The organism is Nocardia australiensis, assembly GCF_020733705.1.
In the GTDB taxonomy this organism is placed as follows: Bacteria; Actinomycetota; Actinomycetes; order Mycobacteriales; family Mycobacteriaceae; genus Nocardia; species Nocardia australiensis.
The window spans coordinates 171438-286780 of sequence record NZ_JAJFZM010000003.1; the positions used below are offsets into that span (position 1 = coordinate 171438).

General features: G+C 66.0%; 99 protein-coding genes and 2 pseudogenes (2 of these 101 cut by a window edge). 48 read left to right on the top strand and 53 right to left on the bottom strand.

Annotated elements, in window-relative coordinates; all coding sequences use genetic code 11:
* Window positions 1-182 carry the final stretch of an ATP-binding protein gene (locus LKE06_RS20090; RefSeq protein WP_228000842.1) on the top strand. It extends 2542 nt beyond the left edge of the window, so only the last 182 of its 2724 coding nucleotides appear in the window; the start codon falls outside the window, past its left edge; its stop codon occupies window positions 180-182.
* 60 nt (window positions 183-242) lie between these two features.
* Here LKE06_RS20090 and LKE06_RS20095 read toward each other — a convergent pair whose 3' ends face one another.
* A complete protein-coding gene (locus tag LKE06_RS20095; RefSeq protein WP_228000843.1) occupies window positions 243-485 on the bottom strand; it encodes a hypothetical protein in 243 nt (80 codons plus the stop codon).
* Between the two features lie 87 nt (window positions 486-572).
* On the opposite strand from LKE06_RS20095, the gene LKE06_RS20100 reads away from it, so the two are divergent.
* Window positions 573-1007, top strand: a complete 435-nt coding sequence (locus tag LKE06_RS20100; protein WP_228000844.1) for a nitroreductase family deazaflavin-dependent oxidoreductase — start codon at window positions 573-575, stop codon at window positions 1005-1007.
* Window positions 1008-1083: 76 nt separating this feature from the next.
* Complete coding sequence (gene ilvA, locus LKE06_RS20105; protein ID WP_228000847.1) at window positions 1084-2439, top strand: threonine ammonia-lyase IlvA; 1356 nt, start codon at window positions 1084-1086, stop codon at window positions 2437-2439.
* Between the two features lies 1 nt (window position 2440).
* Here the strand turns inward: ilvA and LKE06_RS20110 are convergent, their stop codons facing one another.
* On the bottom strand, window positions 2441-2578 hold the full coding sequence (locus LKE06_RS20110; protein WP_228000849.1) for a hypothetical protein: 138 nt from the start codon (window positions 2576-2578) through the stop codon (window positions 2441-2443).
* A 59-nt stretch (window positions 2579-2637) separates the two neighbouring features.
* Complete coding sequence (gene treZ / locus LKE06_RS20115; protein ID WP_228000851.1) at window positions 2638-4362, bottom strand: malto-oligosyltrehalose trehalohydrolase; 1725 nt, start codon at window positions 4360-4362, stop codon at window positions 2638-2640.
* A gap of 149 nt (window positions 4363-4511) precedes the next feature.
* On the opposite strand from treZ, the gene LKE06_RS20120 reads away from it, so the two are divergent.
* Complete coding sequence (locus LKE06_RS20120; RefSeq protein WP_228000853.1) at window positions 4512-5129, top strand: class I SAM-dependent methyltransferase; 618 nt, start codon at window positions 4512-4514, stop codon at window positions 5127-5129.
* 159 nt (window positions 5130-5288) lie between these two features.
* Here LKE06_RS20120 and dnaE read toward each other — a convergent pair whose 3' ends face one another.
* The 3 genes from dnaE to LKE06_RS20135 form a co-directional block, all read right to left on the bottom strand.
* The gene (dnaE, locus tag LKE06_RS20125) at window positions 5289-8837 is read right to left on the bottom strand and encodes a DNA polymerase III subunit alpha (protein ID WP_228000854.1); all 3549 of its coding nucleotides are present in this window, start codon (window positions 8835-8837) and stop codon (window positions 5289-5291) included.
* Between the two features lie 204 nt (window positions 8838-9041).
* Entirely contained in the window at window positions 9042-10496 is a 1455-nt protein-coding gene (locus LKE06_RS20130) for a sensor histidine kinase (protein WP_228000857.1), read from the bottom strand.
* The gene (locus tag LKE06_RS20135) at window positions 10489-11166 is read right to left on the bottom strand and encodes a response regulator (RefSeq protein ID WP_228000858.1); all 678 of its coding nucleotides are present in this window, start codon (window positions 11164-11166) and stop codon (window positions 10489-10491) included. Before LKE06_RS20135 ends, LKE06_RS20130 begins: the two co-directional genes overlap by 8 nt.
* A gap of 237 nt (window positions 11167-11403) precedes the next feature.
* Here LKE06_RS20135 and LKE06_RS20140 point away from each other — a divergent pair, with 237 nt between their 5' ends.
* Window positions 11404-12108, top strand: coding sequence for a DUF8020 domain-containing protein (locus tag LKE06_RS20140; RefSeq protein WP_228000859.1), 705 nt, complete (start codon window positions 11404-11406; stop codon window positions 12106-12108).
* Between the two features lie 335 nt (window positions 12109-12443).
* On the opposite strand, the gene LKE06_RS20145 is transcribed toward LKE06_RS20140, so the two are convergent.
* Entirely contained in the window at window positions 12444-12722 is a 279-nt protein-coding gene (locus LKE06_RS20145) for a hypothetical protein (RefSeq protein ID WP_228000860.1), read from the bottom strand.
* A gap of 331 nt (window positions 12723-13053) precedes the next feature.
* On the opposite strand from LKE06_RS20145, the gene LKE06_RS20150 reads away from it, so the two are divergent.
* From LKE06_RS20150 to LKE06_RS20190, 9 genes are all read left to right on the top strand, one after another.
* Window positions 13054-13494: a hypothetical protein gene (locus LKE06_RS20150; RefSeq protein WP_228000861.1), complete on the top strand. Its 441-nt coding sequence runs from the start codon at window positions 13054-13056 to the stop codon at window positions 13492-13494.
* Between the two features lie 79 nt (window positions 13495-13573).
* On the top strand, window positions 13574-14776 hold the full coding sequence (locus LKE06_RS20155) for a sensor histidine kinase (protein WP_228000862.1): 1203 nt from the start codon (window positions 13574-13576) through the stop codon (window positions 14774-14776).
* A gap of 129 nt (window positions 14777-14905) precedes the next feature.
* Window positions 14906-15703 (top strand): LytR/AlgR family response regulator transcription factor, encoded by a 798-nt coding sequence (locus tag LKE06_RS20160; protein WP_228000863.1) that lies wholly within the window; start codon window positions 14906-14908, stop codon window positions 15701-15703.
* Complete coding sequence (locus LKE06_RS20165) at window positions 15700-16068, top strand: hypothetical protein (protein WP_228000864.1); 369 nt, start codon at window positions 15700-15702, stop codon at window positions 16066-16068. Before LKE06_RS20160 ends, LKE06_RS20165 begins: the two co-directional genes overlap by 4 nt.
* A complete protein-coding gene (locus tag LKE06_RS20170; protein WP_228000865.1) occupies window positions 16069-17823 on the top strand; it encodes a sodium/solute symporter in 1755 nt (584 codons plus the stop codon).
* A 161-nt stretch (window positions 17824-17984) separates the two neighbouring features.
* Window positions 17985-18365, top strand: coding sequence for a DUF485 domain-containing protein (locus tag LKE06_RS20175; protein ID WP_228000866.1), 381 nt, complete (start codon window positions 17985-17987; stop codon window positions 18363-18365).
* Window positions 18362-19999, top strand: a complete 1638-nt coding sequence (locus LKE06_RS20180; protein WP_228000867.1) for a monocarboxylic acid transporter — start codon at window positions 18362-18364, stop codon at window positions 19997-19999. Before LKE06_RS20175 ends, LKE06_RS20180 begins: the two co-directional genes overlap by 4 nt.
* 45 nt (window positions 20000-20044) lie before the next feature.
* A complete protein-coding gene (gene acs / locus LKE06_RS20185) occupies window positions 20045-22012 on the top strand; it encodes an acetate--CoA ligase (protein WP_255649458.1) in 1968 nt (655 codons plus the stop codon).
* Window positions 22013-22263: 251 nt separating this feature from the next.
* On the top strand, window positions 22264-22695 hold the full coding sequence (locus tag LKE06_RS20190) for a Rieske (2Fe-2S) protein (RefSeq protein ID WP_228000868.1): 432 nt from the start codon (window positions 22264-22266) through the stop codon (window positions 22693-22695).
* Between the two features lie 6 nt (window positions 22696-22701).
* Here LKE06_RS20190 and LKE06_RS20195 read toward each other — a convergent pair whose 3' ends face one another.
* Window positions 22702-23169, bottom strand: coding sequence for a VOC family protein (locus tag LKE06_RS20195; protein WP_228000869.1), 468 nt, complete (start codon window positions 23167-23169; stop codon window positions 22702-22704).
* Window positions 23170-23238: 69 nt separating this feature from the next.
* Window positions 23239-24129 (bottom strand): hypothetical protein, encoded by an 891-nt coding sequence (locus tag LKE06_RS20200; protein ID WP_255649504.1) that lies wholly within the window; start codon window positions 24127-24129, stop codon window positions 23239-23241.
* 140 nt (window positions 24130-24269) lie between these two features.
* On the opposite strand from LKE06_RS20200, the gene lspA reads away from it, so the two are divergent.
* From lspA to LKE06_RS20215, 3 genes are read left to right on the top strand one after another with little or no spacing between them, the layout of a single operon-like run.
* Window positions 24270-25013 carry a signal peptidase II gene (gene lspA, locus LKE06_RS20205; RefSeq protein WP_228000870.1) on the top strand — a complete coding sequence of 248 codons (744 nt, stop codon included), beginning with the start codon at window positions 24270-24272 and terminating at the stop codon, window positions 25011-25013.
* A complete protein-coding gene (locus tag LKE06_RS20210; RefSeq protein WP_228000871.1) occupies window positions 25010-25936 on the top strand; it encodes an RluA family pseudouridine synthase in 927 nt (308 codons plus the stop codon). The genes lspA and LKE06_RS20210 overlap by 4 nt, the downstream gene beginning before the upstream one ends.
* Window positions 25929-26672, top strand: coding sequence for a hypothetical protein (locus LKE06_RS20215; protein ID WP_228000872.1), 744 nt, complete (start codon window positions 25929-25931; stop codon window positions 26670-26672). The genes LKE06_RS20210 and LKE06_RS20215 overlap by 8 nt, the downstream gene beginning before the upstream one ends.
* Window positions 26673-26788: 116 nt before the next feature.
* On the opposite strand, the gene LKE06_RS20220 is transcribed toward LKE06_RS20215, so the two are convergent.
* Both LKE06_RS20220 and LKE06_RS20225 read right to left on the bottom strand, forming a co-directional pair.
* Window positions 26789-27607: a PhzF family phenazine biosynthesis protein gene (locus LKE06_RS20220; RefSeq protein WP_228000873.1), complete on the bottom strand. Its 819-nt coding sequence runs from the start codon at window positions 27605-27607 to the stop codon at window positions 26789-26791.
* 80 nt (window positions 27608-27687) lie between these two features.
* On the bottom strand, window positions 27688-30141 hold the full coding sequence (locus LKE06_RS20225) for an HAD-IC family P-type ATPase (protein ID WP_228000874.1): 2454 nt from the start codon (window positions 30139-30141) through the stop codon (window positions 27688-27690).
* Between the two features lie 52 nt (window positions 30142-30193).
* On the opposite strand from LKE06_RS20225, the gene rarD reads away from it, so the two are divergent.
* Window positions 30194-31111, top strand: coding sequence for an EamA family transporter RarD (gene rarD, locus LKE06_RS20230; protein WP_228000875.1), 918 nt, complete (start codon window positions 30194-30196; stop codon window positions 31109-31111).
* Between the two features lie 151 nt (window positions 31112-31262).
* Here rarD and LKE06_RS20235 read toward each other — a convergent pair whose 3' ends face one another.
* From LKE06_RS20235 to LKE06_RS20245, 3 genes are all read right to left on the bottom strand, one after another.
* On the bottom strand, window positions 31263-34529 hold the full coding sequence (locus tag LKE06_RS20235) for an arabinosyltransferase domain-containing protein (protein WP_228000876.1): 3267 nt from the start codon (window positions 34527-34529) through the stop codon (window positions 31263-31265).
* Between the two features lie 191 nt (window positions 34530-34720).
* A complete protein-coding gene (locus LKE06_RS20240) occupies window positions 34721-35263 on the bottom strand; it encodes a WKL family lipoprotein (protein ID WP_228000877.1) in 543 nt (180 codons plus the stop codon).
* Window positions 35264-35318: 55 nt separating this feature from the next.
* The gene (locus LKE06_RS20245) at window positions 35319-36743 is read right to left on the bottom strand and encodes a DNA polymerase IV (RefSeq protein ID WP_228000970.1); all 1425 of its coding nucleotides are present in this window, start codon (window positions 36741-36743) and stop codon (window positions 35319-35321) included.
* 316 nt (window positions 36744-37059) lie between these two features.
* Between LKE06_RS20245 and LKE06_RS20250 the strand changes: the two genes are divergently transcribed.
* Window positions 37060-37935: a UTP--glucose-1-phosphate uridylyltransferase gene (locus LKE06_RS20250; protein WP_228000878.1), complete on the top strand. Its 876-nt coding sequence runs from the start codon at window positions 37060-37062 to the stop codon at window positions 37933-37935.
* A gap of 63 nt (window positions 37936-37998) precedes the next feature.
* Here LKE06_RS20250 and LKE06_RS20255 read toward each other — a convergent pair whose 3' ends face one another.
* The 23 genes from LKE06_RS20255 to LKE06_RS20365 all read right to left on the bottom strand — a co-directional run bounded on the left by LKE06_RS20255 (window position 37999) and on the right by LKE06_RS20365 (window position 65635).
* Window positions 37999-38526, bottom strand: a complete 528-nt coding sequence (locus LKE06_RS20255) for a C40 family peptidase (protein ID WP_228000879.1) — start codon at window positions 38524-38526, stop codon at window positions 37999-38001.
* Between the two features lie 1233 nt (window positions 38527-39759).
* Window positions 39760-42891, bottom strand: coding sequence for an isoleucine--tRNA ligase (ileS, locus tag LKE06_RS20260; RefSeq protein WP_228000880.1), 3132 nt, complete (start codon window positions 42889-42891; stop codon window positions 39760-39762).
* Window positions 42892-43197: 306 nt separating this feature from the next.
* A complete protein-coding gene (locus LKE06_RS20265) occupies window positions 43198-43398 on the bottom strand; it encodes a hypothetical protein (protein WP_228000881.1) in 201 nt (66 codons plus the stop codon).
* Window positions 43399-43463: 65 nt separating this feature from the next.
* Window positions 43464-44321, bottom strand: coding sequence for a DivIVA-like cell division protein Wag31 (wag31, locus tag LKE06_RS20270; protein WP_228000882.1), 858 nt, complete (start codon window positions 44319-44321; stop codon window positions 43464-43466).
* A gap of 69 nt (window positions 44322-44390) precedes the next feature.
* On the bottom strand, window positions 44391-44693 hold the full coding sequence (locus LKE06_RS20275; protein ID WP_228000883.1) for a YggT family protein: 303 nt from the start codon (window positions 44691-44693) through the stop codon (window positions 44391-44393).
* 89 nt (window positions 44694-44782) lie between these two features.
* On the bottom strand, window positions 44783-45574 hold the full coding sequence (locus LKE06_RS20280) for a cell division protein SepF (protein ID WP_228000884.1): 792 nt from the start codon (window positions 45572-45574) through the stop codon (window positions 44783-44785).
* 185 nt (window positions 45575-45759) lie between these two features.
* Window positions 45760-46521 (bottom strand): YggS family pyridoxal phosphate-dependent enzyme, encoded by a 762-nt coding sequence (locus tag LKE06_RS20285; RefSeq protein ID WP_228000885.1) that lies wholly within the window; start codon window positions 46519-46521, stop codon window positions 45760-45762.
* Window positions 46522-46597: 76 nt separating this feature from the next.
* A complete protein-coding gene (gene pgeF / locus LKE06_RS20290; RefSeq protein WP_228000886.1) occupies window positions 46598-47326 on the bottom strand; it encodes a peptidoglycan editing factor PgeF in 729 nt (242 codons plus the stop codon).
* 53 nt (window positions 47327-47379) lie between these two features.
* Window positions 47380-48618 carry a cell division protein FtsZ gene (gene ftsZ, locus LKE06_RS20295; protein WP_228000887.1) on the bottom strand — a complete coding sequence of 413 codons (1239 nt, stop codon included), beginning with the start codon at window positions 48616-48618 and terminating at the stop codon, window positions 47380-47382.
* 298 nt (window positions 48619-48916) lie between these two features.
* Entirely contained in the window at window positions 48917-49579 is a 663-nt protein-coding gene (locus tag LKE06_RS20300) for a cell division protein FtsQ/DivIB (protein WP_228000888.1), read from the bottom strand.
* Between the two features lie 6 nt (window positions 49580-49585).
* The gene (gene murC / locus LKE06_RS20305) at window positions 49586-51064 is read right to left on the bottom strand and encodes a UDP-N-acetylmuramate--L-alanine ligase (RefSeq protein WP_228000971.1); all 1479 of its coding nucleotides are present in this window, start codon (window positions 51062-51064) and stop codon (window positions 49586-49588) included.
* Window positions 51065-51102: 38 nt separating this feature from the next.
* Complete coding sequence (gene murG / locus LKE06_RS20310) at window positions 51103-52224, bottom strand: undecaprenyldiphospho-muramoylpentapeptide beta-N-acetylglucosaminyltransferase (RefSeq protein ID WP_372477399.1); 1122 nt, start codon at window positions 52222-52224, stop codon at window positions 51103-51105.
* Between the two features lie 5 nt (window positions 52225-52229).
* Window positions 52230-53711: a putative lipid II flippase FtsW gene (ftsW, locus tag LKE06_RS20315; protein ID WP_228000890.1), complete on the bottom strand. Its 1482-nt coding sequence runs from the start codon at window positions 53709-53711 to the stop codon at window positions 52230-52232.
* The gene (murD, locus tag LKE06_RS20320) at window positions 53708-55138 is read right to left on the bottom strand and encodes a UDP-N-acetylmuramoyl-L-alanine--D-glutamate ligase (RefSeq protein WP_228000972.1); all 1431 of its coding nucleotides are present in this window, start codon (window positions 55136-55138) and stop codon (window positions 53708-53710) included. The genes ftsW and murD overlap by 4 nt, the downstream gene beginning before the upstream one ends.
* A gap of 49 nt (window positions 55139-55187) precedes the next feature.
* Window positions 55188-56264 carry a phospho-N-acetylmuramoyl-pentapeptide-transferase gene (mraY, locus tag LKE06_RS20325; RefSeq protein WP_228000891.1) on the bottom strand — a complete coding sequence of 359 codons (1077 nt, stop codon included), beginning with the start codon at window positions 56262-56264 and terminating at the stop codon, window positions 55188-55190.
* A gap of 37 nt (window positions 56265-56301) precedes the next feature.
* Window positions 56302-57816 carry a UDP-N-acetylmuramoyl-tripeptide--D-alanyl-D-alanine ligase gene (locus LKE06_RS20330; protein WP_228000892.1) on the bottom strand — a complete coding sequence of 505 codons (1515 nt, stop codon included), beginning with the start codon at window positions 57814-57816 and terminating at the stop codon, window positions 56302-56304.
* On the bottom strand, window positions 57813-59462 hold the full coding sequence (locus tag LKE06_RS20335; protein ID WP_228000893.1) for a UDP-N-acetylmuramoyl-L-alanyl-D-glutamate--2,6-diaminopimelate ligase: 1650 nt from the start codon (window positions 59460-59462) through the stop codon (window positions 57813-57815). The genes LKE06_RS20330 and LKE06_RS20335 overlap by 4 nt, the downstream gene beginning before the upstream one ends.
* A 114-nt stretch (window positions 59463-59576) precedes the next feature.
* Entirely contained in the window at window positions 59577-61337 is a 1761-nt protein-coding gene (locus tag LKE06_RS20340; RefSeq protein WP_228000973.1) for a peptidoglycan D,D-transpeptidase FtsI family protein, read from the bottom strand.
* A 128-nt stretch (window positions 61338-61465) separates the two neighbouring features.
* Window positions 61466-62431 (bottom strand): cell division protein FtsL, encoded by a 966-nt coding sequence (gene ftsL, locus LKE06_RS20345; protein ID WP_228000894.1) that lies wholly within the window; start codon window positions 62429-62431, stop codon window positions 61466-61468.
* A 73-nt stretch (window positions 62432-62504) separates the two neighbouring features.
* On the bottom strand, window positions 62505-63476 hold the full coding sequence (gene rsmH, locus LKE06_RS20350; RefSeq protein ID WP_228000895.1) for a 16S rRNA (cytosine(1402)-N(4))-methyltransferase RsmH: 972 nt from the start codon (window positions 63474-63476) through the stop codon (window positions 62505-62507).
* Window positions 63477-63693: 217 nt separating this feature from the next.
* On the bottom strand, window positions 63694-64125 hold the full coding sequence (gene mraZ, locus LKE06_RS20355) for a division/cell wall cluster transcriptional repressor MraZ (protein ID WP_228000896.1): 432 nt from the start codon (window positions 64123-64125) through the stop codon (window positions 63694-63696).
* Window positions 64126-64573: 448 nt separating this feature from the next.
* Entirely contained in the window at window positions 64574-64999 is a 426-nt protein-coding gene (locus LKE06_RS20360) for an SCO2097 family morphological protein (protein ID WP_228000897.1), read from the bottom strand.
* A 195-nt stretch (window positions 65000-65194) separates the two neighbouring features.
* Window positions 65195-65635, bottom strand: a complete 441-nt coding sequence (locus LKE06_RS20365; protein ID WP_228000898.1) for an SAV_6107 family HEPN domain-containing protein — start codon at window positions 65633-65635, stop codon at window positions 65195-65197.
* 160 nt (window positions 65636-65795) lie between these two features.
* Between LKE06_RS20365 and LKE06_RS20370 the strand changes: the two genes are divergently transcribed.
* The 5 genes from LKE06_RS20370 to LKE06_RS20390 are packed head-to-tail and all read left to right on the top strand — an operon-like array spanning window position 65796 to window position 70816.
* A complete protein-coding gene (locus tag LKE06_RS20370; protein WP_228000899.1) occupies window positions 65796-66407 on the top strand; it encodes a GNAT family N-acetyltransferase in 612 nt (203 codons plus the stop codon).
* Between the two features lie 43 nt (window positions 66408-66450).
* On the top strand, window positions 66451-68019 hold the full coding sequence (locus tag LKE06_RS20375) for a phytoene desaturase family protein (RefSeq protein WP_228000900.1): 1569 nt from the start codon (window positions 66451-66453) through the stop codon (window positions 68017-68019).
* Between the two features lie 23 nt (window positions 68020-68042).
* Entirely contained in the window at window positions 68043-68870 is an 828-nt protein-coding gene (locus LKE06_RS20380) for a carotenoid biosynthesis protein (RefSeq protein ID WP_228000974.1), read from the top strand.
* Between the two features lie 45 nt (window positions 68871-68915).
* On the top strand, window positions 68916-69641 hold the full coding sequence (locus tag LKE06_RS20385; protein WP_372477400.1) for an LppM family (lipo)protein: 726 nt from the start codon (window positions 68916-68918) through the stop codon (window positions 69639-69641).
* A gap of 20 nt (window positions 69642-69661) precedes the next feature.
* Window positions 69662-70816 (top strand): glycosyltransferase family 2 protein, encoded by a 1155-nt coding sequence (locus LKE06_RS20390; RefSeq protein ID WP_228000976.1) that lies wholly within the window; start codon window positions 69662-69664, stop codon window positions 70814-70816.
* Between the two features lie 842 nt (window positions 70817-71658).
* Here the strand turns inward: LKE06_RS20390 and LKE06_RS20395 are convergent.
* Together LKE06_RS20395 and LKE06_RS20400 are read right to left on the bottom strand one after the other, a co-directional pair.
* Window positions 71659-72354 (bottom strand): hypothetical protein, encoded by a 696-nt coding sequence (locus tag LKE06_RS20395; protein WP_228000901.1) that lies wholly within the window; start codon window positions 72352-72354, stop codon window positions 71659-71661.
* 161 nt (window positions 72355-72515) lie between these two features.
* Window positions 72516-73517, bottom strand: coding sequence for a methylenetetrahydrofolate reductase (locus LKE06_RS20400; protein WP_372477395.1), 1002 nt, complete (start codon window positions 73515-73517; stop codon window positions 72516-72518).
* A 177-nt stretch (window positions 73518-73694) separates the two neighbouring features.
* On the opposite strand from LKE06_RS20400, the gene LKE06_RS20405 reads away from it, so the two are divergent.
* The 4 genes from LKE06_RS20405 (at window position 73695) to LKE06_RS20420 (ending at window position 79408) form a co-directional block, all read left to right on the top strand.
* Complete coding sequence (locus LKE06_RS20405) at window positions 73695-74894, top strand: polyprenyl synthetase family protein (RefSeq protein ID WP_372477396.1); 1200 nt, start codon at window positions 73695-73697, stop codon at window positions 74892-74894.
* A gap of 152 nt (window positions 74895-75046) precedes the next feature.
* The gene (gene crtI, locus LKE06_RS20410; protein ID WP_228000902.1) at window positions 75047-76627 is read left to right on the top strand and encodes a phytoene desaturase family protein; all 1581 of its coding nucleotides are present in this window, start codon (window positions 75047-75049) and stop codon (window positions 76625-76627) included.
* A gap of 175 nt (window positions 76628-76802) precedes the next feature.
* Entirely contained in the window at window positions 76803-78416 is a 1614-nt protein-coding gene (locus LKE06_RS20415; protein ID WP_228000979.1) for an alpha-(1->6)-mannopyranosyltransferase A, read from the top strand.
* Window positions 78413-79408: a phytoene/squalene synthase family protein gene (locus tag LKE06_RS20420; protein ID WP_228000903.1), complete on the top strand. Its 996-nt coding sequence runs from the start codon at window positions 78413-78415 to the stop codon at window positions 79406-79408. The genes LKE06_RS20415 and LKE06_RS20420 overlap by 4 nt, the downstream gene beginning before the upstream one ends.
* Before the next feature lie 797 nt (window positions 79409-80205).
* On the opposite strand, the gene LKE06_RS20425 is transcribed toward LKE06_RS20420, so the two are convergent.
* Complete coding sequence (locus tag LKE06_RS20425) at window positions 80206-80574, bottom strand: Rv2175c family DNA-binding protein (RefSeq protein WP_228000904.1); 369 nt, start codon at window positions 80572-80574, stop codon at window positions 80206-80208.
* Window positions 80575-80723: 149 nt separating this feature from the next.
* Here LKE06_RS20425 and pknB point away from each other — a divergent pair, with 149 nt between their 5' ends.
* Window positions 80724-82682 (top strand): Stk1 family PASTA domain-containing Ser/Thr kinase, encoded by a 1959-nt coding sequence (pknB, locus tag LKE06_RS20430; protein ID WP_228000905.1) that lies wholly within the window; start codon window positions 80724-80726, stop codon window positions 82680-82682.
* Window positions 82683-82768: 86 nt separating this feature from the next.
* Here the strand turns inward: pknB and LKE06_RS20435 are convergent, their stop codons facing one another.
* Entirely contained in the window at window positions 82769-84154 is a 1386-nt protein-coding gene (locus LKE06_RS20435) for a class II 3-deoxy-7-phosphoheptulonate synthase (RefSeq protein WP_228000906.1), read from the bottom strand.
* A 184-nt stretch (window positions 84155-84338) separates the two neighbouring features.
* Between LKE06_RS20435 and LKE06_RS20440 the strand changes: the two genes are divergently transcribed.
* Window positions 84339-84827 carry a polyadenylate-specific 3'-exoribonuclease AS gene (locus LKE06_RS20440; protein ID WP_228000907.1) on the top strand — a complete coding sequence of 163 codons (489 nt, stop codon included), beginning with the start codon at window positions 84339-84341 and terminating at the stop codon, window positions 84825-84827.
* 60 nt (window positions 84828-84887) lie between these two features.
* Here the strand turns inward: LKE06_RS20440 and qcrB are convergent, their stop codons facing one another.
* The 4 genes from qcrB to ctaE are packed head-to-tail and all read right to left on the bottom strand — an operon-like array spanning window position 84888 to window position 89241.
* Window positions 84888-86513 (bottom strand): cytochrome bc1 complex cytochrome b subunit, encoded by a 1626-nt coding sequence (qcrB, locus tag LKE06_RS20445; RefSeq protein WP_228000908.1) that lies wholly within the window; start codon window positions 86511-86513, stop codon window positions 84888-84890.
* Window positions 86510-87688, bottom strand: coding sequence for a cytochrome bc1 complex Rieske iron-sulfur subunit (gene qcrA / locus LKE06_RS20450; protein WP_228000909.1), 1179 nt, complete (start codon window positions 87686-87688; stop codon window positions 86510-86512). The genes qcrB and qcrA overlap by 4 nt, the downstream gene beginning before the upstream one ends.
* A 20-nt stretch (window positions 87689-87708) precedes the next feature.
* A complete protein-coding gene (qcrC, locus tag LKE06_RS20455) occupies window positions 87709-88572 on the bottom strand; it encodes a cytochrome bc1 complex diheme cytochrome c subunit (protein ID WP_228000910.1) in 864 nt (287 codons plus the stop codon).
* Window positions 88573-88629: 57 nt separating this feature from the next.
* The gene (gene ctaE / locus LKE06_RS20460; RefSeq protein ID WP_228000911.1) at window positions 88630-89241 is read right to left on the bottom strand and encodes an aa3-type cytochrome oxidase subunit III; all 612 of its coding nucleotides are present in this window, start codon (window positions 89239-89241) and stop codon (window positions 88630-88632) included.
* A gap of 324 nt (window positions 89242-89565) precedes the next feature.
* On the opposite strand from ctaE, the gene LKE06_RS20465 reads away from it, so the two are divergent.
* Both LKE06_RS20465 and trpD read left to right on the top strand, forming a co-directional pair.
* Window positions 89566-90006, top strand: coding sequence for a ribonuclease E inhibitor RraB (locus tag LKE06_RS20465; protein ID WP_228000912.1), 441 nt, complete (start codon window positions 89566-89568; stop codon window positions 90004-90006).
* 140 nt (window positions 90007-90146) lie between these two features.
* A complete protein-coding gene (trpD, locus tag LKE06_RS20470) occupies window positions 90147-91208 on the top strand; it encodes an anthranilate phosphoribosyltransferase (RefSeq protein ID WP_228000913.1) in 1062 nt (353 codons plus the stop codon).
* 23 nt (window positions 91209-91231) lie between these two features.
* Here the strand turns inward: trpD and LKE06_RS20475 are convergent, their stop codons facing one another.
* Together LKE06_RS20475 and LKE06_RS20480 are read right to left on the bottom strand one after the other, a co-directional pair.
* A complete protein-coding gene (locus LKE06_RS20475) occupies window positions 91232-91507 on the bottom strand; it encodes an Lrp/AsnC family transcriptional regulator (RefSeq protein WP_228000914.1) in 276 nt (91 codons plus the stop codon).
* Between the two features lie 56 nt (window positions 91508-91563).
* The gene (locus LKE06_RS20480; protein WP_228000915.1) at window positions 91564-93390 is read right to left on the bottom strand and encodes a DEDD exonuclease domain-containing protein; all 1827 of its coding nucleotides are present in this window, start codon (window positions 93388-93390) and stop codon (window positions 91564-91566) included.
* 593 nt (window positions 93391-93983) lie between these two features.
* Between LKE06_RS20480 and LKE06_RS20485 the strand changes: the two genes are divergently transcribed.
* From LKE06_RS20485 to LKE06_RS20540, 12 genes and pseudogenes are all read left to right on the top strand, one after another.
* Complete coding sequence (locus LKE06_RS20485; protein WP_228000916.1) at window positions 93984-94559, top strand: C40 family peptidase; 576 nt, start codon at window positions 93984-93986, stop codon at window positions 94557-94559.
* 218 nt (window positions 94560-94777) lie between these two features.
* Window positions 94778-95837: pseudogene (locus LKE06_RS20490) on the top strand (NlpC/P60 family protein).
* Window positions 95838-95843: 6 nt separating this feature from the next.
* A complete protein-coding gene (locus LKE06_RS20495; protein WP_228000917.1) occupies window positions 95844-96845 on the top strand; it encodes an eCIS core domain-containing protein in 1002 nt (333 codons plus the stop codon).
* A 677-nt stretch (window positions 96846-97522) separates the two neighbouring features.
* Window positions 97523-98650: a glycosyltransferase family 4 protein gene (locus tag LKE06_RS20500; protein WP_228000918.1), complete on the top strand. Its 1128-nt coding sequence runs from the start codon at window positions 97523-97525 to the stop codon at window positions 98648-98650.
* A gap of 55 nt (window positions 98651-98705) precedes the next feature.
* Window positions 98706-99098 (top strand): polyketide cyclase / dehydrase and lipid transport, encoded by a 393-nt coding sequence (locus tag LKE06_RS20505; protein ID WP_228000919.1) that lies wholly within the window; start codon window positions 98706-98708, stop codon window positions 99096-99098.
* Between the two features lie 60 nt (window positions 99099-99158).
* Window positions 99159-99596, top strand: coding sequence for an SRPBCC family protein (locus LKE06_RS20510; RefSeq protein ID WP_228000920.1), 438 nt, complete (start codon window positions 99159-99161; stop codon window positions 99594-99596).
* 41 nt (window positions 99597-99637) lie between these two features.
* Window positions 99638-100864 carry an ArsA family ATPase gene (locus LKE06_RS20515; protein ID WP_255649520.1) on the top strand — a complete coding sequence of 409 codons (1227 nt, stop codon included), beginning with the start codon at window positions 99638-99640 and terminating at the stop codon, window positions 100862-100864.
* A complete protein-coding gene (locus LKE06_RS20520) occupies window positions 100861-101547 on the top strand; it encodes a hypothetical protein (protein WP_228000921.1) in 687 nt (228 codons plus the stop codon). The genes LKE06_RS20515 and LKE06_RS20520 overlap by 4 nt, the downstream gene beginning before the upstream one ends.
* The gene (locus LKE06_RS20525) at window positions 101544-102557 is read left to right on the top strand and encodes an ROK family glucokinase (RefSeq protein ID WP_228000922.1); all 1014 of its coding nucleotides are present in this window, start codon (window positions 101544-101546) and stop codon (window positions 102555-102557) included. The genes LKE06_RS20520 and LKE06_RS20525 overlap by 4 nt, the downstream gene beginning before the upstream one ends.
* A 108-nt stretch (window positions 102558-102665) precedes the next feature.
* Window positions 102666-103391 (top strand): lysophospholipid acyltransferase family protein, encoded by a 726-nt coding sequence (locus LKE06_RS20530; RefSeq protein ID WP_228000981.1) that lies wholly within the window; start codon window positions 102666-102668, stop codon window positions 103389-103391.
* Between the two features lie 315 nt (window positions 103392-103706).
* Window positions 103707-105281 carry an alkaline phosphatase D family protein gene (locus LKE06_RS20535; RefSeq protein WP_228000923.1) on the top strand — a complete coding sequence of 525 codons (1575 nt, stop codon included), beginning with the start codon at window positions 103707-103709 and terminating at the stop codon, window positions 105279-105281.
* Window positions 105282-105332: 51 nt separating this feature from the next.
* A complete protein-coding gene (locus LKE06_RS20540) occupies window positions 105333-106610 on the top strand; it encodes an FAD-binding oxidoreductase (RefSeq protein ID WP_228000924.1) in 1278 nt (425 codons plus the stop codon).
* Window positions 106611-106678: 68 nt separating this feature from the next.
* Here the strand turns inward: LKE06_RS20540 and LKE06_RS20545 are convergent, their stop codons facing one another.
* Window positions 106679-107095 (bottom strand): cytochrome c oxidase subunit 4, encoded by a 417-nt coding sequence (locus tag LKE06_RS20545; protein ID WP_228000925.1) that lies wholly within the window; start codon window positions 107093-107095, stop codon window positions 106679-106681.
* Window positions 107096-107108: 13 nt separating this feature from the next.
* Window positions 107109-108095, bottom strand: a complete 987-nt coding sequence (gene ctaC, locus LKE06_RS20550) for an aa3-type cytochrome oxidase subunit II (protein ID WP_228000982.1) — start codon at window positions 108093-108095, stop codon at window positions 107109-107111.
* Between the two features lie 556 nt (window positions 108096-108651).
* Between ctaC and asnB the strand changes: the two genes are divergently transcribed.
* Entirely contained in the window at window positions 108652-110595 is a 1944-nt protein-coding gene (asnB, locus tag LKE06_RS20555) for an asparagine synthase (glutamine-hydrolyzing) (protein WP_228000926.1), read from the top strand.
* 58 nt (window positions 110596-110653) lie between these two features.
* On the opposite strand, the gene LKE06_RS20560 is transcribed toward asnB, so the two are convergent.
* The gene (locus tag LKE06_RS20560; protein ID WP_228000927.1) at window positions 110654-111622 is read right to left on the bottom strand and encodes a carbohydrate kinase family protein; all 969 of its coding nucleotides are present in this window, start codon (window positions 111620-111622) and stop codon (window positions 110654-110656) included.
* A 212-nt stretch (window positions 111623-111834) separates the two neighbouring features.
* Window positions 111835-112185 carry a HesB/IscA family protein gene (locus LKE06_RS20565; RefSeq protein ID WP_228000928.1) on the bottom strand — a complete coding sequence of 117 codons (351 nt, stop codon included), beginning with the start codon at window positions 112183-112185 and terminating at the stop codon, window positions 111835-111837.
* A 195-nt stretch (window positions 112186-112380) separates the two neighbouring features.
* Between LKE06_RS20565 and LKE06_RS20570 the strand changes: the two genes are divergently transcribed.
* On the top strand, window positions 112381-113052 hold the full coding sequence (locus LKE06_RS20570; RefSeq protein ID WP_228000929.1) for a DUF3043 domain-containing protein: 672 nt from the start codon (window positions 112381-112383) through the stop codon (window positions 113050-113052).
* Window positions 113053-113392: 340 nt separating this feature from the next.
* Here the strand turns inward: LKE06_RS20570 and LKE06_RS33475 are convergent.
* A pseudogene (locus LKE06_RS33475) lies at window positions 113393-114309 on the bottom strand (IS982 family transposase).
* A 150-nt stretch (window positions 114310-114459) separates the two neighbouring features.
* On the opposite strand from LKE06_RS33475, the gene LKE06_RS20580 reads away from it, so the two are divergent.
* Window positions 114460-114819, top strand: a complete 360-nt coding sequence (locus LKE06_RS20580) for a nuclear transport factor 2 family protein (protein WP_228000931.1) — start codon at window positions 114460-114462, stop codon at window positions 114817-114819.
* Between the two features lie 153 nt (window positions 114820-114972).
* Here the strand turns inward: LKE06_RS20580 and LKE06_RS20585 are convergent, their stop codons facing one another.
* On the bottom strand, window positions 114973-115131 hold the full coding sequence (locus LKE06_RS20585; RefSeq protein WP_228000932.1) for a hypothetical protein: 159 nt from the start codon (window positions 115129-115131) through the stop codon (window positions 114973-114975).
* Window positions 115132-115217: 86 nt separating this feature from the next.
* On the opposite strand from LKE06_RS20585, the gene LKE06_RS20590 reads away from it, so the two are divergent.
* Window positions 115218-115343: the 5' end (the start) of a helix-turn-helix domain-containing protein gene (locus tag LKE06_RS20590; RefSeq protein ID WP_228000933.1), read on the top strand. The gene runs 861 nt beyond the window's last position; only the first 126 of its 987 coding nucleotides appear in the window; the start codon lies at window positions 115218-115220; the stop codon falls past the right edge of the window.

The window sequence follows — 115343 nt, forward strand, 5'->3', positions numbered from 1 at the left end:
GGCTCACCCCACAGGAACTACAGATCGTCCGCCTCGCCGCCCAGGGCATGTCCAACCGGGATATCGCCGCCCAACTGTTCCTCAGCCCCCGTACCGTCGGCCACCACCTGTATAAGGCGTATCCGAAGCTGGACGTGCAGTCACGCGCAGAACTGGCGAACCTGCCCCTCGACGCGGCCTGAGCGTGCGTTATCGGTTATCGCCGACTTTTTCGGCGATGTCCGGGTCCGGAGACCGCCGGGTCAGTGCGTGGCGAGAACTCGGCCCGCTCGGCCATCGGCCGTCGACTTCCGGCGTAGGCCCGCGCGGGCGAGCACCCAGCGAGCGGCACAGACGACTGCCGCGACGAGCACCGCGCTCTGGAGGGAGCCGGTGATCACGGCGAGAATCAGGCAGGTCACCAGCCCGGCGGCGAGCGCCTCGAGCTTATAGATCGGCCACGCGGTGCCCGCGAGCTCAATCGTGGAGGGGTGATCCGTTGCCATGCCGTCAGGATATACGTATATCTAAGTTTGGTCCACCAAACATTAGTGGCCGGGAACATCGGCGGACGCTGCCGCGTTGCCCGAGCTATGCCACTCACAGGTGAATACGCACCGAGCACATCCGACTGGGCCAGAGAGCAGGCGGAGGCGTACGAAGCCTCCGGAGGAACTGACGCCACCTCAATGCAGGGCAAGCCGGTTGTCCTGCTCACGACGCGAGGCGCGAAGACCGGCAAGTTGCGTAAGACCCCGCTGATGCGCGTCGAGCACGATGGCGAGTACGCGATCGTCGCCTCGCTGGGCGGCGCACCGAAGAACCCCGTCTGGTATTACAACATCAAGGCCGATCCGCACGTCGAGCTGCGCGATGGCACCGAAACCAAGGATTACCTCGCCCGCGAGGTAATCGGCGATGAGAAGGCCATATGGTGGGAGCGAGCGGTCGCGGTATGGCCGGACTACGCGAATTACCAGACGAAAACCGACCGGCAGATCCCGGTCTTCGTACTGACCGCCCAGTAGTTCGGCGATAACGACGAATCAGCCGTCCGCCTACCCGCCGTGTCCTGCCGACGCGGCGGGTGGCAGCATATTTCGGGTGTCCAATTCGCTTGATCTTCTCGACGAATTATCCGCCGACCGTCCAGCGCTGAGCGCGGACGAGATCGACGCCGCCGCCAAGCGAATTGCCGACATTATCGAGCCGACTCCGCTGCAGTTCAGTGCCCGTCTATCCGAGTTGACCGGCGCGCAGGTTTACCTCAAGCGCGAAGACCTCTCGGCCGTACGCTCCTACAAGCTGCGCGGCGCCTACAACCTGATCGTGCAGCTCACCGAGGCCGAGCGGGCCGCGGGTGTGGTCGCCGCCAGCGCGGGTAATCACGCCCAAGGCGTGGCCTTCGCCTGTAAGGCGATGGGCATCAAGGGCCGCATCTACGTGCCGACCACGACGCCGAAGCAGAAGCGCGATCGCATCCGGGCGCACGGCGGCAAATTCGTGGAGTTGATCGCGGTCGGGGAAACATACGACGCCGCGGCAACCGCCGCAGTAGCCGACGTCGAGCGCACCGGGGCCACCATGGTGGCGCCATTCGACGATGCGCGCACCGCAGCCGGTCAGGGCACCATCGCCGTGGAAATCCTGGCACAGCTCGGCACCTCCCCGGACCTCGTCGTGGTGCCGGTCGGTGGCGGTGGCTGCCTGGCCGGGATCGGCACCTACCTGCGCGCCCGGTCGCCGCGCACCGGCATCCTCGGCGCGGAACCAGCAGGGGCGGCCTCGATGACCGCGGCGCTGGTCGCGGGTGGTCCGGTGACGCTGCCGGAGATCGACCCGTTCGTGGACGGCGCCGCCGTACGCAGGATCGGCGCCGTGCCCTACGCGGCGGTCGCGGAATTCGGTAGCACGGTGGTATCGCACGGCTCGCTGCCGCTGCTCATCGCCACCCAATCCCCCAGGGGCGCAGGGTCTTTCCAAATGTTGCAGGTCGACGAGGGCGCCATCTGCACGGCCATGCTCGACCTCTACCAGAACGAAGGCGTCATCGCGGAACCCGCGGGCGCGCTCGCGGTCGCGGCGCTCGCCGAGATCCCGATCGAACCGGGATCGACGGTAGTGTGCCTGGTCTCCGGCGGTAATAACGATGTGTCGCGCTACGGCGAGATCATCGAACGCTCGCTGGTGCACCGCGGCCTGAAACACTATTTCCTCGTTGACTTTCCGCAGGAGCCGGGCGCGCTGCGCCGCTTCCTCAACGATGTACTCGGCCCCGACGACGACATCACGATGTTCGAATACGTCAAGCGCAACAACCGGGAAACCGGTGCGGCGCTGGTCGGCATCGAACTCGGCGCGCCAGAGGGACTCGCCGCACTGCTACAGCGGATGACGGACTCCCCCATCCAGGCCGAACAGCTGGAACCGGGGTCACCCGCCTACCGTTACCTCACCTGAGTCAGGCCGCGAGCTGCTTCGTCGCCGGCGCTGCCCATCGTGAGGTGCGCAGCCCGGCTACGACGAACGGCAGCAGCCAGGCCATCGCCGTCTGATCCAGCCAGCATGGCCGGATCAAGATCTCCGGTTGACTCGGCAACGCCACCTTCGCGCCGCCGAAACCGGCTGCGCGACCTCGGCTTCCGTGGCCGTCCCCGGCTATCCGAGGATCACGAAGCAGTACCCCGGAATCGTTGTGCCCGAGGCATTTTCGCTGTTGATCGGGTGTTCCCAAGCCAATACGACGGCGCCTACGACCGGCACGGTGACCGGATCCGGCGACAGATTGCATACCAGCCGCAGCGAACCCCGCCGCAACACGAACCACCGTCGCTGCTCGTCGTAATCGGCCGATACCCGCTCGAGCCGCGGATCGGTGATCTCCGGCCGAGCCCGCCGCAGCGCGATCAGGTCGCGATAACAGGCGAGCAGCCGCGCGTGCGGGTCTTGTTCGGGCTCGAGCCAGTCGAGTTTCGACCGCAGGAACGTCGCGGGATCCTGCGGATCGGGGACTTCCTCGGCACCCCAGCCGTGCTCGGCGAACTCGGCCCTGCGGCCGGCCACGGTGGCGGCACCGACCATCGGGTCGGTGTGGGAGGTGAAGAACTGGAACGGCGTGCGCGCACCCCATTCCTCGCCCATGAACAGCATCGGCGTATAGGGCGAGCACAACACCAGCGCCGCCTTGATCGCCAGCTGACCGGCGGTGAGGTAGGAGCTCGGCCGGTCGCCGATGGCGCGATTGCCGATCTGGTCGTGATCGCAGGTATAGGCCAGCAGAGCGCTACCCGGGATCAGGTCTCGGCGCAGCGGCCTGCCGTGGACACGGCCGCGAAAACTGGAAAACGTCGCGGCGTGGAAGAACCCATGGGTCATCGTCCGCGCCAGACAGGACAGAGAACCGAAATCCGCGTAGTAGCCCTGCCTTTCACCGGATACCGCCGTATGCACCGCATGGTGCAGATCGTCGTTCCACTGCCCGGTGAGTCCGTAACCACCCGCGGCGCGCGGCGTGACGAGTCGCGGATCGTTGAGATCACTTTCCGCGATCAGGGTCAGCGGCCGGCTCACGTGTGCGGCCAATCGTTCGGTCTCGATGGCGAGTTCTTCGAGCAGGTGGATGGCGGTCCGGTCGACCAGGGCGTGCACGGCATCAACGCGCAGCGCGTCGATGTGGAACTCGCGCAGCCAGCGCAGCGCATTGTCGATGATGTAGCGGCGCACCGCATCCGAGTCCGGCCCATCCAGATTCAGGCTCTGCCCCCAGGTATTGCGCCCCTGAGTCAGATACGGACCGAAACGGGGCAGATAGTTGCCCGACGGGCCGAGATGGTTGTAGACGACGTCGAGACAGACCGCTAAACCCTGTGCGTGGCAGGCGTTCACGAAGCGTTGCAGCCCGTCGGGTCCACCGTAGTTTTCGTGTACCGCATACCAGAGCACACCGTCGTAACCCCAGTTGTGTGTCCCGTCGAAGTCATTGACCGGCATCAGTTCGACCACCGTGACACCGAGCTCGACCAGATGCGCCAGCCGCTCGATCGCGGCGTCGAAGGTGCCCTCGGGGGTAAAGGTACCGATATGCAGCTCGTAATAGACCGAGCCCGCCAACGGCCGTCCGGTCCAGTGCCGGTCGGTCCACCGGGCCGGATCGACTGTGTGTACGGCGGAGCGGCCGTGGACACCGTCGGGCTGACGTGGCGAGCGAGGGTCGGGCAACACGGTCGGGTCATCGTCGAGCAGGTACCCGTATCGCGCGCCTGCCCCGGCCGCGACCTCGACCTGCCACCAGCCGCCCGCCGACCGGTCCATCGGATGTACCGCCGTATCCAATGCCAGCCGCACCACCTCGGCACTCGGTGCCCACACCCGGAACTCGGTCACCGCGCCAGCATGGCACGCCCGGCCCTCGCATGCCCCGGCGTCGATCAGGCGCGGACTCGTGTCGAGCCGCTATCGGCCGACCCCGCACCCGGGACGCCACGAGATTGCAGTCCTTGGTACGCAGTGGTCGCCTGTGCCAAAGTCAGGGGGTGGGACTCTATAACGATCAGTTCGTGCCGCGCCTGGTCAACCTGGCATGCGGTATGCGATTCAATAATCCGCTGCGCAAACGGACGTGCGCAGGACTGCACGGCCGGGTCGTCGAGATCGGGTTCGGATCCGGCCACAATGTGCCCTTCTATCCCGCCACGGTCAAGTCTGTGAGCGCGGTGGAACCGGCCGACCTCGGCTGGAAGCTGGCCGCCGGACGAATCGCGCAGGCAACTGTGCCGATCGAGCGGGCCGGACTCGACGGTCAATCGCTGCCGTTTCCCGACAACTGCTTCGAGGCCGCGCTCTCGACCTGGACGATATGCACCATCCCCGATATCGCGACGGCGCTGGCCGAAGTGCGCAGGGTCCTCGTCCCCGGTGGCACCCTGCATTTCGTCGAGCACGGCCTGGCACCGGATCCCAAGGTGCAGCTGTGGCAGCACCGGCTGAATCCGATCCAGAAAGCCATCGCGGGTGGGTGCAACCTCGATCGCGACATTCGCGCGATTCTGGAAGACGCGGGCTTCGAGGTCCGCGATATCGATGTGTTCTACGGCGAGGACGGCCCCAAGTTCGTGACCGCGCAGTCCCTCGGCGTCGCGGTCTCGCCGTAGCCTCCGATCGACACTCCCCGGCCCTGTCTGCTCCGGGTTGGAACGTTCTGTCCAAAATGTGCTAACGCTCTCCCATGGTGAGATCGTCGGCGCGGCAACGCTAGTCGCGCTATATCGAGCACTCAGCCGGCCCGCACTGTGATTGCCGGTACCTGGCCCTCAGCTCGCAAGGCAACCAGGGCCGAGGAGGGCCTTCAGGTCGCCCATCAGGGCCGAGGAGGGTGAGACACGTAGGCTGTCGTCGAGTTTCAAGAGGGTGGTCTTTTCCCTGGCGCCGACGTGGCGAATGTGCACGTCCGCGGTGCCGGGGTGGCGAGACAGGACGCGTTTGAGTTTGCCGATCTTGTCGGGGGTGCACATTCGCGTGGAAAGCACCACCGCGAGCGGTTTGGCTACGCCGATCGCGGACAGGTCGGGGACGGCGAGGTCGTTGGCTATCAACGAGATTCGATCGTCACGAACCGAGACCCGCGCCTTCACCAAGACCACCGCGTCCTCGACCACGTCCATGCCGTAGACCGAATACGACTGAGGGAAGAAGAGCACCTCGATACCGCCGGTCAGGTCTTCGAGCTGAGCCGAGGCCCAGGCCAGACCGTTCTTGTTGATACGCCGGTTGACCGAGGCGAGGATGCCGCCGATGGTCACCTGAGCGCCGTCCTTGACATCACCCTCGAGGATGGCCGGAATCTGCGTATCCGCTTGCGCGGCAAGCACATGCTCGACACCGTTGAGCGGATGGCCGGACACGTACAGGCCCAGCATCTCCCGTTCCAGCGCGAGCTTGTGCTTGCTCTCCCACTCGTCGTCGGGCACCTTGACATCGAAGATCGATGACACCGACTCGTCCGCGTCCATGCCGCCGAAAAGATCGAACTGCCCGATCGCCTCAGCCTTCTTCGTCGACATCACCGCGTCGATGGCGTCTGAATGGACCAGCAACAAACCCTTGCGCGGATGTCCGAGCGAGTCGAATCCACCTGCCTTGATGAGGGATTCGGTGACCTTCTTGGTGCAGGCGATGGCGTCGATCTTGTTCAGATAGTCGGAGAAGTCGGTGAACTTCGACTTCTCCTTGCGCGCGGCGAGAATCGAGGACACCACGTTGGCGCCGACATTGCGCACCGCGCCGAGTCCGAACCGGACGTCCTTGCCGACAGAAGCGAAGTTCAATTCGGACTCGTTGACGTCCGGCGGCAGCACGGTGATCCCGAGGCGACGGCAGTCCGACAGATAGACCGCGGCCTTGTCCTTGTCGTCGCCGACACTGGTGAGCAGCGCCGCCATGTACTCGGCGGGGTAGTTCGCTTTGAAATAAGCGGTCCAGTACGAGACCAGACCGTAGGCGGCGGCGTGCGACTTGTTGAACGCGTAACCCGCGAACGGAAGAATGGTGTCCCACAACGCCTTGATGGCAGCCTTGGAATACCCGTTGGCCTGCATGCCCGCTTCGAATCCCTCGAACTCGGCGGCCAGTACCTCGGCCTTCTTCTTACCCATCGCGCGGCGCAAGATATCCGCTCGACCGAGCGAGTAGCCGGCGACCTTCTGCGCGACGTGCATGATCTGCTCTTGATAGACGATCAGACCGTAGGTCTCGCCGAGGATCTCCTTCAACGGCTCGGCCAGCTCCGGATGGATCGGCTTGACCTCTTGGCGGCCGTTCTTGCGGTCGGCGTAGTCGTTGTGGGCGTTCATGCCCATCGGGCCGGGGCGATATAGCGCGCCGACGGCCACGATGTCCTCGAACGCATTCGGCTGCATGCGGCGCAGCAGATCGCGCATAGGGCCACCATCGAGCTGGAACACACCGAGCGTGTCGCCGCGAGCGAGCAGGTCGTAGGTCAGCTGATTGTCCAAAGGCAGTGCGTCGAGGTCGATTTCGACGCCGCGGTTGAGTTTCGCGTTGTCGATCGCGTCACCGAGCACCGTCAGGTTTCGCAGGCCGAGGAAGTCCATCTTCAGCAGGCCGATGGCCTCACACGACGGATAGTCCCAGCCGGTGATGAGGGCACCGTCCTGCGGGCGCTTCCACACCGGAATGGCATCGGTCAGCGGTTCCGAGGACATGATCACCGCGCAGGCGTGTACGCCCGCGTTGCGAATCAGACCTTCCAAACCACGTGCGGTCTGATAAATCTTGGCGATATCGGGGTTGGAATCGATGAGCGTCCGAACCTCGGCCGCTTCCTTGTAGCGCTCGTGCTCCGGGTCTGTGATGCCGGCGACCGAGATGTCCTTGGCCATGATCGGCGGCGGCAGCGCCTTGGTGATCTGGTCGGCGATGGCGAAACCGGGCTGACCGAACAGCACTCGCGCCGAGTCCTTGATCGCGGCCTTGGTCTTGATGGTGCCGAAGGTGATGACCTGCGCGACGCGGTCGCTGCCCCACTTCTCGGTCGCGTAGCGGACCATTTCACCGCGGCGGCGATCGTCGAAGTCGATATCGATATCGGGCATCGACACGCGCTCTGGGTTGAGGAACCGTTCGAACAGCAGACCATGCGGAATAGGGTCGATATTGGTGATGGTCAATGCGTAGGCCACCAGCGAACCGGCGGCCGAACCGCGACCGGGGCCGACTCGGATGCCGACCTCGCGTGCGTGTCCGATGAGGTCGCCAACCACAAGAAAGTAGGCCGGGAAGCCCATCTCCAGGATTACGCCGATCTCGTATTCGGCACGGTCCACATAGTTTTGCGGTACCCCGTCGGGAAAGCGATGGTCCAGTCCCTTGGCGACTTCTTTGCGCAGCCAGGTGCCCTCGGTCTCGCCCTCGGGCACCGGGAAAACCGGCATCCGGTCACGGTGGGCCCACACCTCGTCGTAAGGCTGGACCCGCTCGCCGATTTGCACCGTGTTGTCGCAGGCGCCGGGCACCTCGGCATCCCAGATCGCGCGCATTTCGTCGGCCGACTTCAAGTAGTAGCCGTCGCCGCCGAACTTGAATCGTGTTGGGTCGCTGAGTGTTTTACCGGTCTGAATGCACAGCAGTGCCTCGTGGTTGGTCGAGGCGTCCTTGGTGACGTAATGGCAGTCGTTGGTGGCCAGCGGCGGAATATCGAGCTTGCGGCCGATTTCCAGCAACCCCTCGCGGACCCGGCGTTCGATGGATAGGCCGTGGTCCATGATCTCGAGGAAGAAATTCTCCTTGCCGAAGATCTCCTGCCACTTGGCCGCGGCCTCGAGTGCCTCACGGTCGTGGCCGAGGCGCAGCCTGGTCTGCACCTCACCCGATGGGCACCCCGTGGTGGCGATGATGCCAGCGGCGTGCTGGGCGATGATCTCCTCATCCATGCGCGCCCACTTGCCGAGCTGGCCTTCCAGCGAGGCGAGCGAGGACAGCTTGAACAGGTTGCGCAGCCCGGTCGCGTTCTCCGCGACCATGGTCATGTGGGTATAGGCGCCGCTACCGGAAACGTCGTCGCCCTTCTGGCTGGGATCGCCCCACAGCACCCGTTTCGTATCGAACCGGGAGGCGGGCGCGATGTAAGCCTCGATACCGATGATCGGCTTGACGTCGGCCTTCTTAGCGGAGTTGTAGAACTCCGAGGCGCCGTACATATTGCCGTGGTCGGTCATCCCGACCGCGTTCATGCCCAGCCTTTTCGCCTCCGCGAACAGTGGCGAGATCTTGGCAGCACCGTCGAGCATCGAGTACTCGGTGTGGTTGTGCAGATGAACGAAGGATCCGGACGAGGCTGACACGACAGCAGATTATGCCCGGTGTATGACAGATTTCGACGACCCACTCCGCGTGCCGCCCGAAACAGCGTGTGGTAGGAATTCCACCCCGCGTGTCGGCCAAAAAGATCATCGGTGTGTCGGCACTCGACTCGAGATTTGGTGCCGTGCCGCGAGTAGCCCGCTCGTTGGTGACGAGGGTGTTCGGCAACGTCCCCGCTTCGGTTATCAATCCGCAGCGGGCAGGGTGACTGTGAAACGCGCGCCGCCATCGCGGCCGTCGTCCACGTGGATCTCGCCTCCGTGCCGCTCGACGACGTCGCGGACGATGGCGAGACCGAGTCCGGCGCCGCCGTCGTCGCGGCTGCGGGCGTCGTCGAGCCGGACGAACCGCCGAAAGATCCGGTCCCGGTCGGCTACCGGCACGCCGGCGCCGTCATCGCTCACCGTCAAAACTGCCTGGCCGCCGGTACGCGTCAACGTGACACACACGACGGTCTCGGCATGGCGTTGCGCGTTGTCGGCGAGGTTGGCCAGGACACGGCCGAGCTGAATCCGGCTGCCGAGCACCGCGATACCGTCGTCGGATATCTCGGCCCGGATCGGGTACGGATCTGTGTTGCGGTGGGCCAGTTCGTCGCGAACCAGTACGGCCAGGTCCACCCGGTCGCGGCGGGATTGCTCGCCCGCGTCGAGGCGAGCCAGCAGCAGGAGGTCGGCGGCGAGATGTTCCAGCCGCACGGAATCGGCGATCAGTCCATCCAGTTCGAGTAGTTGTGGATGTGCCTGGGCGATCTCGAGTTGGGTGCGCAGGCTGGCGATCGGGCTGCGCAGCTCGTGCGCCGCGTCGGCGATGAAACGACGCTGTGTTCGGGCCGACTCCTCCAAAGCGGCGAGCGTGGTGTTCGTTGTGGTTGCGAGTCTGGCGATTTCGTCGTGCGAGGCGGGGACGGGTACGCGGCGGGAGAGGTCGCCACCCATGATTTCGGCGAGCTCACCGCGGATCGCCTCCACGGGGCGTAGGGCGCGGCGAGTCACCGACCAGGTCACACCCGCGACCAAGGCGAGCATTAGCGGCAGGCCGATCAGCATGACACGGCCGACGCCGGCGACGGCATTGTCCGCGATGGCGAGGGAGGCTCCGGCATAGATGGTGATGTCCTCGCCGCGTGGGGTCCGGACGGCGAGCGCGGCGACCCGGAAATCGTGGCTGCCGGTGTCATCGTGGGCGACCGGTAGTCGCATATCGTGGAAGGCGATAGCGCCGGAACCCGCGGCGGCCAACCGCTCCGGCTCGTCGTTATCGTCGTCGTCGTCGTAATCGTCGTCATCGTCGGGCTCTTCGGACTCCGATTCCGCGGCCGGGGAGAATTCCGCCATCGGCCCGTGGCCGAGTAGCTCGTCATCGGCCGCCAAGACCCGCCGATCAGCCGAAACCACTTGCACCGGTTCACTGTCCGCGTCGGGCAACTTCAGATTCGCGAAGTCCGTACCCGCCACGAGTTGCGCGGCGACCTGTCGAGCGATCGATTCGGATTGCAGGCCCGCACTATTGACGAGATTGTGCCGCAGTACCGCGAGCACGGCCAGCCCGGCCGCCACCAGTGCGATCGCGACGACGGCCGTGGCCATCACCGTGGCCCGAGCACGAACCGAACCCCACCATCGTGACCGGTCAGCCACGGTCGGCCGCCAATCGGTAGCCCGCGCCCCGCACGGTGATGATCGACCGACGCCCGAACGGAGCATCGATCTTCCGCCGCAGGGTGCTGATATAGACCTCGACGATATTGGGATCGCCGTCGTAGGCGAAGTCCCAGACGTGCTGGAGGATATCGGATTTCGACACGATCTCCCCCGCGCGGACGGCGAGGTACTCCAGGACGGCGAGCTCCTTCGTGGTGAGCACGACCTCCTGCGTGCCTCGACGGCACGTACCGGTGTTCGGATCCAGCGTCAGATCGCCGACACGCAGTACCGGGGCGCCGCCGCGGGTTCGGCGGCGCAGCAGGGCACGAATGCGGGCCAGCAGCACCACATACGAGAACGGTTTGCTCAGGTAGTCGTCGGCGCCGGTATCCAGCCCCTCGGCCTCGTCGTACTCACCGTCCTTCGCGGTGAGCATCAGCACCGGCGCCTCCTCGCCCGCGGCCCGCAGCGCGGCACACACCTGGTAGCCGTTCATACCGGGCAGCATGATGTCCAGCAATATCAGGTCGTAGTCGCCGGTCGTCGCGAGATGTAGCCCGTCGGTCCCATTGTGAGTGACATCCACTGCGAATCCTTCAGCCGCAAGCCCTTTGGCCAAAGCTGCGGCCATCCGCCGCTCGTCCTCAACGATCAGCAAACGCATCCACTCAGCCTGACAGACGGTTCCTGAAACGGATTTCAGGCGCCTTCAGGCTGCCTTCAGCCGAGCCTGCGACGGTGATGATCAACATCGAACCGACACTCCCACAGTAGGTTTCATCATGGCCCCCCTTCTTCGCGGCGCATCCGCCTACGTGCGCCGGCAGCTCGACGACTCCGACTGCTCACCGCCTCAGTAGCCGCACTCCCATCGTCAACCACCAAGATAGGTTCCAGGACAATGCTTCTGCGTAGAATTTCCACCGTATCGACGATTGCCGCCGCGGTTGCCTGCATCACGGCGGGAACAGTCAGCGCTGCTCCACAGACCGCCGACAGCGGCGTAGTCGATTACACCGTCACTTCCACCGAGCAGAACATGGTCGTCCAAATCGGCTCGGGTTCAATGGTGGTCGACAACGGCGTATTCGAGGTCGTATCGGCCGACGGGACCGTCCTCGCGGGTACCCCGCTGGAGTTCCGGGTCGACGAGTTCGTCTTCCCCATCGCCGCCCTCGTCCAGGGCCGAACTGCCACACTCACACCACAATTCGATATCGAACATGCCAACTACCGGCCGGTTGCCCTGCCCTACGAAGACCAGGCACTGTGGCGAACGCCGTACGAGCGCGAAGTCGCGGCCTTCACACGGCTGAAAGACACCATTGCGGCAGGGGCGGCGATCGGCACTACCGTCGGCGGCATCGGCGGCGGTCTGGTCGGCTGCGTACTCGGCGGCATCGCCGGCGCCACCGTCGCCGCCGCGACCATTGTCGGCATGTTCGGCCCGTTCATCCCCGCCGCCGCCGTCGGCTGTCTCGGGGGAATCGTCGCGGTAGGCGCGCTCGGCACCATCGCCGGTCAGCTCTTTGTCACCGCACCCATTGCCATTGCCGCCGTTGTCCAGTACTTCACGACGGTCAATTCCCCTTTCCCGGTGAAATGATGTGGTCGGCATCCCCCGCGGCTCGTCCATCGAAACCTCGTGTAACGGTGCGGTTCTCGGTCGTATCGCTCGGCCCCGGCGCACTCCGCAACAGCGCATTTCGGCACCCGTGTGGCCCGCAGCGCGGGGCATGGGGCGGCACGGGCCTTCGACCGGACGGGGCCACGCCGGATGCTCCGGCGAAGACGTGACTCCGAGATTCGACTCGCTCGGCCCTATCCGGCGATCGGGCGAGTCGGCGCAGTAGCACGGCCAAAATTGGACGCACGAAAGCGCCCCCGAGGGGGCGCTTTCGGCTCTTATCGAACTAGATGCGAGAGCACGTCTCGGTCAGGTCAGAAGCTGAGGCCCAGCGGCTGGGCGCCGTTCGGGCACACCGCACCGATCATGCGAGCACTGAACGGCTCGATCAGCGCGTTGACCGGCAACGAGATCCCCGTGGGGCACACCGCCGTTCCGCTCACAACTTGCGGTAGGGATGTGGAGTTCACGCAAGTCGTCCCCATGCAGTACACCCCAGATGGCGGAATCGCCGCCGACGCCGGACCAGCGGCAAGTACGGCACCGCAGATCGCACCCGTCACCGCAATCATGCTGAACGCGACACGCTTCATGTCCTGTCCCTCTCTGCATATTGGGCAATTTGTTAGCAAAAAGCGTGGCCAGCGTATCTGCGGCGAGGCGCTCAACTCACCAGACCCGCCGCGCGAGACGTCCAGGGCGAAAGCCCGTCGATCGATGACATACGGGCGGGCGATCCGACAGTGGCGTGGAGCCAATGTGTTCCGCGCGAACATCAGGCTTGGTATGGCCTGGACGTGATTACATGGTCGTGTGGTGTCACTGCCCGATATGGGTGGCCGGCCGTTTTCGGCGCGGGAGGGCGGGCCATCACGGACATGATTGTTCCGGCTGAACGATGTTCCCCACCGAACCGAGGTGTCGATGTTGTCGATCAAATCCGCGTTCGCCGCCACCGCCGTCGGCGCGGCCGCACTCATCGCGACGGCCACGCCCGCTTCGGCGGCGCCGGCCGAAAAGTTCGCGACCGTCTACTCGCTCGCCGACGGTCCGTGCGTCGCACAGGTCAACGCCTCGGTGGCCGGTGACGCGTATCCGTCGTCCGCGGCCTTCACCGTCAGCGGCACGCTGTACGGCGTGGGCAGCTGCAAGTTGACCGTCACGCTCAATTGGCGCAATGACAACACCGGTGAGACGGGTACCCGCCCGGTCACCCTCAACGGCCCCGGATTCTGGGGCAACGACGGCCGCAGCGCGATCTTCTCGCCGGGTATCGGCGACTTCACCGCCACGCTCACCGTCGGCGGCGCGCACGTTCCCGAACCCGGAACGGTCAAGTTCTCGGTACACCAGTACCAGAGCTGACCGGATAAACGAGTCCACTCCTCGTCGGCGTTCATAATCACCCCATGGGTTCGCCGCCGCGCCGCACGATTGGCACGCGATGACGACGACCGCCGTTGTGGTCATCGTCATCGCGGCGGGATTGGTCATCGGTGGACTGCTGATGTGGTCGCGGACGCGCCGCACGGTCACCACTCCCGCCGAGCGCGCGGTACATTCCGCGCTGCACACCGCGTCGCTGGCCGCACGGCCGCTGCGTCAGGGCCTCACCGACCACTCCGCTCACGAAGCCGCGCCGCATCTGCGGGTGCTCACCGGCGCCGAGGCACTCGGCGTGGCCGATCCGGACGGCGCGGTGCTCGCCTGGGACGGACCGCATGCCGATCTGGCCGAACATTTCGCCGCTGCGGCGCAACGCGCCATGGCAACCGAGCGGCCGGTGCTGGTGTCGGGCCCCGGCCGGGCCGAACATACCGCCCGCACCCTGATCGCCCAGCCGTTGCTGATCGAGAACTCCGGCGTCGCGGGCGCGTTGGGCGTGGTGACCACCGGGCAGCCGGGGCCGGGACGACTCGGCGCGGTCGCCGAGGTGGCCCGATACGCCTGCGGGCAGCTGGAATTGGCAGAGCTGGACGCCTCACGAGCCCGGCTCGACCGGGCCGAGGTGCGTGCCCTGCGCGCTCAGATCAGCCCGCACTTCATCTACAACGCGCTCAATACCGTGGCGTCGTTCGTGCGTACCGACCCCGATCGCGCGCGCGAATTGATCCTCGAATTCGCCGACTTCACCAGGTACTCCTTCCGCGCCGCGGGCGAATTCACTGTGCTCGCAGACGAATTGCGCAATATCGAGCGCTATCTCGCGCTGGAGCGGGCCCGTTTCGGTGACGCGCTGCAAGTGCGCCTGCAAATCGCGCCCGAGGTGCTCGGGGTGGTGCTGCCTTTTCTCGCGTTGCAACCGCTGGTGGAGAACGCGGTCCGGCACGGTCTCGCCGGGGCGGCACGCGGCGGCACACTGAGTATCGTCGCGGTCGACGCGGGTATCGACTGCGTGATCAGCGTCGAGGATGACGGCATCGGCATGGATCCAGAGGTGCTACGTTCCGGCGCGCTCGATGCCGTCGAAACGGGTGCTGGACTGGCGAGTTCCGGTGAATCCGCACACGTCGGCCTAGCCAATGTCGACGACCGCCTGCGCGCCGCCTTCGGCAACGACTACGGCTTGATCGTCGACACCGCGCCCGGCGCGGGAACGAAGGTGAGCCTGCGGGTGCCCAAATTCCGAGCAGGCATCCAAGCGTGAGCGAATAGTTGCGCCCTGGCCGGGTTGCCATGTCGTTGTGCGCGCACAGCGGGAACCGACCCGCTGCCGCGACCGGAGTGCACCGACCCGATCCGACGTCGGCTGCGCTGCCCTTACGATGGACCGGTTGTGACCCGCACCACCGATACACCCGCCGGAGCACTGCGCGTGCTCGCCGTGGACGATGAGAAGCCGGCTCTGGACGAGCTGGTGTATCTGCTGCGCGCCCAGTCGGACGTGGGCGAGATCCACAGCGCGAGCGACGCGACCAGCGCGTTACGGCTGATGCGCGTTCATCCCGTCGACGCGGTCTTCCTCGACATCAATATGCCCGGGCTGGACGGGATGGAGCTGGCGGGGATCCTGTCGGAGTTCGCGGCGCCGCCGGCCGTGGTGTTCGTGACGGCCCACGACGATCGCGCTGTCGCGGCGTTCGATCTCGGTGCGGTGGACTATCTGCTCAAGCCCCTGCGGGAGGCCCGGTTAGCTGAGGCGGTGCGGCGAATCGTCGCGGCGCGAACCACCGCCGCGCCGGCGGCCATGGAACCTCGCGCCGACCCGAACGAGGTGATCCCCGTCGAGCTGGGCGGGGTCACCACACTCGTGCATCGCGCCAACGTCAGCTGGGTTGAGGCCGACGGTGACTACGCGCGGCTGCATACGAGCGCCGGATCGCATCTGGTGCGAATCCCTTTGTCCGCGCTCGAATCACGGTGGGAGAACGCGGGTTTCCTGCGGGTGCACCGGTCGTATCTGGTGGCGCTGCGATTGGTGACCGGGTTGCGCACGGTACGCACCGGCACGGTGGTGTGCCTGCGTGCCGACGGCAACGCGGCGGCGGTGGAGTTACCGGTCAGCCGCAGGCAGGTCAGGGAATTGAAACAGCGTCTCGTGCACGGTCCGCGCCAGCAGTGGACCAGCCAGTGACCGGACCGCAGCAGCGCCCGGCCCGCGAACGCGTCGTGCTTTCACAACGGCGCGGCGCGCGACCGGTGCGTACCCGGATCGAAGTGGCCGAACAGACCGATATCGGTGCGGCGATGATCGGTGGCCTGATTCGCGCGCAATTGGGCCTCGCGTTGCGGATGAGCCTGGTCACGGTCCTCGTATTGTGTTCGCTGCCGGTGCTTTTCCGAATCGCCGGTTCGGGCTCGGTGGTCGTGCTCGGACTGCGACTGCCGTGGGTACTGCTCGGTATCGCGGCATATCCCCTGTTGTATGCCGTCGGGCGGCTCTATGTCCGGCTCGCCGAACGCAACGAACAGGACTTCCTCGAGCTGGCGGAGGACTGAGTGAACTCCGGCACCGCGCCCGCTCTCACGATCGCCGCGCTACTGCTCGCGGCGCTGGCTACGGTGGCGATCGGCTTCTATGGTGTGCGGCTGGCCCGCACCACCTCCGACTTCCTCGTCGCCTCGCGCAGTGTCGGGCCGCGCTGGAACGCGGCGGCCATATCCGGAGAATATCTTTCCGCCGCTTCATTTCTCGGCGTCGCCGGGCTGATCGCGAAGTACGGCGCCGACGCGCTGTGGTATCCGGTCGGGTTCACCGCAGGCTATCTCGGGCTGCTGTTGTTCGTCGCCGCGCCGTTGCGGCGATCGGGTGCCTACACGGTGCCCGACTTCGCGGAATTCCGGCTCGGGTCGCTGCGGTTGCGCAGACTGGCGGCGGTCGTGGTGGTGCTGGTGTGCGCGGTGTACCTGATTCCGCAGTTCCAGGGGGCCGGGTTGACGCTGCGCATTCTGCTCGGCGTCCCGGACTGGGTGGGCGCGGTGGCGGTTGGCGCCATTGTGATCGCGAACGTCGCAGGCGGCGGGATGCGATCGATCACGCTGGTGCAGGCGTTCCAGTACTGGCTCAAGTTGACTGCGGTAGCGATCCCGGCGCTCGTACTGCTCGGGCATTTCCTCGCCGATCATCGCGACCTCGGCGCGCCCGCTCCCCCGATTGTCACCGAGCGCACCACGGTGGATGTGAGCACCGATGTGGTGGTGCAGGTCGGTGCGCAACAACAGGTTTCGATCACCGGGACGCTGGACGAGCACACGGTCGACGGTCCGGTGCTGCTCGTCGCGGGAGAGCACGAACTTGCGGCGGGGACTCGCCTGGTGCTGGATCCGGGCGCGGCGGTACCGGTGGTCGCGGGGGCTCCCGCGAATGGCGCGGCCTGGCTCGCACCCGGTGGCGGATTCGGCGGATCCCACCCCACCTATCAGGTGTACTCGCTGATCATCGCGACCTTCCTCGGCACCATGGGGTTGCCGCATGTTCTGGTGCGTTTCTACACCAACCCCGACGGCCGGACCGCCAGGACCACCGCGCTCGCGGTACTCGGCCTGGTCGGGTTGTTCTACCTGTTCCCGGTACTGCTCGGGGTGTTCGCGCGACTGTATGTTCCGCAGTTGCTGATCACCGGCACCTCCGACGCCGCGGTCGTGTTGCTGCCCGGTTCGGTGCTTGCCGGATTGCCCGGTCAGTTGCTTGCGGCGTTGGTCGCGGCGGGGGCGATCGCCGCGTTCCTGTCTACCTCGTCGGGTCTACTGGTCAGCATCGCGGGCGTGCTCAGCACGGACATGCTGCGCGGCCGGATCCGCGATTTCCGTGCCGCCGCAGTGTTCGCCGGCGCGGTTCCGCTCGGTTTGTCGCTGACCGTCGCCTCGCTCGATCTATCCCGTACGGTCGGGCTCGCGTTCTCGGTCGCGGCATCCACGCTATGCCCTTTGCTGGCGTTGGGCATTTGGTGGCGCGGCCTGACCGCTACGGGTGCGGCTGCCGGACTCGTAGCGGGCGGTCTCGCGTCGGGCGGCGCTACGGTGGTGTCGGTGCTCGGTGGCGTCTCCGACGATGTAGCAGGCGGCTGGCCCTCGGCGATACTCGGCTATCCCGCGGCGATCAGCGTGCCACTCGCCTTCGCATCGATGATTCTGGTCAGCAAGGTGACGCGTGGGCAGAATGCCCGGACGGTGGGGCGGATCTTCCTGCGGCTGCACGCGCCGGAGCGGCTCGGCATGGGCGCCGACCGCGAGCGCGCACTCCACTCGAACTGAACCTCTTTCGGCCAGGCGACCATGACCGTTCGTCGCGCCACGGCGACCGTTCACCGCACAATCAGGCACCTTCACGGAGTGACCTGCGCCACATGGCGATTCCCGCACCCCGCCCTCGATACGGTCTGCGCAGCAAGCCACGTCACACGCTAGGACTCCTGATGACCAGTATCGACCTCGAGGGCGAGGGCACCGAGCGCAGGCCCGCAGCAGCGCCGCCGCACCAGCCAAGTGCCGAGGAATTCGCCGCCGTCCAAGCGAGTCCGCAATTTCAGGAACTGCGAAGCAGGTTGCGCCGCTTCATATTTCCCATGACCGCAGTGTTCCTGGTCTGGTACCTGAGTTACGTACTGCTCGGGGCTTACGCCCATGACTTCATGGCGCAGCAGGTCTTCGGCAACATCAACCTCGGATTGTTGCTCGGCCTCGGACAATTCGTCTCTACCTTCGCCATCACCGCGCTCTACGTCCGGTTCGCCAACCGTGAGCTCGATCCGCGCGCGGCGGCCATCCGCAACCATCTCGAGGGGGTGCAGGCATGAGTGAGCGCTATCTGTCCGCTGCCGCGACGGTCGGCAACCCGGCCGCGAATATCGCCATCTTCGCCCTGTTCGTAGCGATCACCATGGTCGTGGTGATCCGGGCCAGCCGTAACAACCGCACGGCGGCCGACTATTTCACCGGTGGTCGCGGTTTCTCCGGACCACAGAACGGCATTGCCATCGCGGGCGATTACCTTTCCGCGGCCAGCTTTCTCGGCATTGCGGGCGCGATCGCGGTGTACGGCTATGACGGCTTCCTTTACTCCATCGGCTTCCTGGTCGCCTGGCTGGTCGCGCTGCTGCTTGTCGCCGAAATGCTCAGGAACACCGGCAAATTCACCATGGCCGATGTACTGAGCTTCCGGTTACAGGAAGGCCCGGTCCGCACCGCCGCCGCGCTGACGACACTCGCGGTGTCGCTGTTCTATCTGCTGGCGCAGATGGCGGGTGCGGGCGGGCTGGTCGCGCTGCTGCTCGATATCTCCGACAAGACCGGACAGTCCATTGTGATCGCCGTGGTCGGCGTGCTCATGATCGTGTACGTGCTGGTCGGCGGCATGAAAGGCACCACGTGGGTGCAGATCATCAAGGCCTGCCTGCTGATTACAGGTGCGGCGGTAATGACCGTCATCGTGCTCGCCAAATTCGGGTTCAACTTCTCCGACATCCTCAGTTCGGCACAGGACGCGGTATCCGGGGCGAAGACCAAGGGAGTCGCCGCACGTGACGTGCTCGCTCCGGGCGCACAATACGGCGGCAGCTCGACCTCCAAGCTGAACTTCGTTTCTCTCGGCCTGGCACTGGTCCTCGGCACCGCGGGCCTGCCGCATGTGCTGATGCGCTTCTACACGGTGCCGACCGCGAAAGAGGCACGGCGCTCGGTGGTCTGGGCGATCGGCCTGATCGGCGCGTTCTACCTGTTCACCCTGGTGCTTGGTTACGGTGCGGCCGCGATCGTCGGCCCGGACCGCATTCTCACCTCGGCCGGCGGGCAGAATTCGGCGGCGCCGCTGCTGGCGTTCGAACTGGGTGGGGTCGTGTTGCTCGGTGTGATCTCGGCGGTCGCGTTCGCCACCATCCTCGCGGTCGTGGCCGGACTCACGATCACCGCGTCGACGTCGTTCGCACACGACATCTACGCGAGCGTGATCAAGCGCGGCAAGGTCGACGAGGCCAAGCAGGTCAAGGTCTCCCGGATCAGCGCGGTCGTCATCGGCATCCTCGCCATCGGACTCGGCATCCTCGCCAACGGTCAGAACATTGCGTTCCTGGTAGCGCTGGCCTTCGCGGTCGCGGCGGCGGCGAACCTGCCCACCATTCTGTTCTCGCTGTTCTGGAAGCGGTTCAACACCACCGGTGCACTGTTCAGTATGTATGGCGGCCTCATTTCCACCATCGTGCTGATCGTGTTCTCCCCGGCGGTATCCGGGTCGGCGAGCGCCATGATCCCGGGCTCGAAGTTCGACTGGTTCCCGCTGTCGAATCCCGGCATCGTCTCCATCCCACTGGCTTTCGCGCTCGGTGTGCTCGGCACCTTCGTCGGTGGCAGGCGGCCGGAAAACCCCGCCAAGGCCGCGGAGATGGAGGTCCGTTCGCTCACCGGCGCCGGTGCCGAGAAAGCCGTTGCGCACTGAGCCCGAACATCAGGCTGCCCTTGCTATTTCGATAGGAGATCGACGTTGACCAGCGCAACCACCGACCACGACACAACCGGTCAGGCAGGCTCGGCGGACGCGGTGCCCGCGACCTATCCGCCGGAAGGCGCGTTCATCGCGACAGCCAATGCCGGTGCGGCCCTGTATGACAGGGCCGAGGCCGACCGGCTGGAGTTCTGGGCCGAACAGGCCGGGCAGCTGCATTGGGATCAGCCATGGACGCAGGTCCTCGATTGGAGCGACGCGCCGGTCGCCAAGTGGTTCGCCGACGGCAAACTCAACGTCGCCTACAACTGCGTCGACCGGCACGTGCTCGACGGCCACGGCGATCAGATAGCCATCCACTGGGAAGGCGAACCGGGCGACTCCCGCGACATCACCTACAACGACCTACTCGCCGAAGTATCCAGGGCAGCGAACTATCTCACCGAACTCGGCCTCGAGGCCGGTGATCGGGTCGCCATCTATATGCCGATGGTGCCCGAGGCGATCGTATCGATGCTGGCCTGCGCGCGCCTCGGCCTTACCCACTCGGTGGTCTTCGCGGGGTTCTCCCCCACCGCACTGCGCCAACGCGTCGACGACGCCTCCGCGCGCCTGATCATCACCACCGACGGACAGTGGCGGCGGGGTATGGCCGCGCCGCTCAAGGCCGCGGTCGACGAGGCGCTCGGCGGTGAGCCCTCCAGCGTCGAACACGTACTCGTGGTGCGCCGCACCAACATCGACGTGCCATGGACCGACGGCCGGGACCTGTGGTGGCACGACACCGTCACCAACGCCGACGCTGATCACCAGGCACAAGCCTTCGACGCCGAACACCCGCTGTTCATCCTCTACACCTCCGGAACCACCGGAAAGCCCAAGGGCATTCTGCACACCTCGGGCGGCTACCTGACCCAAGCCGCGTACACCCACCACAACGTCTTCGATCACAAAGCCGGACAGGACGTCTACTGGTGCACCGCGGATATCGGCTGGGTGACCGGGCACAGCTACATCGTTTATGGTCCACTGGCCAACCGCGCCACCCAGGTCGTCTACGAGGGCACCCCCAACTCCCCCGACGAACACCGGCACTTCGACATAATCGAAAAGTACGGCGTCACCATCTATTACACCGCACCCACATTGGTGCGCACCTTCATGAAATGGGGCCGCGAGATCCCCGATGCCCACGATCTGTCCACGCTGCGACTGCTCGGCTCGGTCGGTGAACCGATCAACCCGGAGGCATGGCGCTGGTATCGAGATGTTATCGGCGGCAACCGAACCCCGATCGTGGACACCTGGTGGCAGACCGAGACCGGCGCCATCATGATTTCCCCGCTGCCCGGCGTCACCGCCACCAAACCCGGTGCCGCGATGGCGGCGCTACCGGGCATCAGCGCCAAGATCGTCGACGACGCGGGTGCCGAACTCGACCACGGCGCCTCTGGTTTACTCGTCCTCGACCAGCCGTGGCCGTCGATGCTGCGCGGCATTTGGGGCGATATGGACCGGTTCCGCGAAACCTATTGGGACCGATTCGCCAACGACGGCTGGTATTTCGCCGGTGACGGCGCCAAATTCGACACCGACGGCGCGCTCTGGGTGCTCGGCCGGGTCGACGACGTCATGAACGTCTCCGGACACCGAATCTCCACCGCAGAGGTCGAATCCGCCCTCGTCGGCCACACCGACGTCGCCGAAGCCGCGGTGGTCGGCGCGACCGACGCCACCACCGGCCAGGCCATCGTCGCCTTCGTCATTCGCACCGCGAACGCGGCACACAGCGGTGACACCCTCACCGCAGAACTCATAGCCGCAGTTTCCCAAGAGATCAGCCCGATCGCCCGCCCGCGCGAAATCCACATCGTCCCCGAACTCCCCAAGACCCGCAGCGGCAAAATCATGCGGCGCCTCCTGCGCGACGTCGCCGAAGGCCGCGAACTCGGTGACACCTCCACCCTCGTCGACCCCCAGGTTTTCGAAGCAATAGCGCGCGGGTAAACCTCCCGAATGCGACGGACCCGGCCACCAAACGATGAGGGGGGCCGGGTTCCGCCGCTCCGGAAGTCTTGGCCACTCGCATGCCGCCACGGACTCGAAACCTAGACCTCCCGGGCCACGACACACCGGATCGGCGATCGGCGCGAAGTTCGAGTGAACCATCGAGCCACCCACTACGTAGACAATTCAAGACCGGTGTGATAAAAGCATTTGCCGGTTCGGAGATCGTTCCCACGAACGGAGGCCGACCAATGATCGACAATGATGACCTCATCCTGCGTCGCCGCACCGTCATGGTCGCGGGCGTAGGTGCGGTGGCGGCGGCCACCGCTTTGACCGCGTGTAGCACCGATGGCAAATCGGCACCGGCACCGGGCCCTACCGCCTCGGCCGGACAACAAGGCACCGACGTCATCGCCAAGGTCGCCGAGGTACCGGTCGGTGGCGGGGTGATCAATGGTGATGTGGTGGTGACCCAGCCCAATGCCGGGTCCTTCATCGGGCTGTCCTCCACCTGCACACATGCAGGTTGCAAGGTGGCGGATGTCTGCGGTGGCACCATCAACTGCGCCTGTCACGGCAGTAAATTCGGGCTCGACGGCTCGGTGGTCCACGGCCCGGCGACTCGCCCGTTGGATTCGAAGCCCGTGCGCGTCGAGGGTGACTCGATCGTGGCACAGTAGCGCCGGTCAGGAGTCGCCGAACTGTTCGGCCATGCGCCTGTCCATCTCCTCTGGTGCGACATCCTCGATATGGGTGGCCACCGTCCAGCGATGGCCCCACGGATCCTCGAACGCGCCGGTGCGGTCGCCGTAGAACTGATCGGTCATGGGCGTGAGTTCGGTGGCGCCCCCGGCGATGGCCGCGGTGAAGGCGGCATCGGCGTCGCTCACATAGACGTGCAGGTTCACCGGAGTCCCGCCGACCGACTTCGGGTCACGGAAGTCCATATCCGGAGCCGGGTCACCGATCATGACGACGGAACTGCCGAACATCAATTCACAGTGCGCGACCGTGCCGTTTGGGCCGGGCATGCGCATTCGCTCGGTCGCGCCGAAAATTTGTTTGTAGAAGTCGATCGCGGCGGCGGCACCTTCGATCGCCAATCCGGGCGATACCACTGGATATCCGTCGGGAACGGGCTTGACGTCAGACATGAGAAGCCATCCTTTGCTAGGAGCTGCCTCCGGTCGTAGGCAATTGATCGGACAGTGCCGAGCCTATTCTCATTCCGTCCAGGAAACCTGTGTGTTGATCGTTTGCTGCAGCATGCTCGAGCTGCGCGAATCGCGGTATGCCTGGTGGCCGCCGACAGTGATCGAGCCCGAGACCGGCAACGGCAGCCCGAGATCGACAGTGATCGTGCCGGAGCCCTGCATGACGTAGTCCTCGATGTCGAGGGTGCCCGCGTTGTTGGGCAGCGTCCACACCTTCGACTTCGGCGTTTGCGTCACCTCGAGCTCGATGGTCAGCCGGTTGCCGTCACGCTTGGTGAGTGTCGCCGTAGTCACCTGGTCGAGCGCGACCCCGCCGGTCACCTCCTGGTGCACGGTCCACACCGCGCCCTCGCCGACCGGCTGATCGGGGAAGGCGATCGAACGGTAGACGGCTTGATAGAAAGCTTGCTCCAGGGCGGCACGCGCGCCGTTGGACGTGTCCGGTGAGGGTTCCAGCCGCAGCGCGGTGATCGCGCCGAGTTCGCTCATCTCGAAACCCGCGTGCGAACCGTCCGCGGCTGTGAGTGCCTTCGCCAGATCCGGGTCGGGGGACGTGACGACGCCGAGGGTGAGGTCGACACCGTCGGGGCCGGTCTGCGCGGTCATCGGAATCGTCAGCGCGGGCGTCGAGAAATCGCGAGTCGGCTCATCGTTGATCTGCTGCTGGATGCTGTGTTCGGTGCGCAACGTCACCTGCTGCGAGGTGCCGACCGCATAGCCGGGACGCAACATGTCGCGCGGTTCGGCGCCTGGCTCGACCACGGTGGCGATGACGGCCGAAATCGGCACTGTCACTTCCTTGCCGAGACCGAGCGGCTCGGTGCTCTCGTTGTCGTTGCGCGCCTCGGCACCATTGCCGCAACCGACACCGAACGCGGAAAGCCCGACTGCAAGCACCATCAGCAACACCCCGGAACGCGCGATCCGGGGAATGGTGGGGGAAGACAACACCTTCACGAGAATCAGAGTACGACCGGTTCCTGAGTGTCAGCTGGGACATACAGGTGACCGCGTGCACGAGCCGCACAGTCGCTCGAGAGATGATGTTGCTCGTGAGTGACGACCGGCCGACCGAGGACAACACCGACGACGACGCGGTGCCGCCAACCGACCCAGCGCCATCGACCCCCGAGCCACCGACAGGAAAGGCCCCGCTGCGGCTGCCGACCCTGCTGATCATCGCTGCGGTATTGCTCGGCCTGGACGTACTTACCAAGACGATCGCGGTCGCGAAGCTGACGCCGGGTGACCCGGTGTATCTCATCGGCGATTTCGCCCGGCTCTCGCTGGTGCGTAACGCGGGCGCGGCGTTCTCCATGGCCACCGGCATGACCTGGCTGCTGACGCTGGTCGCGGCGGCCGTGGTGATCGGCGTGATTCGCATCGGCCGCACGATGCGTTCGCTGTGGTGGGCGATCGGACTCGGCATGGTACTCGGCGGTGCGCTCGGCAATCTCGTGGACCGGTTGTTCCGAGCGCCGGGACCGCTACAGGGACATGTCGTCGATTTCGTCGCCATCGGGTGGTGGCCGGTGTTCAATGTGGCGGATTCGTCCATCGTGTGCGGTGCCATTCTCTTGGTGGTGCTGACGGTGTTCGGGTTCGAACCCGACGGCACCCGCGCCGGGCGGCGCGGGCATTCCGACGACACCACCGTGGATTCCAGCGACACCACCGCGACCGATTCGGACCAATCCACCGACCACGGTTCCGATGGCACTGCACCCAACGGTGAACAGCAGAACGGCAATCAGCGCGATACCGAGCAGGAGAACGCGGCATGAGGGAAACCCGATCCATGCCCGTACCGGATGGACTCGACGGTATGCGGGTCGATGCGGGTCTGTCCCGGCTGCTCGGCTTGTCACGGACCGCGGTCGCGGCAATGGCCGAGGAGGGTTCGGTACAGCTCGACGGTGTCGCCGCTGGCAAATCGGACCGGCTCGTCGGCGGAGCCTGGCTCGAGGTCGAATTCCCCGAGCCCAAGCGGGCACTCACCATCGAGGCCGAGGCGGTGGAGGGGATGACCATCCTCTACGCCGATGACGATATCGTCGCGGTCGACAAGCCGGTCGGTGTCGCCGCGCACCCCGGCGTCGGCTGGAGCGGGCCGACCGTGGTCGGCGGGCTGGCGGCGGCCGGCTACCGTATCTCGACCTCCGGCGCCCATGAACGTCAGGGCATCGTGCACCGGCTCGATGTCGGCACCTCCGGGGTGATGGTGGTCGCGCAATCCGAGCGGGCCTACACCGTGCTGAAGCGGGCGTTCAAACAGCGGACCATCGACAAGCGGTATCACGCACTGGTCCAGGGGCATCCGGACCCGAGCAGCGGCACCATCGACGCACCCATCGGGCGGGCACGCGGCAACGAGTGGAAGTTCGCGGTCACCGCCGATGGACGCCCGAGCGTCACCCATTACGACACCGTGGAGGCGTTTCAGGCCGCAAGCCTGCTGGACATCCACCTGGAGACCGGTCGCACCCATCAGATCCGGGTACATTTCTCCGCCGTCCGCCACCCCTGCTGCGGCGACCTCACCTATGGCGCCGACCCGCGCCTTGCCGAACGCCTCGGCCTGGAACGCCAGTGGCTGCACGCCCGCGCACTCGGGTTCAACCATCCCGCCGACGGCCGCTACCTCGAAATCACCAGCGAGTACCCGGCCGACCTGAAGCATGCCTTGGACATCCTGCGGAATGCCTGACCGGCCTTCGGAGCTCGAAACCGACGCCCGGTCCGAGCAACTGCCCGATCGCGGCCCGCGGCGGTGGCGTGCCGTCGCTGTCGTGGCCGCAGCGGCGGGGCTGGTAGCTCTGATGGTCGTGCTCGGCGCACTGAATCCGCCGATACCCGCCGGCGTATCCACCGACCGGCTCGGGCCCGAGCGCGGCGAGCCCGTCACGGAATACCTTGCCCGAGCCAATGATTCACTCTCCGACACCGACACCGACACCGACACCGACACCGACACCGCGGATCATTGGGCGCTGGTCTCGTTCACCGAAAACCTGACACCCGAACAGATTCCGGCCCATAGCGGCGGCATGCGCATCGCCCAAGTGATCCATAAGGTTGCGATCCCTCGCGTACAAACCCCGATCGTGACCGTCGATGTCCCGGCGGGTGACGCCGTCGCGATCGCATCGGCCGACAATGCGGCCCAGCAGCTGCTCGCCATGCGAGCTCCCGACGACCGCTCCGCCCGCGTGATCACCGTCGCCGCCGGCCGACTGAGCGCCGGTTGCGCCTGCACGGTCGGCCTTGTCATCCGAGGCGGACTGTCGGACCTGCGAGACTTGGCCGCCCAGAACGGAATTCGCGCCGTACAAGCCCTCCCCGCAGACGCGATAGCCGGCCGCTTCGCCGTCGTCCCCCTGCTACCGGACCAGGATGACTCGACTCTCCTCGGCCCTGACGACGGCAAGGTACCCGATCGTTGAGGTCCACAGTCGGTCCGCGGAACCGCAGCCGCTAACTTCGAAGTAGCACGAACGGCCCGCCCCGCCTGGCTGGGGACGGGCCCGTTCGACATTCCTGAAAGCCAAGTGCCGCTTGCCTATTCCGTGATCTGCACAACTCCGTCGAGGTAGCGGCGGCAGCGGCCGATGAGCAGGACGCGATCGTCGGACAGTTCGGTGCGCAGCGCGCCGCCGCGCCGCGACAGCTGACGGGCGGCGAGATCGGTGCGGCCCAGTTCGCGACTCCAGAGCGGAACCAACTGGGCGTGCGCGGATCCGGTGACCGGATCTTCGGAAACTCCCACGCCGGGAGCGAAGAACCGCGAAACGAAATCGTCGTGGTCGCCGCGCGCGGTGACGATCGCACCCCGTGCCAGCGGCGGGAAGGCGGCGAAGTCCGGCCGCGCGTCGCGGACCTCCTGTTCGGTCGCCACAACGATGATCTCGTCCATACTGGTGAAGGCGCGGACGGGCCGCACCCCCAGCGCCGCGACGAGTGCCGGATCCGGATCGACCTCGGTGTGGCCGACCACCGGAAGGTCTAGAACGTACTCGTCGTCATCGGTGCGATCGACGTGCAGCCATCCGCTGCGGGTGAAGAAGCTGACCCGGTCCTCGCCAGGGTGGATGTCCTCGAGTACCACCGCGGCGGCGGCCAGGGTGGCATGGCCGCACATGTCGACCTCTACCGCCGGGGTGAACCAGCGCAGGTGAAACGCGGGCCACTCCCCCGGCGGCGCGCCCGCGTCAGGGGGTAGCCGGGAGGTATAGAACGCGGTCTCGGCGAGGTTGTTCTCCTCGGCCAGTTGTTGCATCAGTCCGTCCGGCAGCCACGCGGGCAACGGCATGACCGCAGCGGGGTTGCCCGAGAACGGTGCGTCGACGAACGCGTCGATCTGGTGCAGCAGTACCTCCATACTCGGAGAAGTTACTCCAACACTGAATGATCGCTTCGCACAAGGTATCTCGTGGCGCGGCGAGACGAGTGTCCAGTTGGTCAGGCGGCCCCGCCGGGGGCGGCGGGCAGCAGTTGCCGACGTTCACCGTGCAGCGCGGCGCTGATCCACCAGGCGGCCTCTACGAGCACGATTCCGACGGCGCCACAGACGATGGCCGCGACGGTGAGTTGGACATTCGAGGGATCGAGCTTGAAGAAGTGCCTAGTGAACGGGACGGTGAACAAGATTAGGTACGCGACGACCGAGGCCGCGATGAGCAGCACTTTCCACCACACATACGGCCGGGCCACAATGACGAGCACCCATAGCGCGATCATGATGAGTGTGATCAGCGCGGTGGTTCCGGCCTGTTCCTGTTGCTGCTGACTCGGGTCGGGTCCGGTATAGGCGATCAGATATGACACGAAAGTGGTCACGCCGATCACCACACCGGACGGAATGGCCAGCCGCAGCACCCGTGACACGAATCCCGTGCGGGCTCGCTCGTTGTTCGGCGCAAGCGAGAGAATGAACGCCGGAATACCGATAGTGAACCAGGCCGCGATGGTGACGTGGCGCGGCAGGAACGGGTACGGAATCGGATCGTAATCGAAGACCTGCGAACCGACGCCGGCCAGACCGATGAGGAAGGCCAGCACCACCGCGTACACGGTCTTGGTGAGAAACAGATTCGAGACCCGCTCGATATTGCCGATCACCCGGCGCCCCTCGCCCACTACGTATGGCAGCGTCGCGAACTTGTTGTCGAGCAATACGATCTGCGCGACCGCACGGGTCGCCGGACTGCCCGCGCCCATGGCGACGCCGATATCCGAATCCTTCAGCGCGAGCACGTCGTTCACGCCGTCACCGGTCATGGCCACGGTATGGCCGCGAGACTGCAGGGCCTCGACCATGGCCCGCTTCTGATCCGGCCGCACCCGTCCGAAGGTGGTCTCGCGTTCGAGGATGTCCGCCAGTTCGTCGCGGTCCTCCGGCAGTTCGCGCGCGTCTATAGGGTGCTCACCACCGGTCAGGTCGAGCGAGGCGGCAACCGCACCCACCGAGACGGCGTTGTCGCCGGATATAACCTTGATCGAAACATCTTGACCGGCAAAGTATTCGAGCGTCGCACGCGCGTCGGGCCGCACCTTCTGCTCGAGCACAACCAACGCGGCCGGTGTCACATTTCCCGGCGCGTCGACCGCGTCGACCGATCGGTCGCTGCGCGCGAGCAGCAGAATCCGCAGCCCCGAGGAACCGAGCTCCTCGGCGCGGCGGGCATCGTTGGAGGCCGGGTCCAACAGCACGTCGGGAGCGCCGAGCAGCCAGTCGCCGTGCTTACCGTAGGAGTAGCCGCTCCACTTCTTCGCCGAGGAGAACGGTGCGACGGCGGTGTGCTGCCATCCTGGCCCATCGGGCAGGGCTTCAGCGATCGCCTGCACGCTCGCGTTGGGGCGCGGGTCGTCGGTTGCCAAGGCCGCCAGCGCCTTTCGCACTTCGGAGTCGCCGAAGCCGCTGAGCACGTCGATATCCGAGAGCCGCATGCCGTTCTCGGTGAGTGTGCCGGTCTTGTCCGCGCACACCACGTCCACCCTGGCCAAGCCCTCGATCGCGGGTAGCTCCTGCACCAGACATTTGCGCTGCCCCAGTCGCACCACGCCGACCGCGAAGGCGACCGAGGTCATCAGCACCAACCCCTCGGGCACCATCGGCACCAGCGCCGCGACCATGCCGGTCACTGCGGGGCCCCAGGTCTCCTTGTTGGTGAACACGTGGTTCCAGCTGTCCGTACTGGCGAACAACTGGTTGTAGACGCTCAGCAGGCCCGCCGGAATCAGCAGATAGGTGATGACCTTCAGGATCGTGTCGATACCGCTGCGCAGCTCGGACTTCACCAGGGTGAACTTGCTGGCCTCCTCCGCCAGCTTCGCCGCGTACGCGTCCCTGCCGACCTTCGTCGCGCGGTAGGCGCCGCTGCCAGAAACCACATAGCTGCCCGACCGCACCTCGGTCCCGACCTGCTTGTCCACCGGATCGGCCTCACCGGTGAGCAGCGATTCGTCTACCTCGAGCTGCGCTGACTCCTCGACGGTGCCGTCCACCACAATCTGGTCGCCTGGGCCGAGCTCGATGAGATCGTCGAGCACCACTTCGCGCGGCGCGAGCTCCATCGACTTGCCATCTCGGCGTACGGTCGGTTTGGCCTGACTGACGATCGTCAGCCGATCCAGGGTGCGCTTGGCGCGAACCTCCTGAATGATTCCGACCGCGCTGTTGGCCACGATCAGCAGACCGAACATACCGTCGATAATCGACCCCGTCGCCAGGACCAGCACGAACAGCACGCCGAGGATAGCGTTGATCCGCGTGAAGACATTCGCGCGAACGATGTCACGAACTGACCGGCTGGCCCGATCCGGGACGTCGTTGGTGCGTCCGTCGCTGCGACGCTGCTCGACCTCGGCCGCGGAAAGTCCGGTGGCGCCGGACGCCTGCACGGTTATCGACATGCACGCAAGGCTAACCGAACACTAAGTTCGGTGAGTGCGGCGAAGCAGGTCGATGCCGGGTGTTGCCTTTGGTGCATCCGCGTATCTCATATGGGGTTCATTCGCGGCGTTCTTCGGTTTGCTGAAGTTCGCGGACCCGGCGGAGGTGGTTGCGCAGCGGATCCTGTGGACATTGGCCGTGGTGCTCGTGGTGCTGATGCTAGCCGGGCGGCTGCGAGAGATGCGCACGATCGATGCGAAGACCTGGCGGCTGGCGGCGGTGGCGTCAGCGGCGCTGTCGCTGAATTGGGGCGTGTACGTCTTCGGTGTCGCCACCGGCCATGTGGTGGAGTGCGCGCTCGGCTATTTCATCAATCCACTGGTGACCATCGCGGTCGGCGTGGTGGCGTTCCGGGAGCGACTGGCCAAGGCGCAGTGGCTCGCCCTCGGGCTCGGCGCACTCGCGGTCGGGGTGCTCACCGTCGACTACGGCAGACCACCAGTGATCGCGTTGGTGCTGGCCTGTTCGTTCGCCACCTACGGGCTGGTGAAGAAGGTCATCTCGCTCGACGCACTGCGCGGTATCGCCGCCGAGGGAATCGTGGCCGCACCGTTCGCTCTCGCGTTCTTGCTCGTGCTCGCGCTGACCGGTCACAGCGAATTCGGTTCCAGCGCGGGACACGCCGCACTGCTGATGTCCACCGGTCCGGTCACCCTGATCCCGCTGCTGTTGTTCGCCGTTGCCGCGCAACGTGTTCCGCTCTCGACCATGGGCCTGCTGCAGTACCTGACCCCGGCCCTCCAGATGGCCTGGGGAGTCGCTGTCACCCACGAACCCATGCCGACATCCCGCTGGGCCGGCTTCGCCCTGATCTGGGCGGCACTGGCCATCTTCACCACGCACGCGCTCCTACGCACCCGGCGTGCCGGGCCGACCGCCCCCGTACCGATCGAGGTGCCGGAAACCCCCGCCGGGAAACCCGAGCCATAAATCCGTGTCCCGGCCGGCAATCAACCATCGAACGAGAACGCACAGCCCGACGACCACAGCTCGAGCGGGCAACGTGGTACTGCTCGGCGCTGCGGCAGGTGACGCGTTGGCAACCGATGCACCTACCCGACAACGGATTCGGATGACCCGCTCAGTAATTCGTGAGGATCGGTCCCGGACTCCACAGACCTGAGCGGTCGACCTCGGTGATGGTGGGTTTCGCCGGGTCGGCGGTGGTATCGATCCGGGTGAACTGCTGGAGTTCGCCCCAGTCCCGGCGCCAGTCGTGGTCCAGGTAGGTGGCGAGTGTCCGGCCGCGCAGCAGCATGCCGGTCCAGCCGAGCGGACCGCCACCGTCGTGGCTCTGCCACAGGCTGGTGATCTCGGCGCCGGGCCGGTCGGGCATGATGCGATACGCGGGGATCTCCGCGATGCCATTGTGATGGTCGTAGGGACGCTGGTTCGGGAACTGCAACCCGACCATCCAGTCCGTCAACACCGGCGTGTGTGAACCGACGACCTCGTTCAGCGTCTTGGTCTGCGGCACTCGCGGCGGTGTGAGCGCTAGCCACTGCTTCGGGTTGCGGTCGCGGTCGATGGCGACAATCCGGATCACGTCGGCGCCGGCCGGGATGTCGGCGAACGGCACCCGCAGATTGCGCCACGACGGCGCGGGGCCGATATCGATCGGCGTCACCCGGCCCATCGGCTGCGCGGTGGTCGTGGAATCGGAAGCACCGTACTCGATTTCGAGAGTCTGTCCGGGCGTGACGATACCGTCGGCATCGACCGACCTGATCCGGCCCGCCGCGCTCAACGCGATGATGCTGTTGCGATCACCGGATTCGGGAAGCCGATACCAGCCGGTGGTCAGGTCGGCGGGCCCCGCGTCACCGGAACGATAGCTGCCGAGTACCGGCGTGGTTGCCGGGTCGAGACCGAAAGGCAGTGTGGCAGAAGCGGTTCCCGCAGTGTTCTCCGATGCCGACTTGCTGGTCAGCGCGTCGGCGATACTGCCGGATGGGCTACCTTCGTCGTCGGGGCGCAGGTCGGCCGCCACACCCGCACCGGTGAATCCGGTTCCGGTACCCGACAAGGTGCTGACCGCGTCTCCGGTCAATGGTCGCAGCATCCCCGCGTTCGGATCCGTTTCGACCAGCACGTGACCGGCCAGACCGGATGTCTCACCCGTCACGGCCTCGATATTCGAACGAGCCAACGAGAACGATTGCCCCTGTGTCACCGCCGCCTTGGCGAAGGAGCCCACATCCCAGACCACCAGCAGCGCCAGCGCGATCGTCAACGGCGGCAGCACCGACACCCGCCACGCGATCCGCGAAACCCGGTGCGGTGTACCGGGTTCCGGAGCGTGCACATGCCACCACGCGGCCACGATCAGCAGCACGACGGTCGCGGCGAGAAACAACTTGTTGAACCCCAGCCCGGCCACCACCGGCGGCTTGTCCCACCACGGGATGCCCCACGACGAGACATACCACCATTTGTTGGGACCGGAGAACACCAGCGCGAGCAGAAACGCGACCACGGCGGCGAACAGCGCCCGATTGCGCGGTGCCCGCAGCACCCGGGGGCCGACGGCCACGGCGGTGATCATCGCGACGGCACCGGCCACCCCGGCGTAAACACCGAAGTGATGGGTCCATTTGGTCGGGGTGATCATGATCAGCAACAGTGAACCGACCGTAACCCCGAGGATGCGCCGGGTCGGTCCCGTCGAAAGCGCCGGGATGCGACCGCCTCTGCGCAGCAGCACCAGCACACACACCATAAGCCCGGCCAGCATCGCGAACACGCCGATCCGGCGGCCGACCGAGCCGTCGGTCTCGCCTTGGAACAGGTACTGGTAGCGCAGATAGTCGTCGAACCATTGGACATCGGGCCCGACGATGTGATGCACACGCTGCATCTCGAACATCGCCGCGAGCGGCTGATCGGCGAACATGATCGCCAGCGCCACGGCGCCGGCGGCGAGCAGCGGCGCCAGCAGCGTCAGGTAGCCGATAACGCGCTCACGCGCCGACCCGCGATCGCCGACGCGCGCGGAAATGATCCGCGCGACCGGACGCAATCCCGCCAGCAACGCGGCGATACAGATAACGCCGGACGGACCTGCCGTGCAACTGAAGGCTGCCACCAGAATCGCCAGCCCGGCGGGCAGCAGCCGCCGTGTCGCGATGGACCGCTCGACCAAGCACCAGGTCAGCAACAGCCCAAGCGCCACCGGCGGTTCCGGCCGCAGCCCGTTGTCGTAGGCCAGCCAGATCGCCAAGAACCCGAGGCCGCCGGTCCACATCGCAATCCTGTTGTGCCGCACGGCCACTCCGAGTCGTGGCGCCACCTCGCGACTGAGTAGCAGCCACATCAGCACACCGCAGAACAGCGCCGGCAACCGCACCCATGGGCTGGCGGTACTGATCTCCGTCATGATGCGGATCAGGTCGTAATACGGTGTGCCGACGGGGTTTTCGGGCACGCCGAAGTACGCGAAATAGTTGGCCATGTAGCCCGCGACGCCGGACGCGCGGGCCATGCCGAACTGGTAGCCGTCATCGGAGGTCGTCGAGCCGATGAAATACCACAGCACCATCGTGCCGAGCACCACGCCGTCGAGCAGCGAGAACGTCCACCAACGCTGCGGCAGGAAGCGGCGCACCCGCCGCCCGTCCAGCCTGTCGAGCCGATACAGCGCGATGAGCGAAACGATCGTGCACAACACCGCAAGCCAAATCGCGGCCCGCTTGATCGGCGTGGGCGACGAGGAGAATCGGGTGTCGAGTGCCGCGGTGACCCGCGCGCCGTCAGCAGTGGCAAGATCGCTGTAGATGCCGACCATTTGGGGCCGATAGTCGCCGATGAGCTCGGTGGGCGCGCCCGGTGTCTCGAAGCCGACGAGGGTGGCGCTCGCACGGGTGTTGTCGGCGTGCACGGTGAGTTCACAGCCGGGAACCAACTGGTCGACCGGAACGCTGAGCAGCGCCTGGTTTCTCAGCACCACGTCCAGGCGAGCGGGGGTGTCGGCACCGGGCGCCTGTACCCGCGCAACGAACCCATAGCGCTCCAGATCGGGAGCATCCGCGGGCCCGGTCGCGGCGAGTACGCCACCCTTGGTGCTGAGCTGGTTGATGGCCGAGCACGGCAAGGTGGCGTCGAATGTCACGGGCGCGTAGGAGATCAGCGGCGCCTCGATGCTTCGCGCGGAGCCGGCCTGAGGCCACGACAGTGTGGCCGCGTCCACTCGCACCGGCAGCAACGGTACCGCCACCGCGAACAGCACGGCGAGTAGGCCCGCGATCAACGCGACCGGCCCCGCCCATCCCCAACGTCTGCGCGGTTGCGCCGTCCCGGGTTCGAAATCCCCGACAGACGGTTGTCCCGCCCGCACCATCGTGTCAGCCACGGTGCCCGATAGTAGCGGAATAGTTCGGCTACGAAACTTGTTGGGGTACGGCATCTATCGTGCTCATCGCTGCTATCTGCACAACGAAATCCCGAGCTCACGGGTGCGATTCGGGATTATGAGAAAGCGGATGGCCGATTAGAGGTGGCCGGCCCCGGACCAGCTGAGGGGCCGGCCTACGCCACGTAGTGCTAGGCGGTGCAGGCGACCGACTGCTGACCGAGGTTCGACAGCATCGTGCATGCCCAGGTCTTCTGGACCTTCCATTTGCCGCTTTCGGCGACGAAGGGGACGTCGACGACATTGGTCTGGCCGTTGATGGTGAAGTTCGCCTTGGCGTTGACGCTGTCACCGAAGGAGGTCACGTCGGTAACGGCGACCTCGACGTTGGCGCCCTTGGCCGCGTCCGCGAGGCGGTTGGGCAGGCCCGGATCAGCCTCGGCGCCCTGGACCATGTCGAGCTTCTCTTCGTTCGGGATCGACGGATCGAGTGCCTTCTGCAGCTGCGAGTTCAGCGCCTCCACGCTCGGGACCGGCGGCAGGTCCGCGTTCGCGGACGCCGACGCCTTGGCGCTGGTCGAAGTGCGGGCCGGCTTGGCGGTGTCGCTCTTGTCGTCGCTACCGCAGGCGGTCATGCTCAGGGTGGCGGCGATGGCCAAACCGGCGATCGCGATGCGTCCAGTCTTACGAAGCTTCAACTGCTCGTCCTTTACGTTCGAGTAGGTACGGGTCATTCCCGGCAGCCTCCAACCGAACCGGCGACGCTGCACGAGGAACTCAGGCTACCGGTCACCCGAGACTGCCGAGCGAGTCAGCCCGGGACAAACTGATGTCGTCGGCAGCGAAAGTACGCGCCGGGCCCGGCCCTGTCGAACTGGTCTCGAACCGGACAGTGACCACACCGAGTCCAGCGCCCTGCACCCAGCCGTGCCCGAATTCGGGGTGTGTCACATCCGTTCCTGGATGCCACTGGTGCGGTGACCGCACCGGCGAGTCAGCCGGTCCGGTCGCGGCGGTCACTGCCTGCCCGGCGCCCGAGACCATGCCTACCAGGGGCGCCGCGACCACAGCCTTCGGCACGGCCGTATCCCACTTCGCCGCTTCCCGGTTCTCTTCGATCGGCGATTGATCGAGCTCGGGGAACAGCGATTCCTGCCGGACGGTTGAGAGCCCACCGAAGCTCACCCCAACCAATCGGATCGGTCCGAGTTCGGCCGGGTCGATCGCCGAGCGCTGCGCGGCGGTGGTCAGGGTGGCCAGATCAGCTGTCGCGTACGGCAGGGTGAACGACCTGGTCACGATGCTCATATCGGACTTCTTGAGCTTCAGCACCACGGTACGTGCCGCGCGCCCGTCCTTGCCGAGCCTGCGATGGGCGGACACCGTCATCGCTTCGATCGCGGGACGCAGCTGCGCGAGAGTGACGATATCGCTCTCGTAGGTAGTTTCGGCGCTGATCTGTTTGGCCTCGGCACGTTCGGCGACCGGGCGGTCGTCGATACCGCGGGCCAGCCGGTGTAGAGCGGCGCCGACGCTACCGCCGAGGATCGAGGCCGCCTCCGATTCCGGCAACGCGGCGAACGCCCCGACGGTCTCTATACCGAGTGACCGCAATCGACTCTCGGCCACCGGCCCGATCCCCCACAGTTTGCGCACCGGCAGCCCAGATAGCAGCTGGTGCTGCTCGGCTGGTGAGATCACCCGGATACCATCGGGTTTGGCCAGGCCGGAGGCAATCTTCGCCAGCTGCTTTCCAGTACCCGCGCCGACCGAGGCCACCAATCCGGTACGTTCGCGCACCACGGCCCGCAGTTCTGCGCAGAATTCGCGCACCCGCGCCACATTCGCACCGGACAGTTCTACCGGCTCACCGAACGCCTCATCGAACGACAACGTCTCCAGTACCGGAATCCGGCTGCGCAGCGCGTCGAACACCTGACCGCTCACCACGCTGTACACGGCGCCGCGTGGCGGCACCACCACCGCGGTCACCCCGACCAGCCTGCGCGCCTGATGCATCGGCATCGCCGAGCGCGCCCCGAATACGCGCGCCTCGTAACTGGCCCCCGCCACCACGCCACGCCCGCCGGTCCCGCCGACCAGCACCGGGCGACCACGCAGGGTCGGGCGGGTCAGCTGCTCGACCGAGGCGAAGAAGGCATCCATATCGATATGCAGCACCCATCGCCGCGCCGAATCACCGCCGGCGCTCATCGCGACGCCCGCCGCTGGGCCCCGACCGCCGCGCACGGTACGGGTGGTGTCGTCGGTGCTCACGCCGCGAAATCTACGCCGCCCTACCGACAGGTCCGCGCGCCGCGTAGCTGTGCGGTCACGGTCGGGTTGCTGTCGATCTCGTATGCGTGCGCATCGCGAGCCGCCATCGTGCCGACACCACGTTTGAAACCCGCCGCCCCGCCGTGACCTGGCATGATTCCGCACGCCGCCGACGGTTACGGTACGGGTTTCGGTGACCACCGAACCGAAGAGATCGGACTTTTCGACCACATCGGTGTGTGATGATCGGTACATGAAGATCCGCAAGGCCGTCATCCCGGCCGCCGGAATCGGCTCCCGGCTCCTTCCGCTGACCAAGGCGATCCCCAAGGAGATGCTGCCGGTCGGCGACAAGCCGGTCATCGAGCACACGGTGCGCGAACTGGTCGCGTCCGGAATCACCGACATCACCATCGTCGTCAGTGGCGGAAAGTCGTTAATCCAGGACCATTTCCGGCCCAATCCCGCGCTCGTCGCCCAGCTTCGCGCGGACGGCAAGTCCGCCCACGCCGACGCCGTGGAGGAGGTGGGTGAACTATCGCGCCTCGGCCACATCACCTATCTCGACCAACACGGCCCCTACGGCAACGGCACCCCGGTCCTCAACGCGGCCCGCACCCTCGGTGACGAGCCGATGCTGGTGCTGTGGCCCGATGACGTGTTCGTCGCCGAGGTCCCCCGCGCCCAGCAGCTCATCGACGCCTACGGGACGACCGGCGCCCCCGTGCTGGCGTTGATGCCGATGGACCCGTCCGAATCGCAGCGCTACGGCGTACCCGTCGTCGCCGAGGACAATGGCAACGGCCTGATGCGTATCAACGGGCTGCGCGAGAAACCCAAACCCGAGGACGCACCCTCCAACTTCGCGGCCATCGGCGGCTACGTCGTCACGCCGGGCATCATCGCCGAACTGCGCGAGCAGACCGAACGCTGGTACCAACACCGCACCGGCGAGGTGTACCTCACCGACGCGATCAATGTGCACGCCGCCGACTACCCCGTTTTCGGCCAAGTCATCCAGGGCCGTTGGTACGACACCGGCAACCCTGCCGACTATCTGGTCGCCCAGTTCGCCTCCGCGCTGGCACATCCCGAGTACGGCCCGCTGCTGCGCCAGCTCGTGGATTGAGCATGCGGCGGTCGAATCATCTCTCGGCGAACATATCCGGCGAGATGATGCCGCCGGGCGCGGTCAGAAGCGGCGAATGGCGAAGATATCGAACTCGTCGAGCGGGGTGAAGCCGACCGGCACACCCCAGTCGTAGGCGTTCAAGATCTGCCCGAAACCGGCGTAGATGCCGACATGCGAGCCATCGCTGTTGAGCACCACCACGTCCCCCGGCGAGAGCGCGCCGAATGGAACCGCCGCGCCCACCTTGGCCTGTTGCCACGTGGTGCGCGGCAGATTGACCCCGACCTGGCGAAACGCCCACTGCACCAACGCCGAGCAGTCCCAGGTGAACGGGCCGGTAGCACCCCACTCATAGGGCTTTCCGATTTGCGTCACCGCCGCGGCGAGAGCGCCGAGTCCGGCCGAGCTGGGTAGCGGCAGCGCGGCCGAACCGCTCGAGCTGCCGGATCCGGATCCGGATGCCGAACCAGACGCCGAACCCGATCCCGCGCTGCCGGTATCGGCCCAGACGGGCCCCGCCAGCACGAGTGTTAACAGGGTGGATACCAGAAACCCTACGGCTATCCGGCGCAGTGGTTTTCTCGACACGTGCTCGTCCCTTCCGTTGACCCGGCTAACAAGCGGCACCGGCCTCGTCATTGGAGGAGCGGAGCCGCTAAGCACAGTGCGCGTGCCGATCAGCAACCGGCACAACACGTTTCACGCAGGACAATCCACACGAACAGTCACTGCCGCATCAGGAGTATTACTCAGCAACAGCAGTAACATTTGCTGATTCTGCACGGGTTTTTGAGATCGCGGCAGTGGTCCAGCAAATCTATAGCATGTGATCTTGATCACAGGGTTGTGTTTGATGGCTGGCGGGGGTGGGGACTGTGAGCTCGCGGCGGTCTGAAGCTGTCGTCGTACCCGGGGGTGCGTAGGTGGGACTCGGGGTTTGGGTAGTCCAGTTAGGTTTGCTGCGTTTTTGGCCGCTGGCGCGGCGTGTTCGCGGCCCCCTATGGCTCGCGTCCGAGGGACAAATACTTGCTCCTGCGTCGCATCGTATTTGCCCCTCGGACGCGAGCCGGCCGCGAACTCTAGTGCTCGATCTCGCTACGCTCGAAACCTGTTGTCGCGCCTAGTGGGTGCGCATGTGGGCTCGTGCGGCACCGACCGTTTCTGTATACAGATAGGTGCCGTGGTTTGACAGCGAGAGGCTCGGTCTCGATACGCTCGAAACCTCTTGTCGCGCCCAGTGGGCTCGTGCGGCACCGACCGTTTCTGTATACAGATAGGTCTCGTGCTTCGGCAGCCGAGAGACTCGATCTCGCTGCGCTCGAAAACTGTTGTTGTGCCCAGTGGGCACGCAAGTGGGCTCGGGCGGCACCGACTACTTCTATACGCAGCTCGAAAGCTGTTGTCGTGCCTAGTGGGCGGGTAAGTGGGGTGGGTGCGGCGCCTGGGGTTCGGTGAGCCAGGGCTGTGTTCGGGTGCGGTCCGCGGGCTTTGATGCTCGGGTCTCGCTTCGGCCGGAAGCCGGTGTCGGGGCGAGTGGGTGCGTCGGAGAGTTGGTGCGGCACCCCACGCTCTGTACCCAGTTATGTGCTGTGGTTTGGGCGGCCGCGAGCTTCGAGTACCGGCAGCCCACCGGAAACTGTTGCCGTGGTGCTCGAGGCACCTTCGGGGGCACGTGCGGCACCCGAGGCTTGACTATCCAGTCGAGTGCGGCGGTTTGGGTAGCGGCCGTGCACTTTAGGACACGGTCTCGCTTCACTCGAAACCTGGATTGCGGCGGGTGGGCGCGTGGGGACGCGCCCACCCGGGGGCTGGGCGATCTGGTCAGACCTTTGCGATGTAAACCCTTGCGCCGCCTACGATTTCGACGGCGTCCGCACCGGGGGCGCCGAAGGTCAGTTCGGTGGCTAGGATTTCGCCTGCGATCAGGTCGCGGTGGGTTTGAGCCCAGGCGGCCCGCTCCTCGGGGACCTCTAGGACCACCGTGATGCGGTCGGATACGTCCAGTCCGGCGGACTTGCGGGTCTCCTGGAGGTCGCGGATCAGGTCGCGGGCCCAGCCTTCGGCCTCGAGTTCCTCGGTCACCACCGAATCCAGCACCACCAGACCGGCATTGCCGGGCAGTGCGGCGGTGGATTCGGGTTCGGCCGCGACCAGACGCTGCGTGTATTCCTCCGGCAACAGCTTGATCCCGGCCGCGGTGACCACTCCCTCGGGGTCTTCGGTCCATTCCCCCGCCTTGACCGCCTTGATCACGGTCTGCACGTCCTTGCCGAGGCGCGGACCCGCCGCACGAGCGTTGACGGCGAGCTCGAATCGACCGTGCACCGCGACATCGGTGGTCAGGTCGACCGCCTTGACGTTCACCTCGTCGGCGATGATGTCCGTGTACGGTCGCAGCCGCTCGGCATCCGGTGCGGCGATGGTGGCCTCGGCCAGCGGCAGCCGCACACGCAGGTTCTGCGCCTTGCGCAGGCTCAGCACCGTCGAGCAGACGACGCGTACCTCGTCCATCGCCGACACCAGCTCCGGATCGTGCGGCAGCTCACCCTCGCTCGGCCAATCCGTCAGATGCACCGATCGTCCACCAGTAAGGCCACGCCAGATCACCTCGGAGATCAGCGGCAGCAGTGGTGCGGACAGCCTGGTCACCACCTCGAGCACGGTGTGCAGGGTGTCGACGGCATCGCGCTCCTCGCTCCAGAAGCGCGAACGCGACCGGCGCACATACCAATTCGTCAAGGCGTCGGCGAACGAACGCAACTCATCACACGCACCGGCGATGTCGTAAACCTCCAGTGCCTCGGTCATCACATCCCGTGTCCCGGCCAGCTTGGCCAGGATGTAGCGATCGAGGACATTCGTCGAGTCGGTGCGCCACGTGCCCGGCTGGGATGCGTAGAGCTGCAAGAACGTCCACGCATTCCACAACGGCCGCAGCGCATGGCCCACGCCCTCACGGATACCACGTTCGGTGACGATGAGGTTGCCGCCGCGCAAGATCGGCGAGCTCATCAGGAACCAGCGCATGGCATCGGAGCCGTCGCGGTCGAACACCTCGTTCACATCGGGGTAGTTGCCCTTGGACTTGCTCATTTTGAGCCCGTCGTCACCGAGCACGATGCCGTGGGCGACAACGTTTTTGAAAGCGGGGCTGTCGAACAACGCGGTCGACAGTACGTGCAGGTTGTAGAACCAGCCTTTGGTCTGCCCGTTGTATTCGACGATGAAGTCGCCGGGGAAGTGGCTGTCGAACCATTCGTTGTTCTCGAACGGGTAGTGCACCTGCGCATACGGCATCGAGCCCGACTCGAACCAGCAGTCGAGCACCTCCGGCACCCTGCGCATGATCGATTTGCCCGTCGGATCATCGGGATTCGGCCGGGTCAGCTCATCGATTGTCGGCCGATGCAGGTCTGTCGGGCGCACGCCGAAGTCGTTCTCGAGCTGATCGAGCGAGCCGTACACGTCGACGCGCGGGTACGCCGGGTCGTCGGACATCCAGACCGGGATCGGGCTGCCCCAGTAGCGGTTTCGGCTGATGTTCCAGTCGCGCGCCCCCTCCAGCCACTTACCGAACTGCCCGTCCTTCATATGCTCGGGCACCCAGCTGATCTGCTTGTTCAGCTCCACCATCCGGTCGCGGAACTTGGTGACCGCGACGAACCAAGACGGCACCGCCATGTAGATCAGCGGCTGCCCGGAGCGCCAGCTGTGCGGGTAGGAGTGCTCGATCGTCTCGTGCCGCAACAGCTTTCCCGCGGCCTTGAGGTCCTTGATGATCACCGGGTTGGCGTCGAACACCATCAGGCCCTCATACGGCGGCACCATCGAGGTGAACTTGCCACCAGCATCCAGCGGATGCACGATCTCGATGCCGTTGGCAGTGGCGACATCCATGTCCTCCTCACCGAAAGCGGGGGCGAGATGGACGATTCCGGTGCCGGAATCGGTGGTGACGTAGTCGGCGGTGAGCACCCGGTGCGCCCGCGGGTGACCGACGAAGAAGTCGAACGGCGGCTGGTAGGCCAGATCGGCCAGCGCGGCGCCGTCGTACTCGGCCAGCACTTCCGGCTCCTCGCCGAACTCGCGGCTGTAGTGCGAGACACGTTCGGCCGCAAGCACATACCGCTTGCCATCGGCGGCGCGCAGATGCACATACCGCACGTCGGGATGCACCGCGATCGCGAGGTTGGACGGGAGGGTCCACGGCGTGGTGGTCCAGATCAGCACGTTGGCACCGTCGAGCTCATGGAACGGATGCTCGGCGGGCACCCGCAACACCATGTCCACGGTGACGGCCGGGTCCTGACGCATCTTGTAGGCGTCGTCGAGGCGAGTTTCCTGATTCGACAGTGGTGTCTGCTCATACCAGCTGTAGGGCAGCACTCGGAAGCCCTGATAGATCAGGCCTTTCTCGTGCAACGACTTGAACGCCCACATCACTGACTCCATGAAGTCGAGATCGAGTGTCTTGTAGTCGTTTTCGAAGTCGACCCAACGAGCCTGACGCGTCACGTAATCACGCCATTCTCCCGTGTAACGCAGTACCGAAGATTTACAGGCTGCGTTGAATTCGGCCAACCCCATCGCGTCGATCTGTGATTTGTCCGTGATACCGAGCTGCTTTTCCACCTCGATTTCCGCGGGCAATCCGTGACAGTCCCAACCGAAACGCCGATCGACCCGCTTACCGCGCATCGTTTGGAAACGCGGAACCAGATCCTTCACATAGCCGGTGAGCAAATGTCCGTAATGTGGCAGACCATTGGCAAAGGGAGGGCCGTCATAGACGACGAACTCCTCACTACCCGAACGGTTTTCGATACTGGCCCGGAAGGTGTCGTCGGCCGACCAGGCCGCGAGCACCCGTTGCTCCAGCTCAGGGAAGGATGTGCCCCCGCCCGCGCCGAGGTCGACGCGTGGGTATGCGCTGTTGGAAGTATCGTCCGCCATCGCGGATACGTCTCCTCGTGCCGCCGCGCCGGTCAAGCGCGAATATGTCAGCACGGGGACGATGACGGCGCCGGTTGCGCCGATACCGCGGTACCACCCCGCTTGTCCGACAGCCGCGCGGTATGCGCAACCACCAGACCTCTCGTTGCGAGCTGTGACGGGCTCACCCGTTCGGTTCTACTGAGCGTGCCGAGTGTTCGCTCGGACCACTGTTCTTCCGAAGGCTCCCCGGTGATGGCCGGATCTACACCGCTAATATGTTTGATTCTAACCATTGTGGTCAAACCACTTTGGGTGGCCCGATCCTCAGCGTTTGGCGTGTCGCCCCGGCGGGGGCGCGGAATCGATGTCCGGACTCCGCATGGACAGCGCACTCACCAGCAGCCCGATGGCACCGAGCACACACACCACGATGCACCCCCACGCCCACACCACCGATCCGGTGGTCAGTGCGGCCATTAGCAGGGCAAAGCCGATCGCGGCAAGGACAAGTGTCAAGACGAGCATGGTGACCCCCTAGGCATGCCAGGCGGCGGGACTTCAAAGGCTACTGCGTCGGCCTGAGAACGAGACTACTTGCTGCCCTTGGCAAACGACGCCGGTGCGAGGTTATTGGCCGTATTGACATCGGCGAAAGCCTCGCCGCCGTCGACCGGGACAGCGGAGCCACGATTCTCCAGCTCCTCGAGCTGCGACTCCAGGTACGACTTCAGCCGTACACGGTATTCCCGCTCGAAGGTCTTGAGCTGCTCGATCCGGCTCTCCAGCACACTGCGCTGCTGGGTGATGGTCGCCATGATCTCGGTGTGCTTGCGCTCGGCGTCGGCCTGCAGTGCGTCGGCTTTTTCCTTCGCCTGCCGCAACTGGTTGTCCGACCGGGTCTGCGCGTCCGACAGCATCGCGTCCGACTTCTGACGGGCGTCGGCAATCATTGATTCGGAGCGAGTACGCGCATCTCCGACGAGTCGCTCGGAATTTGCCCGCGCGTTCGACAGCAGGCTTTCCGCCTCACCCTTGGCGTCGCTGGTAAGCCGATCCGCCATTTCCTGCGCCAGGCTCAGCACCTTGGCGGCCTGCAGATTCGCATCGGCGCTAGGGGCTTCCTTCGCGATGGGCGCGGCCACCGGCATCGGAGCGGGCGGCGGCGCCTGCTGCACCGGCGGCTTGATCGGTTCCGGCGGCGGCGCCTTCTGGACCGGCGCTTTTACCGTATTCGGGCCGACCGGACCGCGGTTCTTCTTGGCATCGGCCAGCTCGGTGTCCAGCTCGGCGACCCGCTGGCGTAGGTCGGCGTTCTCCTCGATCAGCCGCGAGAGCTCCTGCTCCACGAGATCCAGGAATGCATCTACTTCGTCCTCGTTGTAGCCGCGCTTCCCGATCGGCGGTTTGCTGAACGCGACGTTGTGCACATCGGCTGGGGTCAGCGGCATGGAAGGATCCCTTCACGCGTCTTTTGGAGATCTAGCAGATCTAGCAAGCTATCTTCTCGGTTCATTCTGTCACACCGGAGCTACCGGTTGCCCGAGCCTGCCCACGATCGACATCAGTATGAAGACGATGAATAGCAGGACCATAATCGACAGGTCGAGTCGAATTCCTCCCAGTGACACCGGTGGTATCAACCGCCTCAGGAGTTTCACCGGAGGGTCTGTGATCGTGAAGATCACCTCGAGGATGACTACGACGAAGCCGCTCGGGCGCCAGTCGCGAGCAAAGCTACGGATGAACTCGACGATCACCCGACTGATCAGCAACAGCCAGAAGATGAACAGTACGAAGTACAGCACCGCGAACAAGGCCACGACGTCACTCTGCCCGAAAATTCGCGTCGCGCAAAATGACCACACCGCCCCATGCGCATTCTGTCTGTAAGTCCCCCCGAATCACACTGCTATTTCTGGTTGTAGAAGCCGGTTTCGGCGATCCTGCGCCGCTCCTCGGCAGATACGTCCACGTCGGCCGGTGAGAGCAGGAACACTTTGGTAGCGACCTTGTCAAATGAGCCACGCAGCGCGAAGGCCAGGCCTGCGGCGAAGTCGACCAGCCGCTTGGCATCGGCATTGCTGAGATCAACCAGATCCATGATCACCGGGTTTCCCTCACGGAAACGCTCACCGATGATGCGGGCCTCGCTGTAGTCGCGCGGGCGCAACGTGGTGATCTTGGACAAGGGACCTCCGTCCTCGAAGATCCCTGGCCGCCGCGCAGGGGCGGGCTCGGGGCGCACGCGCTCCTCCAGCCGCCGCTCTTCGGCGTCGGGATCGACGGCGAGCGCACCCCTGGTGGCACCCCGCATCATCGGCGCGCTGCCACCCGCACGGAATCGGCCCGCAGTCGGCGCGGCCTCGATCCGGGTGGGGCGACGCGGTGCCTCGTAGCGGTCCTCGCCATAGCTTTCGTCGGCGTAGTCATCGCGGCGCGTCACGGGGTAACCAGCCTTGTACGGCGACTTGTAGGCCGGTTCTGGGTAATCGGATTCGTCTTCGAAACGATCGGTTCCATACCGGTCGTCGGAATAGCGGTCGGCACCATATCCGGCGCGCTCGGGGTAATCTCGGGGCCGCGACCGACGAGGAGCTCGCTCGTCCACACTCCGGGGAGCATGTTCGGCGACGTAGTCGTCTTCGTAATCCTCGAGCGGAACCATGCCGAAGTACGCCTTGAACTTGTGCAGCGTGCTCATGACCGCTCCTCGCTGTCGCTCGGCTTCGGCATGACCACGTTGGCTGCGTTGCTGACTCGCTCGCTGCGCTCGCTCATTCTGGTCGACCTTCCTTCGGCCCCGGTGGCGGCCCGGGTGTTGAAGTCTTGCTCAGCCCTCTTCTGTCCCAAGCATATGTTTCAAATGTGACTGATGAGGTTTCTTTGCTACGCCGAGGTTATCGGTCGAGCGCCCATCAAGGCGGTACCGACACGCACACAGGTGGAACCGTGTTCGATTGCCGATTCCAGATCTCCGGACATTCCGGCGGAAAGTTCTAGCGCGCCAGGGTGGTCGGCGAGCAAACGAGCGTGTAGGCCCGCGAAGCGGGCGAAAGCCACGGCGGGGTTGACGCCGAGCGGCGGAATCGCCATCAGCCCAGCAAGCCGCAGTCCCGGCGCGGCGGCTACCCGATCGGCCAGCGCCGCAAGCTCTTCCGGCGCGACCCCGCCACGGCCAGGATCCTCGTCCAGGCTGATCTGGACCAGCACCCGCACCGGGTCGATCCGCTCCCCCGCGTCCAGCGCGGCGCGCGACGCGCCGTCAAGAGCCATTGCCAATCGTTCGCTGTCCACCGAATGCACGGCATGGGCCCAGCGGGCGACGATTCGTGCCTTGTTGCGCTGCAGCCGGCCGATCATGTGCCAGCGCACATTTGACAGCTCGCTCAGGTCGGCGACCTTCGCGGTGGCCTCCTGCTCTCTCGACTCGCCGAATTCCTGGCAACCCAGCCGGTGCAGGATGGCGATATCCGAGGCCGGAAAGAACTTCGTCACAGGCAACAGTCGTACCGACGCCGGATCACGCCCCGCGCTATGACAGGCAGCGCCGATTCGCTTGTTCAGCTCGGCCAGATTCGCCGCCAGCTCGGCGGTGCGGCCGTCGACCGCCTCTGCCGCAACGGTTTCCGATTCGATGTGGCCGCTCATGCCTCCACCTCGCTAACGATCGGCTCCGGCACGACCAAATGGTCGGCTGCGCCCAACGTTCGCTCGCTACGCTCGCTCATGCACCCGCCTGGATCCAGATCACGCTGGCCAGTCTGCCGGTCGGTGCACCACGGCGGTGGCTGAACAGAGTGCGATCCTCGATGGTGCAGCGCGGATCGACGGCGACCGCGGCGACACCGGCTTCGGTGAGCTGCCTGCGGATTCCGGCGCGAAGGTCCAACGCCGGGGTGCCGCGCACGGTGGTGGTCGCGCTGCCGGGCAGGTGCGCCTCGACATCGGTGCGCATCGCGGCGGGCACCTCGTATTGGCGTCCGGACGCCGCCGGGCCGAGGAAGGCCCCGATGCGTTCCGGACACGCGCCGAGGGAGATCATCGCATCCAGCACCCGCGGCACAATGCCGATGCGCGCCCCGATCCGCCCGGCGTGCACGGCCGCGATCACGCCGGCCTCATCGTCGGACAGCAGTATCGGGACGCAGTCGGCGGTCAAAACCACCAGCGCGAGACCGGGCTCGGTCGTCACCAGCGCATCGGTAGCGGGCACCGGCTCGGCCCTCGGTCCGTCGACGATTTCGACATTTCTACCGTGGATCTGTTCCATCCACACCATGCGATCGGGCGTCAAGCCGATCCCCTCGGCCAGCCGATCGCGGTTACGCCGCACCGTAGCCGGGTCGTCCCCCACGTGATCCCCGAGATTGAACGAGTCGTAGGGCGGCGCCGAGAATCCCCCCGCCCTGGTCGTGGTCACCCGTCGAACAGTCAGCGTCGGCGCAGTCGTCATGGCACCAGCCTAATGGCGGATGCCCGACCGCCCCGAAACCGGAACGACCGAATTTACCTACGCATGAACGATGGCACGTCGACGTCGTCATCGTCATCGCCCGAGTCGGGCGGTTCGATATGGGTGCGCGGGTTGTGCGTGACCGTCGGCTCGGCGAGGGTACGGGCCCGCTCACTGTCGCGGTAACTGGGCACGGCACCGCGAGTCGACGCGGGTTGGGTTGCGGGAGCTGCGGTTTCGGTGCGCGACGACGCCGCGATCTCACTGGCGCTGCGCTGGCCGATCTCACCCGCGCGGGCCGAACCGATGGTGCCCCGGGCCGTTTCGAACGTGCGCCGCGCCGGGCCACCGCCGTCGAACCCGGCCGCGATCACCGTGACGCGCACCTCATCGCCGAGTGAATCGTCGATCACCGTGCCGAAGATGATGTTCGCCTCGATATGCGCGGCCTCCTGTACGAGCGACGCCGCCTCGTTGATCTCGAATAGGCCGAGGTCCGAACCGCCCGCGATCGACAGCAGCACGCCGTGCGCGCCATCCATGGATGCCTCGAGCAGCGGCGAATTGATCGCCGACTCTGCGGCTTTCACCGAACGCCCCTCACCGCGCGCCGAGCCGATACCCATCAGCGCGCTGCCCGCGCCGGACATCACGCTCTTGACATCGGCGAAGTCGACGTTGATCAGGCCCGGCGTGGTGATCAGATCGGTAATGCCCTGGACACCGTTGAGGAGCACTTCGTCCGCGGAACGGAACGCGTCCATCAGGCTCACCGCGGCGTCGCCGAGTTGAAGCAACCGGTCGTTCGGAATGACGATCAGCGTGTCGCAGGACTCGCGAAGCTGGTTGATACCCACCTCGGCCTGATTGCCACGCCGCTTGCCCTCGAACGAAAACGGCCGGGTGACAACGCCGATGGTCAGCGCGCCGAGCTTGCGAGCGATACTGGCGACGACGGGTGCGCCACCGGTTCCGGTGCCGCCACCCTCGCCCGCGGTGACGAAGACCATGTCGGCGCCCTTGAGCACCTCTTCGATCTCGTCCTTGTGATCCTCGGCCGCCTTGCGGCCGACCTCCGGGTCGGCACCGGCACCGAGTCCGCGAGTGAGCTCGCGACCGACGTCGAGTTTGACGTCGGCGTCACTCATCAGCAGAGCTTGCGCGTCAGTGTTGACCGCGATGAACTCGACTCCCTTGAGTCCCTGTTCGATCATCCGGTTGACGGCATTCACACCGCCGCCGCCGATACCGACGACCTTGATCACGGCAAGGTAGTTGTGCGGGGGCGTCATGGGCTCTCGCCTTCCTTCGATCTAAAGCCTGTCGTTTTCGGAAATCTCGACACTCGGCCGGGAGCAAACCCTAAACCTCAACCATAGGGTTGGCGTTCTGTCAAGTATCCGACTGCTGCGGAACGCTATTCGCCGCCGCCACGATCCGCGCGCAGGCGCGCCGAGACGAGTGATGAGAATCTTGTGTGATCCTTCTCGTCCCGCCGCGCGACACGTCGTATCGTGAACGGTTGCCCGCCGTCGCCACGTCTCGATGACGCTAGACCACCGAAAATTCCCTGGGCACAATGGGTATCGTTCACTTTACCGTGACGAGATTCGGACTCGAAACATCGAAGACCGTTCCCTCCCTGGTCAGTAGCGGCAAAACCACCGATGACTTGCGCTCGGCGTCGTCCACCCCACCCCACGTTACCGTCCGCCCATCGCGCAGATTCAGGGAAATATCCGAAATCGACCGCGCGGCAATCTCGCCCACCTGAATGCTCAGCGCCTGCGGCAACACCGCGAGCACTGACACCGCGGCCTTGGTAACCGGATCGTTCCCATCCGGATGGCCGGTAATCAGTTTGGGCACCCCGGCAGGCGCGGGCTCTATCGCGAACTCGACACTGTCCGCGTCCAGCAAATGCGCGCCCTGCGGACTGTCGTAGAACACGATCGGAGTGCGCTCCACCACGGTCAGCTTGACGGTCCAGGGATACACCCGCTGCACGCGAACCGTGCGCACCTTCGGGATAGCGGCCACCCGTCGCGCGACGGAGTCGGTATCGATACGTAACATAGGGCGACCCAAGGGAATCGCCGCCTGGTCGCGCACCTGCTGCTCGGAAACCTCGACCAACCCATCGATGCGGACGGTGCGCACCGATAGCACCGGGGTAAACCAGGCAAGCACACCGAGGACGGCGACCAGGCACACGCCGATCAGCCCCCACATCCTGATCCGTCGCCACGGCATCGCGGATCACCGCCCGTACTGCGGACGTGCCCGAAGCCCGTCGAGGATCTGGCTGCCCAGCATGGTCACATCGCCCGCGCCCATGGTGATCACCACATCACCGGGCAGTGTCAGCGCCGCGACCTGACGGCCGACCCGCGACATATCCGGTTGGTAATGCACGGGTTTGGTGACCGCCTGGGCAACCAACGCGCCATTGACCCCGGGCAGCGGCTTCTCGCGCGCACCATAAACATCGAGCACGACCACCTCGTCGGCCAGGCTCAGCGCCGCGCCGAAGTCACCCGCGAACGTGGCAGTGCGACTGTAGAGGTGCGGTTGGAACACGACGATGACTCGGCCCTGCCGGGACCGGGCACCATCACGCGCTTCCTGTTCAACCAGCTCGGCGGCGGCACCGAGCACCGCGCGCACCTCGGTCGGGTGATGGGCGTAATCGTCGAAGACCCGGACGCCATTCTCGCGGCCAGAGAACTGGAAACGGCGATGCACCCCGCCGAAACCCTCCAGCCCCTGCACGATTTCATCGACATCCGCCCCGGCGGCACGCGCGGCGAGCAATGCGGCCAGCGCGTTGAGTGCCATATGCCTGCCGGGCACCGACAACCGCAGCGTGCGCGGCGCGGGTTCGTCGGCCAGCTGAAACTGGGCCAGCCCACCGACATCGCGCGGTTCCCAGCTGTGCAGCCACACCCCGACCGGGACAGGCGCGTCGGGCAACTCGCCCGAGCCGTAGCCGAGTACTCGAATGTTCTTGTCCGCCAAGCGCGCACCGACGCGTTCGGCCAGCGCCCACGAGCCCGGATCGTCGAGGCACACCACCAGCAGACCGCCATCGGACAGCCGATCGACGAAATCGTCGAAGACCTGCACGTAGGCCTCATCGGAGCCGAAGAAGTCCAGGTGGTCGGACTCGATATTGGTGACCACCGCGACGTGCGGGTCGTACTGCAGCAACGAGCCGTCACTCTCGTCGGCCTCGGCGACGAAGATCTCCCCGGTGCCGTGATGGGCGTTGGTGCCTGCCTCGTTGAGTTCACCACCGACGGCGAAGGACGGATCGAACCCGCAGTGCTGCAAGGCCACGATCAGCATCGAGGTAGTGGAGGTCTTGCCGTGCGTGCCGGAAACGAGCAGAGTGCGGTGGCCGCGCATCAAGGAGGCGAGCACGGTCGGGCGCAGCAGCACCGGGATGTCGCGCCGATTCGCCTCGACCAGTTCGGGATTGGTCTTGGGAATAGCCGCGTACGTGGTGACCACGGCGGTGGGCCCGCCCGGCAGCAGATCCAGGGCTCCGGCGTCATGCCCGATACGCACCTGTGCGCCACGAGCACGCAGCGCAAGAACGCCGCGACTCTCCTTGGCGTCCGAACCGGACACCGCACCACCACGAGACAGCAGAATGCGCGCGATACCGGACATGCCGGCACCACCGATACCGACCATGTGTACTCGCTCGAGCTCGGGCGGCAATGCCGAACGCATGTCGGCGTCGATTCGCGCCCGCTCACCCTCGGTAGCGGTCACCGGCCGGTCACCCGCACCACGATCCGGGCCACCTCGTCGGCGGCGTCACGGTGTCCGGCGCCTGCGGCGGCGCGGCCCATCTCGATCAGCCGTGCGGGGTCGGTAAGCAGTGGGATCACCTCGTCGATCACATACTTCGGGGTCAATTCGGAGTCGGCCACAATTGTGCCACCGCCCTGACGCACTACCGGCCTCGCGTTGAGTTCCTGCTCGCCGTTGCCGTGCGGCAGCGGCACGTAGAAGGCGGGCAACCCGACCGCCGACACCTCGGCGACGGTCATCGCCCCGGACCGGCAGACGACCACATCCGCGGCGGCGTAGGCAAGATCCATCCGGGACAGATACGGCACGGCGACATAACGGGACCGGTCGTCACCGGGCTCTGCGACCTCGAGGGTGTTCTTGGGACCGTGCGCGTGCAGCACCGAGATACCCGCCGCCGCCAGCTGCGGCGCGGCGCCCGACACCGCCTCGTTCAAACTCCGCGCGCCCTGCGACCCGCCGAATACCAGCAGCACCGGGCCGTCGGTGGGCAGATCGAAATGCGCGCGCGCCTGGGCTCGCAGTGCGGCACGGTCCAGCGAGGTGATCGAGCCGCGCACCGGGATTCCGACGACCTCGGCGTGCGCCAGGCCCGAATCAGGGACGGCGGCAAGCACTTTCGCCGCACGACGGGCGCCGACCTTGTTTGCGATGCCCGCCTTGGCATTCGCTTCGTGTACGACCACCGGCACCGCGCGCCTACGACGCAACACGCCGCGCCCCGCCGCCAGGTACGCGGGCAGTGCGACATAGCCGCCGAAACCGACGATGACGTCCGCCTCGACCGCGTCGATGATTGCCCTCGTCCTGGCCACCGACGCACGGACCCGGCCGGGTAGCCGCAACAGATCGGCCGTCGGCTTCCGTGGCAACGGAACCGGTGGAATCAGCTCGAGCGGATAACCGCGCTCGGGAACGAGGCGAGTTTCCAGTCCGCGTTCGGTACCGAGCGCGGTCACCCGGATCGAATCGTCCAAACGGCGCAACGCATCCGCGACGGCAAGTGCCGGTTCGATATGTCCCGCGGTGCCACCACCCGCAACGATCACCGACAATGGCCGGCCAGCGGGCTGAATGTCACTCACCTGGATCTTCCCCGATCTCTCGCATGATTCAACGGATAGCTCGGCTCCCACGCCCTGGTAGAGCGCAGCGAACGCGTGCCACGACTCTCCTGGACCCGGCGCCTGCCTGGATCCGCACCTGATTGCGGGCGTCGAGCGGGCAGCGCCTGCCGTGCTCGATCGGCCCTCGCCCGGTCGGCGCGGGCCTTCTCGGCGGAACGCGCCGCCTTAGCCGCGGCCGAACGCGCCCGCGCCGCATCCGCCCGTGCCGGAGAGTACACCTCCGGTTTGGGCAGCCGCAGCAGTCGGCTGAACCGCCCGTCCTGCCCGGCATGCAATGCCGAAACAGCCTCGGGCTCATGCCTGGCCGCGTTCGCGATGATGCCGAACATGAACAGGGTAATCGCCAGCGACGAGCCACCCGCCGACACCAGCGGCAGCTGCAGTCCGGTCACCGGGAGCAGGCCGACCACATAACCGATATTGATCAGGGCCTGACCGGTGATCCAAGTGGTCGCGGTCGCGGTGAGCAGCTGCAGGAATGGATCGGCCGACCGGGCAGCGATGCGCAGGCCGGTATAGACGAACAGTGCGAACAACCCGAGCACCAACGCACAACCGAGATAGCCGAGTTCCTCGCCGATGATGGCGAAGATGAAATCGTTGTGCGAGTTCGGCAGGTAGCTCCACTTGGCGCGGCTCTGACCGAGACCACGGCCCCAGATACCGCCGTCAGCCAGCGAGTACAACGCCTGGCGGGCTTGGTAACCGATGCCCTGCGGGTCGTCGCCCGGGTTGAAAAAGGCGCGCATGCGGTCGGAACGATAGCCCGCCGACAGCGCGAGCACCCCCGCCGCCACCATGCCCGATACCGCGATCGTGATGAACAACCGCACCGGCAGCCCACCGAACCACAGCAGCGCCGCGAGCACGATGCCGAGCGCGATGGTGGTGGACAGGTTCGGCTCCAGTACCACGAGCAGGCAGACGAGCAGACCTGCGGGTACCAGCGGTATCAGCAGCTCTTTGATATTGGCTCGCTCCATCTGGCGCGAGGCAAGCAGATGCGCGCCCCACACCACCAGCGTCACCTTGACGATCTCCGACGGCTGCACCGCGAACGGTCCGACATCGAACCAGCGCCGCGAACCCTGAACCTCGTTGCCGATACCCGGAATCAGCACCAGGACTAGCGCGATCACCGAGACGGCGAAAACCGGGAACGACCATTGACGCAGCCTGCGCAGCGGAATCCGCAACGCGAGATAGAACAGTATGGTGCCGATGGCGGCGAACATGGCCTGCTGGTTGAACAGCGAATACGCTGACCCACCATCGGCATACGCCTCGACACTCGATGCGGAAAGCACCATCACCAGGCCGAGCACCGTCAGTAGCGTGGCGATGGTGACGACCAGGTGAAACGACGCGAGTGGGCGGGCAAACCAGGCACCGAACCTGGTACCGACCTGTCTGGCAGGCCGCGTCGCCTCGGTCATAGCCGCCGCCCGATGTCACCGTCTTCCAGAGAATGCACCGCCGCGGCGAAACTGCGCCCCCGGTGCGTGTAGTCGGCGAACATATCCAGTGAGGCCGCGGCCGGCGCCAGCAGGACGACATCGCCCCGGCGGGCGAAGCCCGCCGCCGCGCGCACCGCCTGCGTCATTACGGCGTCGGCCTGCTCGGTGCTACCCATGCCCGCATCGTCTCCCACGCGCACCTCGACGACCGGGACCTCGGGCGCGTGTCGCGCCAACGCGGCGGCGATCACCGGCGCGTCGGACCCGATCAGTACCGCGGCGACCAGCCGATCGGCGATCTCTTCGATCAGGTCCTCGACCCCGGCACCCTTCAGTTGCCCACCGGCGACCCAGATCACCTGCGAGTGGGCCAGGATCGACGACCGCGCGGCGTGCGGGTTGGTTGCCTTCGAGTCGTCGACGAATTCGACACCGCCGAGTTCACGCACGAACGCGGCGCGGTGCGGACCGACCTTGTGCTCGATCAATCCCTCGCGCACGAATTGTGGCGCCACGTCGATGGCCCTGGTCAGCGCCGAAGCGGCGAGGGCATCGGCGACACCGGCGGGGCCCTGCGGGCTGATGTCAGCGACTTCGGCGAGGATCGCGGCCTTGGTGAACGCGCGGTCGAGCAGCTTGCCGTCGACGACACCGAGTTCGCCGTCGGCGGGCACACCGATCCGGAAACCAACCGTCCGCCGCGCCTTCGAACGCCGGGCGAGCGAGGCCGCAACCGGATCGTCGAGTCCGACCACACCGACCCGGCCGAACAACGCCCTGGCCTTCGCCATCGCATAGGCATCGAGACCACCGTGCCAGTCAAGGTGATCCTCGGCCACATTCAGCACCACACCGGCCTCGGGTCGCACCGACGGCGCCCAGTGCAGCTGGAAGGACGACAGTTCGACCGCGAGCACCTGCGGACCGGGATTGCGCCGCAGCGCATCCAGAATCGGCAACCCGATATTGCCACACGCGACACTGGCGATGCCCGCCGCGCGCAGGATCGAATGCACCATCGAGGTGGTTGTGGTCTTGCCGTTGGTACCCGTCACCACCAGCCATTTGCGTACCGGGCCGTAGATCCTGGCTTGATCGACCCACCAGGCGAATTCGACATCGCCCCACACAGGGATGCCCTCGGTGACAGCCGCGGCCAGCACCGGCGAATCCGGCCGCCAGCCAGGGCTGGTGATGACCAGCGCGAACCGGCTCCAGTCGGTGCTTTCCAATTCGGTGCAGGTGGCGATGTCCAGCCCGAGCCCGGCCGCTTCGGCGAGCGCGGTGGCACCACCATCGGTGACCACCGGGCGGGCGCCGATATCACGCAGCGGCTCGATCAGCGACCGACCCGATACACCCCAACCAGCCACCAGCACGTCACGGCCACGCAGGAATTCGAGCATCGGGCCCGGCGATCGCAAAGCCTTCGGAGAATGTTCGACCATTACTTGTTCACCCGACCGCGGAGAGGTATTCGCTATAGAACAGCCCGAGTCCGACCGCCGAGGCGATCGCCGCAAGCAACCAGAATCGGATGATCACCGTAGTTTCCGCCCACTTACTCAGCTCGAAATGATGATGGAACGGTGCCATCTTGAACAATCGGTTGCGCGTCGTGCGATACACCGCGATCTGTAGTACCACCGACGCGGCCTCGGCCACGAACAGCGCGCCGATCACCACCATCAGCAACTCGGTGCGCGTGGTGATCGACAACCCGGCCAGCATGCCGCCCAGCGCCAGCGAACCGGTGTCGCCCATGAAGATCTTGGCGGGCGCGGCATTCCACCAGAGGAACCCGACGCACGCAGCGGCGGCCGAAGCGCAGACCAGCGCGAGATCCAGCGGATCGCGCACGTTGTAGCAGCCCGCCTCAGGCAGCGTCGAGCACGCGTTGCGGTACTGCCAGAAGGTGATGATCACGTACGCACCGAGCACCAGGCTCATCGAACCCGCCGCCAGCCCATCGAGGCCGTCGGTGAGGTTCACCGCATTGGACCAGGCCACCACCAGCAGGCACACGACACACAGGAAGATGATCGCGCCGACCGAAACCGTCGTGATGTCACGGACATACGACATGTGCCTGCTGGCCGGAGTCAGCCCATTGCCGCCGCGAAATTGCAGCGCCAGCACGCCGAAAATGACGGCGGCGCCGACCTGGCCGATGTACTTTCCGGCAGCCGACAACCCCAGGTTGCGCTGCTTGCGCAGTTTGATGAAGTCGTCGAGAAAGCCGACGCCGCCCAGCGCCGTGCTCAACCCGAGCACGAGCAGTCCCGAAGCCGAGGGCCCCTCCGCGTTATAACCGATACCGATCAGATGCGAACCCAGATACCCGGCCCACATGCCGACCAGGATCGCCACCCCGCCCATCGTCGGGGTACCGCGCTTGGCCTGATGACTCGCCGGGCCGTCTACCCGGATCTCCTGACCGAAGCCACGTTTGGCGAAGGTCCGAATCAACAACGGCGTCAACAGGATCGACACCGCCAACGCGATCCCCGCCGCGAACATGATCTGTCTCATGACCGCGCCTCGCTACTTCGACCAACGGTTGTCTCGCTCACTGCGCTGCCTCCGTGCTACCACTACCCTCGCCCGCAGGCCCTGCCGCGGTCAGGTGCTCGGCGACCTCCCACAGGCCCACCGACTTCGATGCCTTGACCAGCACCACGTCGCCCGTTTCGACCTCGTCGTCGAGCAGCGCGATGGCCGCGCCGATATCGGGTACGAGAATCGACTCCTCGCCCCATGAGCCTTCCATCACCGCTCCCTGATGCATCGCGTGGGAGGGCCTGCCCGTCCCCACCACGATCAGGCGGTCCACATCCAGGCGCACGGCGAGACGTCCGATGCGGTCGTGCTCGATCACCGACTCCTCGCCGAGCTCGCCCATCTCGCCGAGCACCGCCCAGCTGCGGCGTGGCTCGGTGCCCGCACGCGACATAGTCACCAGTGCCTTGAGCGCGGCTCGCACCGAATCCGGGTTGGCGTTATAGGAATCGTTGACGACGGTGACGCCCACCGCGGTGGTCGTGACATCCATCCGCCGGGCCGAGGCAGCTCGCGCACCGGACAACGCGGCGGCGATGGTGTCGAGGTCGGCACCGCATTCCAGGGCTACCGCAGCTGCGGCAAGCGCATTGCCGACCTGGTGTTCGCCGTGCACGGCCAATTGCACCGGAATGCTTCCGGTGGGGGTATTCAGGGTGAAACCCGCGCGCGCCTGGTCATCGAGCCGGACATCGGTGGCTCGGATATCGGCGCGCTCGGCCTGACCGACCGTATGCACCCTGGCGTCGGTGCGAGTCGCCATCGCGGCGACCTGCTGATCGTCGGCGTTGAGTACCGCCAGACCATCCGACGGCAGCGCCGCGACCAGCTCGCCCTTGGTCTCGGCGATCGCCGCACGGCTGCCGAACTCACCGAGGTGCGCGGTGCCGACATTGAGCACGACACCGATGCGCGGCGGCGCGACCCGTGCGAGTGCCGCGATATGGCCGGGACCGCGCGCGGACAGTTCCAGCACCAGGAAGCGGGTGCCCGCGTCGGCGCGCAGCGCGGTCCACGGGTGACCCAGTTCGTTATTGAACGATCCGGGCGGCGCCACCACCGGCCCCAGCGGCGCGAGCACGGCGGCGAGTAGATCCTTGGTCGAGGTCTTACCGGAGGACCCGGTGACCCCGACGACAGTGAGTCCGCCTGTCGCACTGAGCCGTTCGACGCTCGCGCGTGCCAGTGCCGCGAGCGCGGCGAGCACCGCGGCACCGGACCCGTCCGAATCATGAGCCAGCGCAACCGAACTCGCCGGGACCGCACCCGTGCTCGGCGCGACGACGATGGCGGGCACACCCACCGGGCGCGCCGCGAGCACCGCGACCGCGCCTGCGGCGACCGCCGTCTTCGCGAAGTCGTGGCCGTCGGAACGCTCGCCGGGAACAGCGAGGAACAAATCACCGGAACCGATTCGGCGCGAATCGAATTCGACCGAACCGGTTACCGTCACCTCCGGGTCGGGTACGTCGTGCAGCGTGCCGCCCACGACATCCGCGATCTCCCGCAGTGTCATTTCGATCATGAAACCGTCAAGTCCTCCGCGTCCGAACTCTGCGGACTTCGTTGTGCTTGCTGCTGTGTGGTGGTCTGGTCGCTCCCCAGGCGCCGCTCCAGTGCCGCCGCGAGCACGTCGCGGTCGTCGAACGGATGCTTCACACCCTGGATCTCCTGCCCTGCCTCATGTCCTTTGCCCGCGACGAGCACCACGTCACCTGGACGCGCCCAGTCGACGGCGGCGGCGATGGCCTCGGCACGATCGCCGATTTCCCGGATCTCGCCGCGCCGCGCCGCCGGGATCTGTTGCGCGCCCGCGTGCATGGTCGCACGGATGGCCGCCGGATCCTCGGTACGCGGATTGTCGTCGGTGATGATCAGCAGATCCGCACCGTACGCCGCGGCCGCGCCCATGAGCGGACGCTTGCCCGCGTCGCGGTCGCCGCCGGCGCCGACGACCACGGCCAGACGCCCGGTAGCTTCTTCCGTCGCGGCGGCCGTGAGGTACCCCCGCAGCGTAGCGATCACCGATTCAACGGCGGCGGGCTTGTGTGCATAGTCGACGACGGCGAGGAAGTCCTGGCCGCGTTCCACCCGCTGCATGCGGCCGGGCACATCGACGGTCGCGAGCGCGGGGGCGGCAACGGCGGGATCGGCGCCCGCCGCGGCGCACACGGCAACCGCGAGAAGCCCGTTGGCGATGTTGTAGCGGCCCGGAAGCCGCAGGCGCACATCGATGTTCACCTCAGGTCCGGCGGCGGTGAATTCCTGCCCGCCTCCGGCCACGGTCACCGCGCCCTCGGCACGCCAGTCTGCGGTGCTCGCCACGGTCTCGCCGGTGGAAACTGTCACCGGGCCCGCGAGATCGGCAGCAAGTCGCCGTCCCCACTCGTCGTCGACGCAGATCACTGCGGTGCGGGCGGCGATCGGCGACTCGGGCTCGAACAGCCTGCGCTTGGCGGCGAAGTAGTCCTCGAAGTCGGCATGGAAGTCCAGGTGGTCCTGCGACAGGTTGGTAAAGGCGCCGACGGCGAAGCGCACGCCATCGACACGGCCGAGTGCAAGCGCGTGACTGGACACTTCCATCACCACCGCGTCCACCCCTTGTTCGACCATCAGTGCGAACATGGCATGCAACTGTGGCGCCTCCGGGGTGGTCAGCGCGCTCGGCACCCGCTTGCCGCCGATCCTGGTCTCGATGGTGCCGATCAATGCGGTGGACAGACCGGCGGCGGCCAATCCCGCCTCAACGAGATACGCGGTGGTGGTTTTCCCAGATGTGCCGGTGATGCCGACGATGCGCAGCCGGTGCGACGGATTGCCATACAACGCGGCCGATAGCTCGCCGAGTGCCGCACGTGGCGATTCGCGCACCAGCACCGGCACGCCGAGGTCGCCGACCTGTTTCGCGCCCGCCGCGTCGGTGAACACCGCGATCGCACCGCGTTCGACGGCCTCACGCGCGAAGCGGGCACCGTGGGCCCGCGCGCCGGGGAGCGCGGCGAACAGATCACCTGGTGCCACCGCGTTCGAGCGTTGTTCGATACCGGTGACCTGGACCTCCGCCGGGACAACTCCTGACGTGCTTGCGCCGGTCAACTCCAGCACGGTGGATAGCGGGGTCGACCGCGGCTGGGTCGGCCGGAGCGCGTGCGGGCTGGACTGCGCGGGCACGGGGCTCCTCTCGAGAATTGACGCGACTACTCGGACAGGGACGAATTGGGTTCGATAACGACGAGTCAGATTACCGACGTCGACTCACGCCCGGACAACGCGGCTCACACATTGCTACGGAGCCTGCAGAACGAACCGCCTGGCCGGTTCCGTGGAGGGTGGGATGCGGTCGCGCTGCAACGCCCACGAAGCGATGTTGTGGAACAGCGGTGCGGCCGAGCCGCCACCGCTGCCGTCGGAGCTGCGTATCGGCGCGTCGAGCATCAGGCCGATGACATAGCGCGGGTTGTCCGCGGGCGCCATCCCGGCGAAGGTGATGTAGTACGACGACGTCGAATAGCAGTTGCAACCCGGATCGACCTTCTGCGCCGTACCGGTCTTGCCGGCGACCTGATAGCCCTCGACAGCGGCCGGACTGCCGGTGCCCATCTGCACGCCCATCGGATCCTTCTGCACCACTGCCTGGAACATGGTACGCAGGGTGGCCGCGGTCTGCGGGCTCACGACCCGGACACCGTCGGGCTGCGACTCCTCGGTGCGGGTGAGATCGGGGGCGATCTTGGCCTTGACGATGCGCGGCGGAATCCGCATACCGTCATTGGCGATCGCCTGGTACATCGCCGTCATCTGTAGCGTGGTCATCGAAAGCCCCTGGCCGATGGGCAGATTCGCGAAGGTGCCGCCGGACCACTGATCCCTGGCGGGCACCTGGCCCGGACTTTCGCCCGGCAGTCCGACGCCGGTCCGCTGGCCGAGACCGAAACGGCTCATCATGTCCGCGAACCGATCCTCCCCCACCCGCTGCGCCAGCATCAATGTGCCGACATTGGACGACTTGCCGAAGATTCCGGTGGTCGTATACGGCGCGACGCCATGGGCCCACGCATCGTTGACGGTGACGCCCGACATCCGGATATCACCCGGAACCTGCAGCACCTCATCGGGATTGGTCAATCCGTATTCGATGGCCGCGGCGGCGGTGACGATCTTGTTGACCGAGCCCGGTTCGAACGGGTTCTGCACCGCGGGATTATTCAGTTCGGCGGAGCCCCAATGCTCCGGACCCAGCTGCGGGTTGAACGTATTGTCGTTTGACATCGCCAGCACCTGACCGGATTTGGCGTCGAGCACGACAGCGGAGGCCGAGTTGGCGCCGGACATCTCCTTGGCCTGCTGCACCTGTTGCTGTACGTAGTACTGCAGATCGGAGTCGATGGTCAGTTCCACGCCGTTGCCGTTCACCGCGGACTGCTTGTCGCGCCAGCTACCGGGAATGATCGCACCATCGGAGCCGCGATCGTAGGTCTGCGACCCGTCGGTGCCCGCCAATACCGCATCCATCGACGATTCGAGTCCGATCTGGCCGTGGCCGTCCCACCCGGTGGCGCCGATAACGTTAGCGGCGAGAGATCCACCCGGATGGTCGCGTACGTCCTCGCGATCGGCTCCTACCTCCGGGAACTTCGTCGTGATATCGGAGGCGATACGCGGGTCGACCCGGTGTGCCAGATAGACGAATGTCTTGTCGCTGCGCAGGTTTTCGAGCAGATCGGATTCAGAGGGCCCAGCCTTGCCAAGTTTTTCATGAATGGTCTTCGCGATTGCCTTCAGCCGCTCGTCGGGATCGGGCGCCTTCGAGCTCTTGGCTTTTGCGTCCGCCAGGTCCTTGCGGACTTTCACCGGTTGGAAGGTCAGCGCTTTGGCGGTGACGGTGAAAGCCAGCGACTTGCCGTTGCGATCGGTAATCGGTCCGCGGGTGGCCGCCTCCGGCTCATGAGTGGTGCGTTGGCTGGCCGCTTGTGCGGATAGACCGGGGGCGGCGATGCTCTGCAACCACAACAGCTGCAGGGCCACAACCACCAGCGCGACCAGCATCACGACCCGACCGACACCCAGGCGCAGCCGCAACGGTCCGTCGGCGGTCCGCTTCGTCCGGCGCTTCGGTTTAGACGCGCCAGATGGATTCGGCCCGCGTCGCTTGCGCGGCGCGGGCCTGGTCTTGGTCACTGCGCCCCTCCATCGGGCGCTGCCGGCTCCTGCGGCGGCTCCGAAGCCGGTGATTGGGGAGCTTGCGCCTGCGGCGGCACTTGACCTTCCGGCGCCTGGGCTTCCGGTGCGGCCACGCCTTCCGGTGCCGGAGCCTCGGGCACCTGACCTTCCAATGCCGAAATCTCCGGTGCGGCGGGTAGCGGCGTCTCGACCGAGGCCGGTGCTTCCACCGGCGCGGGCGCCACCGGTATCTGCGGTATCGGCGCGGGAACGACAGGCGGCGGCACGGGTGCCGGGCCCGCGGCGACGGGCACCGCGTCGGTCGGGGCCGGTGCGGCGGTATGTCCCTGCGTCCCATTGGCCAGCACTGTGTTCGGCTGGCCTGGTGCCGACCGCGGACGTGAGGTGGGTACCGGCACCACCCGCTCCCCCTGTGCCAGGACATGGCCGGGCTGCGCGGCGCTCGGCGCGGGTGGCGCACCGTTCAGCGGCGGCACCGGTGGCCCCTCGGCCGGAGTGGGCTTCCCGACTACGATGACGGTTCCATCCGGAGCCACCACAATGCGTGCCGGATCCTTGGCCGGGATCATGCCGAGTTCACGCGCGCGAGCCGCGAGTTCCGGCGCCGAATCGGCCGCCTCGACCTCACGCTGTAGTGCGGCCCGCTCCTCGGAGAGCTTCCGGTTGACCGTCCGGGCATCGCCGAGCTGATAGCTATCCTCCGCGGCACGAGTGGTCAGCAGCAGCGTGACCGCGAGGCCGCAGCCGAGTAGCGCAATGATGGCCACCACGAATGGAATTCGGGTCGCCATGCCCGACACCCGCTGACGCGGCAGCTTCGGGGTGTCGTCGAGCTGCTCGGCACGCACCCGACGGCGGGCATAAGCTCGTTGCGCCGCACCGGATTTCACCCGCTCGGCAGCCTGAACGCGGCGGGCGACCCGGCCCGGCGCCTCGACGGTGCGCGTCCGAACACTCATGAATTCGCCTCCTCCGCTGCAGCGGGACAACCGAATCCGATCGGCCTGACGAGCGATTCACGTCGATACCTCATCAGACCTCCTGGATTCTCTCTACGGCGCGCATCCGCACGGGTGCCGCACGCGGGTTTTCTTCGATCTCCTGTTCCGTCGCCTTCTCGGCGCCGCGGGTAAGCAGCTTGAATTCCGGTCCCATGCCGGGCAATTCGACCGGTAGATCCACCGGGGTACGCGATGTTGTACGCGGCGCGAGCTCCTGTTTGACCACCCGGTCCTCGAGCGACTGGTAGGACATCACCACGATCCGTCCACCGACCCGCAGTGAATCGAGAGCCGCGGGCAATGCGGCGCGCAGCGAATCGAGTTCGTGGTTGACCTCAACGCGCAGCGCCTGGAAGGTGCGCTTGGCCGGGTGTCCGCCGGTCCGCCTGGTCGCTGCCGGGATGGCGGTGTAAAGCAGCTCGACCAGTTCGGCACTGGTGGTGAAGGGCTTCTGCTGGCGGCGGCGCACTACCGCGCTGGCGATCCGGCCCGCGAAGCGTTCCTCCCCATAGGTTTTCAGCACCCTGGCCAGCTCGCCGTGGGTATAGGTATTGAGCACGTCGGCCGCGGTGAGGCCGGTCGTCGGATCCATCCGCATGTCCAGCGGCGCGTCGACGGAGTAGGCGAAGCCGCGATCAGCCTCGTCGAGCTGCATCGAAGACACCCCCAGATCCATCAGAATGGCACTCACCGAACCCCTCGAATCGAGATCCGCCTCGCGCAGCGCCTCGGCGATGCCGTCATACCTGGTGTGCACCAGCGTGATTCGGTCCTCGAACGGCTTCAGCCGTTGCGCGGCCAAGGCCAGCGCCGAGGTGTCGCGATCCAGCCCGACGAGACGGATCCCCGGATAGGTGCGCAGGAAATGCTCGGCATGTCCACCGAGCCCGAGGGTCGCGTCCACATAGACCGCGCCGGGCTCGCTCAGCGCGGGACCGAGGAGTTCATCGGCTCGCCGCAGCAGAACCGGTACATGACGGGGACCGTGCTGTTCACGGTTCACCTCGACCTCCCGGGATTCTGCCTCGCATCGTCGCCTGCACTACCCGCCAGCGCTCGCCGGACGGATGCCCGACCATCGGACACGGGTCGCGTTGTTACACAGCTGCTTTCGAAATACGAATGCCGCGTGGTCTCTGCCCGAAACACGGCACCTGGCGTCGGGGAAGTACGTCAGGGTCCACGTCCGGACAGAGGCCGCGTGGCACTCGTTCGCGTGGTTAGAAGATTCCGCCCAGCGACTCGTCTCTCGCGTCCGCGTAGTCCTCCTCATGCTCGGCGAGGTAGGACTCCCACGCTTGCTTATCCCATATCTCGAGGAAGTCGACCGATCCGATCACGACGCAGTCCCGCGAAAGGTTCGCGTAGCGACGATGATCGGCCGACAACACGATCCGGCCCTGTGCGTCCGGACGTTGTTCGTCCGTTCCGGCCGCGAGTGCCCGGACGAACGCGCGAGCCTGCGGATTACTTCGAGATGCCGCCGCGGCCCGACGAGCGAGCGCGGTGAACTCATCCTTGGGGTACACGGCAAGGCTGTGGTCCTGACCCTTCGTGACCATCAACCCTCCCGCCAGATCGTCTCGAAATTTCGCAGGCAACGTGAGTCGCCCCTTGTCGTCCATCCGGGGTGTGTAGGTACCGAGAAACATCTCGACACCTCCTGGATCCACCCCGCCTGCGCGGAGAGTACGACCACCTCGGATGTATGACTTCCCTGTAGTGCGCGCTCCACATTACCCCACTTTCCCCCACTTTCAATCGAAACTCGAGGTGATCTGGATCCCCGGCTCAACGATTCCGCAGGTCATCCCAGCTATCACCACGGTGGGGAGGATTTTGCGTGTTGGCCCACACAGGCCGACCGACACAGCGGGCGTCCGACAACAACCAGCAAACCCCCTGGTGCGACCCCACTCAGGGGATGAATGGGGTGAAAGTGGGGGAACTCGGTGGGGCGATGTGGGGCACTGCGGAGACCGGGCCGAAAGATCGTCCGATGGCTCGGCGTTTCGCATAACACATGGCGACGCCGCACCGTTTCGGTGCGGCGTCGCCATGTGTTATGCGGGTGCCGATCAGAATGCGGCTAAGAGCGAGCTACTCCTGCTCGAACCGTCGCCGGAATCGATCCTCCATACGCTCGGAGAAACCACCGGACTTGCGCTGACGCCCACGTCCGCTCGATCCGCCGCTCGTGCCACCGGACGGGGCATCGCCCGACCGGTGGTCCCCCTTGGCCACACCCTTCGAGCCGCCGAGCAGCAGGAGCACGCCAGCGGCGAACATCACGATAAATCCGATCAGGCTGATGATCGGAAAGTCGCCGAGCTTCACCGGAGCGGCAATGCCGGCGACGAGCAAAAACAAACCAAGGACGAACAGGGCTGCGGCCTGGAGTCTGCGACGACTCGAGGTCGAGCGAAGACGTCCGCCGCGGACGGACGAGGCGAACTTCGGATCCTCAGCATAGAGAGCGCTCTCGATTTGTTCGAGCATGCGCTGCTCGTGCTCGGAGAGTGGCACGGTACCTCCCCCGGCACTAGGACTTGGCTGGTCGCCTCCGGGTAGGCGACAAATAGCCGACCTTGGCGGCTATCTGACACCAATGATACGAGTTCGATGAGGGCCGTACCACCTAATGGGTACAGCTGAACGAAGTCCGTCGTCCGCGTGCGCCCGACCGGGCGAAGACCGGACAACTCGCCGACGCGCCGATAACTATGCGGTCATGCCTCCGGTCCAGCCCGGAGCAGGGCGCAATCGCGCGCCGGCATCGATGAGATCCTCCACGTCGTGCAGGAATGCGCCCACCCGCGAACAGAACTCGTCGGCCAGCTGGTCATCGATATCGCGGTCGAGCCCGGCCTCCAGCGCCGCCCGCGTCTGCGAACGCGCACTGAAGTAGTCAGCCCACATGACGAACTCGGGCGCGGCACGCTGCAACAACACCCACGCATTGCGCGAACGCGCTCGTGGCGCGGCGTCAGCCCCGGTGAACGCGAGCACCGAGCCCGCGCCACGCAACGCCGCCAGATACGCGGTCCGGAATCGCTCTCGGGGATCCTCCTCACCCGCCGCCTGCATCAACAGGCCGTCCGCTTTTTGCAGCAGTTTTCCCGCTCGACCCGGCTGCCCCGGGTGTTCGGTCCGACCAGACATCTCCCCATCCCTCCGCAATCGCACATCTGCCGATTGGTTGCGTTGGATCGAACTTCTCACCCACCGCGCGAATCGAACGGATATTCGAACGTTTGAATTGAGATTGAATATAGAGACACCCACCGACAAACTTCCGCGCCACAGCGGCCCGACGAGAGCCATGACTGCCGTCAAGCCCAATCACACCCCCGCACCCGTCGTCGTCGACCTCTCGGTCACGGCCCTGCGCTCCCGGCTGCACGATGCTCTGGCCGTGTATGTCACGGCCATGGACTATCCGCGCGGCACCGAGCAGTACCGCGCGCCGATGTGGACCGAGCACACCACCCGCTCCGGCTGGCAGGCGGTCGCGGCCGTCGTGCCCGACGATTCCGGGCATATCGACCTTCGATCGGCACCCATCGTGGCGATCGCGTATGGCTATCGTGGTGCCGCACACCAGTGGTGGCATCAACAGGTACACAGCGGTATGCGCCGGTCGGGCTGGCCGGAACACTCAGCGCGCGACCTGCTTTCGGACTATTTCGAACTCACCGAACTCCATGTGCACCCGGCCGCACAGGGCCGCGGCATCGGCTCGACCCTGCTGACCAGGCTGCTGCAGGACCGCCCCGAACGCGCGGTATTGCTGTCGACACCGGAGGTCGAACGTGAGGAGAACCGCGCCTGGAGATTGTACCGGCGGCAGGGATTCACCGACGTGGTCCGGGATTTCGTGTTCGCCGGCGATACCCGCCCGTTCGCCATTCTCGGCCGACGGCTGCCGATGTGATCGGGCCGGACGTCGGGTCTGCCGACGCGGCCGAGCGGGCCACATGACGGTTCTTGTTATCGGCTCGGGTCACAATGCGCTGGTCGCGGCCTGCTATCTGGCGCGTGCCGGTCACCGCGTCGAGGTGCTCGAGCGCGACGAGGTGCTGGGCGGCGCCGTGTCGACCGTCGAGCGTTTTCCCGGACATCTTGTCGATCGGGGATCATCCGCGCACATCATGGTGCGCCACACCGGGATCATCGAGGACCTCGAGCTAGAGCGCTTCGGGTTGCGCTATATCGACTGCGACCCTTGGGGTTTCACGCCAAGCGGGCCCGGCGGCGACACGCCGATCGTGTTCCATCGCGATATCGACCGGACCTGCGCGTCCATCGCCGCGGCGTGCGGCACCCGCGACGCGGCCGCCTACCGGCGCTTCGTCGAGGTCTGGGGACCGCGCACCGCGCGGGTGATGCGCGCGTTCGGCGGAACTCCCACGCCCGGCCACCTACTGCGCTCGTTCTGGGGATTGGACGCGCGCGGCGGTAGCAGCGCGCTGTCGCGGGAGTTCCTGCAGTCCGGAGATGCCCTGCTGGATCGCTACTTCGACAACGAGCGACTCAAAGCGTCTCTGGCCTGGTTCGGCGCCCAGTCCGGCCCGCCCATGTCCGAACCGGGCACCGCACCGATGGTTGGGTTCGCCGCCCTCATGCACACCCTGCCGCCCGGCCGCGCCGTCGGTGGCAGTGGCGCGCTGGCCGCGGCGCTCGTCGCCCGGCTGCGTGCCGATGGCGCCACGGTGACGGCGGGCGATGCGGTGACCGCTCTGCAACGGGCCGGGAACGGATGGCGGGTACGCACCGCGACCGGCCGAAACCTGCACGCGGACACCGTAATAGCGGGCACCCACGTGCTGGCCACCCTGGATCTGCTTCGAGAAGGCGGATTCGACGATTCCGTACTCGACGACTGGCAGCGGCGAATTCGAGTCGGCCCGGGAACCGGCATGGTGGTGCGGCTGGCCACCGACTCGCTGCCCAACTACCCTGGCAGCTCGACCGACGAATCCGCGCGCGGCTTGCAGTTTCTGGTGACCGATCGTCGGCAGTTGCGGCTCGCGCACGGCGCCGCCCTCGCGGGGGACCTGCCGCCGCGCCCGGTCGTGCTGGCCATGAGTTTCAGCGCACTGGACCCGACCATCGCGGCGCCCGGCGAGCATCAGCTCTCACTGTGGGCGCAATGGCATCCGTATCAGTTGGCTGACGGCAGCGACTGGGCCGACCACGCAGACCGCGAGGCCAACCGCATTATTGCCGAAGTCGATTCCTATGCACCGGGTTTCGCGGAATCTATCGTACGAAGATTTGTGCAGACACCGGTCGATCTGGAGCGTGAGATGGGATTGCGCGGCGGCAATGTAATGCACGTCGAGATGTCCCTCGACCAGATGATGATGTGGCGGCCACTGCCGGAGTTGTCCGGGCAGCGGGTGCCAGGCGCGCCCGGCCTGTATCTGACCGGCGCGTCGACGCATCCGGGTGGCGGCGTATCCGGGGCGAGTGGCCGCAGCGCGGCACAGCTCGTCCTGCGTGATCAGCGACGGAATCGGTTTCCGCTGCTGCGCAAGCGATGACGGACTCGATCGAAGCGAACCGGATGTTCTCGCGTGTGTGGCAGGCGATTTCGGCCGCGTGCATGATTCTGCTGATTGCCGCTCAGATCGGCTATCCGCTGAGCAGTGGCGCGGCGCGGGATCGGATCACCGTCGTCGTCGTACTGCTCTCGGTGGCGACGGCCCTCGCGCACGCGGTGGTGACGCGCGGGGCGCACTACGCCGCTGGGTTCCTGGCTATCGTATCGGGTCTCGGTTTGCTCTCCGAAATCGTCGGCACGGCAACAGGATTCCCGTTCGGAAGCTACACATACGCGACGGATCGGCTCGGTCCAGCGATTGCCGGGGTGCCGCTGGTCGTCGCGCTGGCCTGGACCGGCGGGCTGTACCCGATCTGGGTTGTCGCGGGCTTGTCGACACGGCGGGCGGTCGTGCGAATCGGACTCACCGCCATGGGGGCGGTGGGATGGGATCTTTTTCTGGATCCGCAAATGGTTACCGACGGACAGTGGAATTGGTCCGACGCCGATTCGGGGCTGCCCGGGCTGGCGCAGATTCCGTACACCAATTACCTGGGATGGTTCGCGGTGGCGGCGGTGATGGCGCTGGCGCTCACGATCTGGGATCGCACCGCCGCGCACACCGGCTCAACCGTGGTGCCGGTCGTGGTGTTTCTGTGGACATGGCTCGGATCCGCCCTCGCACACGCCGTGTTCCTTGGTCTGCCCGCATCGGCCCGCTACGGCGCGGTCGGGCTTGGGATTCTCGGGATACCGCTGGTGGTGTGGCTCGTACAGGCTCGGCACGAACTCGGGCGGCAGCGGTTCCGCCCGTCGTGTACCCATCCGAGCCGACGGCCTGGCACGATGTGAGCCGTGCAGCCGAGCCCTCTCACCACAACACCCGACGCGCCGACAATATCGGCGTCGCGCTCACCCCGTCCCAGGACCCGGATAGCGGCCGCAGTTCTGCTGGCGGCGCTGTTGGTCCCCGTGCTCGCGGGCTGCCTACGCGTACAGGTTTCGATGGGCGTGTCGTCCAATGATCGGGTATCCGGGCGAATCGTGGCCGCGGTCGTGCCCGCGGACGCCAATGACAAGGGCCCGCAGCTGAAAGCCCCCGATGCGCTGGCCGCCAAGGTGCGCGTGGAGCCCTACAGCCAAGACGGCTACGTGGGCAGCAAAGTCTTCTTCGAGGATCTCTCCTTCGGCGAGGTCTCCCAACTCGGCGGCATGTCCGAACAGACACAGGGCATGTTCAACCTGCAGTTCCAGCGCACCGGTGACCTGGTGAGCCTCAACGGCAGGGTCGATCTGAAATCGGTACCCCCGCACGGCTCGGACGTACAGTTCGTCGTGGCGTTCCCGGCTCGGGTCGCCAAGACCAACGGCAACCGCGAGGACGACTCGACGGTGTCGTGGAAACTGCCGCCCGGCGATGTAACCAACCTGCGCGCCGAGGTCAGCTACGCCGACCCCAACACCCGCTCGTTCGCGGGCTGGGCAGGCATCGTCGGTGGCATCACCCTCGCCGTGGCCGCCATCATCGCGGCGCTGGCGTACATAAATCGCAACCCGGCACCGCCCGGAGCGCCGGAAGGATTCTCCTTCAGCAGCATGCGGCGACCACGGCAGCAGGTTTGAGGTCAGCGTTCGACAGGCCGATCGCCGTGACGGTGGCTCGCGCAGGCACCGGTATCGCGCTACTCGGCGCGGCGATCGCGCTGTACAACCGGGTGACCATTCCTCGACTCTCCGAGACCGCGACGAACGCCGAGCCGGTCACGGTGTGCGTGCCCGCTCGGAACGAGGCCGCACGGCTCCCCGCGCTGATCGCTGATCTGCGTGCCCAGGTAGGCGTGCCGGAACTGCGAGTGTTGATCCTCGATGACGCCTCCAACGACGACACCCTCGGCGCGGCCACGGCGGCCATCGCGGGCGATGAACGATTCACGGTGATTCGCGGCGAGAACGAACCCGATCCCGGATGGACCGGCAAGGCCGCGGCCTGCGCTCGGCTGGCCGCGCTGGTGCGTACGCCGACGCTGGTGTTCCTCGATGCCGATATTCGATTGGCGGCGAACGCAATCGCCGCCGCGACGGTGCAATTGCGTCGCCACGGTGTCGCACTGCTGTCGCCGTGGCCATGGCAACGATCGGGATCGGTGGCCGAGGCCTTGGTGCAACCGCTGCTGTGCTGGTCGTGGGCCTCGACACTGCCGATCTCGCTCGCCAATCGCAGCACCCGGCCCTCGACCGTCGTGGCATGCGGGCAGTTTCTGGTCCTCGACGCCGCGTCGTACCGGGCCATCGGCGGGCACGCCACGGTGGCGGCCAGTGTCACCGAGGACCTGGATATCGCTCGTGCCCTGCGGCGTTCGGGTTACCACACCGAGCTCGTCGCCGCTGGGGCGCTGGCTAGCACCCGAATGTATTGTGGCGCTGCCGAAGTCGAGGCGGGGTATACCCGCTGGCTGTGGTCAGCTTACGGGGGGTCGGTGGGCGTGGGCGTGGGAGCTGTTGCGGCGCTGGGGTATTGGGTTCCCGTGGTGGCGGCTTTCGTTGGTCGGGATGCGGTACGGCGGGCCGGGGTGGTTGGCTACGGGGCGGCGGTGGCGGGGCGGGTGCTGGCACGGGCCACTGAGGTTGGCGGGGGTGTGAGTGTTGCGGATGTGATTGCGGCGCTTGCGCATCCGGTGTCTGTTGGGGGTTATCTGTGGTTGTGGGTGCGGTCGCGGCAAGTGCGGCGGCGGGGGGCGTTGCGGTGGAAAGGGCGGGATTTGTTTTTGGGCGCTGGTGCGGGGTGTTGGCGGTTCTGAGGTTCGGGGCGGACTGGGTTGCTCGGGGCTGGTGGTGTGGTGAGTGGGGTTGCGGGGGACTCGGGGTTTGGGTAGTCCAGTGAGGTTTGCTGTGTTTATTGGCCGCTGGCGCGGCGTGTTCGCGGCCCCCTTTGGCTCGCGTCCGAGGGGCAAATACTTGCTCCTTCGTCGCATCGTATTTGCCCCTCGGACGCGAGCCGGCCGCGAACTCTAGTGCTCGATCTCGCTACGCTCGAAAACTGTTGTCGCGCCCAGTGGGTGCGCAAGAGGGCTCGTGCGGCACCGGCTACTTCTGTACACAGATAGGTGCTGTGGTTTCACAGCCGAGAGGCTCGGTCTCGCTACGCTCGAAAACTGTTGTCGCGCCGAGTGAGCACGCGAGTGGGCTCGTGCGGCACCGACGGTTTCTGTACCCAGTCAGGGGCCGTGCTTTAGCGGTTGGGGGCTCGGTCTCGCTGCGCTCGAATTGGCGAGTTGGCGCCTGTGGGGGGCTGGCGCAGCACTGACGGTTTCTGTACCCAGTTAGGGCTGCGCTTTGGGGGTTGGGGGGCTCGGTCTGGCTGTGCCCGAAACTGGGGTGCGGCTCGTGGCACTTCAGCGGCTCGTGCGGCACCGGCAGTCATGGCGAGTGGGCACGTTGAACTGTCACGGGTTGGGGACCCGCTTCGGTTTCAGACCAGCGCCGGTCGGCGTGGCGGGTTGCTGAGACTCTCGGGCGTCTGGATAACAGCTGCGATGTCTCGTTCCGCTTCGGGTCGGAACTTTCGACCGATGCGGGCTCGGTGGTGAGGATGTTGGTGTGGCACTTGCTGTTCGGCGGGCGGGCGGTGCTTACCGCCGTGCTATCGGACCGACGTAATACCTACTGTTGGCAGGAAGAAGCAGGGGTGGCCGCCGTTGTCTACGGTGCCGAAGACTGCGGCCAGGACTGTGCCGGAACCGGTGTCTACGGGGATGGCGCGGACGCCGCCGAGAGGGAGAGCGGCGGCGAAGAAGTCGTGGATGGCGCGTTCGGCGAGGGGGCGGACCTCCGGGGGGACCTCTGGTGGCACCATGGCTTTGAAGATGTCCGTCAGGGGGCCCATCGCGGCGGTGCCGCTGCGGCCGTTGCTCAGATTCAGCCAGGCGATCTGCATGCCCGACACCGTCGAAGTGTCGGCACCGATGCCGTAGGGCACGAAGGTGAACATGGTCTGGCCGGTTTTTACCGCGGTCAGGTCGAGGCCGGGGATGGCGACGTTCGTCTTCGGCCACGGGCCGGGGACGGCACCTGCGATCGCGGGGACCAGACCAAGGGTGCTCGAGTCCGAGCAGAACGCCGCGACCGTTGGGTACAGGAACGGGTCCATACCGAACGCCTTCAGCGCGTCGAGCGCCGATTGATAGACGCCGAGTAGGTCATTGGGTGTGGCGGTTGCGGTCGCAGCCGGAACCGGCTCTGCGGGTGTGGCCGTCGCGACGGCCGGGATGGCAAAGGCCAGCGCGGTCGAACTGGTCGCAATGGCGGCGAGTGTGGTGATACGGCGCAATACGGTCACGAGCGGGGCTCCTCAACGTCGGCACGATCGAGGTCAGAGAGTACTCCGGCAAATGCGCATAACAGGGGTTATTTCGATTGGCAAACCCTCGGCGCGTCGCGTGGCCCGATGTTGCCTCTTACCGATCATTCGGGCCCGGCCGCTTCGCGTGCCGTCGGCCCTCAGGCGCTGATCGGGGCGGCCGTCACGCCGTAACCGAGATTATTGAGCACCTCACTGGTCGCTTTCGCGAAGTTGAGGGTGATGAAATGCAGGCAGGGCGCGCCCTCATCGATGAGTCGCTGACCTATTTCGGTGGCGATCTCGATGCCGACCTCGCGGACCGCGGCCTGGTCGGGGTTCGAGGTGTCGCCTGCCGCACGGTGCAGCCGGTCTATCACGGCGCTCGGCAGTGGGCGCCCGCACAATTCCTCGGCGCGGGCGACGGTGCGCAACGAGGTGATCGGCATCAGTTCGGGGATAATCGGTTTGGCGCCCTCGACCGGATCGAAGGCCGCGACCCGATCACGCAGGCGCAGATAGTGTTCGACGTCGAAGAACATCTGGGTGATCGAATACTCCGCGCCCGCACGCAATTTCGCGGCCAGGAAGCGAGTGTCGCTGTCCAGATCGGGCGAATGGTGGTGGCCCTGAGGAAACGACGCGACACCCACATGGAAGTCACCGAGGTCGCGCACGATACGCACCAGCTCCTCGGCGTAGGTGACACCCTGGGGATGTTTGGTCCAATCGCCGAGCGGATCGCCGGGCGGGTCACCGCGCAGCACCAGAATATTACGGATACCGGAGTCGGCGTACGCGCCGACCAGCGAGCGCAGCTCGGCGAGGCTGTGCTCGACAGCGGTCAGATGCGCCACCGGCAGCAACGTGGTTTCCTGGGCCAGCGCGCCGGTCACCCGGACCGTGCGGTCACGCGTCGACCCACCCGCGCCATAGGTCATCGAAACAAAGGCCGGATGCATCCGTTCGAACTGCCGCACCGCACGCCACAGTCTGGCCTCGGCGGCGGCGTCACGCGGCGGGTTGAACTCGACGGAAAACGGCACCGCGCTGCCCGAATGGACTCGCAGACTCTGCACAACCGAGGGTGTACCAGAGACGATCGGTGGCGTCGGGGACGGCCGGCCAGGGGTCGAGCGTCGCCGCACGTTATCGAAAGTCACCAGTCCAGTGTAGTGGTGGACGGTCGCGGTCCCCTCGGGTTACTCGGGTCACACGCGTATTCTTCGACCTGGCGGCATGTACGCCACCGCTGAGCAAACATCCGTTCGCTCCGCCCGCACCGATTACATTCGACGCCGCGCCACACCCGCCCGGCGCAGTTCACGGATCGCACGACCTTGGAGGCTCCCCTGTCCGCCGGAACCGGTATCCAGCCGCCTCGGGATACGCCGCAGGCCGGGGTGTCTTCGTCGCGAGTACCCGACGATGACACCGCACCGGTCACCGACTACGCCGCGCTGCGAGCCGGAACACCGGCCTTCGTCGCTGCGGTAGAGACGTCACTCACCGCCTTCTTCCGCACCCGCCGGCCTACTGTCGAACCGCTCGGCGCGATTTTCGTCCAGGCCGCGGACACGCTCGAACAGTTCGTCCTGCGCGGCGGCAAGCGAACCAGGCCCGCTTTCGCCTGGACCGGCTGGCTCGGTGCGGGCGGCGATCCGGCCGCACCCGAAGCCGCCGCAGTGCTCAATGCCTGTGCCGCACTGGAATTGGTACAGGCGTGCGCGTTGATTCACGACGACATCATCGATTCCTCTCGCACCCGGCGCCGCTTCCCCACCGTGCACGTCGACTTCGAGCAGCGCCACCGTGATCGCGGGTGGGCCGGCGATGCCGAGCACTACGGCACCAGCGTCGCCATCCTCGTCGGCGACCTCGCGCTGGCCTGGGCCGACGATATGGTGCACGCCTCTGGTCTGGATCCCGCCGCGATCGCCCGATTCGCACAGGTCTGGGCGCTGATGCGCACTGAGGTACTCGGCGGGCAGCTGCTCGACATCAACGGGGAGGCAGGTGGCGACGAATCGGTGGATGCCGCGTTGCGGATCAACCGCTACAAAACCGCCGCATATACCGTCGAACGTCCGCTACACCTCGGCGCGGTCATCGCCGACGCCGATCCGGGCCTGATCGAGGCATACCGCACCTTCGGCACCGATATCGGCGTCGCCTTCCAGCTGCGTGACGACCTGCTCGGTGTCTTCGGTGACCCACAGGTCACCGGAAAACCTTCGGGCGACGACCTGCGCGAAGGCAAGCGGACCGTACTGGTCGCGGAGGCACTGCGGCGCGCCGACACCACCAACCCGGCCGCCGCCGCCCTCCTGCGCACCAGCCTGGGAACCGACCTCACCGCGGATCGGGTGGAGCACCTACGCGTCGTGCTCACCGAACTCGGCGCCGTCGACGAGGTGGAACGCCGTATCGCCGACCTCACCGAACAGGGTCTGACAGCGATCGAATCCAGTGCCGCCACCGCCGCGGCAAAGGAGCACCTGCGTGGCATGGCGTTGGCCGTGACCAGGCGCACCGCATGAGTCCCCGGCGCTCGAGCTGAGCGACGCATGAAAACCAGACGCATGAAAACCATTGGGGCACAGCGCGTCCAGTATGCCCCCCGGCGTGAGATGCCCCACTGACCGCTGATGAAACCAGCCGGACGACGTCGCGGCCCGGCAAGGAGTACGAGATGAAGACCGTCGCCGGACCAACCGATCGCGTAGTAGTGGTCGGCGCGGGCCTATCCGGGCTGGCCGCCGCGCTGTATCTGACCGGCGCCGGACGTAGCGTGACCCTGCTGGAGCGGGCCGACCACCCCGGCGGCCGGGTGGGCCGCTATCGCGGACCGGACTACGAGATCGACTCCGGCGCAACCGTGCTGACCTTGCCGGAGCTGATCAACCACGCCTTGGCGGCCGTCGGACAGACCCCGCAGACGTGCACACCGCCGCTGCGGATCCACCAACTGACTCCCAGCTATCACGCGAAGTTCGCCGACGGCGCCACCATTCGAGTATTCGCCGACCCGGAGACCATGGCCGCCGAAGTAACCCGCACCTGCGGCGCCGAGGAAGCGCGTGGCTATCGGCGGCTGCGATCCTGGCTTGCGGGCATCTATGACGCCGAGTTCGGCGAGTTCATGGACACGAACTTCGATTCTCCGCTGGATATGGTCCGCAAGCCCGCGAAGCGTCGCGCGCTCGCGGCACTGCTGCGGCTCGGCGGGTTCGGCAGGCTCGGCCCGCGCGTCGGCAAGTTCCTGCGCGATCCACGCCTGGCGCGACTGTTCACCTTCCAAGCCCTCTACGCCGGTATGCCGCCCGCGCGGGCGTTGGCCGTGTACGGCGCGATCCCACATATGGACACCTCGCTCGGCGTCTATTTCCCCCAGGGCGGGATGAGCGCGATTGCCGTCGCCCTCGCCGACGCTTTCACCTCGGCGGGCGGCACCTTACTGCTGAACACCGAGGTCACCGGGATCGACTACGCGGGCCGACGCGCACAGCGGGTCCGGACCGCCGACGGCCGCGGCTTCGACTGCGATGCCCTGGTACTCACCGCCGACCTCGGCTCGATCGAGCGATTCGGCGTGCGCCGCCGCAGGCTGCGTGCCGCGCCCTCGGCCGTCGTCGCGCACGGCACCGTTCCCGCCGAGATCGCCGCTACCTGGCCCGTGCAGGCTCATCACACCATCGAGTTCGGTGCGGCATGGGATCGAACATTCGACGAGATCGCGACCGGGCGCGGCAAGGGCAGGCTGATGAGCGATCCCTCATTGCTGCTGACCCGCCCCGCGCTCACCGACCCGGCCCTCCACATCGACCGACCCGAAGGCCGCCACGAACCGTTCTCGCTGCTTGCACCGTGCCCCAACCTGGATTCCGCACCACTGGACTGGGACCGGATCGGACCGTTCTACCTGCGTGAACTCCTGGAAGTGCTGGAATCACGCGGCTATCACGGCATCGCCGAACACTTCACCGTCGATCATCTCGACACCCCGTCCACCTGGCGTGACCAAGGCATGCTGGCGGGCACGCCATTCTCCGCCGCGCACCTGTTCCGGCAAACGGGACCATTTCGTCCACGCAATTTTCCACGCTCCAGCGACAATGTGGTTATCGCCGGTTGTGGCACCACGCCGGGTGTGGGAGTACCGACCGCATTGCTGTCGGGAAAACTAGCGGCATACAGGATTACCGGCGTCACGGCGCCCACTCGGGATGAAACCCCGCGCACCACCGGGATAGTGTTCCCGGCGAACCATTAAACTCAACGCCGACCTATTCGCTCGCGGTACCGCCGCCCATAAATCCGGGGGGGAACAACACCACATGCCACCCCCCGAGACCAGCGCCGCAACCGGCACCGAGGACGTCATCATCGAGACGCATGCGCCGCTCGCGGACACCGTCACGCCGGATTACCCGCCCAGCGCGCGCGACATGAGCGCAACGTCCGGGCACGGACTCCGGCGGTGGATGCGAACCTCGGCGGATTTCCTCCGCAGCCCAGAGGGGCACTCCGCGCTACTCGGGTTCTTCGGCGCTGCGATGATCACCTTCGGCGGATTCGGTGCGGGCAGTGTCCGCGAACGCGATCCGATCCTCGAGGCAATGCACCTGTCCTGGCTGCGATTCGGCCACGGTTACGCACTGTCGACCATCGTGATCTGGGTCGGCGTGCTGCTGATGATCACCGCGTGGGTCCGACTCGGCCGGACCACCATCGGCTTCGGGGACAGACCCGACGCGGGTGTCACGCTCAACGAGTTGCGCGCGATCGTCGGTATCTGGATCTTCCCGCTACTTTTCGCAGCACCGATGTTCAGCCGCGACGCCTACTCGTATCTGGCGCAGGGCGCGCTGTTGCGTGACGGTTTCGACCCGTATCAGGTCGGCCCGGTCGCCAATCCCGGTGTGCTGCTCGACAATGTGAGTCCCGTTTGGACCACAACCACCGCACCCTACGGTCCGATCTTCCTGCTGCTCGGCCGCGCGATCACCGCGATCACCGGCGACAACGTGGTGGCCGGGACGATCGCGCTGCGCCTGGTCATGCTGCCGGGGCTGGCACTGATGATGTGGGCGGTGCCATATCTGACCAAACACCTCGGCGGCAAGCCTGCGGTCGCGCTGTGGTTGGCCGTGCTCAATCCACTGGTGCTCATCCACCTCATCGGCGGCGTACACAACGAAGTGCTCATGGTCGGCCTCATGTGCGCGGGAATCGCGCTTGTGCTGGAGCGGCATCATGTTGCGGGGATAGTCGTCGTCGCGATCGGCGTCGCCATCAAGGCCACCGCTGGGATCGCGCTGCCATTCCTGGTGTGGATCTGGATGTTGCATGAACGAGAGCGCCGGGCGATGGAACGGGCGGCGGCTTCCCCTGGGGCAACACAGGCACTCGAAGGTGAGCCCGACGCCGCCCGGCCGAGCGAGGAAATGCCGCATCCCGCAATGATGTTCGCCAGGATCGCGGGGCTCGGGCTCGGCGTATTCGCGGTGGTGTTCGCGCTGGCCTCACTTGCCGCCGGGGTCGGCATCGGCTGGCTAACCGCGTTGTCGGGGTCGAAGAAGATCGTTAATTGGTTGTCGCTGCCGACGATCATGGCGCATGCGACAACCTGGGTAACGCCGTTGACACGGGATTCGGTGCTACCAGTAACCAGGATGATCTGTGCCGTTGCCCTGGTGGCGCTGCTGGCGTGGACGTGGTGGCGGTTCCGCCACAGTGAGCGCGAGGCCGTGCTCGGCATCGTCATCGCCTTCGTCGGCATTGTTGTCCTCTCGCCCGCCGCGTTGCCCTGGTATTACTCCTGGCCCCTGGCGTTGGCTGCGGGTTTCGCGCTGTCTACCACCACATTGATGGTGCTGGTCGGCCTGTGCACCTGGCTGATGTTGGTGTTCCAGCCGGACGGTTCGATCGGGCTCTACAACTTCTGGCACGTCGCCCTCGCGACCTTCGCCGCGGTGGTGGCGGCGCTGTCGCTGCGGAAGGTGGACCCGCTGCGTTTGCGAGCCAGCCCGGCGGATCCGGCACCGTCACCGCGTCGATGACAGGCGCAGGGCCGACCGGCACCAAACCGACAACCGCCGAATTAGCCGCCGCCTACCGCGTATGCAGGCAGGTCGCCGCCGAACACGGCCGCACCTACTTTCTAGCAACCCGCCTGCTGAGCGCCGAGCGAAGACCGGCGGTGCACGCGTTGTACGCGTTCGCCAGGATGGTCGACGATATCGTCGACCACGCCGAGGCCATCGACCTCCAGGACACTTCCGACCCGACAGCGAACGCCTATCGCATCGAAGACCATGCCGGACTGCTGGATCGCATCGAGAAACAGCTGCGCAGCAGACTCGAAGGCAACCCCCTGTCCGAGCCCATCGACGACCACCGCCACCGAGTCCTGCTCGCGCTCACCGCCACCATCGAACGCTACGGCATTGCGCCCCAGCACTTCTGGACGTTCATGGACGCCATGCGCATGGACATCCCCGGCACCCCCCAGTACCGCGACCGCTATGCCTCGATGGCGCAACTGCGCGACTACATGCGCGGCTCCGCCGCCGCGATCGGACTGCAACTGTTGCCCGTCCTCGGCACCGTTGTCCCTGTCTCCGAAGCCGAACCCGCCGCCGCAGCGCTCGGCGAGGCATTCCAGCTCACCAACTTCCTCCGTGACGTCGCCGAAGACCTCGATCGCGGCCGCGTCTACCTCCCCGCCGACGAACTCGCCGCCTTCGGCGTCAACCACGACCTGCTCGCACACTGCCGCCGCACCGGCCACACCGACCGCCGAGTCCGTCGCGCCCTGGCCAACCTCATAGCCATCAACCGCGGCATCTACCGCCGCGCCGCCCCCGGCATCCAGCTACTAGAACCCCGCGTCCGCCCCGCCATCCGCACAGCCAGCACCCTCTACGCGGCCATCCTCGACGAAATCGAACACTCCGACTACGCCGTCTTCAACCACCGAGCAACGGTCCCAACCCACCGCCGCCTCCGCGTAGCCACCGCCGCATTCACCACCACACTCCCCCACCTCTGACCGCGCAGAAACAAACCCCGCACGAGCCCACTGACGCGCCACGAGCCGCGCCCCACTTTCGAGCGCAGCCAGACCGAGCCCCCAACCGCTAAAGCACGGCACCCCCCGACTGGGTACAGAAACCATCGGTGCCACACGAGCCCACCTACGCGCCCATTCGCCATGACACCAGTTTTCGAGCGTAGCGAGACCGAACCTTTCGGCTGTCAAACCACAGCACCTATCTGTGTACAGAATCGGTCGGTGCCGCACGAGCCCCCTTGCGCGCCCACTCGCCACGACACCAGTTTTCGAGCGAAGCGAGATCGAGCACTAGAGTTCGCGGCCGGCTCGCGTCCGAGGGGCAAATACGACGCGACGCAGGAGCAAGTATTTGCCCCTCGGACGTGAGCCTTAGGGGCCGCGAACACGCCGCGCCAGCGGCCAATAAACACAGCAAACCTCACTGGACTACCCAAACCCCGAGTCCCCCGCAACCCCACCCACGCGCCCCGCCACGACACAGTCTCGCAGCAAGATCCAGCCCCCTCAGCTACCGAACACAGGCACCCAACCAGCTACAGAAACAGCCGGTGCCACACCAACCCCCATACGCACCCACTCGCCACAACAACAGCTTCCGAGCGAAGCGAGACCGAGCCCCAAAGTTCGCGCCCGGCTCACGTCCGAGGGACAAATACGAAGCGACGAAGGAGCAAGCATTTACCCCTCGGACGCGAGCCATAGGGGCCGCGAACACGCAGCCCCGCAGGCGCCGCCAAACAACACAGCCGCGCCAGCGGCCAAAAACACAACCCTCAGAACGGATCCGCTGCCGCCCTACGCAACACCTCGCGTGCTAACGGTCCGTGCAGCGCGTCGATGGGTTTCCCTGGCAGCGTCTCGTCGTCGGTGAAGATCCATTCGAGGATTTCCTCGTCGGTGTACTTCGCGTCTTTCATCACTGTGATCAGCCCGGGCAGCGATTTGACTACCGCGCCGGTCTCGTCGAAGAATCGTTCGGGGACGCCGGCCACGCCGTCGCGGCGCAGGGCGAGCAGTTGATGGTCGCGCAGCATTTGATGAACCCGGGTTACTGCGAGCCCGATTTGGTCTGCCACCTCCGGCAGTGGGAGGACCACCACGGACTCCGGAAGGACGTCATCGCTGCAGGGAAATGCACTCACGGGGATAACGGTAGACGGTCGTAGGCCGCACGTCGTGAGACACCCGGGTGGCATTCGCCGATACCATCGTGGGGGCCGCACGGGGCGGCTGGTCGCTTGTCGCACTAGCAGCGAGGGGTGAGAACTTTGTGAAAGCCGGAGGACATCACTTGATCGGGCAAATTCTGGAAGGGCGCTACCGTATCGATGCGCCGATTGCTCGCGGCGGGATGTCGATGGTCTTCCGTGGTGTGGATACTCGCTTGGACCGCCCGGTCGCTATCAAGGTGATGGATCCGAAGTTCGCGGCCGATCCCCAGTTCTTGTCGCGGTTCGAATTCGAGGCGCGTGCGGTCGCGAAGCTCAAGCATCCGTCGTTGGTCGCGGTGTACGACCAGGGTGTGGATGGCGAGTATCCGTTTCTGATCATGGAGCTTGTCGAGGGCGGCACGCTGCGTGAGCTGCTACGTGAGCGCGGCCCGATGCCGCCGCACGCGGCGTGCGCGGTCGCCGAGCCGGTGCTCGCCGCGATAGGGGTGGCGCATTCTGCGGGCCTGATCCATCGGGATATCAAGCCGGAGAATGTGCTGATCTCGGATGCGGGTGAGGTGAAGATCGCCGATTTCGGTTTGGTGCGCGCGGTGGCGGCGGCCAACACCACCTCGGCGAGTGTGATCCTCGGTACCGCCGCGTATCTGGCGCCCGAGCAGGTCACCAGCGGCACCGCGGATTCGCGAAGCGATGTCTACGCGTTCGGTGTACTGATTTTCGAATTGCTTACCGGCCGTGTGCCTTTCACCGGTGATACCTCGTTGTCGGTGGCGTATCAGCGGATCGAGAACGATGTTCCGAGCCCGAGCCAGTTTATTCCGGGTGTGCCACCGGAGTTCGACGAGCTGATCATGCGGGCGACCGCTCGCGAGCCCGTGCACCGCTTCGCCGATGCGAACGAAATGGCGGCGGCGTTGCGTGGGATCGCGGTCACGTTGGATCTGCCGCCCTATCGGGTGCCCGCTCCCACAGAGTCGGCCGAGCATCTCAGCGCCACCTATCGGTTCGCGGCGCCGGAGCAGGCCGCTGCCGCTGCGGCCGCTCATCCTGACCCGCATACCCCGCCGGCCGTACAGCACACCAAGGTGGTGACGGCGCCGCGGCCCCGTTACGGCGATTACGGCCCACCCGACGGCTACGATCCGCGCACCTCGCAGCACGCCCACCCCTCGCCCTACCCGGAATATGATTCCGACCGCTCCCGCTCGCGTCGCACCGTGCTGCTATGGGTGGCGGCGGTGGCGATCTTGACGCTCGTGGTCGGCGTGGGCGGCTGGTGGCTCGGCGTCGGAAGATTCTCGCCGGTGCCGTCGATCGCCGGATTCGACCAGGAACGCGCCGTCGCCGCGCTGGCCGACGCCGGTTTCGAGACCGAGGTGCGGCAGAAGGCGTCGGACACGATCCCGGTGGGCGGTGTGGTGGGCAGCGACCCGTCTGCCGGGTCCAAGGTCATCAAGGGGTCGACGGTGGCGGTGTTGGTGTCCAGCGGCAAACCGAGGGTGCCAGATGTGAAATCCGGCGACGAGGTCTCGAGGGTCAACCAGCTCATCCGTGACGCCGGACTGCAGCCGGTCGATTCGGGAGAAACCGGAAGCTCCGCCCCCAAGGGCAGCCTCGCGCGAACCGAACCGGCGGCGGGCACCGTGTTGCCGATGAACGCTCAGGTCAAGGTCTATCGCAGTAACGGATCGAAGCCGGTCAAGCTGCCCGACCTGCGCGGAAAGACCACCGCGGAGGCCACCAAATTGCTGACCGATGCCGGTATTACGGTGCGTGAGACCAGGATGCAGTTCGATCGCGGCATCGAGGCCGACAAGGTGATCGGCACAGATCCCGCCGCAGGCACCACCGTGCAGTCCGGTGATGGCGTCACCCTGATCGTGTCCAACGCCATCCGCATGCCCAATGTGCTCGGGCAGAGTGTCGGGGACGCACGATCCAAACTGCAGAGTCTCGGCCTGCAGGTGCAGGTGCGTCAGCTGACGCAGTCCGACAGCTCAGTGGTGATCTCCCAGAGTCCCGCCGCGCAGGCCAATATCGAATCCGGGACCTCGGTGTCGATCGTCGCGCTACCGTGAACCGCCAGTAATGACCGAATCTTCCAGTGGCCCCAGCCAACTCGTGCGGCACGAACCCGTGCCGCACGAGCCGGATCGGAAACAGCTCAGCGCAGCATTTCGGCGACCAGGAACGCCAGCTCCAGCGACTGCTGGGTATTGAGGCGCGGGTCGCAGGCGGTTTCGTAGCGACCCGACAGGTCCAGGTCGGAAATGTCCTGCGCGCCGCCGAGGCATTCGGTGACATCCTCACCGGTCAGCTCGATATGCAGGCCGCCCGGATGGGTGCCGAGCGCGTGGTGAACCTCGAAAAAGCCCTGCACTTCGTCGATGATTCGATCGAAATGACGGGTCTTGTAACCGGTGGACGCCTCGTGGGTGTTGCCGTGCATGGGATCGCACTGCCAGATCACCTGATGCCCGGTGGCCTGCACCTTCTCGATGATCGGCGGTAGCACGTCGCGCACCTTGCCGTTGCCCATACGCGAGACGATGGTCAACCGGCCCGGCTCGTTGTTCGGGTCGAGCCGCTCGACGTACCCGACTGCCTGATCCGGCGTGGTGGTCGGGCCGATCTTCAGACCGATCGGGTTGGCGAGCAGCTCCGCGAGCGCGATATGTGCCCCGTCGAGCTGCCTGGTGCGCTCGCCGATCCAGAGGAAGTGCGCGGAGAGGTCGTAGAGCACCGGCTCGCCTGCCGCGTTCTCGCTGAGGCGGAGCATGGCGCGTTCATAGTCGAGCACCAGCGCCTCGTGGCTGGCGTAGATCCGCGCCGACTGCAGGCTGGGATCGTTGACCCGGCACGCGGACATGAATGCCAGACCACGATCGATCTCCGCGGCCAGCGCCTCGTACCGGGCGCCCGCCGGCGACTGTGCGACGAAGTCGCGGTTCCAGTCGTGCACCTGGTGCAGGTCCGCCATGCCCGCACCGGTCAGTGCGCGCACCAGGTTCATCGCCGCGCTGGCATTGGCGTAGGCACGCACCAGGCGTGACGGATCGTGCTCGCGGACCGCCGCGTCGGGCGCCAGCGAATTCACCATGTCGCCGCGGTAGGAGATGAGACCGAGCGAATCCGTATCGGAGGACCGTGGTTTGGCGTACTGACCCGCGATGCGCGCCACCTTGACGACCGGCAGGCTCGCGCCATAGGTGAGCACGACAGCCATCTGCAACAGCGTCCGAATGTTGCCGCGAATGTGCGGCTCGGTGTTGTCTGCGAAGGTTTCCGCGCAGTCGCCGCCCTGCATCAGGAATGCTTCACCCCGCGCGACCTCGGCGAGCTGCACTCGCAGCTCCTCCACCTCGGCAGGCACGCAGATCGGCGGCACGCTCTCCAGCACCGTGCGCATATCCGCCGCCAGCGCCGGATCCCACGACGGTTGCTGAAGCGCGGGACGGGCAAGCGCGGCATCAAGTCGCTGTCGCAACGCCGCGGGCAGCGGTGGCAGTTCCGGCAAGCGATCGATGGGTACGTCGACGGTCCAGTTCACCAGTTCAGAATACGTACCGCCCGGTCGCACAGACACCCGGAGTGGTGGAAATCCCCCCACCTGAGGTGACACAAATCTCCACCTCGAGCAACCCCTGCGGCGCGCCGACCCTCGGCCGACATAGGGTTGCCCGCGTTGACACGTGCCATGACCGCATCCGATGCCAAGGAGATAACCGATCCCGTTGCGATACTTTTACGATTCAGAATTCATCGAGGACGGGACAACGATCGACCTCGTTTCCATCGGTGTCGTTTGTGAGGATGGCCGTGAATTCTATGCGGTCTCTACCGAATTCGACCCCGATCGCGCCGGGCCGTGGGTACGCAAGCATGTGTTGCCGCAGCTGCCGCCGACGTCCTCACCGCTGTGGCGCAGTCGTGCGCGGATCCGCGACGACCTCTACAAGTTCCTGGTGCCTCGTTCCACCGTACAACCGGAACTGTGGGCCTGGGTGGGCGCCTATGACCACGTGGTTTTGTGTCAGCTGTGGGGATCGATGGTCGACCTTCCCAGCACCCTCCCGCGCTACACCAACGAACTGCGCCAGCACTGGGATGCCCACGGCCGCCCCGAACTACCTCCCGTCCCACCAGACGCCCACGACGCTCTCGCCGACGCCCGCCACAACCTGGCGAAATTCGAAGCCATCGAATCCGCCCGCCGCCGCTGACCTACCGCAGACGAAGGCCCCGAGTCGGATTCGACTCGGGGCCTTCGCTTTTGCTGAGGATCAGTGGCTCTGCTTTCCGCCCTGATCTTCTGCCTGTGCCTGCTGCAGCACGGCGAGTTGCCTGTGCTCCTCCTCGTGCTCGATCTCGAAAGCCTGCTCGCTTTCCTGCCAGGGATCGGCCCGTAGGAAGCTGCCGGTGCCGGGCTTGCCCGCCGAACCAAGCTTGCTCATCTTCTTGGGCACGGGCGCACCCTGGTACTCCAGCGGGACCGGGTGGCCGTGGTCGTCGACCGGGCCGAGCGGCTGGTGCACCTCGATGTACTCACCATGCGGCAGGCGCTTGATGACGCCGGTCTCGATGCCGTGCTCGAGCACCGCGCGGTCGCTGCGCTGCAGGCCGATGCAGAACCGGTATGCGATGAAGTACGCCAGCGGCGGGGCGACGAGCAGCCCGATGCGGCCCATCCAGGTGGTCGCGTTCAACGAGATGTCGAATTTCAGCGCCAGAACGTCGTTGACGCACGACAGCGTCAGCACCACGTAGAACGCGATCGCCATGGCACCGATCGCGGTGCGCACCGGCACGTCACGCGGACGCTGCAGCAGGTTATGGATCGCGGTGTCCTTGGTGAGACGCTTCTCGATCCACGGGTAGACGATCAGCACCGTGAACACCAGACCCATGATCAGCGCGACCCAGAACGCCGCCGGGATCGTATAGCGGCCCAGGTAGAGCTCCCACGGCGGCATCAGACGCGCCATACCGTCGGTCCACATCATGTAGAAGTCCGGCTGTGAACCCGCGGACACCTGAGATGGGTTGTAGGGCCCCAGGTTCCAGATCGGGTTGATCTGCATGACGCCACCCATGATGCCGACAATGCCGAGGGTGAAGGCGAAGAACGCCCCCTGGTCGGCGGCGAACACCGGCACGATGCGAGCGCCGACCACATTGTTCTCGGTGCGGCCCGGGCCGGGGAACTGGGTGTGCTTCTGGTACCACACCAGCGCCACGTGCGCCGCGATCAAGGCCAGGATGATGCCGGGCAACAACAGCACATGCGCGATGTAGAGGCGCGGAATGATGATGTCGCCAGGGAAGTCACCACCGAAGATCAGCCAGTGCAGCCAGGTACCTACGACCGGGACACCGATCGTGATACCGGAGAACGCGGCACGCAGACCGGTACCGGACAGCAGGTCATCAGGCAGCGAGTAGCCGAAGAAGCCCTCGAACATCGCAAGGATCAGCAGCAAGCAGCCGATCACCCAGTTCGCCTCACGCGGCTTGCGGAACGCGCCGGTGAAGAAGATGCGGAACAAGTGCACGATGATCGACGCCGCGAACAGCAGTGCCGCCCAGTGGTGGACCTGCCGGACGAACAGACCGCCACGCACCTCGAAGGAGATATCCAGCGAGGTCTCATAGGCCCGCGACATGGTCACGCCACGCAATGGCTGGTAGGCGCCGTTGTAGACGACCTCGCTCATCGACGGATCGAAGTACAGCGTCAGGTAGATACCCGACAGCAGCAGGATGATGAAGGCGTACAGCGCGATCTCACCGAGCAGGAACGACCAGTGGGTTGGGAAGACCTTGTTGATCGACCGCTTCATGAACGCGGCGGCGCGGTAGCGCTCGTCCGCCGCGTTGGCTTGGGCGACCGCCTTGTCTGCAAAGCTCATGAACGACGCTCCCAGTAGGCCGGGCCGAGCGGCTCGATGAAGTCGCCGTTGGCGACCAGGAAGCCCTCGGAGTTGACGGTGATCGGCAGCTGCGGCAGTGCGCGAGCGGCGGGACCGAAGACCGGCTTACCCCATTCGGTCGCCAAGAACTGCGACTGGTGGCAGGGGCAGAGGATCTTGTTGGTCTGCTGCTCGAACAGCGAAGTCGGGCAGCCGAGATGGGTGCAGATCTTCGAGTAGGCGAAGTAGTCGCCGAAGTTGAAGCTCTCCTGGCCCTTGCGCTTGATGGCCTTCTGCGCATCCTCGGTGCGCAGGCGAATCATCATGACGGCATTGCGGATACCGCGCAGCGACTGCAGCGTCGCGTGCTCGTCGCCGCGCCACTTTTCCTTCCACGGGAACACCGTCTCCATCGCGCCGGCATCCAGATCCTCGGGACGCACGAGCACGATGTCATCCGGGCGACCGGTATCGCGGCGGATGTAGATGGTCTCGCCCGGGAAGTCGGGGGTCCAGCCCGAAACCCACAGCGGCGACTTTTCGCGCTTGGCCCACGGGTTCTTGATCATGCCGCCGACGAACACCAGCAGCGCGCCGACACCGAGCACGCCGACACCAGCGCCCGCGGTACGGGTGATCATCTTGCGGCGACCGAGCGTCGAGGTGTCAAGGGCGTCACTGAGTTCGGCGACCAGGGTGCGGCGCTCGACCTCAGGCGACTTGCCGTCGTGGCGTTCCTGAATGGACAGCTCGGCGGGGATGAACTTCTTGCGTATCAGCACGACCGCGACGCCGATGACCAGCACCGCGATACCGAAGCTCAGGCCGACCAGCGGGGTAAACAGCGAGTAGGCCGCGTTGCCGGCCTCGTCCTTGCCTTTGTACTCCCAGGGCCAGAACAGATACACACCGATCAGCACCGCGGCGGCGAGACCGGAGATCGCGAACCAGAACGACACCTGTCGCTCGGCCCGCTTCTCCGCGCGCGTACCCGGGACCGGGAAACGCTCGCGCCGGTAGGCGACGTCGACACCGTCACGCTCGGTACCGAGCTTGACCAGCTCGTCGCGCGACATCGCGTCGAGCTGCTCCTCGGTGGGGTCCGTGGACACAGCGGGAGTCACCCCATCTTGTGACGGCTCGATGCCGTCATGGCCCTCATCCGGCCGACCCATGTCGTTTGGCTCCTTCTCCGTCATGACCTTGATCCGATCCACATCGCGGCGCCGACGACGAGCGTGATGCCGACCACCCAGATGGCCAGGCCCTCCGTCGCGGGACCGAACCCACCGAGGCCGTATCCGCCCGGATCCTTCTCTTCGGTGGCGTTCTTGACATAGGCGATGATGTCGCGCTTCTCTTCCGGACTCAGCTGCCGGTCGGAGAACTTCGGCATATTCTGCGGGCCGGTGACCATCGCGTCGTAGATCTGCTGCTCGCTCGCGGGCTCCAACGGCGGCGCGAACTTACCCGACGACAGCGCGCCACCCTTGCCGGTGAAGTTGTGGCAGGACGCGCAGTTCATGCGGAACAGCTCACCACCGCGAGCGATATCCGAGCCGCGCAGCGACTCCTGAGCCACCTCGCCATTCGCCTCGCGCACCACGCTCGGGCCGCCACCGTTGGCCGCCACGTACGCCATCAGGGCGTCGGTCTGGTGCTCGTCGAACTTCGGTGGCTTGCGCTGCGCCTGAGCCTCGTTGCGTGCCATCGGCATACGGCCCGAGGAAACCTGGAAGTACACGGCGGCCTCGCCGACACCGATCAGGCTGGGACCACGGTCGACCACGCCCTGCAGGTTCGCGCCGTGGCAGGTGACGCAGGAGGTCTCATACAGCTGCTTGCCATCGCGGATCAACGCGGACTGGTCCTCGTTCGCGGTCGCGACCTGCGGATCCGGCGTGAAGGCCGCAGCAAGGAAACCGGCTCCGACCAGCCCCACCAGCAGCGCGAGCCCACCCGCGATACGACGACGAGTGCGGCGTTGCTTACGCGTCTTGCTGGCCTTACCGCTGTCGGGGCTGGCGGGCTCTGGCGCTGACGGGGGAGATGAACTCATCTGTGTCCCTTTGGAGTAGACGGAACCGACTTGTGCAAAAGATTGGGGGTAGCTGGCTCAGCGGACGAAGTAGATCGTGGCGAACAACGCGATCCAGACGATGTCGACGAAGTGCCAGTAGTACGAGACGACGATCGCCGTGGTGGCCTGCGCTGGGGTGAACTTGCTGACCTTGGTACGGATCAGCACGAACACGAAGGCGATCAAACCGCCGATGACGTGCAGACCATGGAAGCCAGTGGTGATGTAGAAGACCGAGCCATAGACGCTGCTCGCGATCGAGGTGCCCTCGTGGACCATGTGCATGTACTCGTAGCCCTGGCCGAGCACGAAGAAGGTGCCCATCGCCAGCGTGACGACGTACCACCGGCGCAAGCCGAACACATCGCCCTTCTCCGCCGCGAACACACCCATCTGGCACGTGAACGACGAAGCGACCAGCACAGCCGTGACCGGCACGGCGAGCTTCAGATTCAGCTCGGTCGGCTCCGGCGGCCAGTTCTCGTGCGCCTGGGCGCGCGCGACGAAGTACATCGCGAAGAGCCCGGCGAAGAACATCAGCTCGCTGGACAGCCAGATGATGGTACCGACGCTCACCATGTTTGGCCGATTCAGCGAATGCACACGCTGAGTAATGGCCGATCCTGGGGTCCCTACTGCGGTCGTCACGGGGGTAAGTATGACTCGTCGTAGTACGACACAAGTACCCGGGTGCGAAACTCGTCGTGCCCTATCGGAAATCCCACAGACAGACAGCCTTCGACCAGCTGCGTTTGATTTGCCGAGTCTGCGGCTCGGCGTGTCGGCGGTCCCGAAGGGTTCGCGTCCGAGCGGTCGAGACTTGCGACCGGGTCGCGTGCGCTGCGACCACTCGGACGGGAACCGGCCGCTGACGTCGCTCGTAAGACTCGCTCGGTGTTGGTTGGGATGGTGTGATGACGGTGCGGGCGCTGGTGTCCAGCATTGCAGGTGACGGTAAGTAGAAGCTGAGACTTGGAGGCGAATGTGGCGCCGCGGTGGTGGGTTCGACTGTTCGGCGGTGGCGCGCGGGCGCCGCTCGACCCGAGCGCTGCCGATCTGGTCGTGGTCGCGGCGAGTTTCGACGATGCCGAGGCGAGTTCGACCGCGCTCGCGCGGGCTACCGGGTGGCGGTCCGAGGCGGATGCGGTGTTGCGTCATCATCTGCGGATCCCGGCGCAGGAGCGCGAGCAGGTATGCGCGATCGCCGCGCAGGACGGATACCTGCCTGATCCGCGCACTGATTCGTCATCGCCCGATGGCCTGGAAGAGGTGATCTTGCAGCGAGTCCAGGTATTGGATGCGCTGCATTTATCGCAGGAACGATCCCGGATGGCCGGGCTGGCACAGCGTCACAATGGCACAGCCGACGGATGGGATGCGCTGCAACCCGATCCCGCGACCGAACAGCGGTAATAGGGACCGGCCCACTAGGCTGCATGGCGACAAACTGGTGCGCGAACCAGTGTGATGGGAGAAATGGACATGAGGAGCGCAGCGGGCACAGCCGTGCATCGCACGATCATGCGGGAGCCGAGCGTCAGCGAGGCGAAGCCATGAGCGTGCGCAGCTGGCCCCAGGTGCTCGGGACCCTCGCCGATGGCGGTGACCTGGCCGCGGATGACACGGCGTGGGTGATCAACGAGATCTTCACCGATAACGCAACGCAGGCGCAGATCGCCGCGTTCGGTGTCGCGATCAAGATCAAAGGCCCGACCCCTGAGGAACTGTCCGGCATGGCGTCGGGCATGCTCGCGCACGCCCGTCTGGTCCACGTCGACGGCGACGCGGTGGACATCGTCGGCACCGGAGGCGACCGATCCGGATCGGTGAATATCTCCACGATGTCCGCGATCGTGGTGGCCTCGACCGGTGTTCCCGTGGTCAAGCACGGCAATCGGGCGGCGTCCTCCAAGAGCGGCGGCGCCGATGTGCTCGAGGCGCTCGGGGTGAAGCTGGCCCTCGGGCCAGAGGCGGTGACTCGCTGTGTGCATGAGGTCGGTATCGGCTTCTGCTTCGCACCGCTGTTCCATCCCGCGCTGCGTTTCGCCGGACCGGCCCGCAAAGAAATTGGCATTCCGACCGTCTTCAATGTGCTCGGCCCGCTGACGAATCCGGCTCAGCCGCGTGCCGGACTGGTCGGATGCGCCTTTCCCGACCTGCTCGCGGTGATCGCGGGGGTGTTCGCCGAGCGCGGTGCGAGCGCATTCGTGGTGCGTGGCAACGACGGCCTGGACGAGATCACCACCTCCGATACCACCGACGCGTGGATTGTCTCCGGTGGACGACTACGGGAGACGACGATCGACCCGGCCCGCCTCGGCATCCCCCGGGTGGATCTGGAAGCGCTGCGTGGCGGCGACGCCGAGGTCAATGCGGGGATCGCCCGCGATGTGTTCGCGGGCTCCCCCGGCGCGGTCCGCGACGCGGTGCTGGTGAACTCCGCCGCCGCCATCGTCGCCTACGACTTGTCGCGGAGCACCGGCGATCCCGAGGTCGATGTGCACGACGCGCTGGCCGCGGGTATCGAGCGCGCCGCCGCCGCGATCGACGCGGGCAAGTCCGCCGAACTACTCGATCGGTGGGTAAAGCTGACGAACACACTCGGCGACAGCTGAGCGCTTACAACTGCCGCACTGAGTCATTCCCCCAGTGAGAAGCCTGCCTCCACGTCCGCGCTGGAATACGACTTGAACGCGATGTGGGTGATAGTGCGGGCGACGCCGGGCGTCTTGTCGATCCGGTCGGTCACCACCTCGGCGATCTGCTCATGATCGCGCACCCGCACAATCGCGATCAGGTCGACTTCGCCCGCGCACGAATAGACCTCGGCGACGCCGTCGGTGTCGGCCAGCGCCTGCGCGGTCTCCGGGATGCGGGCGTTCTCGGCATTGATCATGACGATCGCGGTAATCATGGCTGTCAGCCTAACCAGCGCGAGCGAATCGATTACCCACAACGAGCGCGGGCGAGTCAGTTGCCCGAGCGTTCGACGTATTCCTCTTCCGGCGGTTTCGACCGTGCCGCAGTATCGGCCACCTCCACCCACCCCATCCATCTCCCGGCCCCGTTGACTGGCTCCCAGTACCCCTCGGTGGTGCGCACGATCCGCACCCCTGGACGCGCGAGCCATCGCACGATCAGCGCGACTTCTTCCGGTGACGCACCGCGTAGCGGCGGCATATCCATCGCAATATCGACAGCATCGGGCGTCTCGGGATCGGCGGACCTGCGCGCACCGGCCGCCGCGTCACCGCCCGCCGGGATCACGGTTTCCGCCGCGGCGACAATGCGTTCGACGACAGGCATAGGCGGTACCCCACGCGCGGCATTGCCCGCGCCCGCGAGACGGCCGTAGCGGATCACCGCGAATTCCCATCCGCCCGCGCCGTCCGGATGCGCGGCGATCAGCTCGGCGATACGGGCGACCGCGGCCAGGCGCTGGGTGCGGTACAGCGCGCGCATCACCGAAACGACCCGGTCCCGCAGCCGCGCCGCCGCCTCGAAATGTTCTGCACACGAGTGTGTTTCGATACATTCGAGCATGGCGCGCAGCGGGTTGTCGGAATGCCCCTCCACCAATGCGCGAACAATTGCCGGGGTCGGCGCGTATTCCTCTCTATTAGAAGGGCTTCCGCCGACGGTCGCGGCCGGGCAGCCGCCGACCACCGCGGGCGGGCATTCGTGCCTGCCCGCACGCGGCAGCCGTGTGGTGCAGGTGCGCAGACCCGTGTATTCGGCGACGGTGACCGCAACCTCGGTGGCTGCCATTCGAGAATGGAAGGGGCCTAATGAATCTCGGTTCGGCGAACGAACGATCGCGAAGCGCGGGAACGGCTCGTCGGTCAGGGTGATCCACCAGACTCGCGTGGGGAATTTCGAGCGACGGTTATAAGGAGGAGCGTGCGCGACGAGCAGACGCAACTCCCGCACCCCGGCTTCGAGCGCGTGCGCGCACACCACGTGATCGACACGGCCGGCCAGCGCCACCATTTCCTTCATCCGGCCTCTCGTCTCCGAACCGGTGAAGTAGTTGCGAACCCGGCGACGTAGGTTCACCGCGGTGCCGATATAGAGCACCTCGTCGGATGGGCCACGGAACAGGTAGACGCCGGGCGCGGTGGGCAGGTCGCCGGCGAAGACGCGTTTGGCGCGTTGTCGCGCGGTCACCCCCGGCAGATAGTCGAGCAGTTCGGTCAGGCTGTGCACGCCCTGATTGCCGACACGGGCGATCAGCGCGTGCAGCACGTCGACGGTCGCGCGCGCGTCGTCGAGGGCGCGGTGGGTCGGCTGGGTAGTCGCGCCGAGCAGCGGTGCGAGCAGTCCGAGTCGCACCGAGGGCGCCTCGTCGCGGGTCAGCACCCGGCGGGCCAGCTTCACTGTGCACACCACCGGCGCGACGGGCCAGGGCGTTTCACTGCGCGCGGCGGCGGCCCGGAGGAACGCCATATCGAAGCGCGCGTTGTGCGCGACCAGCACCGCGCCCGCGGCGAATTCCAGAAACCCGGGCAGCACCGCCTCGATCCGTGGCGCCGCATAAACCATCGCCGTGGTGATCCCGGTGATCTGCACGATCCCGGGCGGGATCTCGTGCCCAGGGTTGACCAAGGTGGCGAACTCGCCGAGCACTTCCCCGCCGCGCACCTTGACCGCACCGATCTCGGTGATCGCGTCGCCGTCCGGACTGGTGCCGGTGGTTTCCAGGTCGACCACCACGAAGGTGGTGTCGAACAGTGGGGTGTCGAGTTCATCGAAGGCCAGCTGCTTGGCGGCGGCCTGGCGCGGCACGGGGTCGGACACGGCGTGCAGCGTATGGCCAGGGACCGACAAGAACGATCCGCGCGACTTCACACGCGAAATGTCCGCATTCATCCGCAGAGATTTCGTACTATTACCCGCGAAATGATCTTCAATTCGCAAAAGCGACCCAGATCACATTTCTATCGGGACTGAATCAATCGACCGTGTGGGCCCGGTCGCGCCGAAGCGGTGTCGGCAGCACGTCACCGCGTGTCGCGATCACAACGACGACCCACTCGGCATCAAGCCGCTATCACTACTCAACATGCCGCTGCCACCTGGCTAGAAGGTAAAGCATCCGACCGTCACGGTCGCCCGGACACCGCCATCGACGCGCCACGTAACGGCTCGAACATCTACCGAATACGACCCGTCGTTATTGTTTCGTGATTGTTGTGACATAACTCGCATATCTCATGTCGCATTTTTGTTGAGCATTGGCATTTCTGATATCCGAGGCTTTACAAACCACCGTGATGTTTTCGTAACCTTTTCGAGACCTCACGGAGTTCCGCCGCGTCGCAAGGCCGGTGAAACGAAGTCCGCCGCACCACCGGGTACGGCGTCGTGGGGCAGATTCGGAGTACCGCATCATGGCGATCAACACCGTAAAGCGACAGGCGCAGCGTGCCGTTGCCGCTGGAGCCGTCGGCGCTGCCACCATCGGCGCGTTCATTCTCCCGGCCGCAACGGCATCGGCTCAGCCGGTGACCGTCCCGGGCATCGGAACCTTCGAGGTTCCCAATGAGATTCCCATCCCGGCGGACATCCCCGGCATCCAGCTCGGCAACCCGCCCGCGCAGCTGCCTTTCGTAGCTCCACAGAAGACGCTCGGCGATGTCGCGCTCGACGCCGCCATGACCAAGCTCGGCTCGCCCTACGTGTACGGCGCCGCGGGCCCCAACACCTTCGACTGCTCCGGGCTGGTCAAGTGGTCCTACCAGCAGGCGGGCCTGGAGGTGCCACGCACCAGCGAGGCCCAGCTCGGCGCCGGCTCCCCCGTCTCGCTCGACGACCTGCGGCCCGGCGACCTGGTGTCGTTCTACGGCGGCGGCCACTCCGGTCTGTACGCGGGCGACGGCAACGTGATCCACGCGTCGACATCGGGCGTCCCGGTGAAGATCGCGCCGATCTCGTCGATGCCGGCCACCGGAGCGCGTCGCTTCTGACCAGCTCCGCCCCGCCCTCGACAGGGCGGGGCGCGGGCCGATGCGCGTGATCGTTTCGTGCCCTACTGGACACGGACCTACGCCATTCCGTAACCTAATCGAGACCTTCCAGCGCTGCGGGTAAGCGATCCTTCGTTCTCGCAGCTCACGAGGTAAATGCGGCTCACCAAATGGAACTGCGTCCGATCGTTTGACGAGAGAACGGGGCACAGCAGGCTGTGGCACATCACCGGAGACAAAGCGCAAAGCGTCTGGTGGGCGGGGCACTGGCGACCGGAGTCCTCGCCGCGACGCTCTACGGCGGCAACTCGGCCGGAGCCGATCCGGCCGCGCTGCCGACCACAGCCGGTGAGGCCGTGCAGAAGATGATCGACCTGTCGCGAGAGTCAGAGCAGCTCAACCAGCAAGCGCTGGGCGTGCAGGCCGATCTCGACGCCAAGCTCGCCATCCAACGCGAAACCGATTCGAAACTCGCCGCCAGCACCGCCGTCGCCGACACCGCGCGAGGAAGTGCGCAAATTCCAGCCGATGGTGGACCGCGCAGCGATCGCCGCCTACCAGGGTGCGCGCACCAACCGGCTGTTCGCCGTGCTGGCAAGTAATTCGCCACAGCAGCTGCTCGATCAGATGTCCACGCTGGATGTGCTCTCGGCCAAGACATCCGATCAGCTCAACCTCTACAAGTCGGCGACCACCGCCGCGGCCGACGCGGAAGCGGTCGCGAAGGCCGCCGACGACAAAGCACGTGCCGCGTCGACGCGGGCCGATCAGGTCCGCACCGAACTGGAACGCAAGCGTGCGGATCTTTCCGGCTCGATCGCCCAGGTGGTTTCGGCATGGGGCACGCTCTCGGCCACCGAGAAGTCGGCACTCGTCGGTTCCCCCTTCCCACCCGGCTTCGACCGCGACACCCTGCTGCAGGGCCTGGTACCCGGTAGCGGCACCAGCGCACTGGCGGCCGGACTTACCCGTATCGGCGACCCGTATGTGTGGGGTGCGACCGGTCCGAACCAGTTCGACTGCTCCGGTCTGGTGCAGTGGGCGTTCAAGCAGGTCGGCATGGATGTGCCGCGAACCAGTTCGCAGCAGGCATCATTCGGCACTCCGGTCGATCAGAAGGACCTCCAGCCCGGCGATGTCGTGTTCTTCTATCCCGACATCTCCCACGTCGGCATATACGCCGGCAATGGACTCATGTTGCACGCCTCTACCTTTGGCGTCCCGGTCGCCGTATCGCCGATGAGCTCGACCCCGTTCCATTCCGCTCGGCGATACTGATCGGGCATGCACAGCCTCGGGCGTATTCGCGCTTGGTTGTCCGCGCGGCGGCGATTCCAGTTCGTCCTCACCGTTTCGATGGTGATGCTGCTGAGCGGTACCTGCGTCGCATTGCTCATGGTGCCCAATCCGGTAATGCCGAAATTGCATGCCGCCCAACAGACCTCGGCCGAAAACCTCGGCAAGCCCGCCGCAGATGACAATCCACGCCTGGTGGAAGTGCGCCGCACCGTCGAACCCTTCGGCGGCCTGGTCACCCGGGTGATCCCAACCGGGAACGGGCAGGAATCGCTGGTCGTCGGGCATCCGGATCAGCAGATCGAGATCGATGTGCTCGCTCGCGAACTGGCCGCCGCCACCGCTGCGGTCACCGACCTGTGGGGCCCGGATTGGCCCCGGGCGGCAACGGTCGTCGTGGCGTCCGCGCCCGCCGAATTCGCCGCGCTATTGCATTCCACCGAGATGCCCTCGGATGTTGCCGCCGCCTCGATCGCCGACCCGTTCGCGCCCGGCACCGAGCCGACCGGCCAGCGCGTCGTGTTCAGCGCGGACGCCGGGCGCCGTCTGTCGCCGGACGGCTTACGCACCCTGTTACGTCACGAACTCACCCACGTCGCCACCCGCGCCCGGACCGTCGACGGCGCGCCGCCCTGGATGCTGGAGGGTTTCGCCGAATACGCCGCACACCGTGGCCAGGGCCATACCTTCGGCGAGGCCGCCCCCACCGTCACCACACAGGTTCGCGCAGGCCAACTACCCGACGACCTTCCCGTTGCCACCACCTTCAGCGGCAAATCGGCCGTGCTCGCCTACGAGCAAGCCTGGTCCGTCTGCGCCTTCGTCGCCGAAAAATACGACGACACCCACCTCGTAGACCTCTACCGCCGCATCGCCGCAGGCAAACAAGACCCCGCAACCGAAGACCAGATCCTGCGCGAAGTCCTCGGCATCTCCCGAACAGACTTCATAGCCGACTGGCGCACATGGCTTTCCACCCGCGCCATATAACCCAGCGCCCCAGACTCCCCACCCCTTCCGCACCCGAATCAGGCAAGTCGCGACGACCACAATTTCCGAACCAAGCAAAACCCGACCACGCGAGTTCGCAGGCCGGCCCCCAAAACCACAGCACTCGAACTGGATCGCCAAACCCCTGGGCCGCACCACCCCCCGCACGCACCCACTCGCTACGACAACAGCTTCCGAGCCCAAACGAGACCGAGCCCGAAAGTTCGCAGCAGCGGCCAAAACACAGCACTAACTGGACCACCACCCCAACTGCCAAAGCACAGAACCCCGAACGGGTACAGAAACAGTCGGCGCCGCACGACGCCCCGAACATACCCACTCCCCCCGACACCAGATCCCGAGCGAAGCCCGAAATCGAGCCCCCAACTGCCAAAGCACAGAACCCCGAACGGGTACAGAAACAGTCGGTGCCGCACGACGCCCCCATACGCACCCACTCGCCACGACACCAGGTTTCGAGCGAAGCGAGATCGAGCACTAAAGTTCGCGGCCGGCTCGCGTCCGAGGGGCAAATACGAAGCGACGAAGGAGCAAGTATTTGCCCCTCGGACGCGAGCCATAGGGGGCCGCGAACACGCCGCACCAGCGGCCAAAAACACAGCCCGCGAACACGCAGCGCCGCAGGCGCTGCCAATCAAACACAGTAAGTTATTCACATGGCACGAACTCTGCTGGTTACCAATGATTTCCCGCCTCGGCCGGGTGGTATCCAGTCGTATCTGCAAGCGTTGACCGGTGAGCTGCCGCCGGATGATCTGGTCGTTTATGCTCCGCGGTGGCGTGGGGACAGTCATCTGAAATTCGACGCCAAGCAGAAGTTTCAGGTGGTTCGGCATCCGACGACGTTGATGCTGCCCACACCGCTGGTCGCGCGACGGGCGGCGCGGTTGTTGCGAAGCGAGAATTGCGACACGGTCTGGTTCGGGGCCGCGGCGCCGCTCGCGTTGCTGTCACCGATGCTGAGGCGGGCGGGGGCGCAGCGCATTCTGGCCAGCACCCACGGTCACGAGGTCGGTTGGTCGATGCTCCCCGGCGCCCGCCAGGCATTGCGCGCGATCGGCGAGCAAACCGATGTCGTCACCTATGTGAGCCGGTATACGCGTGGACGTTTCGCGTCCGCGTTCGGCGCGAACGCGGCATTGGAGTATCTACCGCCCGGCGTCGACACCACGCTGTTCCGGCCCGATCCCGCGGCGCGCACCGACCTGCGTGCCCGCTACGGGCTCGGCGACCGTCCGACCATTCTGTGCCTGTCGCGGCTGGTCCCGCGCAAGGGGCAGGACGCGTTGATCGTGGCTATGCGCGAGATTCGTGACCGCGTTCCTGGCGCGGTATTGGTGATCGCGGGCGGCGGCCCATACGAGGAGAAACTGCACGGGCTCGCCGCAGTTATCGGCGTCGATTCCGATGTGGTGTTCACCGGTCGTGTCCCGTCCGATGAACTCGCCGCCCACCACACCATCGCGGACGTGTTCGCCATGCCGTGCCGGACCCGTGGCGCCGGGCTGGATGTGGAGGGTCTCGGCATCGTGTACCTGGAGGCTTCCGCGTCGGGCGTTCCGGTGGTGGCCGGCCGCTCGGGCGGCGCGCCGGAGACCGTATTGGAAGGTAAGACCGGCCGGGTGGTGGACGGGCGCAAGACCGAGGAGATCGTCGAGGCCATCGTCGGTATCCTTTCCGACCGCGACGCCGCGGCGGAGATGGGCGCCCAGGGCCGGGCCTGGGCGGAGCAGCAGTGGCGGTGGGACAGCCTCGGCGCGCGGCTGCGGCATTTGCTGGCGTGACTCGGCGCCCGACGCGGCTGTGATCCACGACGCTCTGTCCACTACGCTCAGCCGGGTGAGCAGTATCCAGGTCGCAGATCAGACCTTCGTCGCCGCCCCGGGGGCTGCGGTTGCCGACGTGCTGTCGGGACCGAACAATTGGCGCCGCTGGTGGCCCGACCTCGCCCTGGACGTGCGAGAAGACCGGGGCGACAAGGGAATCCGCTGGTCGGTGTCCGGTGCACTGACCGGAACCATGGAAGTGTGGCTGGAGCCCTCGCTGGACGGGGTGATCCTGCACTATTTCCTGCACGCCGAGCCACCGGCACAGGGCCGGATCGCGCCGCGCCAAGTCCTCGCGGCCAATCGGGCACGCCGGGTGGCGGGCAAGAACATGTCGTTCGAGGTGAAGGCGCGACTGGAGGACGGACGCCCGGCCGGGGTCGCGCCCGAGCACAGCACGTCCTGACACTGCCCGACCGACTACCACAGAGCTCGATCAAAACAAGCAAAGGAACCGTTGTCCGCCATGGCCGACAGGACCCAGAGGTCGATCATCATCGAGGCACCCCTACAGCGGGTGATGTCCGTCATCGCCGATCTGGAGTCGTACCCGGAGTGGGTGTCGGCGGCGAAGTCCGTCGAGGTGCTGGACAGGGGGGCCGACGGCAGAGTTCGTACCGCGCGCTTCGTGCTGGACGCCGGTGTCGTCAAGGACACCTACGTGCTGTCCTACACCTGGCGGCCCGATAACAGGGCGGTCAGCTGGACCCTCGTCAGCGGCGACCTGCAAAAGGCGCAGGATGGCACTTACGAACTCATCGATCAGCCCGACGGCACCACCCAGGTGACCTATGAGCTGACCGTCGACCTGAACATCCCGATGATCGGCATGTTCAAGCGCAAGGCGGAGAAGGTGATCACTGATACCGCGTTGAAGGAACTGAAGAAACGGGTTGAAGGCTGATCGCGAACCGCGCCGGGGCCGGCCACGAGACCCGGGTCGAACTGTTCATCGGCAAAGGCGGGGTCGGCAAGACGACGCTGGCGTGCGCGACAGCGATGTCGTATGCGCGAGCGGGTGCCAGCGTGCTGGTGGCTTCCCTGGATCAGGCGCATTCCCTCGGTGACGCGCTCGGCTTCCGGTTTCCGCACGATCCGGGCACGGTGGCCGGTATTGCGACCGTGCGGCCCGGCCTCGAGGTCATCGAGGTGGATTCCCTCGCGCTGCTGGAAGATCGGTTTCGCGACGTGGTGCGAATGCTGGAGGCCGACAACACCCACCACGACCACGGCGTCGATTTCGCGGCCCTCGATCCGGCCGAGCTGACCGGGCTTCCCGGCGTGCAGGAACTGTTGATGTTGGTGGAGGTCACCCAATTCGCCAACGAGGATCACTGGGATGTGATCGTCGTCGATTGTCCTCCGTCGGCCGACATGCTGCGCATCGTCACCGCGCCGGACACCCTGCTCGGCTATCTGGAACGGATCTGGCCGCCGCACGCACGGGCGATGAGCACCATCGGCACCGATTTGCGGCGTGCCGTACTGGCCGAGACCGTCGAACGGATCGTCGGCGCGGTAACCGAGGTCCGCGATCTGCTCGCTGATCATCGACGCACCGGGGCCCGGCTGATCACGGTCGCCGAACGTGTCGCGGTCGCGGAATCCGAGCGGGTGCGTTCGGCTACGGCACTGCTCGGTCTGCGCGTTGACGCGGTCGTGGTCAACAAGGTGCTGCCCGCCACCGATCCCGCCGAGTCGAATCATCCTGCGGCGCATTGGTATCTGAATCGGCGCGGCGAGCAGTTGGCGGTGATCGCCGAACTGCAACACGATATGGACGCTATTCCGGTACTGATCGCCCAGCACACCGGGGCCGAGCCGGTCGGGGTGCCGGCACTGACCGCGCTGTCGTACGCGGTCGACACGGATCCGGTACTGCGCGACAAACCGGCGGAGGTTCACGCACGTTCGGGCGATCCGGTGGTTCGATTGGAGTCGGGCACCGGACTGCATTCGGTGTACACGTTGCGGATGCACCTGTCCGTCGTCGATCCGGCGACGCTGCGGTTGGGACGAGTGGAGGACGATTTGATCGTGGGAGCGGACGGGATCCGGCGCCGCGTGCGCCTGGCGCCGGTGTTGCGGCGGTGCACGGTCGATGGAGCCCGGCTCGACGGCGGATATCTAGTTGTCGGATTTCGCCCTGACCCGCAGGCGTGGCCGACATGATCGGCTCTAGCGCCGCCCCGTCTCGGCGGCGCGGTCGGCGAAGCCCGGGCAATGCTGGGGCCGACAGCAATTCGGGCCATGCCGCTCGAGATCCATGGCCGGATGAGAACATCGGTGACACTGCGGCTTCCGGCGATCCGGTCGGCGACGTCGGTGCGGACGACACTCCACCAGAGCATGAGCACGACGCCACCCGACATGGCTCCGGCCCTGGCCCCCGCTCCGGCCAGGGCTGCGGCGGATTCGATCCCGGCGACGGGCTGGGTGAGTTCGCGGCGGAGCTGAAGCTACTGGCCGAGGCTGTTCTGGAGCGGGTCGAGCCGGTGCTGCGCCGAGCCGCGGTCGAGGGTGAGACCCCACGGTCGAGCTGTAGTTGGTGCCCGGTGTGCGCGGCCGCCGCGCTGACGCGCGGTGAGCAGCATGATGTGATCGCGGCGGTGGCCGAGCACGGTGCCGCGATCGTCACGGTATTGCGGGAAGCACTGTCCGGTGTACCGGTCGAGCCGGTGCCGCCATCCGACGACGACGCGGCGACAGCAACGTCGCACGATGATCCGGTGTCACACACGCACACCCCACCAGATCCTTCGACACCACGCGGCGACCGCACCACGCGGCGCGCGACCTCGTCCGGACGTACCCGTTCCAGGTACGTCAGCATCCCCGTGACGCTCGAGACATGACGCGACAAATGGCGGCGGCACAACCGCTGACCGTTGGTATCGATGTCGGTGGCACGAATATTCGCGCCTCGGTCGTCGACGGTGACGGTGAGGTGCTCGATACAGTTCAGGCGCCGACCCCGCATTCGGCTCGCGCGCTGGAGGACGCGCTCGACCGGACGGTCCGTGAGCTGCGCCATAGGCATCCGATCGGCGCTGTGGGGCTGGCTGTGGCCGCATTCATCACCGCCGATCGCACGACTGTCCGCTTCGCTCCGCATCTGCCGTGGAAGGACACACCCGTCGCGCGGCGGCTCGGCGAGCGCCTCGAACTGCCGGTGATTCTCGAGCACGACGCCAATGCCGCGGCATGGGCGGAGTATCGGTTCGGCGCGGCGGCGGGCGGGCACAACGTGGTGCTCGTCGCGATCGGTACCGGCATCGGCGCGGCGCTGCTGATCGACGGCAAGCTATATCGCGGCACCCACGGCGTGGCACCGGAACTCGGCCACCTGCAGGTGGTTCCGGACGGACGGGCCTGCCCGTGCGGAAAGCGCGGATGCTGGGAAAGGTATTGCAGCGGAACGGCGCTCGCCGATACCGCGATCGAGATGCTGGCCACCGACCCGACCCATTCGACGGTGCTCGCCAGGGACGTGTTCCGCGATCCTGGCTCGCTGACCGGGCGTCGGGTCGCAGGCGCGGCACAGGACGGCGATCCGCTCGCGGTGCGGGTGATGAACGATTTCGCGCGCTGGCTCGGTCTCGGACTGGCCTTCGTCAGCGATATCTTCGACCCCGATCTGGTCGTCATCGCTGGCGGCGTCAGCAGTTCGGCGCCACTGTTCCTCGACGAGGCGCGCGAAGAATACGCCCGGGCGATCACCGGCGCGGGCCATCGCCCGTTGGCCCGGATCCGCACCACCCAACTCGGTGAGGCCGCCGGGATGATCGGCGCCGCGGAACTCGCCAGGGCAACTCTCGCCGATACCGGCCGCGGGCGTTCGCGAGTCGCACGCACCAGCCACTGACAAGTGTGGTGAGATACGCCCGCTGGCTTGGATGTGATCTGTCTCCACCGGTAAAGTCGGCAGCAAACACAGGTGCCCGTAACGAACCCGGTCCGGGGAAAGGACGTCATGTTCTACTGGCTGCTGAAGTACGTGCTGCTGGGACCGTTCATGCATCTCTACAACAGGCCCATCGTCGAGGGTGTGGAGAATATTCCGGCGGACGGTCCGGCGATTATGGCGGGCAATCATCTATCCTTCGCCGATTGGCTTTTCGCGCCGCTACTGAGTCCGCGTCGCATCAACTATCTGGCCAAGGCCGAGTACTTCAACACCCCGGGCATCAAGGGTGCGTTCCAGAAGTGGTTCTTCACCACCTCCGGCCAGTTCCCGATCGATCGCACCGGCGCCGACGCGGCCGAGGACGCTCTCAACGCGGCCCGCAAGCTGCTCGACCAGGGACGACTGGTCGGGCTCTACCCGGAGGGCACTCGCTCCCCCGACGGCCGTCTCTACAAGGGCAAGACCGGCCTGGCCCGCCTCGCGCTCGAGACCGGTGTTCCGGTGATCCCGGTCGCCGTGATCGGCACCGACGATGTCAGCCCACCCGGCCCGTTCCGCTGGCGCCGCCACAAGGTCACGGTCAAGTTCGGCACCCCCATCGACTTCTCCCGCTACGAAGGCATGGGCGGTAACCGTTTCGTCGAACGCTCGGTCACCGACGAGGTCATGTACGAACTCATGCAACTCGGCGGCCAGGAATACGTCGACGTCTACGCGGCCAGCCTCAAGAAAGGTGTCCCCAGCGGCAACCGCCCCGACGCCACTCGCATCCCGGAGACCGCCGCCAGCTGATCGGTGCGTCCAGCTGCGATACCGCCTCCGCCGCCACCTGGCGCCGGAGGCGGTACCCGTTTCAGCGCCCGTGACGATCTCGGTCTGGTCAGAGTTGTGGCGCGACGCCCCGACTTCCTCGACCGGAGCGTCGCACCTGGCACCGATGGCCTTCGTCAACTGCCGTGACGCCTCGTAAGAGGTTACGCCGCAACCACTTCGGCGGTGTCGATTCTCCACGCAAACTCCCGTGGCCCGCCGTGGCGTGCGTTCGATTTGATCAACCCGACCACAATCGTTCACCCCCCGTTGAGCTCGTTGCGCAAGGGTTGCCTCATGAATTTTGGTGGTTCGGACCTCGGTGTCTCCCGGCGCACCCTGCTGCGCGCCTCCGCTGCTGGACTGGTGACGGCTCCCGCGCTTGCCGCCTGCTCGACGAATGACGGGCCCGCGTTGGTCCGCCAACGCCCAAACCTCACCCACGGCGTCGCGGTCGGTGACCCACGCGGCGACGGCGCGCTGATCTGGGCACGCTCGGACCAACCCGCGACGCTCATCGTGGAGACCGCGGCAACCGAGTCCTTCGCCGACGCCAAACGTTTCACCGGACCCGAGCTCACCCCCGCGAGCGACGGCACCGGACGCATCAGGGTAGCGGGGTTGCCACCAGGGCAGCTGGTGCATTATCGGGTGACGCTGGCCGGCGAGGACGGCGCGACTTCGGAGCCGCTGACGGGCGTCTTCCGGACCACACCGGCCGCCGCCGCCGATATCAAGCTGCTGTGGTCGGGTGACGTCGTCGGCCAGGGCTACGGCATCAATCCAGAACTCGGCGGCATGAAGATCTTCTCCGCCATGGCCGCGCGGGACCCGCACCTGTTCATCCACTCGGGCGACAGCATCTACGCCGACGGCCCGCTTAAGGAATCGGTGACGCTGCCCGACGGCCGGATCTGGCGCAATGTCGTGTCCGAACCGAAAAGCGCTGTCGCCCAGACCCTCGACCAGTTCCGCGGCAACTTCGCATACAACCTCACCGACGACAACTACCGCCGCTTCAACAGTTCGGTCGCCCAGATCGTGCAGTGGGACGATCACGAGACCGTCAACAACTGGTACCCCGGCGGTCTGGTCGCCGAGACCAAGGGCTACTCCGAGCGCAGCATGGACACCCTGTCCTCGCGCTCCTGGCAAGCGTTCCACGAATGGATGCCGTTGGAGCCGTCGGAAGCGGTGGACGGGCGCATCTACCGCAAGATCTCCTACGGCCCGCTGCTCGACGTCTTCGTGTTGGACATGCGGACCTACAAGGACACCAACGACGCCGATAACGGCCCAAGCGGACGCGTTTTCGGTCCGGCACAGACCAAGTGGCTCATCGAGGGCCTACGCGACTCCAGGGCCACCTGGAAGATCGTCGCCAACGACCTCCCGCTCGGCCTCGTCATCAAGGATGGCGAGCAAGTGAACACCGCCGCCTTCGAGGGCGTGGCCAATGCCGACCCCGGAGCGCCGTCGGGCCGCGAAACCGAGATCGCCCAGGTACTTTCGTCGATCAAGGCCAACAAGGTCGGCGGTGTCGTATGGCTGACCGCGGACGTGCATTACACCGCGGCGCATCACTATGCCCCGGAACGCGCGGCCTTCACCGACTTCGACGATTTCTGGGAGTTCGTCTCCGGACCGCTCAACGCGGGCGCGTTCGGCCCCAACGATCTGGACGCGACATTCGGTCCGCAAGCGGTGTTCGTGCATGCTCCGCCGACACAGAATGCCGCACCGCTCGACGGCGCGTTCCAACATTTCGGTGAGGTCCTGATCGATGGCAAGTCAAGAGACCTGACGGTCAATTTGTGCGATGCCACCGGATCAGTGCTGTTCAGCCAGCGGCTTTCGCCGCCGATCCGTTGAGCTCCGAGATCGGTCGAGCATCGGAGAGCGCGCTGTGGTTAGCTTCGTGCCATGAGCACGCCGCAGTCTGTCGCCGCCGAAGAGTATCTACCCCGAGACACCGCGGATGTCGTTCGCACTGTGCGGGATTCGCGCACCCGCGTCGAGAGCCTCACGATTCGTGGTGGCGAGCCGATCGATGATGGTCTGTCGCTACCCGATCAGCGCACGGTGGTTTCGCTGCGGCGGATGAACTCGGTTCTCGATATCAATCTCGGCAAGCGCACCGTACGGGTGCAGGCGGGCGCCAAGCTCTCCGATATCGACCGCAGGCTCGGCGCGCACGGCCTCGGCCTGCCGATCGTCGGCGACCACCGCGATATCACCGCGGGCGGATTCGCGTCGGTCGGCGGCGTCAGCACCGCATCGCACAAGTACGGCATGTTCATCGACCGGATCGTGGATCTGGAGTACGTGGACCCGGACGGACGCATCGGCACCTGCGGGCGTGCCCACCACAGCGAGCGGTTCCATCGCATCCTCGGTGCCGGCGGACGCGCGGGCATCATCACCGCGCTGACGCTGGACACGGTCGATATCGATAAGGACCACACCTGGCTGACCACCGAAGCCGACCGTTTCCTGGATTTCGACTCCTTCGTCGAGCACGCCTACGCCGAGACCGTCCGGCCCGGCAATGCGGTGCTGCAGGTCGGCCGCTGGGTCGATACCGCGCCACTGAAGGTGTCACGACCCGTCGGCACCGGCCACGTCCAGCTGGGCACGGTGCGCTTCGGTCAGTGGTCGAGCCTCTACCCCACCACCCCGACCAGGTCGCTGCGTGCGCGCCGCGAGGTCGGTACCAGGACCAGAAAGTCATTGGGCGTCATCGCCTCCGCGGCAGGCGGTCGCGCGGGCACTCCGGTACGCAACGCCGCGGCGGGCGCGCTGATGTTCGCACCAAAAGTGCTGACGTTGCGCGACGCGGAGTACCTCGCCGACACCGTGATCAGCTCGTCGGAACGTGGCCCCGCCTACCGAGTTGCCGTTTTCGCGCCGCTGTCGCGCTATACGTCGGTGTTCTATCGACTCCATGACCTGTTCGCCGGACACCGTGAGCGCACCGGCTGCTTCACCGTCATCTCCGCGATGACCTACGGCGTGCGCTCGAAGCAGCTGCGCGCTGAGGCCGCCGCACACGGCCTGCCCGCCGAGGACCACGGCCTGATCACCTTCACCTGCCGACTGCGCCCGACGGCGCTGCCCTCGGAACTGCTGCGTGACATCGTCTCCGGCATCGACGAGATCTGCCAATCCGAGCAGGCCCTTCGCTACGACTCCGCGGAGTAGGGCTTCCACTGACACCAAAGCGCCCCACTGGATATCCAGTGGGGCGCTTTGGTGTCAGTGCTTGTGGCTCAGTGCTTTTCGGGGCCGAGGTAGTACTCGAACACCAGGCCCGCGGAGGCGGCGAGGACACACGCCACGCCGACGCCGATCAACCAGAACTGGAAGAACGCCAGGCCGAGTGCGGTGACCGCACCGGCCGCGGCCAGCGTGATGGGCCACGGGCTGCCGGGCGAGAAGAAGCCGAGATCGCCTGCGCCGTCCACGATCTCGGCGTCTTCGTAGTCTTCGGGACGCAGGTCGAGGCGACGTGCGACGAAGCGGAAGTAGGTGCCGATAATCAGTGACAGGCCGGCGGTGAGCACGGTGGCGGTGGTACCCGCCCACTCGACGCCGGTGCGTGACTGCCCGGTGAAGTAGCCGTACACGATTGCCACGATGACGAAGAACACCGTGAGCAGCTCGAAAATCCGCGCTTCGATCTTCATGTCAGATCAGTCCTCACTTGCTGTCGGCCGCGGCCGCGCTCTTGGTCGTGCGGTCGGTGTTGAACGGCTGCGTTGAGGTGGAGACAGGGGACTCACCGATGGACTCGAGCGCCTGGGCGTTGGTCTTCCCCGCCTTCCGTGCGTCGATGTACTTGGTGAACTTCTCCGGCGTGACCGCACGGACCTCGAAGTTCATCATCGAGTGGAAGGTGCCGCACATTTCCGCGCAGCGGCCGACGAACGCGCCTTCCTTCTCGATCTTGGTGATCTGGAAGATGTTGTCCGAATGGTTTTCCTTCGGGTTCGGCATGACGTCGCGCTTGAAAAGGAACTCCGGCACCCAGAAGGAGTGGACCACATCGGCGGCGGTCAGCTGGAACTCGATGGTCTTGTCGGTCGGCAGCACCAGCACCGGAACCTCGGTGCTGGAACCGACGGTCTCGATCTTGTCGTAGTGCAGGTAGGACAGGATGTCGTTGGCCGGCTTGCCGTGCAGCGGACCCGGCTGCGGGTGACCGTCCTTGGTCAGCTCCTTGTACTCCTGGAGCTGCTCCTGGTTCGCGGCCTCGAGCTCAGTATTGATGCCGTCATACTTGAAGCCATCCTTGAAGTCCACATTGCGGTAGCCGAACTTCCAGTTCCACTGGAACGCGGTCACGTCGACGGTGACATCCGGGTCGCTCACCTTCTCGTGCACGTAGTTCTGCACGACGACGGTGAAGTAGAACAGCACCGCGATGATCAGAAACGGGACCGCGGTGTAGGTCAGCTCCAGCGGCACGTTATAGCCGGTCTGGCGCGGGAACTCCGGGGAGTCCTTCTTCTTGCGGTGGAATGCGATGGTCCAGAACGTCAGACCCCACACCAGCACGCCCATCGCCAATGCGGCAACGATCGACCAGGTCCACAGCTCCCGCATTCGGGTCGCCTGCGGGGTGATGCCCGAGGGCCAGCCGAACCGAAGCCATGGACTGTCGATCGAGCAGCCCGAGACGAGCATCGCGGTAATGCCCAAAGACACCGCCAGTCCGGTCCGCCGAAGGATACGGCCGAGGGGACGGCGAGCCGGCGAAGCCGGTGGGGTGGGTGAGCTCAGCCGACCCCTGACGGGTCGTGCCCCGATCTCTTCGCTCGCCTTGTGCGCCACGCTCACGCCTTCCTGGTCGCCACACATTCCGACATTGCACCGCCGGGGTTGCGATCGCCCCGACGCTACGTTCAAGCACATCTCAGACCTTCGTTGTGTTCGCCGCGCTTTTGCGCACGCACCACCTGAGAATGGCCTGAGTACTACGCAGCGTAGACCAAACCGGTGCCTCGTTTGACGTCGGGTCGTATTCGACACTCCGCCGATCCCGGCCGGTACACCTCTACCTGCACGTCACGTTCACGCCAGCGCGGCAAATGCCCTGTATACGGTGCGCACCACGCATCTATTCGGGCCGTGCGGCATACTCGGACACTATATTTCGACCGCTGCGCTCCAACCCCGGGGAGCAGCTCGCCACCATTGAGGGTGTGCGCCCCGCAATATAGGAAATGAGGTTGCCGACGCCGTGTGTGGACTGCTCGGATTTCTGACATCTGACGTCGCAGCTCCGGACACCGTGGAGCGGGTGTACGACGCGCTGCACTGCGTTCGGCACCGCGGCCCGGACGAGCGCGGCACCTGGCACGACGACCACCTGATCTTCGGCTTCAACCGGCTGTCGATCATCGACATCGAACACTCGCACCAGCCGCTGCGCTGGGGCCCATCGGAAAACCCGCAACGCTATGCCCTCACCTTCAACGGCGAGATCTACAACTACCTGGAACTGCGCGACGAGCTGACGCGGGCGCACGCGACCGAATTCGTGGACGGCAAGATTTTCCAGACCGAGGGTGACAGCGAGGCGATCGTTGCCGCGTTCCACTACTGGGGCCCCGAGGCGGTTCGCCGGTTACGCGGCATGTTCGCCTTCGCGATCTGGGACACCGAGGAACAGAGCCTGTTCCTGGCTCGCGATCCGTTCGGCATCAAGCCGCTGTTCCTGGCCACCGGCCCCGGCGGCACCGCATTCGGTAGCGAGAAGAAGAGCCTGGTGGAGTTGCTGCCCGCGCTCGGCCGCAGCGATAGGCTCGATCCACGTGCGCTGGAGCACTACACGGTGCTGCAGTACGTGCCGGAGCCGGAGACGCTGCACGCCGATATCCGCAGGCTCGAATCCGGCAGCTACGCCACCGTGCGGCAGGGCGAGGCGCCGAAGACGACCCGCTACTTCAACCCGAAGTTCCAGGTCCGCCCGTTCGCGCCGGGCACGGCGGCCGCGCGTTACCGCGAGATCGCCGAGGCCATGGAGGACTCGGTCGCCAAGCACATGCGCGCCGACGTCACCGTCGGCTCGTTCCTGTCCGGCGGTATCGACTCCACCGCGGTTGCCGCGCTGGCCATGCGCCACAACCCGAACCTGATCACCTTCACCAGCTGCTTCGAGCGCGAGGGCTACTCCGAGGCGGATGTGGCCGCGGAAACCGCCGAGGCGATCGGGGCACGGCACGTCATCAAAACTGTCTCCCCCGCCGAGTTCGCCGCCTCGATTCCCGAAATCGTGTGGTACCTCGACGATCCGGTCGCCGATCCGGCGCTGGTTCCGCTGTATTTCGTGGCGAAGGAAGCGCGCAAGCACGTCAAGGTGGTGCTCTCCGGCGAAGGCGCCGACGAGCTGTTCGGCGGGTACACCATCTATCGGGAGCCGTTGTCGCTGAAGCCTTTCGAGCGCCTGCCCAAGGGGCTGCGCCGGTTGGCCGGCAAGCTATCGGACCGGATTCCGGAAGGAACCCGAGGTAAGAGCCTGCTGCACCGCGGCTCGCTGCCCCTCGAGGAGCGCTACTACGGCAATGCCCGCAGCTTCAGCGACGCGCAACTGCGTGCCGTGCTGCGCGAATTCCGGCCGGAATGGACCCACCAGGACGTCACCGCCCCCATCTACGCGCAGTCGCGCGGCTGGGACCCCGTGGCGCGCATGCAACACCTCGACCTGTTCACCTGGCTGCGTGGCGACATCCTGGTCAAGGCCGACAAGATGACCATGGCCAACTCACTGGAGTTGCGGGTGCCTTTCCTGGACACCGAGGTGCTGAACGTAGCCGAGGGACTGCCCTACGAGCAGAAGATCACCAGTGAAACCACCAAATACGCGCTGCGCCAGGCACTAGAGGGCATCGTCCCCCCGCATGTGCTGCACCGCGCCAAGCTCGGTTTCCCGGTCCCGCTGCGGCATTGGCTGCGCGGCGAGGAACTCTACGACTGGGCCCAGCAGACCATCGCCGAATCGCAGACCGATCACCTGCTGGACAAGGGCACCATCAAGGGCATGCTCGAGGATCATCGGGCCGGGCGCGGCGACCACAGTCGCCGCCTGTGGACCCTGCTGGTCTTCATGATCTGGCACGGCATCTTCGTCGAGAACCGCATCGTCCCCGAGATTCAGGAGCCGGTCTATCCGGTCTCGCTGTAAAACGACAGCGGCCCACCCGCCGATTACGACGGGTGGGCCGCGTCAGTTTCGCGACGGACTACAGCAGTGGCTCGAGGTCCGAAGCCGCCTGCGCGCCATAGGCATTCGCGAGACGCTCCAACGCGTCATCCTTATTCAGGCTCCATTCCTGGGTGCCCATGGTTTCCAGAACCAGCACGGCGATCAGCGAGCCCAGCTGCGCCGCGCGCTCCAGGCTCAGACCCGCGGTATGGCCAGTGAGGAAGCCTGCGCGGAAGGCGTCGCCGACGCCGGTGGGCTCGACCTTCTTCGTCTCGGGGACCACACCGACCCGCACCTCGGTGCCGTCACGGTCGACGATCAGCACGCCGTCGGCACCGAGGGTGGTGACGCGAATACCGACGTGACGCGCGATCTCGTCCTCACTGAGGCCGGTCTTCTGCAGCAGCAGCGCCCACTCGTACTTATTGGTGAAAAGGTAAGCGGCGCCGTCGATCAGCGAAATCGCCTGATCGCCGTCGAGACGGGCCAGTTGCTGGGACGGGTCGGCGGCGAACGGGATGCCGAGATCGCGGCTCTGCGCGGTATGTAGCAGCATCGCGTCGGGATCGTTGGCGCCGACGAGCACCAGTTCCAGCTCGTGTTCTTCGGCGAGATCGGCGATCGCGATATCGTGGGCCTCGCTCATCGCGCCGGGATAGAACGACGCGATCTGTGCCATATCGTCATCAGTCGTGCACACGAAGCGCGCGGTGTGCGCGCGGTCGGAGATCTTGACGCCACCGCAGTCGACACCGTGTGCTTCCAACCAGGCGCGGTATTCGGCGAAATCGGCGCCCACCGCGCCGACGAGTAGCGGTGTGCGATTCAGTAGGCCCATGGCGTAGGTGATATTGCCCGCGACCCCACCGCGCCGGATCTGCAGATCATCGACAAGGAAGCTCAACGACACATGGTCGAGCTGGTCGGCCAACAACGCGTCGGCGAATCGTCCGGGGAAACGCATCAAATGGTCGGTGGCAATCGATGCCGATACTGCGATAGTCACGAGGCTCGCGGTCCTTAGCTGTCGACAGGAACATCACCGAAGTGGAACCCTCGGCGGCGACTTCACCGTATCAATAACAACATCCGCCGAACATCGACAACCGTTCCGGCAAGCCCTCTATACAACAGACGGCGGGCCCACAGCGCGATCCAGCAACACCCGAAGTGTGCGGACGCGTGCGGGCCCAGCCGGGTCGGTCAGCCGACCGCTCGTCAGTTGAACGAGTCGCCGCAGGCGCAGGAGCCCGTGGCATTGGGGTTATCGATCGTGAAGCCCTGCTTCTCGATGGTGTCGACGAAATCGATCGAGGCACCCTGTACGTAGGGCGCGCTCATGCGGTCGACCGCCAGCGAGACGCCACCGAAGTCGGCGACGAGGTCGCCGTCGAGTGAGCGGTCGTCGAAGAACAGCTGGTAGCGCAGGCCGGCACAACCACCCGGCTGTACGGCGATCCGCAGCGCCAGGTCGTCGCGACCCTCCTGGTCCAGCAGCGCCTTCGCCTTGGCTGCGGCGGCCTCGGTCAGCGTCGCACCATGGGTTTCGGTCTCGTTCTGCACAGTCATGGACTCTCCTAGGGACAGCTGTATCAACCCGTGAACAGCACACGGCTCCTGGCTGTCAACACCAATCCGCAGGCTGCTATTCCCCATCTTGCCACCACCAGGACCCGGGCAGCACCCCGCCACCCGAGACCCACCGCACGCTCGGCTAACCGACCGCATTTCCCGCTGGGTGTCGCATCGAATAGCCTGGTCGCTGTGAAATTGTTCCGTCGCGGCGAGTCCAGCACCACCGACGAGGGCGCCGATCAGACGGCGCGCTCGGACAGCGGCTCGGCAGCGGGCTCCACCCGCACGGCCACCCCGGCCACCGAAGGCAAGGGCCGTCCCACCCCGAAACGCCGTGACGCACAAGGCAAGCGCCGCGGCCCGGTCGCCCCCGCACCACTCACCGCGAAGGAGGCACGCGCCCGACGCAAGGCCGCCCGCGGCAATAAGGAAGACCGCAAACTGGCCTCCGCCGAGCGGCGCCTCGCCGCCCAGGATCGACGCGCCAGAATGCTCGCCGGCGAGGACAAGTACCTGCTGCCGCGCGACCAGGGCCCCGTGCGCGCGTTCGTACGCGACATCGTCGACGGCAGGCGCAACCTGGTCGGACTCTTCATGCCGATGGCATTGGTGTTGATCTTGTCGATGTTCGTGGCGCCAGCGTGGCAGTCCATCGTCACGCTGGCGATGCTGGTGATGATGGCGTTCATGATCGCCGAGGGATTCATGCTCGGCCGGATTGTGAACAACAGGGTTCGCGAACGATTCCCCGATAGCACCGACACCGGTTATCGACTCGGGTGGTACGCCTTCGTCCGCGCCTCACAGATCCGTAAAATGCGGGCACCGAAGCCGCGGGTTCGGCCGGGGGACAGTATTTGATGGCAGCGCCTGCGGCGCTGCGTGTTCGCGGCCCCCTTTGGCTCGCGTCCGAGGGGCAAATACTTGCTCCTTCGTCGCATCGTATTTGCCCCTCGGACGCGAGCCGGCCGCGAACTTTAGTGCTCGGGCTCGCTTCGCTCGGAAGCTGTTGTTGTGGCGAGTGGGTACGTATGGGGGCTCGTGCGGCACCGACTGTTTCTGTACCCGTTAGGGGTTCTGTGCTTTGACAGTTGGGGTGGTGGTCCAGTTAGTGCTGTGTTTTGGCCGCTGCTGCGAACTTTTGGGCTCGGGCTCGCTTCGCTCGAGACTGGTGTCGTGCCTAGATGGATGGTCCCCGGGGTCAGTGGTCGTAGGCGGTGAGTGATCGGTGGATTGGTGCGCCGACCTTGTCGTTGTGCCAGATGGTGGTGGTCGGCGCGAGGATCCGTTGCAGCACGCGGACCGCGACTCCGGCGGGGGTTCGGCCGCCGTGACGTTCGAGGTCGAGTTGGCCTTTCAGGGTTTGGTTGATCGATTCGATGGTTTGTCGCAGCGGTTTGAACAGGCGTTGGCCTGGCCGTTGGGCCTCGCCCTTGGGGGTCGGTCGTAGGAGGTGCGGACCCTGGCCGGCCAGTTCGTGCTCGAACGCGGCACCGAAGTATCCCTTGTCGCCGATCTATGTTTGGGCGGGCCGGTCAGCGACCAGGCTGGAGTCGGTGTCGAGAATGCCGAGGAGTGTGTCGCGCTCGTCGGCGTTGGCTCCGGCCAACGCGAACCCGATCGGCAGCCCGCCCCAGAGTGCAGATCAGATGTAGTCGTAGGCCCCGGAAGTAGCGGGAATGCCGAGGCGCAGTAGCCGTATTCGGCCCATCCGGCCAGGTTTGATCGGCGGACCGTTTCCTTGGATCGGCCGCACTCGAGCGGGGTCGAGTCCACGACCCAGACGTCGTCGGTTCACAGGGTCGTGTCGACCGAGAGTGCCCGGATCGCGTGGGTGATCAGGCCGGTAGCGGCGCGGAGCCGTTTGTTGTAGCCGGGTTGTTTGGGCAGGTAGCGGAACAGGTGCCCAAGATGCGCGCGGGCATGGCGCAGCCAACGGGCCTCGGAGGTGAACCCCAGCAGGGCCTGCATCACCGACAACGTCACCAGTTCGGCGTCGGTCAGCCGGGGCGTGAACCCGATTCGCGGCCGTGACGGTGCCAGATCCGGTGCGGTCTTCAGCAAGTCGTCGATCTTGACATAGAGTGCAGTCGCGAGGGTGTTGATTTCGTTCTTCACACAATGTCTTCAACACCCTCGCTTCAATCCATCACTGTCGACATTCATTGCGGGCCAGGTGATTTCAGCTCGGGCTCGCTTCACCGCCATCCGGGAACAGCTCTGTCGGGATGGTCGAGGGATCAATGTGGTCGAACGGAACAACGGGTCATGAGGGAGACGATGATCACGGCGACTGCTGGTCAGGCGATTGTGGCGCGCTACTTCGAGATGTGGAACAACGGCGATACCTCGATCACCGAGCAGATCCTCAGCCCGCACTGGATCGACCACGACCACCCGGAGGTGACTGGCCCTGCCGATGTCAGTCTGGCCGTCGCGAAGGTTCGCGGGGCCCGCCCGGGCCTGCGTTTCCAGATCACCTCGCTGCTGGGAGACGGGGATCTGGTTGCGGCCGTGGGTCAGGTCGAAACCGGCGGCGACACACCTGCAAGTCGGCTGATCTGGCTGATCCGGCTCGAGGACGGCCTGATGGCCGAGATGTGGACCTACAGCGGCGGCACCACCTGACCCGACACCGACAACAAACCGGCTGTCCACCCACCCGCCCCCTTGGAATTACTCGTCCAGTGGGCACGTAAGCGGGCTGGTGCGGCACCTACTTTTGTGGGTGGGGGCGAGGGGGCCGGTATTTGCTGTTCGACGTCCAGGGCACTGCTCTCTTCAGCGGTGGTGGGAGTGGGCGAGTATCGAGTCCAGGTCGTTTCGCAGGCGCTGGGCGTCGCGGTCGATGATGTTGGTTGATCCGGCTTGGTCTTGGCCGCTGGCGATGATCACGGCGAAACCGATCAGGACTGCCATGCATACGATGAAAGTAATCATGGCAGTAATTTTGCGATCGACCACTTTCAGCCGAAAGTGGCAGTTCTGACATTATCCGTCAATATTCAGCCAGTTACACTGGGTGGATGCTGTCCAAGGTCGCCGTCGTTATTACCGACCGCCTCGCCATGTTCGAATTCGGGGTGGTCTGTGAGGTTTTCGGCCTCGATCGAACTGCGGACGGACTGCCGGGATTCGACTTCAAGGTCTGC

Bases quoted from the DNA above. Each gene is read 5' to 3' on its own strand.
- LKE06_RS20210 (WP_228000871.1), top strand. From the start codon at position 25,010: ATGAGGGAAACCCGATCCATGCCCGTACCGGATGGACTCGACGGTATG.
- lspA (WP_228000870.1), top strand. From the start codon at position 24,270: ATGATGTTGCTCGTGAGTGACGACCGGCCGACCGAGGACAACACCGAC.
- LKE06_RS20175 (WP_228000866.1), top strand. From the start codon at position 17,985: ATGACCAGTATCGACCTCGAGGGCGAGGGCACCGAGCGCAGGCCCGCA.
- LKE06_RS20095 (WP_228000843.1), bottom strand. From the start codon at position 485: ATGGCAACGGATCACCCCTCCACGATTGAGCTCGCGGGCACCGCGTGG.
- LKE06_RS20500 (WP_228000918.1), top strand. From the start codon at position 97,523: ATGGCACGAACTCTGCTGGTTACCAATGATTTCCCGCCTCGGCCGGGT.
- LKE06_RS20265 (WP_228000881.1), bottom strand. From the start codon at position 43,398: ATGCTCGTCTTGACACTTGTCCTTGCCGCGATCGGCTTTGCCCTGCTA.
- LKE06_RS20215 (WP_228000872.1), top strand. From the start codon at position 25,929: ATGCCTGACCGGCCTTCGGAGCTCGAAACCGACGCCCGGTCCGAGCAA.
- LKE06_RS20140 (WP_228000859.1), top strand. From the start codon at position 11,404: ATGCTTCTGCGTAGAATTTCCACCGTATCGACGATTGCCGCCGCGGTT.
- LKE06_RS20585 (WP_228000932.1), bottom strand. From the start codon at position 115,131: ATGATTACTTTCATCGTATGCATGGCAGTCCTGATCGGTTTCGCCGTG.
- LKE06_RS20580 (WP_228000931.1), top strand. From the start codon at position 114,460: ATGAGGGAGACGATGATCACGGCGACTGCTGGTCAGGCGATTGTGGCG.
- pgeF (WP_228000886.1), bottom strand. From the start codon at position 47,326: ATGACGACTGCGCCGACGCTGACTGTTCGACGGGTGACCACGACCAGG.
- mraZ (WP_228000896.1), bottom strand. From the start codon at position 64,125: ATGTTTCTCGGTACCTACACACCCCGGATGGACGACAAGGGGCGACTC.
- qcrC (WP_228000910.1), bottom strand. From the start codon at position 88,572: ATGAGTTCATCTCCCCCGTCAGCGCCAGAGCCCGCCAGCCCCGACAGC.
- wag31 (WP_228000882.1), bottom strand. From the start codon at position 44,321: ATGCCGCTGACCCCAGCCGATGTGCACAACGTCGCGTTCAGCAAACCG.
- LKE06_RS20195 (WP_228000869.1), bottom strand. From the start codon at position 23,169: ATGTCTGACGTCAAGCCCGTTCCCGACGGATATCCAGTGGTATCGCCC.
- LKE06_RS20475 (WP_228000914.1), bottom strand. From the start codon at position 91,507: ATGATTACCGCGATCGTCATGATCAATGCCGAGAACGCCCGCATCCCG.
- LKE06_RS20415 (WP_228000979.1), top strand. From the start codon at position 76,803: ATGAGCGCAACGTCCGGGCACGGACTCCGGCGGTGGATGCGAACCTCG.
- LKE06_RS20365 (WP_228000898.1), bottom strand. From the start codon at position 65,635: ATGTCTGGTCGGACCGAACACCCGGGGCAGCCGGGTCGAGCGGGAAAA.
- LKE06_RS20375 (WP_228000900.1), top strand. From the start codon at position 66,451: ATGACGGTTCTTGTTATCGGCTCGGGTCACAATGCGCTGGTCGCGGCC.
- LKE06_RS20420 (WP_228000903.1), top strand. From the start codon at position 78,413: ATGACAGGCGCAGGGCCGACCGGCACCAAACCGACAACCGCCGAATTA.
- LKE06_RS20180 (WP_228000867.1), top strand. From the start codon at position 18,362: ATGAGTGAGCGCTATCTGTCCGCTGCCGCGACGGTCGGCAACCCGGCC.
- LKE06_RS20485 (WP_228000916.1), top strand. From the start codon at position 93,984: ATGGCGATCAACACCGTAAAGCGACAGGCGCAGCGTGCCGTTGCCGCT.
- LKE06_RS20225 (WP_228000874.1), bottom strand. From the start codon at position 30,141: ATGTCGATAACCGTGCAGGCGTCCGGCGCCACCGGACTTTCCGCGGCC.
- ftsL (WP_228000894.1), bottom strand. From the start codon at position 62,431: ATGAGTGTTCGGACGCGCACCGTCGAGGCGCCGGGCCGGGTCGCCCGC.
- mraY (WP_228000891.1), bottom strand. From the start codon at position 56,264: ATGAGACAGATCATGTTCGCGGCGGGGATCGCGTTGGCGGTGTCGATC.
- murD (WP_228000972.1), bottom strand. From the start codon at position 55,138: ATGCTCGAATTCCTGCGTGGCCGTGACGTGCTGGTGGCTGGTTGGGGT.
- qcrB (WP_228000908.1), bottom strand. From the start codon at position 86,513: ATGAGCTTTGCAGACAAGGCGGTCGCCCAAGCCAACGCGGCGGACGAG.
- LKE06_RS20280 (WP_228000884.1), bottom strand. From the start codon at position 45,574: ATGAGCACGCTGCACAAGTTCAAGGCGTACTTCGGCATGGTTCCGCTC.
- LKE06_RS20370 (WP_228000899.1), top strand. From the start codon at position 65,796: ATGACTGCCGTCAAGCCCAATCACACCCCCGCACCCGTCGTCGTCGAC.
- LKE06_RS20545 (WP_228000925.1), bottom strand. From the start codon at position 107,095: ATGAAGATCGAAGCGCGGATTTTCGAGCTGCTCACGGTGTTCTTCGTC.
- LKE06_RS20340 (WP_228000973.1), bottom strand. From the start codon at position 61,337: ATGCTGGTCGCGCTGGTGGTTGTGGCCCTGCAGCTGTTGTGGTTGCAG.
- LKE06_RS20495 (WP_228000917.1), top strand. From the start codon at position 95,844: ATGCACAGCCTCGGGCGTATTCGCGCTTGGTTGTCCGCGCGGCGGCGA.
- LKE06_RS20135 (WP_228000858.1), bottom strand. From the start codon at position 11,166: ATGCGTTTGCTGATCGTTGAGGACGAGCGGCGGATGGCCGCAGCTTTG.
- LKE06_RS20245 (WP_228000970.1), bottom strand. From the start codon at position 36,743: ATGAGCGCCGGCGGTGATTCGGCGCGGCGATGGGTGCTGCATATCGAT.
- qcrA (WP_228000909.1), bottom strand. From the start codon at position 87,688: ATGGGTCGGCCGGATGAGGGCCATGACGGCATCGAGCCGTCACAAGAT.
- ctaC (WP_228000982.1), bottom strand. From the start codon at position 108,095: ATGCTCGTCTCGGGCTGCTCGATCGACAGTCCATGGCTTCGGTTCGGC.
- LKE06_RS20535 (WP_228000923.1), top strand. From the start codon at position 103,707: ATGAATTTTGGTGGTTCGGACCTCGGTGTCTCCCGGCGCACCCTGCTG.
- LKE06_RS20150 (WP_228000861.1), top strand. From the start codon at position 13,054: ATGTTGTCGATCAAATCCGCGTTCGCCGCCACCGCCGTCGGCGCGGCC.
- ftsW (WP_228000890.1), bottom strand. From the start codon at position 53,711: ATGACCGAGGCGACGCGGCCTGCCAGACAGGTCGGTACCAGGTTCGGT.
- LKE06_RS20200 (WP_255649504.1), bottom strand. From the start codon at position 24,129: ATGGTGCTTGCAGTCGGGCTTTCCGCGTTCGGTGTCGGTTGCGGCAAT.
- LKE06_RS20155 (WP_228000862.1), top strand. From the start codon at position 13,574: ATGACGACGACCGCCGTTGTGGTCATCGTCATCGCGGCGGGATTGGTC.
- LKE06_RS20250 (WP_228000878.1), top strand. From the start codon at position 37,060: ATGAAGATCCGCAAGGCCGTCATCCCGGCCGCCGGAATCGGCTCCCGG.
- murC (WP_228000971.1), bottom strand. From the start codon at position 51,064: ATGCGTTCGGCATTGCCGCCCGAGCTCGAGCGAGTACACATGGTCGGT.
- trpD (WP_228000913.1), top strand. From the start codon at position 90,147: ATGAGCGTGCGCAGCTGGCCCCAGGTGCTCGGGACCCTCGCCGATGGC.
- rarD (WP_228000875.1), top strand. From the start codon at position 30,194: ATGCCGGGTGTTGCCTTTGGTGCATCCGCGTATCTCATATGGGGTTCA.
- LKE06_RS20380 (WP_228000974.1), top strand. From the start codon at position 68,043: ATGTTCTCGCGTGTGTGGCAGGCGATTTCGGCCGCGTGCATGATTCTG.
- LKE06_RS20540 (WP_228000924.1), top strand. From the start codon at position 105,333: ATGAGCACGCCGCAGTCTGTCGCCGCCGAAGAGTATCTACCCCGAGAC.
- LKE06_RS20530 (WP_228000981.1), top strand. From the start codon at position 102,666: ATGTTCTACTGGCTGCTGAAGTACGTGCTGCTGGGACCGTTCATGCAT.
- LKE06_RS20285 (WP_228000885.1), bottom strand. From the start codon at position 46,521: ATGAGCGGCCACATCGAATCGGAAACCGTTGCGGCAGAGGCGGTCGAC.
- ileS (WP_228000880.1), bottom strand. From the start codon at position 42,891: ATGGCGGACGATACTTCCAACAGCGCATACCCACGCGTCGACCTCGGC.
- LKE06_RS20190 (WP_228000868.1), top strand. From the start codon at position 22,264: ATGATCGACAATGATGACCTCATCCTGCGTCGCCGCACCGTCATGGTC.
- LKE06_RS20300 (WP_228000888.1), bottom strand. From the start codon at position 49,579: ATGCCGTGGCGACGGATCAGGATGTGGGGGCTGATCGGCGTGTGCCTG.
- crtI (WP_228000902.1), top strand. From the start codon at position 75,047: ATGAAGACCGTCGCCGGACCAACCGATCGCGTAGTAGTGGTCGGCGCG.
- LKE06_RS20525 (WP_228000922.1), top strand. From the start codon at position 101,544: ATGACGCGACAAATGGCGGCGGCACAACCGCTGACCGTTGGTATCGAT.
- LKE06_RS20520 (WP_228000921.1), top strand. From the start codon at position 100,861: ATGATCGGCTCTAGCGCCGCCCCGTCTCGGCGGCGCGGTCGGCGAAGC.
- LKE06_RS20220 (WP_228000873.1), bottom strand. From the start codon at position 27,607: ATGGAGGTACTGCTGCACCAGATCGACGCGTTCGTCGACGCACCGTTC.
- LKE06_RS20145 (WP_228000860.1), bottom strand. From the start codon at position 12,722: ATGAAGCGTGTCGCGTTCAGCATGATTGCGGTGACGGGTGCGATCTGC.
- LKE06_RS20240 (WP_228000877.1), bottom strand. From the start codon at position 35,263: ATGACCCGTACCTACTCGAACGTAAAGGACGAGCAGTTGAAGCTTCGT.
- LKE06_RS20100 (WP_228000844.1), top strand. From the start codon at position 573: ATGCCACTCACAGGTGAATACGCACCGAGCACATCCGACTGGGCCAGA.
- LKE06_RS20565 (WP_228000928.1), bottom strand. From the start codon at position 112,185: ATGACTGTGCAGAACGAGACCGAAACCCATGGTGCGACGCTGACCGAG.
- LKE06_RS20510 (WP_228000920.1), top strand. From the start codon at position 99,159: ATGGCCGACAGGACCCAGAGGTCGATCATCATCGAGGCACCCCTACAG.
- LKE06_RS20330 (WP_228000892.1), bottom strand. From the start codon at position 57,816: ATGATCGAAATGACACTGCGGGAGATCGCGGATGTCGTGGGCGGCACG.
- ftsZ (WP_228000887.1), bottom strand. From the start codon at position 48,618: ATGACGCCCCCGCACAACTACCTTGCCGTGATCAAGGTCGTCGGTATC.